The sequence below is a fragment of the Planotetraspora kaengkrachanensis genome, from assembly GCF_016862895.1.
Taxonomy (GTDB): Bacteria; Actinomycetota; Actinomycetes; order Streptosporangiales; family Streptosporangiaceae; genus Planotetraspora; species Planotetraspora kaengkrachanensis.
Genome location: NZ_BONV01000036.1, coordinates 56014 through 149425 on the forward strand (window position 1 = coordinate 56014; position 93412 = coordinate 149425).

Annotated in this window: 85 protein-coding genes (1 of these 85 cut by a window edge); 41 read left to right on the forward strand and 44 right to left on the reverse strand. The window is 69.7% G+C overall.

Annotation, left to right across the window (positions count from 1 at the left end; genetic code table 11):
* From Pka01_RS30845 to Pka01_RS30860, 4 genes are all read left to right on the forward strand, one after another.
* On the forward strand, positions 1-103 hold the 3' portion of the coding sequence (locus tag Pka01_RS30845; protein ID WP_203886452.1) for an ABC transporter ATP-binding protein. 629 nt of this gene lie to the left of the window's left edge; the window shows 103 of its 732 coding nt (coding positions 630-732); its start codon lies off the left edge, out of view; its stop codon occupies positions 101-103.
* Complete coding sequence (locus Pka01_RS30850; protein ID WP_203886453.1) at positions 103-2553, forward strand: FtsX-like permease family protein; 2451 nt, start codon at positions 103-105, stop codon at positions 2551-2553. The genes Pka01_RS30845 and Pka01_RS30850 overlap by 1 nt, the downstream gene beginning before the upstream one ends.
* Positions 2554-2690: 137 nt before the next feature.
* The gene (locus Pka01_RS30855; RefSeq protein ID WP_239115599.1) at positions 2691-3218 is read left to right on the forward strand and encodes an RNA polymerase sigma factor; all 528 of its coding nucleotides are present in this window, start codon (positions 2691-2693) and stop codon (positions 3216-3218) included.
* On the forward strand, positions 3215-4366 hold the full coding sequence (locus Pka01_RS30860; protein WP_203886454.1) for a CU044_5270 family protein: 1152 nt from the start codon (positions 3215-3217) through the stop codon (positions 4364-4366). Before Pka01_RS30855 ends, Pka01_RS30860 begins: the two co-directional genes overlap by 4 nt.
* A 111-nt stretch (positions 4367-4477) precedes the next feature.
* Here the strand turns inward: Pka01_RS30860 and Pka01_RS30865 are convergent, their stop codons facing one another.
* The 7 genes from Pka01_RS30865 to Pka01_RS30895 all read right to left on the reverse strand — a co-directional run bounded on the left by Pka01_RS30865 (position 4478) and on the right by Pka01_RS30895 (position 13013).
* On the reverse strand, positions 4478-5770 hold the full coding sequence (locus Pka01_RS30865; protein WP_239115601.1) for an acyltransferase family protein: 1293 nt from the start codon (positions 5768-5770) through the stop codon (positions 4478-4480).
* Positions 5771-5869: 99 nt separating this feature from the next.
* The gene (locus Pka01_RS30870) at positions 5870-7183 is read right to left on the reverse strand and encodes a M48 family metallopeptidase (RefSeq protein ID WP_203886455.1); all 1314 of its coding nucleotides are present in this window, start codon (positions 7181-7183) and stop codon (positions 5870-5872) included.
* Positions 7184-7220: 37 nt separating this feature from the next.
* Entirely contained in the window at positions 7221-7613 is a 393-nt protein-coding gene (locus Pka01_RS30875; protein WP_203886456.1) for a PPOX class F420-dependent oxidoreductase, read from the reverse strand.
* A gap of 193 nt (positions 7614-7806) precedes the next feature.
* Positions 7807-8814 (reverse strand): HD domain-containing protein, encoded by a 1008-nt coding sequence (locus Pka01_RS30880; RefSeq protein ID WP_203886457.1) that lies wholly within the window; start codon positions 8812-8814, stop codon positions 7807-7809.
* A gap of 16 nt (positions 8815-8830) precedes the next feature.
* Positions 8831-9877 (reverse strand): hypothetical protein, encoded by a 1047-nt coding sequence (locus Pka01_RS30885; protein ID WP_203886458.1) that lies wholly within the window; start codon positions 9875-9877, stop codon positions 8831-8833.
* A gap of 97 nt (positions 9878-9974) precedes the next feature.
* Positions 9975-11870: an aminoglycoside phosphotransferase family protein gene (locus Pka01_RS30890; protein WP_203886459.1), complete on the reverse strand. Its 1896-nt coding sequence runs from the start codon at positions 11868-11870 to the stop codon at positions 9975-9977.
* A gap of 291 nt (positions 11871-12161) precedes the next feature.
* Complete coding sequence (locus tag Pka01_RS30895) at positions 12162-13013, reverse strand: nitroreductase/quinone reductase family protein (RefSeq protein ID WP_203886460.1); 852 nt, start codon at positions 13011-13013, stop codon at positions 12162-12164.
* A gap of 453 nt (positions 13014-13466) precedes the next feature.
* Between Pka01_RS30895 and Pka01_RS30900 the strand changes: the two genes are divergently transcribed.
* Positions 13467-13817: a VOC family protein gene (locus Pka01_RS30900; RefSeq protein ID WP_203886461.1), complete on the forward strand. Its 351-nt coding sequence runs from the start codon at positions 13467-13469 to the stop codon at positions 13815-13817.
* Positions 13818-13843: 26 nt separating this feature from the next.
* On the opposite strand, the gene Pka01_RS30905 is transcribed toward Pka01_RS30900, so the two are convergent.
* Together Pka01_RS30905 and Pka01_RS30910 are read right to left on the reverse strand one after the other, a co-directional pair.
* Entirely contained in the window at positions 13844-14380 is a 537-nt protein-coding gene (locus Pka01_RS30905) for a hemerythrin domain-containing protein (RefSeq protein WP_203886462.1), read from the reverse strand.
* 187 nt (positions 14381-14567) lie between these two features.
* Positions 14568-15782 (reverse strand): cysteine desulfurase-like protein, encoded by a 1215-nt coding sequence (locus Pka01_RS30910; protein ID WP_203886463.1) that lies wholly within the window; start codon positions 15780-15782, stop codon positions 14568-14570.
* Between the two features lie 85 nt (positions 15783-15867).
* On the opposite strand from Pka01_RS30910, the gene Pka01_RS30915 reads away from it, so the two are divergent.
* From Pka01_RS30915 to Pka01_RS30950, 8 genes are all read left to right on the forward strand, one after another.
* Positions 15868-16614 (forward strand): SDR family NAD(P)-dependent oxidoreductase, encoded by a 747-nt coding sequence (locus tag Pka01_RS30915; protein WP_239115603.1) that lies wholly within the window; start codon positions 15868-15870, stop codon positions 16612-16614.
* Positions 16615-16679: 65 nt separating this feature from the next.
* The gene (locus Pka01_RS30920) at positions 16680-19043 is read left to right on the forward strand and encodes a tetratricopeptide repeat protein (protein WP_203886465.1); all 2364 of its coding nucleotides are present in this window, start codon (positions 16680-16682) and stop codon (positions 19041-19043) included.
* 162 nt (positions 19044-19205) lie between these two features.
* Positions 19206-19601: a DUF302 domain-containing protein gene (locus Pka01_RS30925; RefSeq protein ID WP_203886466.1), complete on the forward strand. Its 396-nt coding sequence runs from the start codon at positions 19206-19208 to the stop codon at positions 19599-19601.
* Positions 19602-19821: 220 nt separating this feature from the next.
* On the forward strand, positions 19822-20745 hold the full coding sequence (locus Pka01_RS30930; protein ID WP_203886467.1) for an AraC family transcriptional regulator: 924 nt from the start codon (positions 19822-19824) through the stop codon (positions 20743-20745).
* A gap of 92 nt (positions 20746-20837) precedes the next feature.
* On the forward strand, positions 20838-21359 hold the full coding sequence (locus tag Pka01_RS30935) for a (2Fe-2S)-binding protein (RefSeq protein ID WP_203886468.1): 522 nt from the start codon (positions 20838-20840) through the stop codon (positions 21357-21359).
* Positions 21360-21362: 3 nt separating this feature from the next.
* Positions 21363-22367: an FAD binding domain-containing protein gene (locus tag Pka01_RS30940; protein ID WP_203886469.1), complete on the forward strand. Its 1005-nt coding sequence runs from the start codon at positions 21363-21365 to the stop codon at positions 22365-22367.
* Positions 22364-24541, forward strand: a complete 2178-nt coding sequence (locus Pka01_RS30945; RefSeq protein ID WP_203886470.1) for a xanthine dehydrogenase family protein molybdopterin-binding subunit — start codon at positions 22364-22366, stop codon at positions 24539-24541. The genes Pka01_RS30940 and Pka01_RS30945 overlap by 4 nt, the downstream gene beginning before the upstream one ends.
* Positions 24542-24588: 47 nt before the next feature.
* Positions 24589-26124, forward strand: coding sequence for a serine/threonine-protein kinase (locus Pka01_RS30950; RefSeq protein ID WP_203886471.1), 1536 nt, complete (start codon positions 24589-24591; stop codon positions 26122-26124).
* 291 nt (positions 26125-26415) lie between these two features.
* Here Pka01_RS30950 and Pka01_RS30955 read toward each other — a convergent pair whose 3' ends face one another.
* The 4 genes from Pka01_RS30955 to Pka01_RS30970 all read right to left on the reverse strand — a co-directional run bounded on the left by Pka01_RS30955 (position 26416) and on the right by Pka01_RS30970 (position 31392).
* Positions 26416-26946, reverse strand: a complete 531-nt coding sequence (locus tag Pka01_RS30955) for a winged helix-turn-helix transcriptional regulator (protein ID WP_203886472.1) — start codon at positions 26944-26946, stop codon at positions 26416-26418.
* 4 nt (positions 26947-26950) lie between these two features.
* Positions 26951-28006, reverse strand: coding sequence for an aldo/keto reductase (locus Pka01_RS30960; protein ID WP_203886473.1), 1056 nt, complete (start codon positions 28004-28006; stop codon positions 26951-26953).
* 82 nt (positions 28007-28088) lie between these two features.
* A complete protein-coding gene (locus Pka01_RS30965; protein WP_203886474.1) occupies positions 28089-28502 on the reverse strand; it encodes a VOC family protein in 414 nt (137 codons plus the stop codon).
* Positions 28503-28596: 94 nt separating this feature from the next.
* Positions 28597-31392: a DEAD/DEAH box helicase family protein gene (locus Pka01_RS30970; RefSeq protein WP_203886475.1), complete on the reverse strand. Its 2796-nt coding sequence runs from the start codon at positions 31390-31392 to the stop codon at positions 28597-28599.
* A gap of 194 nt (positions 31393-31586) precedes the next feature.
* Between Pka01_RS30970 and Pka01_RS30975 the strand changes: the two genes are divergently transcribed.
* The 3 genes from Pka01_RS30975 (at position 31587) to Pka01_RS30985 (ending at position 35787) form a co-directional block, all read left to right on the forward strand.
* Positions 31587-32753 (forward strand): EfeM/EfeO family lipoprotein, encoded by a 1167-nt coding sequence (locus tag Pka01_RS30975; RefSeq protein ID WP_203886476.1) that lies wholly within the window; start codon positions 31587-31589, stop codon positions 32751-32753.
* Positions 32750-33979 carry a Dyp-type peroxidase gene (locus tag Pka01_RS30980; protein ID WP_203886477.1) on the forward strand — a complete coding sequence of 410 codons (1230 nt, stop codon included), beginning with the start codon at positions 32750-32752 and terminating at the stop codon, positions 33977-33979. The genes Pka01_RS30975 and Pka01_RS30980 overlap by 4 nt, the downstream gene beginning before the upstream one ends.
* 149 nt (positions 33980-34128) lie before the next feature.
* Complete coding sequence (locus Pka01_RS30985; RefSeq protein WP_203886478.1) at positions 34129-35787, forward strand: phospholipase C; 1659 nt, start codon at positions 34129-34131, stop codon at positions 35785-35787.
* 94 nt (positions 35788-35881) lie between these two features.
* Here Pka01_RS30985 and Pka01_RS30990 read toward each other — a convergent pair whose 3' ends face one another.
* Together Pka01_RS30990 and Pka01_RS30995 are read right to left on the reverse strand one after the other, a co-directional pair.
* Positions 35882-37147: a hypothetical protein gene (locus Pka01_RS30990; protein WP_203886479.1), complete on the reverse strand. Its 1266-nt coding sequence runs from the start codon at positions 37145-37147 to the stop codon at positions 35882-35884.
* Positions 37144-37626 carry a SigE family RNA polymerase sigma factor gene (locus Pka01_RS30995; protein WP_203886480.1) on the reverse strand — a complete coding sequence of 161 codons (483 nt, stop codon included), beginning with the start codon at positions 37624-37626 and terminating at the stop codon, positions 37144-37146. Before Pka01_RS30995 ends, Pka01_RS30990 begins: the two co-directional genes overlap by 4 nt.
* Before the next feature lie 121 nt (positions 37627-37747).
* On the opposite strand from Pka01_RS30995, the gene Pka01_RS31000 reads away from it, so the two are divergent.
* The 4 genes from Pka01_RS31000 to Pka01_RS31015 all read left to right on the forward strand — a co-directional run bounded on the left by Pka01_RS31000 (position 37748) and on the right by Pka01_RS31015 (position 40725).
* The gene (locus Pka01_RS31000; RefSeq protein ID WP_203886481.1) at positions 37748-38992 is read left to right on the forward strand and encodes a sensor histidine kinase; all 1245 of its coding nucleotides are present in this window, start codon (positions 37748-37750) and stop codon (positions 38990-38992) included.
* Positions 38983-39624, forward strand: a complete 642-nt coding sequence (locus tag Pka01_RS31005; RefSeq protein ID WP_203886482.1) for a response regulator — start codon at positions 38983-38985, stop codon at positions 39622-39624. The genes Pka01_RS31000 and Pka01_RS31005 overlap by 10 nt, the downstream gene beginning before the upstream one ends.
* Positions 39625-39637: 13 nt before the next feature.
* Positions 39638-40171 carry a hypothetical protein gene (locus Pka01_RS31010; RefSeq protein WP_203886483.1) on the forward strand — a complete coding sequence of 178 codons (534 nt, stop codon included), beginning with the start codon at positions 39638-39640 and terminating at the stop codon, positions 40169-40171.
* A gap of 152 nt (positions 40172-40323) precedes the next feature.
* The gene (locus Pka01_RS31015) at positions 40324-40725 is read left to right on the forward strand and encodes an SRPBCC family protein (protein WP_203886484.1); all 402 of its coding nucleotides are present in this window, start codon (positions 40324-40326) and stop codon (positions 40723-40725) included.
* A 37-nt stretch (positions 40726-40762) separates the two neighbouring features.
* Here the strand turns inward: Pka01_RS31015 and Pka01_RS31020 are convergent, their stop codons facing one another.
* From Pka01_RS31020 to Pka01_RS31030, 3 genes are all read right to left on the reverse strand, one after another.
* Positions 40763-40972, reverse strand: coding sequence for a hypothetical protein (locus Pka01_RS31020; protein ID WP_203886485.1), 210 nt, complete (start codon positions 40970-40972; stop codon positions 40763-40765).
* A gap of 4 nt (positions 40973-40976) precedes the next feature.
* Positions 40977-41897, reverse strand: coding sequence for a TIGR03620 family F420-dependent LLM class oxidoreductase (locus Pka01_RS31025; RefSeq protein ID WP_203886486.1), 921 nt, complete (start codon positions 41895-41897; stop codon positions 40977-40979).
* A gap of 119 nt (positions 41898-42016) precedes the next feature.
* Positions 42017-42844 carry an aldo/keto reductase gene (locus Pka01_RS31030; RefSeq protein WP_308442301.1) on the reverse strand — a complete coding sequence of 276 codons (828 nt, stop codon included), beginning with the start codon at positions 42842-42844 and terminating at the stop codon, positions 42017-42019.
* Between the two features lie 203 nt (positions 42845-43047).
* On the opposite strand from Pka01_RS31030, the gene Pka01_RS31035 reads away from it, so the two are divergent.
* The 7 genes from Pka01_RS31035 to Pka01_RS31065 all read left to right on the forward strand — a co-directional run bounded on the left by Pka01_RS31035 (position 43048) and on the right by Pka01_RS31065 (position 48944).
* Positions 43048-43608, forward strand: coding sequence for a COG4315 family predicted lipoprotein (locus Pka01_RS31035; protein WP_203886488.1), 561 nt, complete (start codon positions 43048-43050; stop codon positions 43606-43608).
* 246 nt (positions 43609-43854) lie between these two features.
* On the forward strand, positions 43855-44325 hold the full coding sequence (locus Pka01_RS31040) for a GAF domain-containing protein (protein WP_203886489.1): 471 nt from the start codon (positions 43855-43857) through the stop codon (positions 44323-44325).
* A 65-nt stretch (positions 44326-44390) separates the two neighbouring features.
* Positions 44391-45119, forward strand: coding sequence for a GAF and ANTAR domain-containing protein (locus Pka01_RS31045; protein ID WP_203886490.1), 729 nt, complete (start codon positions 44391-44393; stop codon positions 45117-45119).
* 13 nt (positions 45120-45132) lie between these two features.
* Positions 45133-45453 (forward strand): STAS domain-containing protein, encoded by a 321-nt coding sequence (locus tag Pka01_RS31050; protein ID WP_203886491.1) that lies wholly within the window; start codon positions 45133-45135, stop codon positions 45451-45453.
* A gap of 22 nt (positions 45454-45475) precedes the next feature.
* Positions 45476-46528, forward strand: a complete 1053-nt coding sequence (locus Pka01_RS31055; protein WP_203886492.1) for a quinone-dependent dihydroorotate dehydrogenase — start codon at positions 45476-45478, stop codon at positions 46526-46528.
* 44 nt (positions 46529-46572) lie between these two features.
* Positions 46573-46776 (forward strand): heavy-metal-associated domain-containing protein, encoded by a 204-nt coding sequence (locus tag Pka01_RS31060; RefSeq protein ID WP_203886493.1) that lies wholly within the window; start codon positions 46573-46575, stop codon positions 46774-46776.
* Between the two features lie 32 nt (positions 46777-46808).
* Positions 46809-48944, forward strand: coding sequence for a heavy metal translocating P-type ATPase (locus tag Pka01_RS31065; protein ID WP_203886494.1), 2136 nt, complete (start codon positions 46809-46811; stop codon positions 48942-48944).
* A gap of 206 nt (positions 48945-49150) precedes the next feature.
* On the opposite strand, the gene Pka01_RS31070 is transcribed toward Pka01_RS31065, so the two are convergent.
* The 4 genes from Pka01_RS31070 to Pka01_RS31085 all read right to left on the reverse strand — a co-directional run bounded on the left by Pka01_RS31070 (position 49151) and on the right by Pka01_RS31085 (position 53446).
* Positions 49151-50785 (reverse strand): beta-N-acetylhexosaminidase, encoded by a 1635-nt coding sequence (locus Pka01_RS31070; RefSeq protein WP_203886495.1) that lies wholly within the window; start codon positions 50783-50785, stop codon positions 49151-49153.
* 221 nt (positions 50786-51006) lie between these two features.
* The gene (locus tag Pka01_RS31075; RefSeq protein WP_203886496.1) at positions 51007-51882 is read right to left on the reverse strand and encodes an N-acetylmuramoyl-L-alanine amidase; all 876 of its coding nucleotides are present in this window, start codon (positions 51880-51882) and stop codon (positions 51007-51009) included.
* Between the two features lie 66 nt (positions 51883-51948).
* Positions 51949-52215 (reverse strand): hypothetical protein, encoded by a 267-nt coding sequence (locus Pka01_RS31080; RefSeq protein WP_203886497.1) that lies wholly within the window; start codon positions 52213-52215, stop codon positions 51949-51951.
* A gap of 127 nt (positions 52216-52342) precedes the next feature.
* Positions 52343-53446: a LacI family DNA-binding transcriptional regulator gene (locus Pka01_RS31085; RefSeq protein ID WP_203886498.1), complete on the reverse strand. Its 1104-nt coding sequence runs from the start codon at positions 53444-53446 to the stop codon at positions 52343-52345.
* A gap of 246 nt (positions 53447-53692) precedes the next feature.
* On the opposite strand from Pka01_RS31085, the gene Pka01_RS31090 reads away from it, so the two are divergent.
* Complete coding sequence (locus Pka01_RS31090; protein ID WP_239115605.1) at positions 53693-54376, forward strand: TetR/AcrR family transcriptional regulator; 684 nt, start codon at positions 53693-53695, stop codon at positions 54374-54376.
* A 151-nt stretch (positions 54377-54527) separates the two neighbouring features.
* Here the strand turns inward: Pka01_RS31090 and bldC are convergent, their stop codons facing one another.
* Both bldC and Pka01_RS31100 read right to left on the reverse strand, forming a co-directional pair.
* Positions 54528-54731: a developmental transcriptional regulator BldC gene (gene bldC, locus Pka01_RS31095; RefSeq protein ID WP_013133571.1), complete on the reverse strand. Its 204-nt coding sequence runs from the start codon at positions 54729-54731 to the stop codon at positions 54528-54530.
* A gap of 319 nt (positions 54732-55050) precedes the next feature.
* Entirely contained in the window at positions 55051-55923 is an 873-nt protein-coding gene (locus tag Pka01_RS31100) for a DUF8083 family protein (protein WP_203886499.1), read from the reverse strand.
* Between the two features lie 137 nt (positions 55924-56060).
* On the opposite strand from Pka01_RS31100, the gene Pka01_RS31105 reads away from it, so the two are divergent.
* Together Pka01_RS31105 and Pka01_RS31110 are read left to right on the forward strand one after the other, a co-directional pair.
* Positions 56061-57164 (forward strand): Glu/Leu/Phe/Val family dehydrogenase, encoded by a 1104-nt coding sequence (locus Pka01_RS31105; protein WP_203886500.1) that lies wholly within the window; start codon positions 56061-56063, stop codon positions 57162-57164.
* A gap of 151 nt (positions 57165-57315) precedes the next feature.
* Positions 57316-57549 (forward strand): DUF3073 domain-containing protein, encoded by a 234-nt coding sequence (locus Pka01_RS31110; protein WP_203886501.1) that lies wholly within the window; start codon positions 57316-57318, stop codon positions 57547-57549.
* Positions 57550-57704: 155 nt separating this feature from the next.
* Here the strand turns inward: Pka01_RS31110 and purM are convergent, their stop codons facing one another.
* Together purM and purF are read right to left on the reverse strand one after the other, a co-directional pair.
* Complete coding sequence (gene purM, locus Pka01_RS31115) at positions 57705-58730, reverse strand: phosphoribosylformylglycinamidine cyclo-ligase (protein WP_203886502.1); 1026 nt, start codon at positions 58728-58730, stop codon at positions 57705-57707.
* Positions 58727-60202, reverse strand: a complete 1476-nt coding sequence (purF, locus tag Pka01_RS31120) for an amidophosphoribosyltransferase (RefSeq protein ID WP_203886503.1) — start codon at positions 60200-60202, stop codon at positions 58727-58729. Before purF ends, purM begins: the two co-directional genes overlap by 4 nt.
* Before the next feature lie 167 nt (positions 60203-60369).
* Between purF and Pka01_RS31125 the strand changes: the two genes are divergently transcribed.
* A complete protein-coding gene (locus Pka01_RS31125; RefSeq protein ID WP_203886504.1) occupies positions 60370-61080 on the forward strand; it encodes a DUF4190 domain-containing protein in 711 nt (236 codons plus the stop codon).
* A 10-nt stretch (positions 61081-61090) separates the two neighbouring features.
* Here Pka01_RS31125 and Pka01_RS31130 read toward each other — a convergent pair whose 3' ends face one another.
* Together Pka01_RS31130 and Pka01_RS31135 are read right to left on the reverse strand one after the other, a co-directional pair.
* Positions 61091-61528, reverse strand: coding sequence for a sterol carrier family protein (locus tag Pka01_RS31130; RefSeq protein ID WP_203886505.1), 438 nt, complete (start codon positions 61526-61528; stop codon positions 61091-61093).
* Between the two features lie 21 nt (positions 61529-61549).
* The gene (locus Pka01_RS31135) at positions 61550-62980 is read right to left on the reverse strand and encodes an MFS transporter (protein ID WP_239115607.1); all 1431 of its coding nucleotides are present in this window, start codon (positions 62978-62980) and stop codon (positions 61550-61552) included.
* Positions 62981-63092: 112 nt separating this feature from the next.
* On the opposite strand from Pka01_RS31135, the gene Pka01_RS31140 reads away from it, so the two are divergent.
* Positions 63093-63785, forward strand: coding sequence for a TetR/AcrR family transcriptional regulator (locus Pka01_RS31140; RefSeq protein WP_203886506.1), 693 nt, complete (start codon positions 63093-63095; stop codon positions 63783-63785).
* Here Pka01_RS31140 and Pka01_RS31145 read toward each other — a convergent pair.
* The 4 genes from Pka01_RS31145 to Pka01_RS31160 all read right to left on the reverse strand — a co-directional run bounded on the left by Pka01_RS31145 (position 63692) and on the right by Pka01_RS31160 (position 69170).
* The gene (locus tag Pka01_RS31145) at positions 63692-65143 is read right to left on the reverse strand and encodes an MFS transporter (protein WP_203886507.1); all 1452 of its coding nucleotides are present in this window, start codon (positions 65141-65143) and stop codon (positions 63692-63694) included. The two genes, Pka01_RS31140 and Pka01_RS31145, sit on opposite strands and share 94 nt — an antisense overlap.
* Before the next feature lie 69 nt (positions 65144-65212).
* Positions 65213-65878, reverse strand: a complete 666-nt coding sequence (locus tag Pka01_RS31150; RefSeq protein ID WP_239115610.1) for a Crp/Fnr family transcriptional regulator — start codon at positions 65876-65878, stop codon at positions 65213-65215.
* A complete protein-coding gene (locus Pka01_RS31155; RefSeq protein ID WP_239115611.1) occupies positions 65875-67962 on the reverse strand; it encodes an adenylate/guanylate cyclase domain-containing protein in 2088 nt (695 codons plus the stop codon). Before Pka01_RS31155 ends, Pka01_RS31150 begins: the two co-directional genes overlap by 4 nt.
* 53 nt (positions 67963-68015) lie before the next feature.
* On the reverse strand, positions 68016-69170 hold the full coding sequence (locus tag Pka01_RS31160; RefSeq protein ID WP_203886509.1) for a PucR family transcriptional regulator: 1155 nt from the start codon (positions 69168-69170) through the stop codon (positions 68016-68018).
* A gap of 104 nt (positions 69171-69274) precedes the next feature.
* Here Pka01_RS31160 and Pka01_RS31165 point away from each other — a divergent pair, with 104 nt between their 5' ends.
* Positions 69275-71389 carry a M6 family metalloprotease domain-containing protein gene (locus Pka01_RS31165; protein ID WP_239115613.1) on the forward strand — a complete coding sequence of 705 codons (2115 nt, stop codon included), beginning with the start codon at positions 69275-69277 and terminating at the stop codon, positions 71387-71389.
* A gap of 69 nt (positions 71390-71458) precedes the next feature.
* On the opposite strand, the gene purL is transcribed toward Pka01_RS31165, so the two are convergent.
* The 4 genes from purL to purS all read right to left on the reverse strand — a co-directional run bounded on the left by purL (position 71459) and on the right by purS (position 75404).
* Positions 71459-73714 carry a phosphoribosylformylglycinamidine synthase subunit PurL gene (gene purL / locus Pka01_RS31170; RefSeq protein ID WP_203886511.1) on the reverse strand — a complete coding sequence of 752 codons (2256 nt, stop codon included), beginning with the start codon at positions 73712-73714 and terminating at the stop codon, positions 71459-71461.
* Positions 73711-74394: a phosphoribosylformylglycinamidine synthase subunit PurQ gene (gene purQ / locus Pka01_RS31175; protein ID WP_203886512.1), complete on the reverse strand. Its 684-nt coding sequence runs from the start codon at positions 74392-74394 to the stop codon at positions 73711-73713. The genes purL and purQ overlap by 4 nt, the downstream gene beginning before the upstream one ends.
* 142 nt (positions 74395-74536) lie before the next feature.
* A complete protein-coding gene (locus tag Pka01_RS31180; RefSeq protein WP_203886513.1) occupies positions 74537-74935 on the reverse strand; it encodes an ATP-binding protein in 399 nt (132 codons plus the stop codon).
* 223 nt (positions 74936-75158) lie between these two features.
* Positions 75159-75404, reverse strand: coding sequence for a phosphoribosylformylglycinamidine synthase subunit PurS (gene purS / locus Pka01_RS31185; RefSeq protein ID WP_203886514.1), 246 nt, complete (start codon positions 75402-75404; stop codon positions 75159-75161).
* A 296-nt stretch (positions 75405-75700) separates the two neighbouring features.
* Between purS and pdhA the strand changes: the two genes are divergently transcribed.
* The 4 genes from pdhA to Pka01_RS31205 all read left to right on the forward strand — a co-directional run bounded on the left by pdhA (position 75701) and on the right by Pka01_RS31205 (position 79538).
* On the forward strand, positions 75701-76792 hold the full coding sequence (pdhA, locus tag Pka01_RS31190) for a pyruvate dehydrogenase (acetyl-transferring) E1 component subunit alpha (RefSeq protein ID WP_239115615.1): 1092 nt from the start codon (positions 75701-75703) through the stop codon (positions 76790-76792).
* Entirely contained in the window at positions 76789-77763 is a 975-nt protein-coding gene (locus Pka01_RS31195; protein ID WP_203886516.1) for an alpha-ketoacid dehydrogenase subunit beta, read from the forward strand. Before pdhA ends, Pka01_RS31195 begins: the two co-directional genes overlap by 4 nt.
* A 14-nt stretch (positions 77764-77777) precedes the next feature.
* Positions 77778-79142, forward strand: coding sequence for a dihydrolipoamide acetyltransferase family protein (locus Pka01_RS31200; RefSeq protein WP_203886517.1), 1365 nt, complete (start codon positions 77778-77780; stop codon positions 79140-79142).
* A gap of 102 nt (positions 79143-79244) precedes the next feature.
* Positions 79245-79538, forward strand: coding sequence for a Dabb family protein (locus tag Pka01_RS31205; RefSeq protein WP_203886518.1), 294 nt, complete (start codon positions 79245-79247; stop codon positions 79536-79538).
* A 56-nt stretch (positions 79539-79594) separates the two neighbouring features.
* On the opposite strand, the gene Pka01_RS31210 is transcribed toward Pka01_RS31205, so the two are convergent.
* Positions 79595-79816 carry a hypothetical protein gene (locus tag Pka01_RS31210; protein WP_203886519.1) on the reverse strand — a complete coding sequence of 74 codons (222 nt, stop codon included), beginning with the start codon at positions 79814-79816 and terminating at the stop codon, positions 79595-79597.
* A 144-nt stretch (positions 79817-79960) separates the two neighbouring features.
* Positions 79961-81784, reverse strand: coding sequence for an acyl-CoA dehydrogenase (locus Pka01_RS31215; protein WP_203886520.1), 1824 nt, complete (start codon positions 81782-81784; stop codon positions 79961-79963).
* A 156-nt stretch (positions 81785-81940) separates the two neighbouring features.
* Between Pka01_RS31215 and Pka01_RS31220 the strand changes: the two genes are divergently transcribed.
* Entirely contained in the window at positions 81941-82738 is a 798-nt protein-coding gene (locus tag Pka01_RS31220; RefSeq protein ID WP_239115617.1) for a class I SAM-dependent methyltransferase, read from the forward strand.
* 4 nt (positions 82739-82742) lie between these two features.
* Here Pka01_RS31220 and Pka01_RS31225 read toward each other — a convergent pair whose 3' ends face one another.
* A complete protein-coding gene (locus Pka01_RS31225; RefSeq protein ID WP_203886521.1) occupies positions 82743-83195 on the reverse strand; it encodes a hypothetical protein in 453 nt (150 codons plus the stop codon).
* Between the two features lie 86 nt (positions 83196-83281).
* Between Pka01_RS31225 and Pka01_RS31230 the strand changes: the two genes are divergently transcribed.
* A complete protein-coding gene (locus Pka01_RS31230) occupies positions 83282-83731 on the forward strand; it encodes a GNAT family N-acetyltransferase (protein ID WP_203886522.1) in 450 nt (149 codons plus the stop codon).
* Here Pka01_RS31230 and Pka01_RS31235 read toward each other — a convergent pair.
* The gene (locus tag Pka01_RS31235) at positions 83701-84264 is read right to left on the reverse strand and encodes a PadR family transcriptional regulator (RefSeq protein WP_203886523.1); all 564 of its coding nucleotides are present in this window, start codon (positions 84262-84264) and stop codon (positions 83701-83703) included. The genes Pka01_RS31230 and Pka01_RS31235 overlap by 31 nt on opposite strands.
* 77 nt (positions 84265-84341) lie before the next feature.
* Here Pka01_RS31235 and Pka01_RS31240 point away from each other — a divergent pair, with 77 nt between their 5' ends.
* Positions 84342-85103, forward strand: coding sequence for an alpha/beta fold hydrolase (locus Pka01_RS31240; protein ID WP_203886524.1), 762 nt, complete (start codon positions 84342-84344; stop codon positions 85101-85103).
* A 13-nt stretch (positions 85104-85116) separates the two neighbouring features.
* On the opposite strand, the gene Pka01_RS31245 is transcribed toward Pka01_RS31240, so the two are convergent.
* Both Pka01_RS31245 and Pka01_RS31250 read right to left on the reverse strand, forming a co-directional pair.
* The gene (locus tag Pka01_RS31245) at positions 85117-87138 is read right to left on the reverse strand and encodes a molybdopterin-containing oxidoreductase family protein (protein WP_203886525.1); all 2022 of its coding nucleotides are present in this window, start codon (positions 87136-87138) and stop codon (positions 85117-85119) included.
* Between the two features lie 21 nt (positions 87139-87159).
* On the reverse strand, positions 87160-87600 hold the full coding sequence (locus Pka01_RS31250; protein ID WP_203886526.1) for an RpiB/LacA/LacB family sugar-phosphate isomerase: 441 nt from the start codon (positions 87598-87600) through the stop codon (positions 87160-87162).
* A 79-nt stretch (positions 87601-87679) separates the two neighbouring features.
* On the opposite strand from Pka01_RS31250, the gene Pka01_RS31255 reads away from it, so the two are divergent.
* Entirely contained in the window at positions 87680-90055 is a 2376-nt protein-coding gene (locus tag Pka01_RS31255; RefSeq protein WP_239115619.1) for a lysylphosphatidylglycerol synthase transmembrane domain-containing protein, read from the forward strand.
* 4 nt (positions 90056-90059) lie between these two features.
* On the opposite strand, the gene mgrA is transcribed toward Pka01_RS31255, so the two are convergent.
* Together mgrA and Pka01_RS31265 are read right to left on the reverse strand one after the other, a co-directional pair.
* The gene (gene mgrA / locus Pka01_RS31260) at positions 90060-91085 is read right to left on the reverse strand and encodes an L-glyceraldehyde 3-phosphate reductase (protein WP_203886528.1); all 1026 of its coding nucleotides are present in this window, start codon (positions 91083-91085) and stop codon (positions 90060-90062) included.
* A complete protein-coding gene (locus Pka01_RS31265) occupies positions 91082-93127 on the reverse strand; it encodes a S9 family peptidase (RefSeq protein WP_203886541.1) in 2046 nt (681 codons plus the stop codon). Before Pka01_RS31265 ends, mgrA begins: the two co-directional genes overlap by 4 nt.
* Positions 93128-93412: the final 285 nt, after the last annotated feature.

Sequence of the window (93412 nt, forward strand, 5' to 3'; positions counted from 1 at the left end):
CACGGTCCTGTTCCTGGCCGACGGCCGGATCGTGGACGAGATGGCGGATCCGACCTCCGACAAGGTCGCCGAGCGGATGACCCGGCTGGGAGCGTGGAACTGATGATCAGGTTCGCCTTCAGGACCCTGCGGCACAGGAAGGCCGGGTTCGCGGGCTCGTTCGTCGCCCTGCTCTGCGCCGCCATGCTCGTATGCGCCAACGGGATGTTGCTGGAGACGGGATTGCGCGGCGGCGCCGCCCCCGAGCGCTACGCGGGCACACCGGTGATCGTGGCGGGCGACCAGTTCGTCCGGCAGACGATCCGCAAGTCCGCCGACAAGACGAAGACCAAGGCCAAGCCGCTGGCCGAGCACGCCTGGCTGCCCGCCTCGCTCGCCGCGCAGCTGGGCGAGGTCGCCGGCGTCGCCAAGGTGATCAGCGAGGTGACCTTCCCGGTGTACCTGGAGAAGGGGTCCGCGAGTGGGCACGGGTGGGAGTCGGCGGGGCTCACGCCGTTCACACTGCGCGAGGGGCGCGCCCCGGCGACCGACGACGAGGTCGTCGTCGACGCCCGTTCCGGCCTCGCCGTGGGCGCGCGGCTGGACGCGGTGACCGCCGCCGGCATGCGGACCTACCGGGTGACCGGCGTCACCGCGCAGTCCCTGCCCAGCCAGAGCACGCTCTTCTTCAGCACCGCCGAGGCGCGGCGCCTCGCCGGACGGCCCGGCCAGGTCAGCGCCATCGGCGTCTTCCCGCGAGGGGAGGTCTCCGCGGTGATGCCGAACGCGGCGGCCGTGCTCGAGACCGCCAGGGCCTTCGCCCACACCGGAGACGACCGAGGCGCCGTCGAGTTCCCCGACGCCGAGCAGGCGCGGGTGCGGCTGATCAGCCTCGGCGGAGCCCTGGGCGGCACGTCGCTGCTGGTCGCGGTCCTCGTCGTGGTGGGCACGTTCGCCCTGTCGATCCAGCAGCGCGAGAGGGAGATCGCCCTGCTTCGGGCTGTGGCGGCCACTCCGCGCCAGGTGCGCCGGATGCTCGGCGGAGAGGCCCTCCTCGTCGCCGCGGCCGCGGGGGCGGCCGGATCCGTCGCGGGCGTCGGGCTGGGTTTCTGGCTACGTGACAGATTTGTCGCGCTGGGCGCCATGCCCGAGCATCTGCGGCTCGTGGTCGGCCCGTTCCCTGCACTGGCGGCGCTGCTCGCCACCGTGCTCGCCGCGTGGGCGGCGGTCAGGCTCTCGGCCCGCCGGGCCGCCCGGATCCGGCCGGTGGAGGCGCTCGGTGAGGCGGCCTTGTCGGGGTCCCGGACGCCCTGGGGACGGACGGTCGCCGGTCTGGTCTGCGTGGGCGGCGGCGTGGCGCTGACCATCGTGTTGTCTGCCCTGTCGGTGGAGGCCGCGTCGAGTCCGGTGACCATGCTCACCGCGCTGGTCTGGACGACCGCCGTGGCGCTTCTCGGCCCGGTCGTCGCCCGTGCCGCGACAGCCCTGCTCGGGACGCCGTTGCGTGCGTCCAGGGCCGGCGGCCATCTGGCCGCGGCGAACCTCCGTACCGGGTCCAGGCGGCTGGCGTCCGTCATCGCGCCGCTCAGCCTGATGGTGGCGATGACCTGCACGATTTTGTTCGTCCAGACCACGATGGGGCACGCCGCCCAGCGGGAGGCCGCCGCGGGAGGCCGCGCCGACTACGTCCTCGGTCCCCACCTGCCCGGCACCGCCGCGCGGACCCTGCGTGAGACGCCCGGAGTCGAGGCGGTCACCGAGGTGCTGCGCACGTCGGTGCGGGTCGGCCTGGACAAGTACGGCGCGCAGGCGGTCACCCCTGAGGGGCTGGACCGGACCGTCGACCTGGGGGTGACGGCGGGTTCGCTCCGTGATCTCGGCAAGGACGGTGTCGCGGTGAGCGAGACCGCGGCCGCGCGCATCGGCGCCGAGGTCGGCGGGCGGGTCCGGCTCACCCTGGGCGACGGCACGCCCGCGGTGCTGACCGTCGTGGCGATCTACGCCCGCGGGCTGGGATACGGCGACCTCACGCTCTCCCACGCGCTGGTCGCCCCGCACGTGGACGACCCGCTCGGCACCCTGCTCGTCTCCGCTCCCACCCTCACGCGGGCCGCGATCACCGCGGTGGTTCCCGGGGCCGCCGTGCTCGACCGCGCCGAGGCGGTGGACGCGAGCGCGCCGAATGCCGCGGTGAACTACGTGGCCATGGGCCTGATCATCGCGTTCACCGCGATCGCCGTGGTCAACACCCTGGCGATGTCGACCTCGGACCGGTCGCGTGAGCTGGCGCTGCTCCGGCTGGTCGGCACCACCCGGCGCCAGGTGCTGAGGATGCTCAGGCTGGAGACCCTGACGGCGCTCGTCGTCGCCGTCGCCCTCGGGACCGGGATCTCGCTGGTCACGCTGTCGGCGTTCAGCTCGGGCATGACGGGGTCGGCGGTGCCGTACGTTCCACCGCTCGCCTATCTCGCGGTGGTCGCCGTCGCGGCCGTCCTGGCGCTGGCCGCCACCGCGATCCCGGCCAGGTTCGTCCTCCGGCAGCGGCCCGCGGACGTGATCGGCGTACGCCAGTGAAGTGCGGCGGTCGCCCGGTGAGGCATGTGAGAGCCGGCGGTCGGGCCGAAAAATGTTTTTGGAGTCGTTTGTAACACTTGGGGGTCTCGGACCACTTCCTCCTGTCGGATCAAACACCGGGACGAAGGGGGCAGGCGGTGACGGACGATTCTCACCGGTTCACCACCATGTATGACGAGTGCCGCCAGCGAGTATGGGCCTACGTGGTCAGCCAGGCGGGCCGGCAGGTCGCTGACGAGGTGGTGAGCGAGACGTTCGCGATCGCCTGGAGGCGATTCGACGACGTGCCCGACCCCGCGCTGCCGTGGCTGCTCGGCGTCGCCCGCAACGTGCTGCGCGACAACATCCGCGCCGAGATCAGGCGTGAGTCGCTCGCCGCCGAACTGCGGGCCTGGACCGAAGAGGACCACGCCGAGTGGGTGGCCGAGCGGTTGGCCGTCGTCAACGCGCTGGCCTCCCTGACCCAGGAGGAGCGAGAGCTCCTGATTCTCGTGGCCTGGCAGGGGCTCTCGCCCCGCGACGCCGCACGTGTCATCGGCTGTTCACCGGCGGCCTTCCGCGTACGCCTGCACCGCGCCCGCAAGCGGCTGGTCCAGGCGATGAAGACGGCCCCGGTGGCCCGTTCCCAGTCCCGAGTGCGCAATCTCAGTGAGGAGTGGTCATGAACCCGATGGAGCAGCTGCGGAAGGCGCGCCCGGCTCATCTCGACACCCCGGTGGACGAGAGCACCAGGGCCGGCGAACTGAACTACGCCATGGCGCAGTTCAGGCAGGCCAAGCCGGCCCGCGCCCGTAAGATCGCCAAGCCCGTGTGGGGTCTCGGCCTGGCCGGCGTCGCCGCGGCGACCGCCGTCGCGGTCGGGGTCACCGCGACCGGTGGCACGACCTCGGCGCCGAGCGCGCCGGCCGTCGCCCAGGGCGGCACGCAGGGTGGCACGCAGTCGCCCGCCGTCAAGCTCTCCGCGAAGCAGGTCCTCCTGGTCGCGGCCGAGTCGTCGCTGAAGGCCAAGGCGGGCACTGGTGCGTACTGGCACATCGAGAGCACGGGCGGCAACGCGACCACTGTGGGCACCAAGGTCCAGTACATGGTGAACAGCCTTGGCAAGAGCGAGACGTGGATCGCCCGTTCGCCGAAGGTCGACAGCTGGTGGGTCTCACAGAACCTGGGCACCAAGGCCGCCCCCGGCTCGGAGGCCGCCTGGAAGCAGGACGGCTCGCCGACCAAGTGGACGGTGAAGATGCCCAAGAATGGCGGCACCGCCAAGCTGCTGATCGACGCGAAGGGCGGCAAGCCCTTCGGCAACCCGATCAACGTCGGTGACAAGGTCGCCGACCTGGCCGGGAAGAACGTGTCGTTCGCCGAGCTCCAGAAGCTGCCCACGACCGCGGCCGCGCTGAAGGCACGCCTGCTGAAGGGGTACACCGGCAACAGCACCGAGGCCGACGTGCCACAGGAGAAGGACGCCTGGCTCTTCCAGGTGACCGCCGGCGTGCTGAGCGACATGCCCGTGAAGCCGGCCGTGCGCGCCGCGGCCTACGAGGTGCTCGCCGGGCTGGACGACGTCCGGTCCCTCGGCGAGGTGACCGACGCCCTCGGCCGCAAGGGTCAGGGCATCGGCAGGGCGGAGAGCTGGCCCAACGGTCAGTACGAGCGGCAGCTCATCATCGACCCGCAGACCGGCCTTCTGCTGACCGACCAGATCGTGGCCGTCAAGTCCGGCGGCCAGTGGGCCGGGGCGAAGCCTGGCACCGTCGTCAACTACAACGCGATCACCAAGGCTGAGTGGACTGACGAGAAGCCGGTCAAGCCGTAACAGCCAGGTGATCGCACTCCTCTGACAGGGGCCCCACCGGACGCCGGCGCCGGCGTCCGGTGGGGAGAGGAACGGGGGCACCGGGACTTCGAACGCGGTCCGGTCGGCGAATCAGAGCTCGCCCCTCTGAATCGCCGGTCCGGACCGCGTTCGAACCTTTTCCCGGGCAGGCAGGCCGCGCATGCCGAACAGGAACCGGGTCGGCCGCGTGCGCCGCACCAGCAGGTCGTACGCGATGACGGTCAGGACGAGCGAGGCTCCGACGATCGACAGGTACTTCACCGCGATCGGCGCGTCCCATTGGACGACGCCGTACGCGACGGCGACGACGATCGGCTGGTGCAGGATGTACAGCGGCAACACGGCGGCGGCCAGGTAGCCGTACAACCGCATCCCCGCACCCGGCCCGGAACCCGGCACGGTGTCAGGGCGGGCCTTACGCGCCGTCCGGCGGCGGTCGAGCAGGCCGAGGATGGCGACCAGGCAGCACCAGCCCGCCGCGCCGTACAGGACGCGGACGCCGAGCGCGGGCGCGGTCATGTCGGTGAAGGGGTCCGCGCCGGGGGTGCCGGCCACGATCAGGAAGCCCGGCATGCCGACCGCGAGCAGCACGAGGGCGCAGACCGACGCCGTGATCGCGTCGCGCCGCATCGCCGTACGGAACCTCTCGTCCGAGGCGAGCACGAAGCCGAACAGGAAGAACAGCAGGTACGCCCAGCGGCTCCAGCCGGCGAACGCCTCCTCCATGCCGTGCAGCGCGGTGATCAGCGCGATCGGAACGGCCGGGAGGAACACCACGGCGCCGCGGCGCCGGACCGCCGCGGCGAGGCTTTCGCGGATCCTGCGGCCGAGGTCGCGGGGGAGCCGGCTGACCAGTGCGGCCAGCACAAGCGCGTAGACCAGCAGCATCACCACGAACCACAGGTGCCCGGACTCGAAATGCTCGCCCTGCAGGATGAAGGGGAACGCGGACAGATCGAGGTGGACGTCCAGGAACCGTGGCAGGAACTCCAGGTAGGACTCGTGGTAGGCGGGATCGGTCCGCAGCCGGATCCAGGGAGCGATCGGAAGCAGCGTCAGAGTCGCGAAGACGAGGGGGACGCCGAGCCGGAGCAGCCGCTCGACGGCGAATCCGCCCGCGCCGCGCCTCCGCAGCGAATGCCACGACCCCAGCCCGGCGATGAGGAACAACATCGGCATCGCCCACACCACGGCGAAACCGGCCACGATCGTGGTGGCGTCGGTCGTCTCGGCGTTCTTCACGTAGAAGTCGTCGCGCGTGTCGAAGACCAGCCCCGAATGGAAGAACACCAGGCCGACCACGACCAGTGCGCGGATCGCGTCCAGCTCGGGCCGCCGCTCGGGCATGCCCGCCGGTGATGGATCGATGGGCGCTGCCGTCATGCCGCCTCCGCCGCCGTCCGTGACCCCAGTCTGTGGCCTCCCGGCTCCCGCGCCAAGGGGGTTTTCGATCAGCTTCCGGGAGAGAGAGCGGGGGCAGGTCTAGCCGGCGGTGAGGATCGCGCGGGCGGCGCGGGCGCGGACCTTGGTCAGTTCGCCCTCCACGACGGCCATCTCCTGCTCCGTCACGGTGACCGCCGCCGGCCGGGCCTCACGCGTCGCGACCAGTTGGGCCCGCAGATGCGTGGGCGGGTGAGTCGTGTCCACGGAGGTCATGTGCAGAGCCGACAGACGGAAGCGCCGCACCCGTTCGGTCTCCGGGATCGAGGCGATGTACTCCCGCAACTCCTGCCACAGTGCGAGGTCGTCCCCCTCTGTCGAGCCGGCGCGTCTGTTCCGGCGGGCGGCCGCCTGGCGCTGGAGCGACGTCTCCACGCTCTGCCCGAGCATCGTGGTGTCCAGCGCGGATCGGGCCGCCGCCGGCGAGGCGACGCGAGCGGAGAGCTCGTCCGCCTGGTACTCCGCGCGCTGGCCGTCACGCAGGGTGAAACGGTGCAGCAGCGACAGGGCCAATGCCGCGATCAGGTGGGGAACGATCAGCAGCACGGTGAAGACGACGTCGGCGATGGGGTTGGAAAGGAAGGATCCACGCGAGGCCGAACTGGGCCGGGTGAGTACGTACCACTGGGTCAGTGCCCCGGAAGCCGACCTGAGCCACAGACCGCGCCGGGCGTCGCCGTTGACGGCGTGACCGAACTCGTGCCCGAGCAGTGCGATGCGCGCCTGGGGAGTCAGCAACTCCCACAGGGCCAGGCCGATGGTGAGGACGCTGCGTCTGCGCAGTCCGGCCCGGCCGAAGGAGGCGTTGAACTCCGGAGTGACCCGGATCAGGTCGACGGGACGCACCCCGAGTTCCGCGGCGACCCGGTCCGCGAGCGCGTATAGGTGGGGTGCCTCGGTGCGGGTCAACGCCCATTCGTCACTCTCGAACCTGCCCAGGCGCGGCCGGACGAGATAGGCGACGGCGAGCCCGATCACACCCACGATGCGGGTCATGATCGTTCCGGTGATCAGCAGCCAGACGGAGCCCGCCACCAGTGCGACCGTGGTGAGATGGACCGCCCCGGCGAGGCCCATCGCCGCGAACCACGCCCCGCCGCGACCGGGCCGCATGCCCGTTCCGGCGGAGACGTCCGCGTACAGGCGCTCGACCACCGACCGATCGGCCGTACGTCGTGCCTCACGCCACCGGGCCCCGAGACCTCGCCGGGAACCGGCTGTGGATGAGGTCTCCGCCATGGGATCGACGTTCCAGTCGCAGGCGGCACACCAGGAGCTGAACCGCGGATCGGCGGCGAGGGGGGCCGAGCAGGAGGGGCACAGGCCGTCGGTCGGGACGGCAGGGGCCGGGATCATGGTGGAGATCATGCCGTACGCGGATGTCTCATCCGAATCAGCGCATGCCGACTACTCTCTCCGGTTCGATCACGAAGATCACCCGGACCTGGTCGCGGCCTCCGTACCAGGGGTAGGGCGTGCCGAGGTACTTCTTGGCGAGCGCGTCGATGTGCTCAGCCGCGCCGTCCGTGGTGACCTCGAGGACCCGGCCGCGTACCTGGACATAGCGTGAGGGGTCGTCGGGGTCGGAGACGGTCAGGGCGACTCGCGGGTCCCGCTCGATGTTCCGTGTCTTGACGTGAGTCTGCACGCTGTTGATGAGCACGTGCTCGCCGTCGGTGTCGACCCATGTCTGGGTCAGCTGCGGTGAACCGTCGGCCATCGATGTGGCGAGGTAGCAGATGCTCGGCCTGCGCAGCAGGTCCAGCAGTTCTTCGCTGAGTTTCACCGCACCGTTCTACGGCATGAGCCCTGCGGAGCGGTGATCGAGGTGGGGTGTGTCGCCCCACCGGCGGAGACACCGTCCGGTGGTAGCCGGATCGCCGGCCCGGGTTCCGTTGTCTCGCCGCTCGAACCGATGGCGACGTCCTGAGTCTTGGCAGGCCTGACGATTCACAGCGGCGGACGGGCGCAATCGCACGTCAGCGCTGACGGGTGCCTGGTCCGGCGTTCACGAAAGCGAGATGGGGCAGTTCGCGTTGGACGACGTCGATGTCGGGGACGAACTCGGTGCGGGTGAAGGGCGAGTGGGGCGCCGACGTCACTTCGTCGACGAATTGCGTTTCGTCCATCTCCAGAAGGCGCGCACGACTGCCCCCCTTCATTTGGAAATACCAGGGAAGGACCTTGTGGCGAAGCCATGAGGAACGACAGACGCGCTCGTTGTTGATCGGAAAGATCACCGGCCGTGTGAAGGTCTCCTTCACCATGCGGGCGATATCGAAGACGCCTGGATAGTCCTGCTCGATGTCGTACACGTGATGATGGGAGAGGAATCTTTGGACCAGTTCCTGGAACAGTGAGTTGAACCCCGCGCAGTACAGCTCGACGTCGGGGAACCGCGCATCGTGGAACTGCTCGGTGAGCGCGCGGCACTCGGACAGCAGGGGATCCTTTTTCAGCGCGTATCCCAGAAGGGCGTCGATGTCGTCCGGGATCAGCCGGGGGTGGACGTTGAGCCCGGTGACGGCGAACAGCAGGTCCTCGACGATTCCGGTGAGGGCGTCGGCGAAGAGGACGACCCGAGCTTCCGGGGAGAGAGACAAGAGATCTTTCCTGTGGATGCCCCCGAGATCGGAGATGTCCCGCCCCGGCAGGCCCAGACCTTCGAAGTAGTCTGCGACGTTCGCCGCCTGGTCGAAGCTGCCGCGTTCGATGTTGTGGGCGAAAGGCCACCGATTGAGATCATGCATCCACGCCAGGCCGATGATGCGGTCGAGGTCGACAGAATCCGAATCCGTCGCCAGTTGGCGCGCCAGAGACGTGACCCGTTGCACGTGCCAGAGGCGGGCGAACACCTTGACTCGCGGATCCTGCTCCTCGCCGAAAGTCGTCACGAAGCCTGTGATGTGGCGGAGCCGCAGAATACGGTGGCGGAGCTCGTCAGGCAGCGAGACGGGCGCATTGACCCCGTCAAGGTCGATCTTCATAAGTACCGGAATCCCTTCACCAGGGCCCTGGCCAGGCTTTCTGGGCGACGATTGAGTGAAAGATCACCTCTTGGAGACCCTTCGTGGCATGCAGGATCGTGTTGTAGTCGAACTCTGACACGTCGGCGCCCACGTGAAGATACCCCGTTTGCGGGTCGCGCGTAACGAGTTCATCTGACAGGCCAAGGAAGCTGCTAATGCGCGCACGCCAATGCGAACCATTCTGGTCTTCTGTTGTCGGTGCGCATCTCGACCGTTGTGTTCGGGGGCAAGAACAGGGAAGGCAGCGACTCGGGGACATCGCCGGTCTCCACGTGCCCAGATATTCCTTTATTCCGAGGTTGAGTGCGATGGCACATGATGTGTGCCGATACAAGGGATACTGAACGTTTCTACTTATCTTGGCCAACCGGCGCCATCCGGCGTGGTCGAACACCTCGTCTGAATTTCCCGCGGCCTTCATGCCGGATGGAATATGGGTGACGATGCGCGGATCGTCGACGGGAACGCCGGGGCCCAGCTTGGGCCCGACCACCACCGAGCAACTCATCCCCGACTCCTTGAGCCGGTTGACTGTCAGCTCTTCATCATGCACGCCGTTCGACAGTTCAGTGACGAATGGTCGCCAGAAGTGGATCGCCCTTTGATTCCGAGTTCCGGATATCATGCGCGCGTTCGCCAGCGTGGTCGCAAAGGACGCGACAGGGCCCGCTTCGAGAGGAATTCTCGCGTCTCTGGCGAATGATTGGCTGAAGAACCAGAGGATCGGCCATTCCAGGGCGTCGAGAGCCTCGACGAGATCCGATGGAACCGAAGATTTCGTGATGAGTATTACCGGGCGCATGGAGGGCAGAATCCCGACTATCTGCTCCAGGTATTCGACCGTAGCCTCACGGTTCCTGGGAGTCATCAGCATGTCGGTGTAGTTGCCCAAGCAGACCGGTGTTCCGTCGGTCGTGGGGTCGATCAACTCCGCGCGTCTGCCGAAGAGATAACCGAGCAGCGCCGATGCCGTTTCGGAGGGGGAGGCGCGCGGGCTCGGGCGGGTGTTGCGCAGGTCCAAAGGGCCGAGATAGCAGTATGCGCAGTTCGCGGGGCAGCCTATGACGGGATCAACGCTTATCCACGTGTCGTGCTCGGAGACGAGTGCGACCGAATGATTATTCATGTTCATTTCGGCTGCGATTCCACAAGTGGAGAAACGAATTCTTGAGCGCGTCGTAGTCCGCCGATCGTGTCAGCAGGCTCTCAAGATCGTCCGAGTTCCTCCAGTAGAATTCGAATGTCTCCTCCAGCAGCGTTTTCGCGTGGAGTCCGCTGATATCGAACTGGAGCTCGAACGAATCGAACAGCACCTGCTGCCTGCGATCCCTTCTCGCTCGGAAGTACGGCTCATAGAAGAGCCCGCCCTCCGACAGCAGTATGGTCGCCCCGAGCCCGAATCTGGCGAGGCGCAACTCTACGAGCGAATTGAACTCGCCGTGCAGCATCCGATAGCCGTCCAGGCTCTCCTCGGATTTCCGCTTCAGGTCCGAATGGATTCCGTACGCGTTACCCGGCCGGGCTTCGTAGCTCTCCGACATGCCGTAGTAGTCCGGTAGGGCGGGGTTGCTGATCACGACCTGGAGGCTCCCGCCGGCGGAGAGCACATCGCGTATCTCTGAGTTGAACATCCCTCGAGGAGAGAGATACGACTGGCCGGTTTCCGCCAGGAGGCGGACTGTGGACGCCTTCACCGCGGACTCCCGCAGAGCCGCCTTCTTCGCCTCGTTCCGCTTGGTGTTCACAGGGCGCTCCGAGCCGCGCGTGGGCACGTATGCCGCCCGGCAGTGCAGGGCGGCGGCCAGCGTCTGGGGTGCCGTGGATATCCAGGAAGAGGTCAGCTCGTTCTGGCTCAGATGCTGCCTCAGGGCACAGATCGTGTACACGAGAGAGGCGGTGTCCACACCGGCGTCCTTGGCCGTGGAGTTCGCCACCCAACGGGTCCGCCTCAGGCACTCGGCGAGGAGAAACCATCGGTACATGGTCGGCGCACCGTGTTTCGTCATGGCGGGGAACTCCTGATAGACCACCTGCCGCCACATGTTCATGCATCGCAGTTGCCGGTTGTCGTCGGCGTGGACGGGCCCCGCGGCCAACTCGTCTCGAAGGAGATAGCCGACGGCCAGGGCGAGTTGACTTCGGTCCAGATCGCCGTTGTCGTCCGCCGTGCCGGTCGTGCGGAACAAGAGATCGATCTCGAATCGAGCCAGATCTTCGAATACGTGACCTTCCTTGGCGTTGCCGAAGTCGATGAGATGAACCTCGGCGTGGACGGAGTCGATGAGGAAGTTCGCGAATCGTGCGTCTCCGTGCAGGAAGCGACGGTCCGGGACCGGCGCGACCCGGATGTTCTCCGTTGTCGACTCCCACCATGCCCGGAATCCGACCAGATCTGGAAGATCGGGGCAGAAGGCGGCCGCCGTGTTGAGGGTTGCCTGAATGCCCTGGTCCCAGGCCAGATAGGGAAGGTATTCCACCAGGGGTTGCGCCATCCCCGGCTTTTCCTCTGATCTCTTCTCCACCAGTATGCGAGCCACTGTGCGAAGGCATTCTCTGATGGTCGGTTCAGGTGGGGCCTGGTCGCGATTCTCGTTCCATACGTACGTTCGAAGGAACTGCTCGAAATCGCTGTAGTGTTCGATTTCCTCGAACGATCGGCCGCCGATATAGCTGTAGGCGATGCAGGACCATCGATCTGTACGGTTGTCCAGTTCGATCTCGATGGGGCCGTGAACGCCGTTGATTTCGGGAGCAGGCGGAGAAGGGGCCGTGCCGGCGAAACTGAGACGGTGGGCGTGCTCCGCCTCGATCTCTTCCGCCGGCCCGGCTTTCATGACGATCGGATCCAGCTTCCCGAACCAGATGAGGGCGACGAGTGAGCCGCTGTATCCCCCGGCGAGGATGCGGATCAACGGGATTCCCACCAGATCCTTGGGGATGCGTTCCAGCAGTATGTCAGTGAGTCGTCGGATGTCCCCCTGGGAGACCTCGGAATGGCGACCTATGATTTTCAACCATTCCTCCCGAACAAATAACCCGATTTAGGTCATCCGAAAATGAAAGGCCGGAACATGAACAGTGTAAGCCGCCGGGTAATGCCGAGTCATCGCAGATAATGATATGTCAGCTATTGTGTTAAACGCTATATTTGCCCGCTTTGGCAGCGGGTGTTTCAACGGGAATCGCGTCATCGGAAGTGGGAACATCGAGGGCCGGGATCGGCGGCTGGTCGTCGCCCACGGTCCGTGCTGCCGGTGGTTTTCGCCCACCTGAGGGCGACGAGCTCCGCATCCACTCCTCCAGCGCTAGAACGCCTCATCGCCCGCGGCCGGTGCGTCGAGGATCGGGATGAGCTGCTCCTCCTCGTAGGTCAGGTGCCGTTCGAGCTCGTCGATGAGCCGTTCGACCTGCGGGAGCACCGCGATGGGATCCGCTTCATCGGAGGAGACGACCTCCTGCAACTCGCCGACCAGGGCCGCGATCTTCTCGTGTTCCCCGCGCAGCCGGTCGAGGACCGGGGCCAGCTCCGGACGGGCCTTCTCGAAGGCCGGGAACATGCCGCCGTCCTCATGGGTGTGATGCTGATGCAGTCCGTGGCAGACGGTCAGGCAGTTCACCCGGAGCTGCGCGCCGAGACCTGGACCCGATTCCGCGATCTCCGTGCGGACCAGGGCGAGCTCCCGCCGGAACGCGTTGTGGATCATCTTCAGGGCGGCGCCCAAGGACGCCGCTCGTGGCGGCCCTCCGGTGACCGCGCGCAGGGCGACCACGGGGATCAACCGTGACGTCTTGGCCTGGTAGTCCGCCCACCCGGGGTCGGCCTCCGCGGCGCGGGCGAAGGCGCGGTCCCGCTCGTCGCCCTCCAGTTCGGCGGCCTCCGCCTCGTATGTGAAGGCTCCGTCCTCGACCTGGACGCGGGGATTCGCGACCAGGTTGCGGAACCAGTCCGGATGCTCTGGGCCGCCGCCGGCCGAGGCGATGATCAGCACCCGTTCGCCGCCGTCCGGAAGGTAGCCCACCGGGACCGTGTGCGGAGCGCCCGATCGCGCTCCGGTCGTGGTCAGCAGGAGCAGTCGGGCTCCTTCGAAAGGACCGCCGACCCGCCCTTCGTTGGCGCGGAACTCCTCGATGATCTGTCGGTTGAAATCGTTCGGCACTGTTTCTTCCTACTCCAGAGATATGGGGACGCGCGATTCGCGGCATGGCGAAGAATCGTTCGACATGCCGGACGGAATTCAGAGGAGATGGCCGTGACCCTGTTTCGAGAATGGCGGAAGAACACGGCTTTCCCGGCCGGGTCATGAACGGGAGATCGGCACTGACCAGCGGAGACGAGCACGTGGAAACGTCACACTGAATGTGGGGATGCGGCGGGCGGAAAAATTCGGCGGGCCTCGCGCCCGCCCGGCCTTCACGCCTCGGCCGGGTGCCCCACTCGCTCTTGGCCCATGGCCGACCCGGCAGTCACGGTCATCACCGTAATGCCATCGAGGTGATTGAGGCAATCCGCGGTTCCCCGATCCGGATGGCATTCGCCCATGCGATTGCGTCGCCGATGAGGTCCGGCCTCGGAGAAGGCTTACGAATGCTCCGGCGGGTAGGTTGCCGTGGTGACTCTCTTATGGGAACAAGTGGTGATCGACTCGGCCGATCCGGTACGGCTCGGGCAGTGGTGGACCGAGGCGCTCGGCTGGACCGTCGTCAACGACGCCGAGGAGGAGTTCGAGATCCGGATGGCTCCCGACATCCTGCCCGGCATCATCTTCGTCCCCGTCGGCGACGAGAAGAAGGCGAAGAGCCGGCTCCACATCGACTTCCGTCCGGACGACCAGGAGGCCGAGGTGAGCCGCCTCCTGGCGCTCGGCGCCACCCACGCCGACGTGGGTCAGGGCGCCTCGTCCTGGGTGGTGCTCGCCGATCCGGAAGGCAACGAGTTCTGCGTGCTCGCCTCCAGGAAGTGACGACCCCGAGGAGGGGCTGCGCGCCGTCAACCGTCCCGCCCCTCCTCCGGCGAGGTGATCAGGAAGGCCGGAGGTGAGCCGCGCCAGGCCGGGACCTCGAGACCGTTGAGCGCCTCGACGATCCGTTTCTCCTCGTAGACGAAATGCGACTCCAGGAGTGCGGACAGGCCGTCCAGTTCGGCTCGCACGCGTTCGGCGCCGGCGGGATCGCCCGCGTCGGCGTCGCCGGCCAGTTCCTCCAGTCTGCGCAGGATGCCGGCCACCATCTGATGGTCGTGCCGCAGTTCGTCGAGGACGGGCCGCAGGTCTGGAAACCGCTCTGCGAGGAGGGAGAACGCTCCCTCGTCCTCGCCCTCGTGGTGCCGGCTCAGTGCCGAGCAGAAGGTCAGGCAGTGAGCCCGCAGCTCCCGAGGCCGTTCGGTACGGCCTTCGCGGCGGGAGTCGACGTCCTCGCGAAGCCGGGCGAGCTCCTCACGAAGCCAGAGGTGCACGCCGACCAGCTGATTGCCGAACGCTTTGACGCGGTCGTCCGGCTCGATGGGTGTCTCGATGGGTGTCTCCATGGGCTTCCCATGGTCCGGCGCCTCCATGCCCTCGGCGGTCTCTTCACCGGGTGCACCGCGACGCTGGCGAGAACCTCATCACCCGTCCTACCGGGCCGTCAAGCCGGCCGGGCTCGCTTCCGGCGCGGACCACTGACGCGAGGACGGCGGCCCGCCGAGGGGCGGGCCGCGGTGACGGCGACCGTCGTCAGGAACGGCCCGGAGACAACTCCTCGATGCCGTCGAGCAGGCGGTCGACGTCCGACCGGTCGTTGTAGTGGACGAGCCCGGCACGTACGGCGGAGCCCGAGTCGCGGATGCCGAGCGCCCGGGTCAGCTCCCACGCGTAGCAGTGGCCGTCCCACACGTTGACCTTGCGCGCCGCCAGGTGTTCGGCCACCTGCCGCGGCGTGTGCCCGGCCACGGTGAAGTAGGCGGTGGCCGTACGGCGGGCGGGCGATCCGACGAGGTTCACGTGAGGCAGGGACGACAGCCCCTTGAGCAGGTGGGCGAACTCGGCCTGCTCGTGGGCCTCGACCGCCGCCATCGAGGTGAGCAGCCGCCGGCGCCGGTCGCCCGTCGCGTCGGGGTCCAGGCCGGCGAGGTGGTCGACGGCGGCGGCGACTCCGGCCAGGTCCGCGAACGGCGCCGTTCCCGTCTCGAACCGGTCGGGCACCTCGTCCGGTGAGGAGGCGAGCTTGTCGGGCGACAGCCGCTCCAGCAGCTCAGGACGTGCGACGACGGTTCCGATGTGCGGCCCCGACCACTTGTACGCGCTGGTCGCGTAGAAGTCCGCGCCGAGCTCGACCATGTCGATCGGGGTGTGCGGGGTGGCGTGGACGCCGTCGACGTAGGCCAGGGCGCCCACCGCGTGCGCCCGGTCGGTGATGCGCCGGACGTCCGGCCTGGTCCCGAGCACGTTGCTCGCCGCCGTCACGGCCACCAGCCGCGTGCGCTCGTTCACGAGCTCGTCGTACTGGTCGGCGGGCAGTTCCCCGTTCGGCACCTCGACCGACGCCCAGCGGACCCGCGCGCCGGCCTGGGCCGCCGCCTGCACCCACGGGCGGACGTTCGCGTCGTGATCGAGCTGAGAGACCACGATCTCGTCGTCCGGTCCCCAGCCCTTCGCCAGGGCGTAGGCGAACCGGTAGGTGAGTGTGGTCATGTTCGGGCCGAAGACCACGCCCCCGGGGTCGCCGCCCACGAGGTCGGCGACGGCCTGACGAGCCTCGGAGACGATCTGGTCGGACCTGGCGCTGGCGGGAAACGCCCCGTGCGTGTTGCCGATGCCGCGGACGTACGCGCCGCTGACGGCGTCGATGACCGGCTGGGGCACCTGGGTGCCCGCCGCCGCGTCCAACCAGGCATATCCGTCAGAAAGGGCGGGGTAGAGAGCACGAATGCGTGAAATGTCGAGGCTCATGGCTACTGAGTTTCGCGCCCCACCCCCGCTGAGGGGAAGGCGGCCAGGCGTCAACGAGGCATTTGCACCTGTTAGTCTCCCGGACGTGAATGGACGAGCAGTGCTGGTCACCGGGGCGTCGCGAGGCATCGGACGGGCGGTCGCGACGGCGTTCGCAGCCGCCGGCGATCGGGTCGCCATCCACCATCGGTCCTCTCCTGATCTCGCGGAGGACCTGCGCGCCGGGCTGCCGGGCGAGGGCCACGTGGTCGTCCAGGCCGACGTCGCCGACCCCGCCGCCGTCCGCCGCATGGTCGACGAGGCCGCCGGCGCGCTGGGCGGGCTCGACGTCGTGGTCAACAACGCGGGCGTCTTCCTCGCCCACCCCGTGACCGAGGTCTCCTACGAGGAGTGGCAGGCCGCCTGGCACGACACCCTCGCCACCAACCTCCTCGGTGCGGCCAACGTCGCCTGGTGCGCCGTACGGCACATGTCCCGGGGCGGCAGGATCGTCAACGTCTCCTCGCGCGGCGCCTTCCGCGGTGAGCCCGACAGCCCCGCCTACGGCGCGAGCAAGGCCGGCATGAACGCCATGGGCCAGTCGCTCGCGATCGCGCTGGCTCCGCACGGCATCACCGTGGGAACCGTGGCGCCCGGCTTCGTCGAGACCGACATGACCAACGAGCACCTCAAGGCGCCTCGCGGCGACGCCATCCGGGCGCAGAGCCCGTTCGGGCGCGTGGCGATGCCCGAGGAGATCGCCGCCGCCGTCGTGTACCTGGCCTCACCCGCGGCCGAGTGGGCCAGCGGCACCATCATCGACCTCAACGGCGCGTCCTACCTGCGCAGCTAGAACCGGGCGCCTCCTCCTGAAATCCCGGGAGGACGGCCGCGGCCCGGAGATCTATGGTCGAGGTCATGGATCCGCTGAACGCGGTCGCCGCCGTGGTCGGAGTGGTGGCACTCGGCGTGGGAATCTGGCAGCTCCGTGTCGCGATCATGGATCGGCGGGACGCTCGTTCCGCCGCCGTTCCCCGGAGCGACCCGGAGCCGACGGGGACGGTGACGAGCGGGTCCCTTCCCGTCGTGGCGCCTCTTGGCCGCCTTCCCGTCGAGGTCGTGGGGCGTGACGACCTTCTCGCGGAGTTGCGGCGCGCTCTGGGGCGCAGAAGGGGCGGACCCCCTGGCGTGTGGGTGCTCGCCGGAATGGGCGGTGTGGGCAAGTCGACGATCGCGTTGTGGCTGGCGGCCGAGGCACGCAGGCTGGGCCGGCCGGTGTGGTGGGTGAACGCCGCGGACTCCCTGTCACTGCGGGGCGGGAGTCTCGAGATCCTTCGGCAGCTCGGAGCACCCGAGTGGGTCGCGCGGGAGGTACGAGACGCCGCTCCCACCGCCGCCGACCGATTCTGGACGTTCCTCGATGGTCCGTCGACGGTGCGGCGAGGGCTGCTGATCTTCGACAACGCGGACGCGCCGGAGCTGCTTTCCGCTGATGGCGTGTCCACTCCCGCGGACGGCACGGGATGGATCCGTCCGAGCAGGCGCGTCCTCACCGTTGTGACGACGCGCAACGGTGAGCCGGGTATGTGGGGCAACGCCGTCCACCTGAGACCTTTGAAGGTCCTCGACGACGTCGCCGCGGCGTCCGTGCTACGTGCGCTTGCACCGCAGGTAGCGGACTCCGACGGGAGCGGGGCCAGGGCCCTGGCGCGGCGACTCGGCGCATTGCCTCTCGCGCTGCATCTGGCGGGCACCTACCTTGCCTCCCCCTTCGCTCGCTGGCGTGACTTCGACGACTACAGGCAGGCGCTGGACGGCGGCGAGGGGCCGGAGGCGATCGCCGAGTTGGACTCCGTCCGCACGGAGGCACGGGCGACGGTCTCCCGGACCTGGGAGTTGTCCCTGGACGCGCTTGCGGGCCAGGGGCTCGTGGAGGCCCGCGGACTGCTCTACGTGCTGTCCTGCTTCGCCCCCTCGACCGCCATCCCGACATCGATCATGCGGACGACGGTCGGAGAAGAGAGCAGACGGACCGTGCCCGCCCTTCGTGGTCTGGCCGAGGTCGGCCTGCTCGACGTCGGCGGTTCGTCGTCGGCGGCACAGTCCGAGGTCACCGTACATCCCGTGGTCGCCGACACCTGCAGGGCGCGGTTGCTCGCGCCCCCTGACCCAGATGGTCCGGACGGAGCTTCGATCATGGCGGCCCCGGTGCGGCTCCTGCGGGTCGCAGCGGAGGAACTCGACAAGGAGCAGCCGGAGGACTGGCCGTCCTGGGAACGGCTGATCCCGCACGTAGCGGCTCTGGTGACCTGGATCGCCCGGCACCTTGACACCGCCGATCTCTCCGCGCTGCTCACTGTCGGCCGCGAGGCATTGACGTCGTTGTGGCTGAACGGGGGACGGGCGGCGTACGACAGGGAGGCGCTGGCGCGCGCCAACCTGAGGGCGGCCGGGCGGTTGGGGGACGATCATCCCGACAGGCTCGCCGCCCTGAATGATCTGGCCGGGGCGCTCGACGGCCGGGGGCGGCACCGCGAGGCCGAAGACCTCTTTGGCTCGGTGCTCACCGGAAGGCGTCGGGTGCTCGGGGACGAAAACGTCGAAACGCTCCTCACCAGGGATCATCTGGTGGGCGCCATCCTGGCCCAGGGTCGCTTCGGCGAAGCCGAGCAGATGTACCGCGACCTCATCACGGACATGGGACGGACGCTGGGCGCCGAACATCGGGAGACGCTGACGACCAGCGTGGACCTCGCCTGGTCGATCGGCATGCAGGGGCGTGCGGAAGAGGCCGCGGAGATCTGCCGGCGGGTCCTCGACGCCGGGCGACGAGTGATCGGGGCCGAACATCCGAGGACGCTCGACGCGTGGGCGGATCTCGCCCGGTGGACCGGTGAACGGGGCGAGCATGAGCAATCAGAGGAGATGTGTCGTGAGCTGCTGGAAGTGGAGCGACGCGTTCTGGGTGCACGGCATCCGCTGACCATGTCCACCGAAACGACACTGGCGCGGGCGCTCGCCGGGCAGGGAAGGTTCGGCGAATCGGAGAAGTTGCTGCGTGACCTCCTGGCGGAAATGGAACAGATCATCGGGGCGGGGGACGCTCGTGCGATCACGGCCCGGTCCCACCTCGCCGACGGTCTGGCCGCTCAGGGACGCACGGACGAGGCGAAGCGGATCTACCAGCACGTTCTGGAACTCCAGCAATTGTGGATGGGGGATGAGCACCCGGAAACAGTGAGAACGCGCCAAGTGCTGGCAGCGATGGCCGTCGTCAGGTGATCTCGCACCCCGGGACGGGCGGATCGGCCGGGCGCGCGGCGAACCCGGCCGACACACCTGTTCATGGCACGACGACCTGCGACTTCAGGCGATGGGGAGGGGAATACTCGCGGGGAGCGGTCGCCCACCTCATCCGGCGGCCACGGACGGATGGGCAGGACGATGAGTGATCTGGAGACGCGGGTCAGCCCGTACGGCCACGCCGAGACGGTGCGACGGCTGGAGCGGGAGATAGGCGGCCGCGGTGCGACGATCTACGGGCGCGTCGATCATGCCGCCAACGCGGCGTCGGTGGGGCTCCAGATGCCGCCGACCGTCGTGCTGATCTTCGGCAACCCCCGCGGCGGAACCGCGATCATGCTGAGCGCCCCGGCGGCCGCCTACGACATGCCCGTGCGGGTCCTGGTGCGTGAGGCGGGACCTGAGGTGCTGGTCGAGTGGCGGCGGCCGGAACTGCTCGCCGCGGCCTTCGGCCTGGACGCGGAGACGGTCGCCCCGCTGCAGGTGCTCAAGGCGGTCGTGGAGGCGGCGATCGCGCCGTCGGCGCCCGCGACCTGAGGAAACTCGATCATCAACTGTTCCGGGATGTGACAGGTCCCGGATTTGCTGGAGCTCCGACCCGCTGTCAAGTGGATGGATCGGAGCAGGTTGAATACAGAGAGGCAGATAACCGGAGCGCCCGAAACGGTGAGATTGTGATGACCAGAATCTGGCCGCCGATCGTGACCGACGTGACCGACCACGAGAGCGCCGACGCGCGCCTCGGCTGACCGGCGTCGTGGACGAGACCCACCCGTTCAAGTCGCTCGACCTCGACCAGAGCGCCTTCACGGAACGAACCTTCTGCAGCTGGTACGAGACCGGCTGGAGGTCGGTTCTGCTGCGCCGCTTCGACGACCACCCCGTCGCCGACGACGTCTATCTCCCTCCCACCGACGACCAGCACCTCGTCCTCGTCACGGCGGGCGAGTCCACGATCGAGTCCTTCGGAGAGGGCGGCCGGCGTACGGCCAGATACGTCCCCGGCCAGATCGGGCTCACCCCACCGGGCGTGCCGACCCGGTTGCGATGGCGGTCTGAGTCCGCCCCGCGGACGCTCCACCTTCATCTGCCCGCCCGCCTGCTGACTCGGGCCGTGCGGGAGTTGTGGGGCACCGAGGAGAGCCCGTTGAGCCGGCCGGACGCGCTGGCGCTCTCCGATCCCGTCGTCGAGCAGATCATGCTGGCCCTGGACACCGCGGCGGCCAGGGGCATGGACGATCTCTACGCCGAATCCGCCGCCCACTTCCTCGCCGTCCACCTGCTTGCCCGGCACGGCGGGATGCCCGTGCCGCGGCTTTCCCGCCGAGAGGACACCCGGGTGCGCAGGGCCATCGAGATCATGCGGGACGGCCTGAACCAGTCGCTGACCCTCACCGACATCGCGAGCCAGGTCTGGCTGAGCACCTTCCACTTCGTCCGGGTCTTCAAGGCGGCGACGGGCGAGACGCCGCATCGCTACCTGACCCGGCTGCGTATCCAGGCGGCGTGCCGCCATCTGGAACGCGGAACCGGCTCGATCAGTGAGATCGCCCAGCTCTGCGGCTTCAGCAGCCCCTCACACCTGTCCGCGGCCTTCGCCCGGGAGATGGGGACCTCGCCCTCCGCCTATCGGCGCGACGTCCAGGAGCGGAACCACCAGGTCCACCTGCCCGACCACTGAAGGAGGGAGCCACGATGACCGCAATTGTTCGAGGGTCCGGCGGCAATCCTGCGAATGCGGCCGATGAAGGCGTCTGCCTAGCGTTGGGCACCATGGGGAGTGCTGAATCGACGATCGCGTCCGCCTGCCGTACCGAGACGACGTTCACGGCCAACGGCCGGCCCGTACGGGTGGAGCTGGACCCGCGTGAGTCGCTGCTCGACGTCCTGCGGGAACGGCTGGGGCTGACCGGGACCAAGAAGGGCTGCGACCACGGGCAGTGCGGAGCGTGCACCGTCCATCTGAACGGCCGCAGGATCGTGTCCTGCCTGACGCCGGCCGTGCAGGTGAACGGCCAGGCCGTGACGACGATCGAAGGGGTGGCCGACGCCGACGGGACGCTGCACCCGCTCCAGGAGGCGTTCATCGACAACGACGCGCTGCAGTGCGGGTACTGCACGCCCGGTCAGGTGATGTCCGGGCTCGCCTGCATCGCCGAGGGCCATGCCGGCAGCGACGACGAGATCCGCGAGTACCTCAGCGGCAACCTGTGCCGCTGCGGCGCGTACGCCGGGATCCTGGCCGCCGTCCGTGAGACGGCCCGCCGCCTGAACTCCCCGGTGAGCGAGGGCTGACCGATGAGGCCCTTCAGCTACGCGGTGCCCGCCACCCTCGCCGAGGCGGTCTCCGCCCTCGCCGCGTCCGAACCGGGCACGAAGATCCTCGCCGGCGGCACCACGCTCTACGACCTGATGAAGCTCGACATCGAGGCGCCCCCGGCGGTCGTCGACGTCCACCGACTCGCCGAGCTCGCCGCAATCGACACGACCCGCCCTGACGAGTTCTCCTTCGGCGCCGGCGCCAGGATGGCCGACGTCGCCGACGACCCGGTGGTGCGGCGCGACTTCCCCGTGCTGGCCGAGTCGCTCGCCAAGGCCGCCTCACAACAACTGCGCAACATGGCCACGGTCGGGGGCAACCTGCTTCAGCGCACCCGATGCGGCTACTTCCGCGGCGGGCCCGCGTTCCCCTGCAACAAACGGGAGCCGGGCAGCGGCTGCTCGGCGATCGGCGGCCTGGACCGGGGGCACGCCCTGTTCGGGGCAGGGGACGCCTGCGTCGCCACCTATCCGGGCGACTGGGCGGTCGCCCTGCTGGCGTTCGACGCCGAGATCGACGTCATCGGTCCCCGTGGTGTGCGCACGGTGGCGGTCGGGGACCTCCACGTCGAGCCGGGCGACGATCCGCAGAGGGAGCACACCCTCGCCGGCGACGAGCTCATCGTCCGCATCCGCGTCCCGGTCACTCCCTCCGGCCGGGGCTCCACGTATCACAAGATCCGCGACCGGGAGTCGTACGCCTTCGCGCTCGTCTCGGTCGCGGCGGGGGTGGCCTTCGACGACCGCGGGGTGGTCGAGGACTGCCGCATCGCTCTGGGCGGGGTCGCCACCCGGCCGTGGCGCTCCCCGGCCGCCGAGGCGGTCCTGATCGGCGAGCGGCTGACCGAGGCGACCGCCCGCCGGGCCGGCGAACAGGCGTTCGCCGGGGCGCGCCCGGGGACCGGCAACGCGTTCAAGATCGAGCTTGGCATCCGCGCGGTGGGCGACGCGCTGCGGATCGCCGGAGAGCGAGCAGGCCGATGAGCACTCCGACCCGGCGGGTGGACGCCCGCGAAAAGGTGACCGGCGCGGCGCGCTACGGCGCGGACCGGACGTCCCCGGACCTCGCCCACGCCGTGTTCGCCGTCTCCACCATCGGCAAGGGCCGTGTCGTGAACGTCGACACCGCCGCCGCGGAGGCCGTCCCCGGCGTGCTGACGGTGGTGACCCGCATCGACCCGGCCGAGCTGGGTTCGCCCGGCTTCCTCATGGGCGGGGGCTACGGCTTCCAGAGTCTGCAACCGCTGACCGACGACCGCATCGCCTATCGCGGCCAGCCCATCGCGCTGGTCGTGGCCGACACGCTCGTCGCCGCGACAGAGGCGGCGAACCTGGTCCGGGCCGACTACGAGCCCGAGCCGATCGCGACCGACCTCGACGACGAAGGCGCGGAGACCCTCGTGCAGGAGGAGGCCATCCCGCTTCCGTTCCTCGCCGACATCGTCGTGGGCGACGCCGACGCCGCCTTCGTGAAAAGCCCGGTGCGGATCGAGGCGTCCTTCGACCTTCCCCGGCAGCACCAGGTGCCGATGGAGCTGATCGGCGGCGTCGTGGAGTGGCGCGGCGACACGCTGGTGGTGCACGAGGGGACCCAGAACGCGGGCGCCCTGCGCGGCGGCCTGGCGAGACAGCTCGGCATGGATCTCGCGAAGATCGAGGTCATCGCCCCCTACACGGGAGGCGGGTTCGGCCAGAAGAACTCCCTTCAGCCCCATGTGGGACCGCTCGCGCTGGCCGCGCGCAGGCTCGGCCGGCCGATCAAGTTCGTCATGCCCCGGACGCAGACGTTCCACCAGGCCAGCTTCCGCCCGGCGAGCCGCCACCGGGTACGGCTCGGCGCCGACGAGACCGGCCGCATGCTGGCCGCGGTCCACGAGGTCGACCAGCAGACCTCCCGGCACGACCTGTTCCCCAGCATGTCGACGGAGATCACCAGCCGTCTCTACGGGATCGGCGATTTCCGCGGCCGTCAGCGGCTGGTCCGCACCGACGTGCAGACCCCCGGCTTCATGCGCGCGCCGTTCGAGCACCCCGCCGCTTTCGCGTTCGAGTCGGCCGTCGACGAGCTCGCCTACGCCGTGGGGCAGGATCCCGTCTCTCTGCGCCTGGCCAACGACACCGACGTCGACCCGGTCACCGGGCAGCCGTTCTCGTCCCGCCACCTCGCCGAGTGCCTGCGGCGCGGAGCCGACATGTTCGGCTGGGCCGGCCGTACGCACGAGCCCCGCTCGATGCGTGCGGCGGACGGATCGCGGATCGGCTGGGGGGTCGCGGCCGGCGTCTACCCCGCGTCGCTCGCACCGGCCGTCGCCCGCGTGACCGCCACCTCGGAAGGAAAGGTCACCGTCGGGGTGGACGGCCACGAGATGGGCCAGGGCATCCGCACCGCGATCACCCTGCTGATCTCCGAGGACCTGTCCATCGAGGTCGGCGACGTGACCGTGTACGTCGGCGACACCCGGGTCGCGCCGCAACATCTCACCGCCGGCTCGTGGGGCACGGCCACGGCGTTGCAGGCCGTCCACGCCGCACTTCGTGAGCTGCGCAAACACCTCAACGTGGCGGACAGCGATCCCGTCGACCTGGGGGCGGCGGTCGCCGCGACAGGACAGACGAGCGTCGAGGTGGAGGCGACCACCATCGCGCCCGGCCAGCCACCCGAGATCATCGAGCACTCACGCGCGGGACTGGTCTCCTTCGCGGGGCCCGTCTACCCCGGCTTCGTCGCGTTCAGTTTCATCGCGCACTTCGTCGAGGTGCGGATCGAGCCGACCACGCGGCGCATCCGGGTGCCGCGCGTGGTCAGCGTGGCCGACTGCGGCAGGGTCGCCAGCCCGGTGACCGCCGCAAGCCAGCTGCGTGGCGCCGTGGTCTGGGGGATCGGGGCGTCGTTGCGGGAGGAGAGCGAGGTCGACCCCCGATTCGGCGGGTTCGCCAACGCGACCCTGGAGGAGTACCCGATCCCGGTCAACGCCGACATCGGCGAGATCGAGGTCGGTTTCGTCGACGAGCCCGACCCGATGCTCAACCCGGTCGGCGTCAAGGGACTCGGCGAGGTGGCCATGGTGGGTGTGGCCGCCGCCATCGCCAACGCCGTGTTCCACGCCACAGGCCGCCGACAGCGACGACTGCCGATCCGCATCGAAGACGTGCTCTGAGGGCTCGCACTGAGCGATTCCGATCAATGTCGTGGTAGGCATGGCACATGTCACCGCCCGCCCCTCTGCGTGCCGACGACCCCCGGCGCCTCGGTGTCTATCGTCTGGCAGGGCGCATCGGCCAGGGGGGCCAGGGAGTGGTGTTCCTCGGCACCGCTCCCGGCGGCGGCCACGTCGCGGTGAAGCGCATGCACCAGGAGTTGGACGACGAGAAGGCCAGGCGACGGTTCATCGCCGAGGTGGATGCGGTGCGGAGGGTCGCACCCTTCTGCACGGCGCAGGTGCTCGACGCCGACCTCGACGGAGAGCGCCCCTACATCGTCAGCGAGTACATCGACGGGCCCTCCCTCCGCGAGGACATCACGACCTCCGGCCCCCGCACCGGAGGATCGCTCGATCGGATCGCCGTGGCCATGGCCACCGCGCTCGCGGCCATCCATCGGGCCGGCGTGGTGCACCGGGACTTCAAGCCGGGCAACGTCCTGCTCGGCCCCGACGGCCCGCGCGTGATCGACTTCGGCGTCTCCCGGATTCTGGACGCGACGGAGACCGCGACGATCACTCCGGTCGGCACGCCCGCGTACATCTCTCCCGAGCAGCTCAGGGGAGAAAAGGTGAGTCCGGCGGCCGACATGTTCGCCTGGGCTCTCACCGTCGCCTACACCGCGAGCGGGCGGCACGCCTACGGCGCGGAATCCTTCGAGGCGATCCTCGGCAGGATCCTGTTCGGCACGGCCGACCTCGGGCCTCTCAGCGGCCGGTTACGCGACATCGTCGTCACCTGCCTCGCGGCGGACCCCGCCGAGCGGCCGACCGCTGACCAGGTGCTGCGTCACCTCATCGGCCCTGACGAGTTCGGCCTCCCCGGCGCGACACCCGGCACCGTGCTCGAGGCGGGAGCGCTCCTGGCCGGCGACACCCGCCCGACCTCCTCGGCGAACGAGGCGGAGGAGAGCGTCTCCGCGGACGCCGTCACCGACCCCCAGGCGGCACCGGGCGCCGAGGAGGTCGTCTCCGTGCCCGACCGGGACGGAATCGAGCACACCCGTCCAGGCCCCGTCTCAGGGTGGTTCCTGCGAAAGCCCGCCCTCGTGACGGTGGCCGCCGTACTCGTTGCCGGTGTCGTCGGGGCGGCGTTGTGGTGGACCGGTCACGTCCCCGCGGGCACGATCGCCTCGCCGTCCCCGTCCTCAGTGCCTGTGTCCTCCTCCACTGCGCCCGCCACGCCGACCGCCACCCCTTCGCCGCCGGGAGCGTTCTCGTACGTGGGCCGCTGGACCGGAAGCGCCGAGTACTCCACGAGAGACCTGGTCTTCTCCGTGGAACTCGTCCTGGCCGCGGACTCGGCCGAGTCCGGCTCCATGAGGTGGGGGGAGAACCTTCAGTGCTCGGGGCGGTTGAGCCGGATCCGTGAGACGGCCGTCACCCTCACCATGCGGCTCGGCAAGGTCACCGGCCCCAGCGGGTGCTACCCGGGCACGCTCGCGCTCACTCCGCAGGGCAGCGACACCATGGCCTTCCAGGTCACCCGCACAGGAGAGGATCGGCCCCGGTATTCCGGCCTCGCCGTCCTGACCCCCTGACCCACCCCCCGGCGTGATCATGCACGGGTTCGGCCGCGCATGGTCTGACGTGCCCGAACCCTTGGCGTGATCATGCACGGATTCGGAGACGTACGGCCTGATCAGGTGTGATGCGGTTCGCGATCATGCATAAGGCCCTTGCCTGCATGATCACGGATGGTGAAGAACCAGTTCGGGTGGGTCTTCGCAGAATCTGTGCATGATCACAAACTATGTTCCCGCTGGTCGCGGGACACCTCACCGAGTCTGTGCATGATCACCCCAAGGGGGTCATGATCACCCCAAGGGGGGTCATGACTCGGCTGGTTCGCTCGCGCGTCCGGCGAGGGCGGCCACGCGGCCGGGGACGCCCGCGTATCGCCCGCGCATTCCTTCACCGGCACCCGGACCCGCGGCGAACCGCACCCCGGACGCCGTGATGGGCTCACCGGTCTTCCGGTCGACCAGGACCGGATCGATCTCGCGCCCGGTCTCGGAGTCGACCACGATCACCGGCCGTTCGCCGTCGGCCCGCAGTTCGTCGCCCCAGGTGCTCAGCGCGAGCAGTACCGGCAGGAATCGCCGCCCGCGCTCGGTGAGCACGTACTCGTACCGAACGGGACGCTGCTGGTACGGCCTGCGGGACAGGACGCCGGCCGCCACAAGTGCCTTGAGTCGGCGGGTCAGCATGTTGGGCGCGATGCCCAGGCTGCGCTCGAACTCGTCGAAGCGGCTGTAGCCGTCGAAGGCGTCACGCAGGATGAGCATGCTCCACCAGTCGCCGACCTGGTCCAGGCTCGCGGCCATGGGGCACTCGGCCCCCGAGAAGCTGGTGCGCTGCATCAGATCACGCTACCGGCACGGCGGGCCGGTCGAACCGGCCGCGGTCGCCGCCGAGCATGACGTCGAGCATGCCCTCGTTGACCTCGTGCGGAACGCCCGCGGGAACGGCGCTGACCCGGTCGAGCAGGGAGTACTGCGCCTCGGACAGGCCGACCTCCAGTGCGCCGAGGTAGTCCTCGAGCTGCTTCACGCTCCGCGGTCCGATGATCGGCACGTACGCGGTGGTGGAGCGGCGGCCACGTTCGAGCAGCCAGGCCACCGACACCTGTGAGGGCGAGGCGCCGGTCTCCTCCGCGATCGCCAGGACGGCGTCGATGACGGCGGTCTTCTGAGTGCTGTCCTCGCTGTGGACGAGCCGGCCCCAGTCGCTCAGCCGGCCCTCCGCGCTCACGCGGTACTTGCCGGTCAGGAGGCCGCCGCCGAGCGGAGACCACTGCGCGACCCCCAGCCCGAGCGCGTCGGCCATGGGCAGCAGTTCACGCTCCGGGGTCCGCTCGACCAGGCTGTATTCCACCTGGATTCCGGCGACCGGGGCCCATCCGCGCAGGTCGGCGATCGCCGCGGCGTGGGACACCCGCCAGGCGGGGAAGTTCGAAAGGCCGAAGTGCAGGATCTTCCCGGTGCGGACCAGGTCGTCGAGCCCGCGCAGGATCTCCTCGATCGGCGTCACCGAGTCGGGGAAGTGCACCCAGTAGAGGTCGAGGTAGTCGGTCCCCAGCCGCCGGAGGCTGGCCTCCACCGACCGGAACATGTTCTTGCGGCTGTTGCCCGTGAGGGAGACGCCGCCTGAGGTGCCCGTGCCCGAGGTGTACTTCGAGGCGAGGACGAAGCTCTCCCGGTCTGCGGCGAGGAACTCGCCCAGCAGCCTCTCCGACTCGCCGAGCTGGTAGCCGTCCGCCGTGTCGATCAACGTGCCGCCCGCCTCGGCGAACTTCTCGAAGATCGCCTTCGCGTCGTCTCGCCCGGCCCCGGTGCCCCAGCCGGTGCCGAAGTTGCCGGTCCCCAGTCCGTACGTCGAGACGCGCAGGCCCGTGCCGCGGCCGAATGTGGTGTACCTCATCGCGAACCTCCTGCGCATGACTTTCATCATGCAAGCTAACTTACTTGCATCATAAAAGCAACAAGGTGCACGGGCAGGCCCGTCAGACGGCCTGGTCGTCGGCGGGGCGTTCCTGCAGAACCCAGCCGTTGCCGTCCGGGTCGCTGAAGAACACGAAGGAGTTCCACCGGCCGCCGGGCCCGTCGGCGAGGGCGCCGTCCGGCCCGAAGTGCTGCACCGGGCTGACCACGACGCCGCGCTCGGTCAGGTGGGCCCGGGCCGCCTCGATGTCGGGAACGACGATCTGAACCCCCTGCACAGAACCCGGCGGCATGCCCGAGCTCGCGCCCAGGACGATCGAGCACGCGGAACCGGGCGGGGTCAGCTGGACGAAACGTGTTCCAGGCCCGGCCTGGGTGTCGTGGTCGACGGCGAAGCCGACCTGCTCGCCGTAGAAGCTCTTCGCCCGGTCGATGTCCGACACGGGGATGGGGACGACTTCGAGTTTCCAGTCCATGCGGTGGCGCATCCTCTCGCGAGGCCCGGATCGTGTGGTCGTCTCACCGTTTCATCGATTCGGGCTCGCGGACGGACATCGGCGAATCTCTTCCTCACGCCCACGTGACGCGGAGGGTCGTGGTCACGTCGAGCGGCGACCGTCCGTCCTGCGCGGCGAGGATGCCCGCGCCCTCCGGCGTACGGGCGTAGCGCGCCCGGCCGGCGCTGACCCACCGTGACCAGGCCTCGGCGAACAGGTCGGCGGACTTCCTGCTGCCCGCGAGCATGCTCGGGACCGCGTGGTGCACCACCGCGTTCGGCGCGGGGCGACCGGCCAGCCAGCGTGCGCCACGCCAGGTGGCGGACAGGAACGTGCGCGGCGGAGGGCTCACGATGTATCGGGGGACGAGGTAGCGCGGATCGGCCGGAGGCGACAGGACCTCGTCCAGCGCGACCACGAAGGCGCTGGAGGCGGCCGGGGGCACTCCCTCCAGGTCGACGCGGTACCTGCCCGTCTCGTCGACCTCCACGGTCACCGCCTCCGCGCCGAGCGGCGTGACCCCCGTCTCGCGCAGCGCGTCGGCGGTGGCGCAGGCGATCGCGCGCAGGTCCACGTCGGCGTCCGCGGCGCGGGAGAGCAGGCGTCCCGCGCCGGCGGCCGACACGAGCCCGTGGACCGCCAGGCCTCCCGCCGCCAGGGTCAGGACGGTCAGGAACGGCGACACCTGCGGGAGGGTGAGGGCGCCCAGCAGTGCGGCGGCGACGCCCGTCACCGGCCGCGGCCTGCCCGGACGGGGGACGCCCGGCCGCAACGAGAGCCCGTGTGCGGCGGGTACGAGGTCGGGGACGGCGACGGCCGTGCCGCCATCGCTCGCGAGCCGCCGTCCTTCCCGACGCGTCACACGCAGGGTGTGGACGAGCCGGTCGGCGTAGGGCGTGCCCACCCGCCACGTCCGGCGGGTCCGGTCGCGGTCCGCGCCCCGCTGGAGCATCACCGCGTTGAGGCGGGGGAACCCGGCGGATTCCGGCGGTGCGTGGGGCGAGAGCTCGGGATGCACGTGGGCGACTCCGGCCATGATCTCGCCCGCGTCGGTGATGCCGAAGTAGCCGTCGTGCTTGTGGACGAAACGCGTCCAGTCGGCCGCGCCCTTGGGATGCCCGTCCGCGACGCAGACGACCGACCAGATGTTGGCGACCTTCTCGGGCCACTCCGGGTCGATCCGCAGGGCCCGGCCGCGTGTCTGCACGACGGCGGTGGCGGTCGTGGCCTCGGTGAGGTCGACGAGCGTGTTCACCCCGCGGGCGTCCCAGCCTTCGCCGAGCAGCGCGCGTGTCCCGATGAGGGTACGGCTGCCGCCCTGGGCGAAGAACCGGGTGACCAGCCCGACCCACTGGCGGCCGGTCCAGGATCCGCTCACCTCGACCGCACCCGTCACGTCGGCCTCGATGGGGTCGAGCCGTACGCCGGGAGCGTGAGCCGTGCAGAACTCCACGAGCGCGCGGGCGGTCGGCGCGGCGGCGGCGACCGTGCTCCCGGTCAGGAGCACGGGGTCGAGGACGGCGGTGCGCTCGTCGGCCACGAGCTCCTCCAGCACGAGCCTGGCCGATCCCGCCTGTTCGTCGAGGACGCCCGCCAGCCGGGCCGGCGGTGTGGCGGTGGCGCGTTCGTAGTCGCACAGGACGACCGCGCGCAGCCGTTCCCCGAGACTCGCGTGTTCGGCGGCGAGGATCTCCCGGACGCCCTGGGTCTTCGCCTCGCTGCGGGCGAGCACCCGGTCGACGGGGGAGCGGCCGCCGCGGATCCCGTTGCCGCCGAGCTGGTAGCCGACGGACGGGAGAGCGGCGCGGATCGCCGCGAGCGCGTCGGCGTCGGCCCTGCTCGAACTGCGCCGCAGGCACCGTGTCACGTAGTCGCCGAGCAGGACGACCCAGTCGTCCGCGGTCGGCGGATGGCGGTGTTCCTCGCGGATCCGGGCACCTTCGGGGCGGGCGAGCAGCCCGCCGAAGTGGAAGCGGAGCCCGGCGGCCGCGATCTCCGGCCGGTCCCGTTCGAAACGGTGCCAGGGCAGGATCGTGCCGTTGAGGTCGCGGCGCACGATCCGCTCGTCCAGCCAGCCGAGGAACGGACTGTCGGTGAACGCCGGATCGAGCAGGTCGGTCGTCAGTTCGGCGAACCGCTCCGCCTCGGCGGCCAGCCACTGCGACTCCGCGGCGGTCGGGGTGACCAGCCAGGCCAGCTCGGCGAACGGTGCGAGATGCCCTTCGCGGACGACCGCGGGTATGGAGGGGCCGACGACGGGTGGGCCGAACAGCTTCCGCACGAGTTCCGCCTCGGCGGCGGTCAGGCGGTCCGGCGGTGTGGCGGTGAGACCGATCACCGTCGCCTCGGGAAGCCGGTCGAGGAGCTCGGCGACCAGCTCGCCCCAGGTGTCGAGGAGGTGGTGGCACTCGTCGAGCAGCAGCGTCACCGGTCCGGTGCCGCGTAACGCCTCCACCAGCATGCGGCCCCGCGGGCGCAGCCTGTCGAGGTGACGCCGCCGCCCGTGCCCGTCCTCGTCGACCTCGGCGTCCGGGTCGAACGTGGCGAGGGCCTGGTAGGTCAGCACGGTGACGGGCGTGGGCATGTCCCGGTCGTCCGTCGCGCGAACGGGAGAGGGAGTGAAACGCGACCACTCGGCCATCCACTGCCCCTGGATGGCGGTGTTCGGGCCGAAGGCCACGATCGGCCGCCCGAGCCGACGGGCCGCCTCCAGGCCCACGAGCGTCTTGCCCGTTCCCGGGGGAAGGACGACCCATGCCCGGCGCCGGCCCGTCTCGAAGGCCTCGGCCAGCCGGTCGAGAGCGGCGAGCTGGTGACGGCGGAGGGGATGCGGCGGCCGGGTGTCGGCGAGGTCCGCTGGCCCGTTCACGGACGAATCGTACGCGTGGGGCGGCCGCGTGGCGGTTCAAGCTCCGCGTTACCTGCTGACCTGCTGTGAGGAAAAGGAACGACAGATGAGAAGTTCGTGAACAAGGCGCCTTATAAACCTCATTACGACTTCTGCGGTAGTTCGCGTGACTAGCCTATTTTTGCCCTTTTCAGGTGATACGTAAGGTGAGATCAGTGCACGTCAGGCGGGCGAGCGCGGTGATCGCATCGTCGCTCTTCCTTGTGGCCGGATGTTCCGATTCCGGTGTCAAAGCGGCCGCCCCCTCCACGCCGGCGGCCGGCTCCCCCATTCAGATCTCGACGAGCCACTGTGGCCAGGGATGGACGCATCCCGCCGCGGGCCGGCAGACGTTGACGATGACCAACACCGGCACCGTGGCCGCGGACGCCTACGTCATCGACGTGCCGGGCGGCGCCGTCTACGGCGAGATCGAAGGACTCGCGCCCGGCGTCACGAGATCTCTGCCGATCATGCTCGGCCAGGGCACCTACGCGATCAGGTGCCAGCCTGAGGACGGCGACCCGCTCGTCGGCCCGTCCGTCCGCATCGGCGGAACGGACGCCTCCGGTCCCGCCGCCGTCCCGGTCACCTACAACGATCTGTACGGTCCGACGAAGCAGTACCAGGAGTACGTCGCCGGGGGCGTGAAGACGCTGCTCGCCAAGACCAGGACGCTGACCTCCGCGGTCGACCGTGGTGACCCCAAGGCCGCGAAGAGGGCATGGCTGCCCGCCCACCTCGCCTACGAGAAGCTGGGCGCGGCCTACGACACCTTCGGCGACTTCGGCGACGCGATCGACGGCCTTCCCGTCGGCCTGCCGAAGGGCGTGCACGATCCCGGCTTCGCCGGCTTCCACCGGGTGGAGTACGGCCTGTGGCACGGCGAGTCCATGTCCTCCTTGCGCAAGCCCGCCGACCAACTGCTCAAGGACGTCAAGGGGCTCAAGGCCGACCTCCCCAACGAGGACATGGAGCCCGGCGACCTCCCGCTGCGCGCGCACGAGATCATGGAGAACACCCTCCAGTTCGAGCTCACCGAGAAGGCCGACCAGGGCAGCGGCACGTCGCTGGCCACCGCGTCGGCGAACCTCGAGGGCACCCGCGAGGCCGTCGACCTGCTGCGGCCGCTGCTCCAGTCGCGCTACACCGGGCTGAAGCAGATGGACGCGCAGCTCGACCGGGTCCAGAGGCTGCTCGACGCACAAAAGCACGGCGACTCGTGGACGCCCGTCGCGAGCCTCGACCCGTCGGCCCGTGAGTCCATCGACGGCGCGGTGGGCGAACTGCTCGAGCGCCTGGCCCCCATCGCCACCATCTGCTATCCGAGGCGGACCTCATGAGCGGCTACGACCGCAGAACCTTCCTTCGCGGCGCTCTCGCGACCGGGATCGCCGGCACCGTGGCCGGAGCGACCGTGGACAGGGCGTCGGCGGACTCCTCTCCGGCTTCGGCGGCCGGTGCGCCGCCGATCCCTCCGTTCCACGGCCTCCACCAGGCCGCAGTCCTCAGCGCCCCAAGGCGGCGGACGATCGTCGCCGCCTTCGACGTGGTCACGGAGGGACGCGGGGAGCTCGCCGACCTGTTCCACACCATGACCGACCGGGCGCGCCTGCTCACCACCGGGGGAGCCACTCCGCAGGTGGGCATCACCGCGCCGCCGGCCGACTCCGGCATCCTCGGTCCGGACGTGCCGGGCGGGGATCTGATGGTGACGCTGGGCGTCGGCGCGTCGTTGTTCGACGACCGGTACGGCCTGGCCGCGCTCAAGCCGGCCGGGCTGACGACGATGCCGATGTTCCCCAACGACGACCTCGACCCCGCCTGGTGCCACGGCGACCTGGTCCTGCAGCTCGAGGCGGACGACGACGACACGGTGCTGCACGCGCTGCGTGACATCGCCCGCCACACGCGCGGCGCCATGCAGGTCCGCTGGCGCATGAACGGCTTCACCAGCCCGCCCAGGCCGACCGGCACGCAGCGCAACCTCCTGGGCTTCAAGGACGGCATCGCCAACCCCGCGACCAAGAACGCCGCCGAGATGGACGGACTCGTCTGGGTGAACGGCAAGGCGCCGGAACCCGCGTGGACGGCCGGCGGCAGCTACTTCGTCGTCCGGCTCATCCGGATGCTCGTGGAGTTCTGGGACCGCGTCGGGATCGACGAGCAGGAGGAGATGTTCGGCAGGTCCAAGGACACCGGCGCCCCGTTGGACGGCGCGCGGGAACAGGACGTCCCGCAGTACCACCTGGACCCTGAGGGCACCGTCATCCCACTCACGAGCCACATCCGGCGGGCCAACCCGCGGACGGCCGAGACCGACGCCGGCCGGATCCTGCGGCGGGGCTTCAACTACGACAAGGGCATGGACTCCGTCGGCGACCTCGACGTGGGCCTGATCTTCACCTGCTACCAGCAGGACCTGCGGCGTCAGTTCGAGGCCACCCAGAAACGCCTGGAGGACGAGCCGCTCGTCGACTACATCTCGCCGTTCGGCGGGGGCTATTTCTTCGCCCTCCCCGGCGTACAGGATGCTTCCAGGTCATTTGGAGGTTTTATAGAGGTTTGACGGTTTTCAGGTGGTGTTTAGATGGATGTCACTTTTCTGCGGGATAAGCGTCGACCGCCTCCGATGACATTTCCTGGGCACCATGGGGGCGTTGTGCCTCGGGTGCCATCCGGGCCGAACCTGGCCCGGCATCGTCAGTAGGAGGCATTGTGGGCATTCGCCCAAACAGGAAGACGACGCTGCGCTGGTCCGCCGTAGCGGCCGGCGTGGTGGCCGCCGGGGCACTGGTCGTCACGACCATCACCCCCGGCTCCGCCGCCACCGGAACGGTGGCGCCCAAGCCGAAGACCGCGGTCGCGCTGTACAAGAACGACGCCAAGACCACGACGCCCATCAAGCACGTCGTGGTGCTGTTCGACGAGAACGTGTCGTTCGACCACTACTTCGGCACCTACCCGAGCGCGGCCAACACCGACGGCACGCCGTTCAAGGCCGCCAAGGGCACCCCGTCCGTCGACGGCCTGACCAGCAAGCTGCTGACCAAGAACCCGAACCTGTACAACCCGAAGCGCCTGACCCACGAGCAGGCCCTCACGTGCAGCCAGGACCACGGGTACGGCCACGAGCAGCTCGCCTACGACGGCGGCAAGATGGACCAGTTCGTCCAGCACACCGAGCACAACACGTGCACCGGCCAGCCGGTCATCTACGGCGCGCCCGGCCTGGTCATGGACTACTACGACGGCAACACCGTCACGGGTATGTGGAACTACGCTCAGCACTACGCGATGAGCGACAACTCCTACAACACCAACTTCGGCCCGTCGACCCCCGGTGCGCTGAACCTCATCTCCGGTAACACGAGCGGCGTCTACCCGGTCGACCCGGTGAAGCACACGGCGGTCAGCGACCCGAGCGTGGTGTCGTCGCCCAACGGCACCGGCGCCGGCACGGTCATCAACGACCCCGACCCCGCGTTCGACGACTGCTCGGACAACAACCACACCTCGACGAACAACCTCGCGATGGCGACGGGCCCGAACGTCGGTGACCTGCTCAACCGCAACCACGTGACGTGGGGCTGGTTCCAGGGCGGCTTCAAGCCGACCGATGCCTCCGGCAACTACGTGGTGTGCGGCGCGACGCACAAGAACGTCGGCGGCAACGCGGTCGTCGACTACAGCCCGCACCACTCGCCGTTCCAGTACTACCAGTCGACGGCGAACCCCAAGCACCTGCCGCCGTCGTCGGTCCCGGCCATCGGTCACACCGACCAGGCCAACCACAACTACGACCTGACCGACTTCGACGCCGCCCTCGACGCGGGCAACCTGCCGGCGGTCAGCTTCCTCAAGGCCGGCGCGTACCAGGACGGTCACCCGGGCAACTCCGACCCGCTGGACGAGCAGACCTTCCTGGTCAACACGATCAACAAGATCCAGAAGTCGAAGTTCTGGGACTCGACGGCGATCGTCATCGCCTACGACGACTCCGACGGCTGGTACGACCACAAGGCCGCCCCGATCGTCAACGGCTCCGCCGACCCGGCGCAGGACAGCGCCGCGCTCTGCGGCAAGGCCAAGATCGCCGGTGGCTACGACGACCGTTGCGGCTACGGCCCGCGGACGCCGCTGCTCGTGATCTCGCCCTACGCCAAGGTCAACCACGTCGACCACACCCTCACCGACCAGACCTCGGTCCTGAAGTTCATCGAGGACAACTGGAACCTCGGCAAGATCGGCGACTCGTCCTACGACGGGCGCGCCGGTTCGCTGAAGGGCATGTTCGACTTCGGCCGGCCGAAGGCGGACACCGTGATCCTCAACCCCACCACGGGTGCGGTGGCCTCGATCGCCCACCACAAGTGATCTTCTGAGGAAGTTCACCTGAGCGAGGGGCCCGCACCCGTCCCGGTGCGGGCCCCTCCGCTTTCCACCGCCCGTCGCGCCGCGGCCTCCGTGCTCAGCGGTCCACGGCGAGCATGTTGAGCACCTCCAGCCCGCCGTGCCCGTCCTCCCAGGAGAACAGCGTTGTGGGCGACGACGTCGGCCCCCGCTCGTAGGCGACGTCCTTGCCCTGCTTCGCCCGTCCGATGGTCGCGGTCGTTCCCGTGGCCAGGTCGTAGATGGTCCCCTCCACCTCGACGAAGTGGGAGCCGGCGGGCCGCGCCTCGAACGACGCGAACCGCGGAACGCGGCTGAGCCCCGAGCCGTCCGGACGCATGACGATCATGTCGCGCCCCAAAATGCCGGAGCACCAGGAGGTCGAGCAGCGCAGGCCGACCACGCCCGGTGGGATGACGAAGTCGCGCTTCTCGCCTGTCTCCAGGTTGACGAGCCTGGTCTGGTTGTGGTCCGGATCCGGATTGGCCTGGTACGGCGGCAGATCCGCGGCCCACGGCCACGATGTCAACCACAGGCCGTCGCTACCGGCGATCTTCTCGGGGGAGCCCCCGGTGATCGGAACGCGGTAGATCCCGCCGTTGAAGAGCGACCAGACGAGGGAGTCCGCGGTCACGCTGATCGAGGCCGGCCATTCGTCCGTCGGCCCGCTGATCGAGGCCGGCATGTCGTCCGTCGTCTCGGCGACCTTGATCGCCGGGCCGCCCGCACGTAGCGCGATCCAGAGGTCCGCCCCCTTGCTCGTGTCGTCCGGCGTCATGGCGTACCAGCCGATGTACTCCGCACCCACCTCGAATCGGATCGGTCGATAGTCGTTCCCGATCACGGGCACCTGCGTCAGGACGCGGCTGACTCCCGTCCGCGTGTCGTAGACGTCGATGCGCGTGGTCTTCTCCGACTTCTTGTCGGCGCGCAGGAGCACCTCCGTCGGGCTCAGCGCGGCGAGAGCCGAGTAACGCGCGCCGTCCCCCGCCTCGGCGGGGATCGTCGACACGGCCTGCGGCCACACCACCCTCGCCGGCCGGGACTTCTTGACGGCCGGTCGATCGGAGGCATGCACGTTCGGGTCCGGCATGGTTGTGGGCGCCACCTCCTTCGTGTTCGTCCTCGTGTTCGTGGCCGGGGAGTCGTCCGCGCCCCCGCGGAAGACGACAGATCCGCCGGCCGCCACGATGACGACCCCCGCGAACGCCAGCGCGGCCTGGTAGCGGCGGCGGGTTCGCCTTCGCCTGCGGGCGCGCCGCAGGGCGCCGACCAGGCCGGCGGGCGGGGCCGCCTGGTCGGCGGCCCGCCGGAGAACCGCCCTCAGGTCCTGTTCGGTTCTCACACTTCCTCCATCAGCGCGGGCTGCCGCTGGACGCGGAGCTTGTCGAGGGCACGCGAAGCCTGGCTGCGGACCGTTCCGGGTGAGACCCCGAGGATCCGCGCGATCTCCGTGTCCGGAAGGTCCTCGTAGTAGCGCAGGACCAGCACGGCGCGCTGCCTGCGGGGGAGTCCCTCGAGCTCGGCCCACAGGCCGGCGTCGCCGTCGAACCGCCGGTCGGTGTAGCCGACGTCGGGGGTCTCCGCCATCAGATGTTCCCGCCGACGGCGTCGCCACCAGCTGATGTGTTGTCGCACCATGATCGTCCGGACGTACCCTTCGGGATCGTCCTTCCTGATCACCCGGTCCCAGGTGTCTCCCAGGCGCAACAACGCCTCCTGCACCAGGTCGGCGGCGTCGTCCGGGTCGCCGGTGAGGACGAAGCCGTACCGGAACAGCGCGCCTGCCCGCGCCCGGACGAAGTCGTCGAAGGTGTCGTCCATGACATCAGGGACGTCTCGTCCCCGGAAAACGTTGCACGGGCCTAGGGTGGGGTTTACCCCACCATGAATCGGGATGACCGGCCCATGTCGCCGGGCGGGGCGGATCTCTACCGTTGGCATCATGACCGCCACCGACCTGAGCACTCCTTGGGACAGGGTCCGCGTCCACTGGTCCGCGCCGACGTGGCTTCGCACCGTCCATGTGGCGACGGGTCTTCCGATCGCGCTCGCCGCCCTCGGGGTGATCGGAGGACTGGCCGTCGTGTCGGTGGTGCTCTCCTGGACCGTTGTGGCGCCGCTGGTGGCCCTGCCGCTGCTCTTCTGGGCGGTGGCGATCTTCACGCGGCTGCAGCGGAGGCGTTTCGCCGCGTACCTGGGCGTGGAGATCGCCCCCGTGCCGAGCGCCGCCGTCGGGCGCGATCCGATCCGGAAAATGTTCCGCGACATGCGGTCGAGAGCCGTGTGGCGGCAGATCGCCTACCACGTCGTCGCTCCGATGATCAGTGTGGCCGGGTTCGTCGCGGTGATCATGGCCTGGTCGGCGTGCCTGGTCGCCGCCGTGCTCGCCGTGCGTCTGTGGCTGGTGGGCGGCGGCTGGACGGGGTCGATGCTCGCCCTGCTCGCGTTCGCGGTGTTCGTGGCCGTCCCCTGGGTCGTGCAGGGGGTCACCTCGCTCGACGTCGTCGCGGCGGAGGCCCTGCTCGGGCCGAGTCTCAACGAGCAGCTCGCCGAGCGAGTGGAAAGCCTCCAGGAGAGCCGCGCCGAGGTGGTCGAGGCGGCGGACGCCGAGCGGCGCCGGATCGAGCGCGACCTGCACGACGGCACCCAGCAACGGCTTCTCGGGATGGCCATGAACCTGGGCATGGCCCGGGCCACCCTCACCGATCTTCCCGACCCGGTCAGGGAGGTGATCGCTCAGGCGCACGAGGACTCCAAGCTCGTGCTGAAGGAGTTACGCGACGTCGTCCGTGGCCTCCACCCGGCCGTGCTCAGCGAGGAAGGCCTCGACGCCGCGCTGTCCGGTCTGGCCGCCCGGGCGTCCTTCCCCGTGCGGCTGCGCGTCGACGTGGCGGAACGCGCCTCGCCCACAGTGGAAGCGGTGGCGTTCTTCGTCGTGTCCGAGGCCCTGACCAACATCTCCAAGCACGCCGGAGCGAGCAGCGCGGAGATCGTCGTACGGCGCGCGGGCGATCGCCTGCACCTCACGGTCGCCGACGACGGCCGTGGAGGGGCGGAGCCGGGCGCCAGGGGAGGAACGGGACTGCGCGGCCTGATGCAGAGGATCGGCTCGGTCGACGGCACGCTGCGCATCGACAGTCCCCGCGGCGGTCCCACGAGAATCGAGGCGGAGCTTCCGTGCGCATAGTCCTGGCGGAGGACTCCGTACTGCTCAGGGAGGGACTCGTCCGGTTGCTCGCCGCCGGGGGGATGGACGTGGTCGCGGCGGTCGGCGACGCCGAGGCCCTGCTGCGCGCGGTCGACGACCACGAGCCCGAACTGGTCGTCACCGACGTCCGCATGCCGCCGTCGCACACCGACGAGGGCCTGCGCGCGGCGCTGGTCCTGCGCCGCCAGCGGCCGGAGCTGGCGATCGTCGTCCTGTCCCAGTGGGTCGAGGAACGCTACGCGAGCCGGCTGCTGTCCACGGCGACCAGCGGCATCGGATACCTGCTCAAGGACCGGGTGGCCGACGTCACCGAGTTCTTCGACGCGCTGCGGAGGGTGGCGGGTGGAGGCACGGCTCTCGACCCCGAGGTGGTCGCCCAGCTTCTCCTGCGCAGGAACAGCGACCCGCTGGAACGGCTGACGCCCCGCGAGCACGAGGTGCTGGCGCTCATCGCGGAGGGCAGGTCGAACGCCGGGATCGCCGAGGCCCTGGTCGTGTCCGAGAGCGCCGTCGGCAAGCACATCAACAACATCTTCACCAAGCTCGACCTGCCCAGCGCCGACAAGGACCATCGCCGGGTCCTGGCCGTACTGCGATTCCTGAAGGTCTGAAAGGCGCGTGCAGATGCGAAGCAAGGTCAGGGCCGCCTGGATCGCCGTGGGTGGCGCGTTCACCGCCGTGGTCGTGGTCGCGATGGCCGTCGCGGTGCTGGCCGACATCCGCGTTCAGCCTGACGGCGACATCTTCCGCGCGCCCTCGGCGTGGGGTCCGGTCGGACCGACGACCGAGATCACCACCTACGCCTACGAGATCGCCGCACCGCTGATCGTCGTCCGGACGACCGGGAACGTCGAGGTCAGACTGGTGCCGGGAACGCCCGGGCGGCTGTCCGTCAAGCGCACGCTCACCTGGGGAGAGGCGGGGCGTCGTTTCGAGGAGTCCTGGCGGGACGGCGGCATGCTGAACGCCGAAATGAGCTGTGAGGTCGATTGCCACGCGGAGTACGTCCTGGGCGTGCCGCCGGGCGTCGGCGTCATGGCAGGCGGCCTCTCGGAACTGGTGCCGTGTCCCCGGCCCGTGAACACGGAGATCAGCTGCTACTCGTCCACTCTGGAGCAGGCGCCCTGGCCTGCGCCCACGCCAGGGAGAGGCCGATGAGGCCGCCCCGGGCGTCCACGGCGTCCGTGAATCGAACACATGTGTGCCATCGGCGGGTGCTCATCTGAGCCAAGCCTTGATGCCCGTCGCCGGATGGAGCGGCCCTCGGAGGGTAAGGGCGCGGTACGCGCCAGAGTGAGGAGGGCGAACCGATGAGCGAATTCGAGCGGTCGCGCAGGATGCCGGCCTCCGCAGAGCAGGTCTTCGAGCGGGCGTGCGACCTCGACCGGCTCGACGAGTGGCTTCCTGGCGACCTGCACGTCCACCCGGAGGAGCTGCCCGCCGTGACCGTCCACGAGGACCGGACCGGACACGACGCCCGTGCGCTGCTCCGGGAGGACCGCGACCAGCTCCGGCTCGAATGGGGCACCCGTGACGACGACCGTTACGCAGGGTGGCTGCAGGTGGCCGGAATCGACGAGCGGGGAAGTGAGGCGACGGTCCACCTGTCGTTCTTCGGCAGGGGGCACACGCCGCCCGCCGCCCTCGTGGAGAAGTCACTCGACGAGAGCCTTGCGCGGCTCGAGGAGCAGGTGCGCGGCCGGACGGCCTGAGCGGGGCTCCCGCCGTCAGTGCTGTGGGCCGACCGGCCTAACGTGCTTGCGGCGACGGCGGGGGTTCCGCCTCCGCGGACGGCCCGGGGGCGTCGGGCAACAGCGGGACGAACGACGAGACGCGGGGGCCCGCCAGCCCCAGGACCTGGCGGATCCACGCCTCGAGTCCCGTCGGGTCCGGCGGGATGAGATCCGCCGCCTCGCCGTCCTGGTCGTGTGGTGCCGCCTCCGGCCGTGCCGAGCTCACCGCGTCAGCCGACGAGGACGGGGGCGAGCAGGCGCAGGTGCTCGAGTTGCTCCGCGAGTGTGCCGGCGAGTGGTTGGACGCAGACGTGGTCGGCTCCTGCCTGGTGATGTGCGCGGACGCGCTCGCCGATGGTCTCCGGATCCCCTGAGGGCACGATGGCGTCGATGAGCGCGTCACTGCCGCCCCCCTCGAAGTCGCGATCGGAGAAGCCGAGCTCCCGCAGGTTGTTGAGGTAGTTGGGCATGGAGAGATAGACCGCGGCGTACTTGCGTGCGACGGCCCGGCCGCGTTCGACGTCGCCGGTCACCACGACGGCCTGCTCGGGAGCGAGGACAGGCTCAGGACCGAGGACGTCGCGTGCCATCGCGGTGTGCTCGGGGGTGGTGAAGTACGGGTGCGCACCCTGCGCCCTGGTGCCCGCGAGTTCGAGCATCTTGCGCCGCAGAGCCGCGAGGACTCTCGGCGCGGCCGGAGCGGAGGGCACACCGAACGAGGCGGAGTCCATGGCGTCGAGGTAGTCGCGCATGGTGGCCACCGGTCGGCCGTAGTCGTGGCCCCGCGTCGTCACCAGCGGCGCGTGGCTCACGCCCAGGCCGAGGAGGAACCGGTCTCCCCACGCCTCCGCGAGCGTGTTCGCCCCGTTGGCCGTCGCCACCGCGTCACGCGCGTAGATGTTGGCGATGCCGGTGGCGACCTGGAGTCGCCGCGTGGCCGAGAGCAGCAGCGCCGCCTGGGTCAGCGCCTCCCTGCTCGCCGGGGTCTCGCCGAACCACAGCGCGCCGTAGCCGAGGTCCTCGATCTCCGCGGCCGTCCGGCGGACGGTCTCCGCGGACTCCGAGGTGAACGAGGCCAGCCACACTCCCGTACGGCCGAGGCGCTGCTTGACGGTGGACGGGCTCGCGGGTCGCGCCGCACTGTCGGCCATGCGGAGTGCTCCTTCGTGTGTCGTGCCCGGTCACCGGACCGGCGCCGGACAACTCAGCATGGCACTGCCGATGTGGCGACAACGGGCAGGGGTGGTCCCTCGGGGGTCCGTGTCGGGTGTCACAACATCTCCAGAGGCCGTCCCGCACGCGGCGGCGGGAACGCCGTGTCCAGCACCAGCAGGTCCTCCTCGGCCAGGCGGATCTCGAGTGCGGCGTGGTTCTCCTGCACGTGGGAGGCGTTCGACGCCTTGGGGATGGCGATGACCCCGTCGTCCCTGAGCGTCCACGCGAGCGCCACCTGAGCCGGGGTGGCGTCGTGCCGCTCCGCCACTCCGCGGATCGCCGGATGTCCCAGCAGCCGGCCCTGCTCGACCGGCGAGTAGGCCATGATCGGGATGCCGCGGTCATGGCACCAGGGCGCGAGGTCGAACTCGCATCCGCGCCTGCACAGGTTGTAGAGGATCTGATCGGCCTGTACGGCCTGGCCGCCCGCCAGAGCCACGAGGTCCGCCATGTCGCCGGCGTCGAAGTTGCTCACGCCCCAGTGACGGACGCGCCCGGACGCGGTGAGCCGGTCGAAGGCGGACAGCGTCTCCTCCAGCGGGACGCGTCCCCGCCAGTGCAGCAGGTAGAGGTCGATCCGGTCGGTGCCCAGGCGCCGGAGGCTCTGCTCACAGGCCGCCACCGTGCCCTCGAGGGTGGCGTGGTGCGGCAGCACCTTGGTGACCAGGAACACCTCGTCGCGGCGCCCGGTGATCGCCTCTCCGGTGAGCCGTTCCGCCTCGCCCTGGGCGTACATCTCCGCGGTGTCGATCAGCGTCAGGCCCAGGTCAAGTCCGACCTGGAGCGCCCGGATCTCCTCCTCCCGAGATGAGCGGTTCTCGCCCATGTGCCAGGTGCCCTGGCCCATGGCGGCGACCTCTTCGCCCGACGGAAGTTCGGCCATGCGCATGACGTCCTCCCAGCCCGGATTCGCGTCAGCTGATGTTCTCCTGTTCCGCCTCCCTTCCCGGCCTGAACGGTGATTGGGCCAGGCGCGGGCCAAGACCGGGCAAAGTCATGTCGCCACGGTCCGTGTCGGCGCGACGCTCTATCGTCGCCGCGTGTCTCCTTGGACGCGGTGCCCGCCTATTTCCCTGGAGACCCAAGATGAAGAAACTGCTGTGCGCCGGCGCGGTCATGGCCGGCCTGCTGGCGTCCGGATGCGGGAGCTCGGACAACTCCTCCAGCCCTGTCGCCGCGGACGAGTACAACGCGTCGCCGACCTCGCCGGCGTCGCCGACCGAGGGCGAGATGTCGCCGGGCTACTCCGCATCCCCCACCTCGCCGATCATGATGGCGCCCACGGGCCCCGCGAAGATCGAGGTGGCGGACACGAAGCTCGGCAAGGTCCTCGTGGGCCTCGAGGGTCGTACGCTCTACCTCTTCACGAAGGACAAGGCCGGCACGTCGATGTGCACCGGCGCCTGCGCGACCGCATGGCCGCCGGCCCTCACCCTCGGCGCACCCACGGCCGGTACGAGCGTCAAGCCTGAGCTCCTCAAGACGATCAAGCGCGACGACGGCATGACCCAGGTCACCTACAACGACCACCCGCTGTACTACTACGCCAAGGACGAGAAGGCCGGCGACGTCAAGGGCCAGGACATGAAGGACTTCGGCGGCGAGTGGTACGCCGTGACGCCGGAGGGCAAGAAGGCCAAGCACTAGCCAGGCCACCCCGGCAGACGGGCCGACCCCCTTCCGCGGCCTTCGCCGGAAGACTCCACGGACCCGGCACCCGACAGGTCCGGCTCGGCATCACGACCGCCCCGGAGCGCACCCGCGCTCCGGGGCGGTCGTCGTCGTAGGGTGAAACAAAGTCGGGTTCGCCTCGCCTGCGCCGTCGGCGGCCCACTAGGCTTGTCGGCAATCCGCCCTGTGTCCGCGGCCGTTTCTCCATGGAGAAGGCATGTCATGGCACAGGCGCCTGTGGTTCTCGAGAACGTTCTTGTCGGCATGGCCGACCTCTTCGGGGTCGACGGAGCCGCTCTCATGCTGCTCGACGGGCAGGATCGCCTGCGGGCGATCGGTGCTTCGGACGACGACGGCATCGCGCTGGAATCCGCCCAGGAGTCCGTCGGGGACGGTCCGGCCATAGCGAGCGCGGTCCGCGGCGACCTCATCGCGATCAACGATCTCCATGCGGCGACCCCACTGGGATTCCCCCATGTGGCGGCGCACGCCATGCCGGTACGGGCCGTCATGTCCGTGCCGCTCGTCGAGGACGCGGAACTCATCGGCGTCCTCGACTTCTACGCCAGGATCGGGCGCGAGTGGGGCCCCGCGGCGGAGCAGACCGGCTCCTGCCTCGGCGAGCTCATGGTGATCGTCCTGCGGGTTCTCGCCGAAAGCAGGACTGATTCCTCCCCGTCTGGGCAGATGTGATGGCCGAGTCGCCAACTCTCCGCGACCGCGCCGGCGCTGAGGTGAGGTTCACGAGAGGAAATGGAATGACCCATATCGATCCGGAGGCGCTCGTCGCCAGTCTGCGCCGTCTGCAGAAGAACACGACGGCGACCGGGATCGTGCAGCACCTCGAGCGCATCGTGCAGGTCGTCGATCGGATCTTCGGATATTCGGGCGCCGGACTGATGTTCGCCGAGGAGGACCGCACGCTCCGGTACCTCTTCGCGACCGACGAGCGCGGCCGCAGCCTGGAGCACGCCCAGGCGATGACGGGCCAGGGGCCCTGCGTCGCCGCCTACGCCGGGGACACCGAGGTGACCACCGTCGATGTGCGGAGCGACCCGCGCTGGCCCGATCTGCCCGAACTGCTGCACCCCGAGGTGCGCGCGGTGGCGGGCGTGCCCATAAGGCTGGGCGGGGTGCCCGTCGGCACGCTGAACGTCTATCAGGACACTCCGCACGACTGGGAGGACTCCGACGTCCAGGCGCTCCACGCGTACGCGCATGTGATCGAGCAGGTCCTGGTCGCCTCGATCGAGGCGGACGAGAAGGCGGTGCTCGCCGATCAGCTGCAGTACGCGCTCGACTACCGCGTGGTCATCGAGCGCGCCATCGGCTACCTCATGGGCAAGCACGACCTGACCGCCACTCAGGCGTTCACCGGCCTGCGCAAGCAGGCGAGGGACAGCAGGCGGAGGGTCTCCGACCTGGCGGCCGAACTGCTGGGGGAACAGGGCCCGCGTGATGTTGCGAATCCAGATCACGTCGTTTGAGGGTGGAATCTCGATGACGGTCCGGGGCGATCTCGACGCGGAGGGGGCAGGGGAACTGCGGTTGTGCGTCTCCGAGGCCCTCCGGACGTACCGCCCCGGGCACATCGACCTCGAGCTGTCGGACGTCGGCTTCATCGACTGCGCGGGCTGCAGGACGCTGCTCTGGATCAACCAGCGGGCGGGCGGGTGCGGCGGGACGGTGACCGTCGTCCGCCCGTCCTCGCTGGTACTGCGGCTGCTCCGGCTCCTGGAGTTCGATCGGGAGCTGACCATCAGGAGCCTGCCGGAGGACACGACACCCATGAGCCTGGAGGTGAACCCCGGGCTCAACTGACGCGGACGATAGTCTGGCCGCGATGTATCGATTCGTGTTCACGCAGGTCCTGAGCCGCTTCGACGCGGAGGCGGTCCACCATCTGACGATGAGGCTGCTCCGCGTCCTTTCCACGCTTCCCGTGCTGAAGCGCGTGCTCCATGCACTCCTCGCCCCACGCGACGACTCCCTCAAGATCGAGGCCTTCGGCCTCCGCTTCCCCGGGCCGCTCGGGCTCGCCGCGGGGTTCGACAAGGACGCCCGGTGCGTCGAGGCGCTCGCCGCCTTCGGCTTCGGCCACATCGAAGTGGGCACGATCACCGCCCGGCCGCAGCCCGGCAACCCCCGGCCCCGGCTCTTCAGGCTCGTGGACAGCCGGGCGATCATCAACCGGATGGGCTTCAACAACGAGGGCGCGGCGGCGGCCGCGGCGCGGCTGCGCAGGCCCCGGGTGATCCCCGCCGTGGTCGGGGTCAACATCGGCAAGACCAAGGTGGTGCCGGAGGCGGAGGCCGTACAGGACTACGTGACCGGCGCACGGCTGCTCGCGCCTCTCGCGGACTACCTCGTGGTCAACGTGAGCTCGCCGAACACGCCCGGCCTGCGCGACCTGCAGGCGGTCGAGTTGCTCCGGCCACTCCTGACCGCGGTCAAGGAGGTGGCGGGACGCACCCCGCTACTGGTGAAGATCGCCCCCGACCTCGCCGACGAGGACGTCGACGCGGTCGCGGAACTCGCCGTGGATCTCGGCCTCGCCGGAATCATCGCGACCAACACGACGATCAGCCGGGCCGGGGTGGCCAGCAACGAGACGGGCGGCCTCTCCGGCCGGCCGCTCAAGGAGCGGTCACTCGAGGTGCTGAGGCGGCTGCACAAGAAGGTGGGCGGCCGGCTGACGATCGTGTCCGTGGGCGGCGTCGAGAACGCCGACGACGTCTGGGACCGGCTGTGCGCGGGGGCCGGCCTCGTCCAGGGCTACACGGGCATGATCTACGAGGGCCCGCTGTGGGCGTCGAGGATCAACCGCGAGCTCGCCCGCCGAGTCCGGCGTCAGGGACACACGTCGATCGGCCAGGTCATCGGCTCCTCAGCCTGAGTGTTGGCATACCCTTGGGGGGTATCAGCACCGGGAGGATGGACATGAGCGTGAAGACCTACACCGTCCAGGGCATGACCTGCGGCCACTGCGTCAGCTCCGTCAAGGAGGAGGTCGGCGAGCTCGCCGGAGTCACCGGCGTGGAGGTCGACCTGGCGAGCGGACGGCTCGACGTCGCCGGTGAGGAAGTCACCGACGAGGCCGTGCGGCTGGCCGTACAGGAGGCCGGTTACGAGATCGTCGCCTGAGCCGTCTCACGCGGCCCGGGTCCGGAGGAGACATGACAGCGCGGATCGAGCTCGAGATCGGCGGGATGACCTGCGCCTCCTGCGCCGGCCGGATCGAGCGCAAGCTCAACAGGCTCGACGGCGTGAGCGCGGCGGTCAACTACGCCACCGAGAAGGCCAGCGTGGTCTTCCCGGACGATCTCGACCATCGCGAGCTGATCGCCCAGATCGAGAAGGCGGGCTACTCCGCCGCGCTGCCCGAGCCGGAGTCCGCCGCGCCGCCCGACGCGCTGGAGGAGCGCCTGATCCTGTCCCTCCTGCTGGCCGTCCCGGTCATCGCGGTGGGCATGGTCCCGGCGTTCCGGTTCCCCGGATGGGAGTGGTTCTCCCTGATGCTCGCCACACCCGTCGTCGCGTACGGCGGCCTGCCGTTCCACCGGGCCGCCTGGGTCAACCTCCGGCACGGGGCCGCGACGATGGACACCCTGATCTCCCTGGGCACCCTCGCCGCGTACGCCTGGTCGGCGTGGGCACTGCTCGCCGGGCCGTCGGGAGGCCACACCTATCTCGAGGTGGCGGCGGGAGTGACGGTGTTCATCCTGGCCGGGCGCCAGTTCGAGGCGAGGGCCAGGCGCCGTGCGGGAAGCGCGCTGCGCGAGCTGATGGAGCTCGGCGCCAAGGACGTCACGGTGATCCGGCAGGAGGCCGAGGTCCGCGTCCCCGTCGAGACGCTGCGGGTCGGCGACGAGTTCGTGGTACGGCCAGGCGAGAAGATCGCCACAGACGGCGTCGTCGTCGCCGGGGTGTCGGCAGTGGACGCCGGGATGCTGACCGGAGAGTCGGTGCCCGCCGAGGTCGGACCGGGCGACACGGTCTCCGGCGCCACGCTGAACGAGAGCGGGCGGCTCGTCGTCCGTGCCACGCGGATCGGCGCGGACACCCAGCTCGCGCGCATCGCGGCTCTCGTCGCCGAGGCCCAGTCGGGCAAGGCCGCGGTCCAGCGCCTCGCCGACCGGGTCTCCGGCGTCTTCGTGCCCGTCGTGATCGTGCTGGCGACCGCCACGCTCGTGTCGTGGCTCGCCGCGGGTGCCGGGGCGGTGCACGCCTTCACCGCGGCCGTCGCCGTGCTGATCATCGCCTGCCCGTGCGCGCTGGGCCTGGCGACGCCGACGGCCCTGCTCGTCGGCACGGGGCGTGGTGCGCGGCTCGGCATCCTGATCAGGGGACCCGAGGTGCTCGAACGGGCACGGAAGATCGACACGGTGGTTCTCGACAAGACCGGGACGGTGACCACCGGCCGCATGTCCCTCACCTCCGTCGTCCCCGCCGGGGAAGAGCCGGCCGCGGACGTGCTGAGGATGGCGGGAGCCGTCGAGCACGCGTCCGAGCATCCGGTCGCCCGGGCCGTCGCCGACGCCGCCCGCGAGGTGGGTGATCGTCTCCCCGAGGTCCACGCGTTCGAGAACATCCCCGGGCTCGGCGTCCGGGGCGTCGTGGAGGGTCGCGAGGTGCTGGCGGGCCGCCGGGCACTGCTCGCGGAGGCCTGGCACCTGCCGCCCGCGGTAGAGAACGCGGTGGCGGCGGCCGAGGCCGCGGGAGGAACGGCCGTTGTCGTCGGCTGGGACGGGGCGGCCCGGGGCGTCCTCGTCGTGTCCGACACGATCAAGGAGACTTCGGCGAGAGCCGTACGAGATCTGCGGGATCTCGGGCTCGACCCGATCCTGCTGACCGGGGACAACCGCGCCGCCGCCGACGCCGTGGCGCGGGCCGTCGGCGTCGACCGGGTGATCGCCGAGGTGCTGCCCGCCGACAAGGTCGACGTGGTCAAGCGCCTCCAGGCCGAGGGCCGCGTCGTGGCCATGGTCGGCGACGGGGTCAACGACGCGGCGGCCCTGGCCCAGGCGGACCTGGGCCTGGCCATGGGCACGGGGGCCGACGCGGCGATCGAGGCCGCCGACGTGACCCTCGTGCGAGGCGACCTCCGGGTGGCCGCGGACGCCATCCGCCTGTCCCGCCGGACGCTCAGGACCATCAAAGGCAACCTCTTCTGGGCCTTCGCCTACAACGTGGCGGCGCTCCCGATGGCGGCGGCCGGGTGGCTCAACCCGATGATCGCCGGCGCCGCCATGGCCCTGTCGAGCGCGTTCGTCGTCACCAACAGCCTCCGCCTCCGCCACTTCCACCCATGATCACCGCACTGTGGCGGTGATCAGCACCTCTTGATGGTGATCACCGCACCCTTGGTAGTGATCACCGCACGCACCTTGGCCGTGATCATGCACAGGTTCGCGTGAACGCCCCGCCACCTGGGCCGACCCTCATCGTGATCATGCACAGGTTCGTGGAAATACCGCCCGGCCTGCGGAAACTCAGAGCGTGATCATGCACGCAGGGGTCACATGCTGGGACGGGTCGACTCGGCCGAGAACGTCATCTCGTCGAGGTGGCTCATCACCTCGTGCACGAGCACGACCCCCGGCCGGTGCCGACGCCAGCCCGTGCCGCCTCGCTGCCACGGACGCGGGCCGGCGAGAGGCCGGTACTCCACCCCGAAGGCGTCCAGCCGTACGAGATGGGCGTCGAGACGCGGCAGGAACTCCGCGCGTACGGCAGGGCCGCCCGTCCAGGTGATCTCGGCGGCCGCGCAACCGCGGGGCCACGCGCGATAGTCGAGCGTGCGGCTGTCGGGGATGCGCTCACTCCACAACTGGAACTGGGCGCCGATCACCCGGTCACGCTCCTCCGGCGTCCACTCGCTCGGTGCCGGGGCGAACTCTGCGACGTCCTCGACGGTGATCGTGTCGCCGATCGCCACGGGCTCCTCCTCGGAGGCGGCCTCGGCGTAGTCGAAGTACATCGGGAAGACGGGCGTCGCGACCACGTCGTGTCCCGCGCTCGCCGCGCGGCGGCCGACGCCCTGGCCGCGCCACGGCATGACGATCGTGTCCTGCCGCAACATGCCGCTGACGAACGCCTCGTCCCACACGACGGCGCGGCTGCCGCGCTCGGCCAGCACGTCCGCGAGCCGCCTCAGGAACCAGGCGTGCAGGTCGCCGGGCGTTTCCAGACCGAGTTCCGCCTGGTACGCGCGGATCTCGGGGGAGGCCTCCCAGTCGTCGAGCACGCACTCGTCGCCGCCGATGTGGAAGTACGGCACCGAGCCCAGCGCGCCGATGATCTCGTCGATCACCGTGGCCAGGAACTCCACGGTCGCGGGCAGGGGCGACAGGATCGCGGGCGAGACACCCCAGCGATCGAGGACGTCGTACGGCTCGCCGGGCTTGGCGCCCAGGGACGGGTAGGCGGCCAGGATCGCCGAAGCATGGCCCGGCACGTCGATCTCGGGGACGATCGTGACCGCCCGTGCGCGCGCGTAGGCGGAGATCTCCGCCAGGTCGGTCAGCGTGTAGTACCCACCATGCGGAAGCCCGTCGAAGGTGGGCTCGTCACCGAAGGGGCTGGTCGTCGTCTGTGCACGGTGGGATCCGACCTCGTGCAGCAGCGGGTACGCCCGGCTCTCGACCCGCCACCCCTGGTCGTCGACCAGGTGGAGATGGAGCCGGTTGAGCTTGTGGAGCGCCAGCAGGTCGATCATCCGCAGCACGTCCCGCTTGGGGAGGAAATGCCGGGACACGTCCATGTGGGTGCCCCGCCACGAGAACCCGGGGGCATCCTCGATGCGGCCTGCGGGGAGCGTCCACACGGCGCCGGGCAGCGGCGCAGACCGGAACGCGTCGGCGGGCAGAAGCTGCCTCAGCGTCTGCGCCGCGTAGAACGCGCCGGCAGGTCCGCTCGCGGCGATCCGCACCGATTCCGCCGTGATGGTGATGCGATAGGCCTCGTCCCCCAGTTCGGGGTCCTGCTCCACCCGCACCGCCGCCGTCTCGGCCGGTCGCAGGTCCAGTACGGCCAGGGCCGTCCGTACGGAGTCGACGAGATGGGCGGGGCCGGAGATCCCGGCACCCGGCGCGAGTTCGAACGATCCCGGCGCCTTTTCGGCCAGTTTGGGGCGGGGAAGCAGGTAATCCATACGCCGAATCATGCCAAACGGGCCGAATTGACTTCGCACCGCTCCCTGCATGATCACGGCGGACAAAGCACCAGGTCAGAGGGTGCGCGACCGAACTCGTGCATGATCACGCACGGGAGAGTGGCAGGTCAGGGCGTGTGCAGCCGAATTTGTGCATGATCACGGCGAGGGGGGCGCGGCGAGGGGGGCGCGGCGAGGGAGGGGAGGGCGCGGCGAGGGGATCAGGTGAGGTAGGACCGGAGGCCTTTGGCGAGGGACTCGGCGATGCGCTGGCGGAACTGGGCGCTCTTGAACTTGGCCGCCTCGCTCGCGTTGCGCATGTTCCCGCACTCGATGAAGACCTTGGGAACGGTCGAAAGGTTGAGGCCGCCGAGGTCCTTGCGGTAGTCGAGCGCGTTCTTGCCGATGTAGGTCGAGTACGGCAGGCCCGTCCCGGAGTGGAACGCGTTCCTGACCGCGACGCCGAGCTTCGCGGAGGCGCCCACGACCGGGTCGACCGGGCCGTGGATCTTCTGCGGCATGATCACGTGGAAGCCGTGCGCGCTCGCCGGGGCGCCGTCCCCGTGGATGGAGATCGCGGCGTCGGCCTTCGCCTGGTTGCCGATCGCGGCCCGCTGCGTGATGCACGGGCCGGCACCGGTGTTGTTCTTGCGGGTGAGCTTCACCGTGGCGCCCTCGGCCTTGAGGATCTTGGCCAGCCGGTTGGAGACGTCCCAGGTGAACGCGGCCTCGGAGTACCCGTCGTTGGTCGACGTCCCGGTGGTGTCGCAGGCCTTCCACTGGGTGAGGACGTTGACCTGCTTGTTGATGATCTCAGGATGCTTGAAGTTGCCCCCGTTGTGGCCGGGGTCGATCACGATGACCCTTCCGGCGAGGGGGAGCGGCGGTTTCTTCTTGCTGAGCGGAGCCTTGGAGGTCGGGACCGCGGCCGGACCGGCGTTCTTCTGGGGTACCCCCGTCACCTGGGACGTCGCGCTCACAGGCTTCGTGGTGGTCGTCTGCGAACCGGCCGCGCCCGTGCTCGCCGCGCCGCCGCAGGAGGCGGCTCCCAGGCCGGCCAGGGCGAGAGCTGCGGCGGCGAGCAGTCGAGTGGTCACGGCAAGATCCCTTCACGGAGGTCTGTCGACCCCCAACCTACGCGTAGAAGGGGCGTAATCAGTCCGTTATGCCGTGAAACGAGCTTCCCAAGCAGGCTCCGGTACCTCTTGCTTGTGCAGGAGGGCGGCCAACTCGCGGGCATCTTCCGCGTCGAGTCCCAGCACCACTCGCGGCCGGCCCCATGGATGGTCGATCGAATGGGCGACGTAGCTCGCCACGGACTCGGCGATGTCCTCGCCGTGCAGCCCGCGCGTCTCGCGCCAGTAGGCCCACGCCCGCTCGAGCTCACCCGCCGCCCGCTGGGCGCAGGAGACCAACTCCGGATCACGCATGAATCCCCCCGATGATCGTGGAAATGGTCGCCGACCTGGCGGGTCCCCCCGATGTCTGCGACCCGCCGGGGGTCGGCGTCACAGTCGGAGTCAACACCGTCCGCGATTCGACACGTCGGCGGTTGACCTAGCTTTGGGACTCGCTTGGAACGGGGCAGGTGCTGCGGCGCACGATCAGCTGAGGGGTCACCTGGCGGAGGCGGGCCGCCTTCCCCGGCTCGGTGATGCGGTCGCTGAGCAGAGCGGCCGCCGAACGGCCCATGGCCCTGCGGGGCTGGTCGACGCTGGTCAGCGAGATGTGGTTGACCGCCGCGAGGTGGGTGTTGTCGTAGCCGACGACGGACAGGTCCTCGGGGACGCGCAGGCCGAGCTCGCTCGCCGCGGTCAGAACGCCCATGGCCACGATGTCGTTGGCCGCGAATATGGCGGTCGGGCGCGGGTCGCGTGCCAGCAGCGCCAGCGCGGCGCGGCGTCCGCCCTCCTCGGTGAAGTCCCCGTGCTCGACCATGATGTACGGCGCGAGCGCGTGGCGGCGCATGGCCACCAGGTAACCCTCGCAGCGGTACCGCGCGGCCGAGGACGGAGTGCCCTCGATGTGGGCGATGCGTTTGTGGCCGAGTTCTACCAGGTGGTCGATCGCGAGGCGGGCGCCTAACTGGTCGTCGTCCACGACGATGTCGACGCCGCTGAGTGAGACGTCGCGTTCGCCGACGACGACCGTGGGTGTGTACGCGGAGGCCTCGGCGAGCGTCGAACTCGAGGGGGCGACGCCGAGCAGCACGAGACCGTCCACGCGGAGTTCGAGAAAGGCCTCCACGGCCTCGTCCTCGAATGCGGGATCCCAGCGTCCGCTGCCGATCAGCAGCCGGAGGCCGTCCCCGTGCAGGCTCTCCTGGAGACCGTCGAGGAACTCGGCGTAGAAGGGGTTGTGGAGATCGGCCACGAGGGCGCCCACCAGATGGGTGCGGCCCTCGACCAGGCTGCGGGCCACGGCGTTGGGCCGGTACCCGAGCTCTCTGGCGGCCTGCAGGACCGCCTCCCGGCGATGCTCGCTGACGTGTGACGAACCTCTGAGCACGAGGGAAACCAGCGACTTCGAGACGCCGGCACGCTCGGCCACGTTACGGATCGTCGGCCGTGGCCGCGGGCTGAACCCGGCGTCCAGGCCACCGTCGGGCAGCGAACCCGCGACGTCGTTCCGGGCAGTGGTCTGCATGGACGGTCCTGACATGGTTCTCCCCACGATGCGTGGACGTGCACCTGACACAACAAACGATCGAGTTGCCCGTAGGGTACGGGCCGCTCACAGTTGTATTGCTTCTTTCCGGTCTGTTCGCATGTCCGAAAGAGCGCTCTCTCGTCCTCGCCACACCTGTGGCCAGCGCGAACGTTCAGCGGAGGAATTTATGGATCCTTCCACATCGCATCTTGATCAACTAGCGTCGTGGTGCCGAGATGACCCGATAGTGTGCGATCTGTGGGTGTCACATCCCAGGCCGGAGACGACCCAGAGCGGGTGCCCGGAGCGCGCCCAGCGCGGCGCCGGCTCAGCGTCGACCGCAGGCGCGAGGAACTGATCGCGGCCGCGCTCGAACTGTTCAGCAGGCATGACGCCGAGGATGTCTCGATAGACGACGTCGCCGCGGCGGCGGGGGCCTCTCGAGCACTCGTCTACCACTACTTCGGCGGCAAGCAGGAGCTCTATGTGGCGGCGCTTCGCAGCGCGGCGGCGGAACTCGAGGCCAGGCTCAGGCCGCAGGACGGCGGGAGCCCACTCGATGAGTTGTCGCGCGGCCTGGCGCGATACTTCGACTTCGTGGAAGAGCACGCGGCGGGCTTCGCGGCGCTGCTCAGAGGTGGCCCGGCGAACCGGGCGGGGGAGATCGGCGAGATCGTCGACGGGGTACGGCAACGCCTCTTCCGGCTCGTCATGAACCGGCTTCACGCGGGCGTGCCCGGCCCCGTGCTCCGGATCACCCTCAGATCATGGATAGCTTCAGTGGAGACGGCGGGGCTCGACTGGCTCGAGCATCGGGACATCGACCGGCCCGAGCTGGAACGACTCCTCATGGATCACCTGGTCGGACTGCTCGAGGTGGCGGCACGTCACGACCGGGATGCGGAGCACCTGCTCGAAGACCCAGGGCGGCCCGACCGGTGATCGGCGGGCTGAATGTCGGGGAGGCGCCGGGCGGGCGGCGCCCACCCACACCTTCCCGTGACCCATGGCGGCCACGGGCGTGTGGTCGACGCGCTCACATCTGTGACGCGAGCGCGTCCTTTCTTCCCCCCTGCTTCGGTGCTCGGGTGGCCTACTCGGAACGCTGCTGCGGTATCCCCGCGAGCAACGCCCGGACCTCGGTCTCCCGGTAGCGCCGGTGTCCGCCGAGCGTGCGGATGGATGTCAACTTGCCCGCCTTCGCCCACCGGGTGACGGTCTTGGGGTCGACGCGGAACATGGTTGCGACCTCCGCCGGGGTGAGCAATGGCTCGGCCTCGGGTGTACGAGCTGACATTTGTGCGGCCTCTCCTCCGTGTGGACCGGCGACAGCGATCCTGCGACATTTGTGCGCTTGTCACGGATGTCCCCCAAAGATCCATAAGGTGCGGTTTTCAGGATCATTTGCGGCATCACCCGATGTGACCATACAGGTACGTAGTGCGATTGGCGAGCCCTCTGGGCGCTACGTCTCGACCACGTGTTGTTGTCACGCTCGGTGATTCTAGCGACACGTTTCGTGGTATCGCAGTGAAAACGGCAAACTACTCAGTTCGTAGATGTGAGATCGAAGGTTCCGTGACCTGATTTGGCAGGTCACAGACCTGTCTTTACCGTCAGTTTGCGAATTGAAGGGCTTGAACTGATCTCCAGCGGACTATCACCCGCTGATACATCGCTAAGGCAAGTTCTTCCTGACCGTTGTCCAAACCCCCGAGGGCCGTCGCCACCTCGGCCACGGACTGGTCGTTCTGCAGGGTCTCGTCGTCCATGAGATGGACGAGGCCGCCGTAGTCGAGTTCCACGAGCGAGTGCGGGTGGAACTCCTCGAGCCACCGGCCGATCTCCTCCACCTCGCCGAGCGTGGTGACATGGCCGACGTGCCTGCGGATCACTACAAGCGCCCGGGCGACCCTGCGCCTGGCCTGGGCCATCGACGTCACGTAGAGCATGTTCCGCGGCGGCGCCGTCGTCGTCTGCACGCCCGGCTCCGCGGCCTCGCCCTGCTCCGCGCCGAGGACCAGCCAGCGCTCGGCCGGGTTGAACGGCACGAACCACGAGGTGGGGACGTGCCAGGTGCTCGACCGGATGTGGGTTCTCAGCGAGTGCTCATACCGCTTGAACCGGTCGAAGGCGTCCGCCGTCCGCTCGGCGACGGTCTGGGGGACGAACCGGTCCGACAACTTGATCGACATGCTGCCCCGGAACGTGGTGAACGCCAGCCAGGACCGCAGCCTGCTCTGCCATGGGCAGACGTAGAGGGTGTCGCCCAGTCGGCGGAGGTAGGCGTTGGCGCTCTCCTGCTCGGGAGCCGGCATCGGCGGCACGTACATGAGCCTGCGGACGGATTCCCTGTGCTCGATTTCCAGCGCGTGAGCCCGGCGCGGCCGGTCCCGGGACTCGGCGTAACTGGTCCACGTCTCCTGGTCTCGTGGGGCGAAGGCCGTCAACGGTTCGTACACACGGAGGTAGGCGGCGTAGGGGAGCACACCAGAATCGTGCCACGTCGACGCGGAGATGTGGCGCACTGTCCTGATTTTCCATGATCACTTTGCAATGGCGTCGCTAAGCTGGGAAGAAATCGCCGCAACGGGGCGGCGAGCATAGGCGATCAGGAGTCACCACCGTGACTGACGTCTTCGGGCTTTCTCACAAGGACCCCAGCCCGGTCGTCCATTCAGGCAAGCATGAGCAGGTCGTGTTCTGCTCAGACGAACGCAGCGGTCTGCACGCGATCATCGCGATCTACAGCACCGCTCTCGGGCCGGGACTGGGGGGTACCCGGTTCTATCCCTACGGCAATGAGCAGGCCGCCCTGGCCGATGTGCTCAATCTCTCACGCGCCATGGCGTACAAGAACTCCCTCGCCGGGCTCGACCTCGGCGGCGCCAAGGCCGTGATCATCGGCGATCCTTCGCAGGACAAGAGCGAGGCGCTGCTGCGGGCCTACGGGCGGTTCATCGAGTCGCTCGGGGGCCGCTACTACACCGCCTGTGACGTGGGCACCTACAGCGAGGACATGGACGTCGTCGCCAGGGAGACCTCCTACGTCACCGGGCGGACAGAAGAGCACGGCGGCGCGGGCGACTCCTCGATCCTCACCGCTTTCGGCGTCTTCCAGGGCATGCGCGCGGCAGCGGAGCACGTGTACGGCACGCCGTCCCTGAAGGGCAGGCGGGTCGGCGTCGAGGGCGTCGGTAAGGTGGGACACCGGCTGGTGGACCACCTGATCGAAGAGGGCGCCGAAGTCGTGATCTGTGACGTGAACGACAGCGCTGTAGATCGTGTACGGCGCCGCCACCCGTCGGTCCACGTCGTCGATGACGCCGTCGCTCTCTCCTCCGCCGACATCGACGTCTACGCCCCCTGCGCCCTGGGCGGCGCCCTGGACGACGACGCCGTGACCCGGCTCAACGCCAAGATCGTGTGCGGCGGGGCGAACAACCAGCTCGCCCATCCCGGCGTGGACAAGCAGCTCGCCGAGCGAGGCATCGCCTACGCCCCCGACTACGTGGTGAACTCCGGAGGGGTCATCCAGGTCGCCGACGAGATCGAGGGCTTCAACATGGCCCGGGCGCGTGCCAGGGCGGCGCGGATCTTCGACACCACATCGAAGATCTTTAAGTTGGCTGAGGAGGAAGGCGTCCCTCCGAGCGCGGCAGCGGATAGGCTGGCGGAGCGCAGAATGTCCGAAATAGGACGTCTGAGGGGTATTTGGCTCCGGCGCTGACCGGTGACGTCCGTACGACGTACCGAGCAGCGCGCAAAACAGGTACGGTAATAGGCGAACGAGAGACTGGCGCCTGAAGTCAGGTGGCGTCGGTGCGCGGTGCGTTAGCGACGAGGGGTCGGGCACGACCCCGCATGAGGGGGTCGAGCCAATGGGGCGCGGCCGAGCCAAGGCCAAGCAGGTCAAGGTCGCCCGCCAGCTGAAGTACAACAGCGGCGGCACGGATCTTGAGCGCCTGCGCGCGGAGCTCGGAGTCGTGGATGAGGACGATTCCGGCCGCAGTGACGAGCATGACCCTTACGACGAGCTGGCTGATCGCTATGCCGATTATGCGGACGTCGACGACGAGGACGACGACGACAGCGGCCGCTCCGGTCGCCGTTGATCCCGCTCTGAATGCCAGGTGAGACACCCGGCGGGAGACTCTTCCCGCCGGGTGCCTTCGTCCTGTCCGGAGTGAGGCGCAGCGCCCCGGGCCACGTGCCCAGGACGTGATTTCGCCATGCCGGTCATGGTCAGGTTCGCGATCAAGGCTCGCGATCAGGCGAACCGGGCCTCGCCGGTGCCTTCGACGATCTCACCGAGCACCCAGGCCGGTACTCCGCGCTCGGAGAGCAGCGCCGTCGCCCTGTCGACCTCGGCGGCCGGCACGATCGCGCACATCCCCACGCCGAGGTTGAACGTCTTGTCCATCTCGGCCTGCGGCACGGAGCCGTGGCCCGCCAGGACGTCGAAGATCGCCGGAGGAGTCCAGGAGCCGCGGTTCAGCAGCGCGTCGACCGTCGAAGGAAGCGAGCGGGCCAGGTTGGCCGTCAGGCCTCCACCGGTGATGTGGGCGAACGCGTGCACCTCGGCCTCACGGATGAGGGCCAGGCAGTCGAGCGCGTAGATGCGGGTGGGCTCCAACAACTCCTCGCCCAGCGTCCGCGACAGCTCGGGGATCTCCTGCTCGAGACTCAGCCCGGCGCTTGCGATGACGTGCCTGACCAGGGAGTATCCGTTCGAGTGGATTCCGCTCGATGCAAGTGCGAGCACCACGTCGCCCGGCTTCACTCGGTCGGGCCCCAGCAGTTCGGACGCCTCGACGACCCCGGTTCCCGCGCCGGCCAGATCGTATTCGTCCGGCCCCATCGCGCCCGGGTGCTCGGCGGTCTCGCCGCCGACCAGGGCGCAACCCGCGAGGCGGCACCCCTCGGCCACGCCGCCGACGATGTCGGCGATGCGCTCGGGGACGACCTTGCCGCAGGCGATGTAGTCGGTCATGAACAGCGGCTCGGCCCCGCAGACGACGAGGTCGTCGACGACCATGCCCACGAGGTCGATGCCGATGGTGTCGTGCTTGCCGAGGCGCTGGGCCAGCATGACCTTGGTTCCCACGCCGTCCGTCGAGGTGGCCAGGAGCGGGCGGCGGTAGCGGAGGAACGCCGAGGCGTCGAAGAGCCCGGCGAAGCCGCTGACGTCGTGGACGACCTCGGGTCGGTGCGACCGGGCCACTCGCGACTTCATCAGCTCGACGGCGCGGTCGCCCGCGTCGATGTCGACGCCGGCGGCTGCGTAACTCGTCATCGCTGAGCCTCCAGGACGTACTTGCCGACCCTGTCCTGGTCGATCGCGATCGGGTAGACACCGTTGAAACAGGCACGGCAGAGCCGGTCGGCGGGGATCGTGGTCGCCCGCGTGAGCCCTTCGAGTGAGATGTAGCCGAGGGAGTCGGCCCCCAGCGAGGTGCGGATCTCCTCCACCGAGAGCGAGCCGGCGATCAGCTCCGCCCGGGTGGCGAAGTCGATCCCGTAGAAGCACGGCCAGGCCACCGGGGGCGAGGAGATCCGTACGTGAACCTCGACGGCGCCCGCCTCGCGGAGCATCTTGACGATCGCCCGCTGGGTGTTGCCGCGGACGATCGAGTCGTCGACGACGACCAGCCGCTTGCCCTCGATGACCTCGCGGAGCGGGTTCAGCTTCAGGCGGATGCCGAGCTGCCGGATGGTCTGCGACGGCTGGATGAACGTCCGGCCGACGTAGGAGTTCTTCACCAGGCCCTGGCCGTAGGGGATGCCGCTCTGCTCGGCGTATCCGATGGCGGCCGGCGTGCCGGACTCGGGCGTCGGGATCACGAGGTCGGCGTCGACGGGGTGCTCCTGCGCCAGGACGCGGCCCACCTCGACCCGCGTCGCCTGTACGCCGCGCCCGGCGATCGTGGTGTCGGGCCGCGCGAGGTAGACGTACTCGAACAGGCAGCCCTTGGGCTCCGGGGTGGCGAACCTGCGCGACCGGACGCCGCGCTCGTCGATCGTCAGCAGCTCGCCGGGCTCGATCTCGCGGACGAACGAGGCGCCGACGATGTCCAGCGCCGCCGTCTCCGAGGCGACCACCCAGCCGGTCTTCTCCTGAGCCGCAGGTCCTGAGGGGCCGGACACGCCCGCCAGCCGGCCGAGCACCAGGGGACGGATGCCCTGGGGGTCGCGGGCGGCGAACAGCGTGGTCTCGTTCATCCACACGAGCGAGTAGGCGCCCTTGACCTCGGGGAACAGCTCGGCGGCGACGTCCTCGACCGGCCGGGAGCCGTCCTGCGCAAGCAGCGCGGTCAGCACCTCGGTGTCGGTCGTGGCCTTGATCGAGCCCGCGGGAAGACGCGTGGACAGGTCGGCGGTGTTGATCAGGTTGCCGTTGTGGGCCAGCGCGAGGCCGCCGCCCTCGGAGGAGCTCAGCGTGGGCTGCGCGTTCTCCCACACGCTCGACCCGGTCGTGGAGTAGCGGCAGTGCCCGATGGCCAGGTGACCGCGGAGGGTCCCGAGGATCGACTCGTCGAAGACCTGGGCCACCAGGCCCATGTCCTTGTAGACGAGAATGCGGCTGCCTTCGCTCACGGCGATGCCCGCGGACTCCTGTCCCCGGTGCTGCAGCGCGTACAAGCCGTAGTAGGTGAGTTTGGAGACGTCCTCCCCGGGGGCCCACACTCCGAATACGCCACAGGCGTCCTGAGGTGCACGATCCCTGGGGTCGAGGTCATGGCCGAGACGGCCGTCGCCCTTCAACACGTACTTGAGTCTAGGTCGGACCCGATGCTGCTCGGACACGCGGGTGGTCGAGTCGAGGAGAAACGGTCGACTTCGCTTGGGCGTGTCGCCCCTGGTCGGCCCCGTGTTTTCAGGAGAACCTAGGCGTTCCGGCATGCCCAGATATTGAGGTACGGGAGAAAGCTACTGTGGCGACACTGGACGAGCCCGACCAGCCCGCGAGCTCCCCGGAGACTCCCCGAAGCGATCCCGGTGCGGCCCGGCACCCCGAAGGGGCGGCGCCGCGCGGCCAGACGCCGCCGGAGGGCCCCGGATCACCAGGAGGGCCGTCCTGGGAGGCTCCCGGTGGCGGCGGGCCCTGGCAGAACCCGCCGCCCGGGGGCTACGGCCCTGGACAGACCCCGCCGCCCGGGGGCTACGGCCCTGGACAGACCCCGCCGCCCGGCGGCCACGGGCCGGGAGAGCCGCCTCAGGGCCCGCCGCCCGGCGGTGGCGGATGGCCCCCCGGCGGCGGAGGGTGGCCTCCTCCCGGTGGCGGCGGCCCGTGGCAGGCCCAGGGACCCCGCGGCGGGCTGGGGACCGCGGCGCTCGTCCTCGGAATCGTCAGCCTCGTGCTGCTGCTCGTCTGCGGCATCGGGGCGCTCGTCGCGATCGCCGGGATCATCGTCGGCATCGTCGCGATCGCCAAGCAGTCGAACAAGCGCAGGGCGATCATCGGGCTCTGCCTGAGCGCGCTCACGCTGCTGCTGGGCCTGATCGCCGGAGCCCTGATCTACAACTGGTACCAGAGCAAGAACCTCGGCGAGTGCTTCGACCCCTCGCTCTATCCGAGCCAGGAGGCGGCCCAGCGGTGCGTGGAGGAGAAGCTGGGCGGCACCCAGCCGGAGAACGCCGTGTGATCGGACGGGATCACATCAGGGGGAGATGCTCCGACAGGTCGGCCCGTGATCCACTGGCCGAGACCCGCCCGGCCGCGACGGCGTCGGACCACGAGAGCCCGCCGGTGGCGAGTTCCAGCCAGGTGGCCGGGTCGGTCTCGATGACGTTCGGCGGGGTTCCGCGCGTGTGCCTGGGCCCCGCCACGCACTGGACCGCCGCGTAGGGCGGCACCCGGACCTCGACCGTCCGCCCCGGCGCCAGGGCCGCGAGCCGCTCAAGCAGGTGCCGTACGGCGAAGCGGGCGGCCTCCTTGAGCGGCGTGAGTCCCGCTTCGTAGGCCCCGAGGACCACCCGCACGCACGTGTCGGCGACGGCGTCGTCGGGACCTTCGAAGGGCGTCCGCCCGAGATCGGCGAGCTGGGCGTCGAGCGCCTGCCTGACCTGGGCGGGGTCCAGTCTGCGTGGCATCCGCCCATTGTCGTGCACGGCTCAGGCGACCGTTTCCAGGGCGGCGGGCTCGTCGTCGCTCCCGTTACCCGCCGGCCCCGCCGTACGGCTGCGCCGCAGCGCGAACAGGCTGACCGGTACGCCCACGAGGACGATGGCGGCGGCGATCACCAGGGTGAACTGGTAGGCGTCCAGGAACCGCTCCAGCGGGGCTCCGGTCGCGACGTTCTCGCGTGCGCTGAGGATGGCGCCGAGGATCGTGATCCCGAGTAGCCCGAACACCTCGCGTGAGACGTTGAGCACACCGGAGGCGACGCCCGCCCTGGCGGTGGGCATCGTGCTGAGCACCACGTTGGTCAGCGGGACGAGCAGCCCGGCGCCGGCTCCGTAGAGCAGGAACCAGGGGAGCAGGTCGAGGTAGCCGTCGCCCGCTCCCACGCTGGACAGGCCGCCGATCGCCGCGGCCATCAGCGCGAGGCCGGCGGCGACGGTGCCGGCGTTGCCGAAGCGGTCGGCCAGCCGGGGGGAGACCGTCGCGATCACCGCCATGAGCAGGGCCATCGGCACGAAGCCCGCGCCGGCCTGGATCGGGGTGAAGCCCAGCGCGCTCTGGAGGTAGAGCGCGGTGAAGAAGTAGATGCCGAACACGCCGAACGACCACATGCCCATGGAGAGCAGGCCCCCGCTGAAGATCCGCTCACGGAACAGGGTGAGGTCGATCATCGGCCGGGCCGTACGGGACTCGACGATCAGGAAGGCGACGGCGGCGACTGTGGCCACCGCGAAGGAACCCAGGATGGGCGCCGACGTCCACCCGCGCGACGCCCCTTCGATCAGCGCGTAGGTCAGGGCGAACAGGGCGAGCGCGGAGGCGGCGAGCCCGGGCAGGTCGAGCCCGGTGCGCGCCGTCGCGCCGCGCGGCACCCGGATGGACCGGAGCCCGATGGCCGCCGTGGCGAGGCCGATGGGGGCGTTGATGAGGAAGATCCACCCCCAGTGGGCGTTCTCGCTCAGGAACCCCCCGGTGAGCGGGCCCACGGCGAGCGCGAGCGCGCCCACGGCGCTCCAGATGCCGACGGCCATGCCGCGCTCACGCGGATCGGGGAAGATCGCCGGCAGGAGGGCCAGAGAGGTCGGGGCGAGCAGTGCGGCCCCCACACCCTGTACGGCTCTCGCCGCGATCAGCGCCTCCTGCCCGCCGGCGAGCCCGGCCGCCACGGAGGCCAGCGTGAAGACCGCGAGCCCGGTGAAGAACATCGTGCGAAGACCCACCACGTCGGCCAGCCGTCCGCCCACGAGCAGCAGGCCCGCGAACACCAGGATGTAGGCGCTCACGATCCATTCCAGCCCAGACATCGTCAGCCCGAGGTCGCGCTGGATGGTCGGCAACGCCACGTTGACCACGTTGTTGTCCAGATACGTCATGAACGTCGCGAGCGCCACCGCGACCAGCGCCCACCATCGTCCCGTCATCGGAATCCCCTCTTGTACGTAGTACTTGTACGGCGTACATGTACGGTGCATAGGAGACCTTGTACGGCGTATAGTTGTCAAGCGCCGCGAGGGAAGAAGGACGGAACGGCCGATGGCACCGGAGAAGCTGACCCGACAGACCGTGATCGACAAGGCGATCGAGCTTGCCGACCTCGAGGGCCTGGAGGCCGTCACGATCAGGCGTCTCGCGCAGGAGCTGGGCGTCTCCCCGATGGCGCCCTACTGGCATTTCAAGAACAAGGAGCTACTGCTCCACGCGGTGGCCGACCACGTGCTCGCGGAGCTGACGCCCGAATCCGATCCCGCGTCGCCGTGGAACGTCCGGCTGAGGGCGATGGTCGAGGCGCTGGTCCGCGTCCTGCGGCGGCATCCGTCGATGGTCGGGGTGTTCCCGTTGATCCACAAGGAACAGGTGAGCAGCTTCACCCGCGCCACCGAGACCGCCCTGTCCCTCCTCGGCCAGGCGGGCTTCACTCTCGAGGAGGGCTTCCTGATCTCGTCCCACCTTCTCCACGGCGTCCTGGCGCTGGTGGGCGACGAGCCGGGCGGCCCGCGGACCCTGACCGCGGGCGAGGCCGTGGAGTGGCGCAGGCAGAAGCGGCTGGCGCTGGAGTCCCTGCCTCAGGACCGGTTCCCCTGCATGGTGGCGTTCGGCAGGACCTTCGAGGCCGAGCCGGACATCGAGCACTACTACGCGTTCGGGGTCGATCTCCTGCTCTCGGGCATCGAGGCGACGGCCGCGCACAGGACGCCGAGCACGGCCACCCCGAGCAGCACCAGGTAGGTCCGCTGGAACCCGGCCATGAGCTGCTGGAGGGCCACGGGGGAGACCCGGGAGAGGGTCCCCGCGTACACCTGCCGCCGCAACTCCGGAGGGACCGAGGCGGTCAGCACGCTGAGCGTCGTGGCCACGCTGAGCACGACGCCCACGTTCATGATCATGAGTCGGAAGCCGTTCACGACTCCGAGGCTTCCGGGAGGCAGGGCGCCCATCACCTGGGTGGTGTTGCCCGTCAGGAACGTGCCGCTGCCGCACCCGGCGACGAACAGGCCGATCCCGATCACCCAGTACGGCGAGTCCGCGCCGGCGGACAGGGCCAGGACGAGGAGGCCGGCGGCGGAGGCCGCGGCTCCGCCGATCGCGAGGACGGCGGGGTTCGTTCTGCGGCCGAGCGCGCCGGCGACGGGCGAGGCCAGGGTCATCCCGATCGGGACGGGCAGCACGGCGAGCCCTGCGGTCAGGGCGTCCACGCCGCGCGCGGCCTGGAAGTACAGACCGGCCAGCAGGATCAGCGACGCCCGCGCCAGGGCGTTGCAGAGCGAGGCGAGGTTCGCGAAGGCGAGCATCCGCCCGCCCAGCAGCGTCAGGTCGAGCACGGGGTTGGGGGCGCGCCGCTCGACGAGCACCAGCAGGGGAACGAGCGCCGCCGCGAGCAGGCCGGGCAGCAGTGCGCCCTGGCTGATCGAGATCAGCGCCGCCGAGAGCGCGGTGAACACGATCAGGTTCCCGAGCACGTCGACCGGCTCCCTGCGGCCCCGGGCGACCTTCCTGAGCGTGATCACGCCCCAGGCGAGCGCGGCCAGCCCGGGCGGCACGTTCACCCAGAAGATCCAGCGCCAGCCCAGCGTGTCGGCGATCAGGCCGCCCAGGGTCGGACCCATGAGCTGGGCCACCGACAACGTCCCGATGTAGACGCCCATCCCCTGGCTCAGCCGGTCGGGCGGGAAGGCGTCGGTGACGATGACCGTGCCGTTGGCGAGGATCATCGCCGCGCCCAGCCCCTGGACGGCGCGCATGGCGATGAGCAACGCCACGTCTGGGGCGAACCCGGCGAGCAGGGACGCACCCGTGTAGAGGGCGAACCCGAGGAGGTAGACCTCCCGCCTGCCCAGCAGGTCGGCCATCCTGCCGAAAAGCACCAGGGTCGACGTGCTGGCCAGCAGATTCGCCAGCAGGATCCAGCTCGACGCGACCGGCCCGGCGTCGAAGTTCCTGACGACCTCGGGAAGGGCGACGTTGAGGGTGCTGGAACTCACGCCGATGAGCACGAGGCCGAGGCCGGTGACCGAGCAGACCCGCCAGGCGTAACGCAGGGCGTGGGCGTACTCGGGAGAGCCCGGCTGCGGGGGGACGACGGCCATGTCGTCGATTCTGCCCTTGCTGATCACCGGGGGCCCCGTCGAGCCCGCCGTCCATCATGCGGCGGCGGTCTAACGGGCGTGCCTGCGAAGCTCCTCCAGGTCGTGGACGACCACCCGGAGGCGGCCGGTCTCGATCAGTCCCCGGTCCCTGAGCGTGCGAAGGGCCTTGCTGACCGCCTCCCGGGAGGCGCCTGTCCAGGCGGCCAGTTCGTCCTGCGAGAGCGGCAGGGCCACCCGGACGCCTCCGCCCTCCGGCTCGCCGTACCGTTCGGCGAGCTCGACGAGCCGCGTCGCCACCCGCACGGTCGTGTCGTACGCGCCGTACTCGACCCGCTTGCGGTCGGCGTCACGCAGCCGGCCGACGATGAGCCGCATGAGCAGCACGGCCACGCGCCCGTGCCGGCGCAGGAAGTCGGGGAAGTCGCGGAGCACGATCCCCTCGACGGGCTCCAGGGCCGTCACCGTCCCCGACCGCGGATGACCGTCGAGCGCCGACATGTCGCCCAGGAGCGCCCCCGGGCCGCGCAGGGCCAGGACGACCTCGGTGCCGCCCTCGGTGTGCGACGACACCTTGACCCGGCCGGAGGTGAGCACGAGCACCCAGTCGGCCGTCTCGCCCTCGTTCATCACGGTTGCCCCGCGCTCCCAGCGGCGGGGCCGTCCTGCCGTGCGCAGGTCGTCGATCTCCTCGGCGGTCAGCAGGTCGAGGAACTCTCCCGGCTCCGGACTGATCACCCGTTGCTCCCCTCGAGTGCGACGAGACGGTAGGCGCGGACGGTCCTGGCCTTCCCCTTCAGCGACAGGTCGCCGAGCGGAACGACGCGGGCCGGTCCGATCAGGTCGCGGGTGGCCTGACCGATCACCACGGTTCCCGGCTCGGCCAGCGCCTGGAGCCTGGCCGCGACGTTGACCGCGTCGCCCATCGCGTTGAACCCGCGGAACTCCGGGCTGCCGATGTTGCCGACCAGGGCCGTGCCCGTGTTCACCCCGACGCGGAACGTCGGCCACTCCACCGCCGGGATGCGCCCGGCCGCCTGCTCGGACACCACCCGCCGTGACACCGCGGCGGCCGCTTCCTGCATCTCCAGGGCGGCTCGTACGGCCTTCGCCGCGTGGTCCTCCTGACGTGCGGGCGCGTTGAACAGGGCGAGCAGCGCGTCGCCGACGAACTGCACGATCGTGCCGCCGTTGCCGAGAACGCACGGCACCGCGGCCGAGTGGTAGCGGTTGAGCATCTCGACGATCTCGCCGGGGGAGACGCGCTCGGAGAACGACGTGAACCCGCGCAGGTCGGCGAACAGAGCCGTCACCTCGACGAGGCTGCCGCCGAGCGCGGCCTGGCCGGGATCGGCGAGGAGCGACTCCGCGACGTCGGGCGACATGTACTGCCGGAACAGGGTGTTCGACTCGCGGTAGAGCCGCGCGTTCTCCAGGGAGATGGACACCTGGCCGGCCAGGGCGGCCGCCAGTGCCTCGTCCTGGGCCGTCGTCCCCGCGGGGACGGACAGGGCTCCGGCGAGCCTGCCCTTGACGGTCACCGGATGGACGGCCCGCCCGTCGTGGAGGACCATCCGCCCCTCCGCGAGGGCCGGGGCTACGTGTGAGGGCTCGGGAGGGCCGTCCCCGTAGGGGATGAGGCGGCCGTCCCGCATGAGACTCAGCCGGACGTCGCCGTAGGCCCGCCGCACCCGGTCCAGGACATGGGTGAGCAGTTCGGACTCCGGACGCCCGACCCGGGTCTGGCGTCCCACGTCGGCCAGCGCGCCGAGCCGTTCCGACAGGTCGCGCTCCGCGGCCAGGGCGGCCCCGGCCCGGTCGAGCACGGCCGCCTGTCCCTCGGTCAGCCGGAACCGTCCCGCGAGCCGGGTGGCGACGGGTACGCCCGACTCGGTTCTGCGGCGCAGGTGCCCGACGAGCTCCTCCAGGGCCTCCTCGTACTGCGCCTGCACGCGGCGGGCGGTAGCCGACAGCGCCACCGCGTCGAACAGGCCGCCTGCCGCGCCCTCGCGGCGGAACTGGAGGTAGGCGCTGTAGGCGACGAAGAGGAAGGCGAAGGTGAGCAGCAGGTGCCACATCCACCACGACAGGTGCCACAGGCGGTGGGACATGCCTGCGACCATCGCCTCGGCCAGCAGGGCGTACGCCGTGATGAGGCTGATCAGGACCGCCGCGGGCCGGCGGCGGTGCAACCGGAACATCATGACCGCCGCCGCCGCGTAGAGCCCGACGCCGACGAGGGAGAAGGGCCCCAGCCCCGCCCCGTGCGGCGGCAGCGGCCCGCTCAGCGGCGTGAGACCGGGTGCCAGGCACGCGACGCCGAAGGCCGTCAGCACGGCCGCCAGGCCCGCCCACAGGGCGCCGCGGGCACGCAGGACCGCTCTCGCTGCGCCCGCTCCCAGGGGCAGGGCGGAAGCGAAGGCGAAGGCGGACGCGATCGTGAGGCCGACGGGCTGGGCCAGTTCGAAGCCGAGCGTGAGGTCGACGAAGATCCCCGGTGTGGTCAGCCCGTGAAGGAGGAAGAAGCCCGCGCTGCTGAGGAAGACCAGGGAGACGAGCAGCAACCGCGCGTCCCCGCGCCGCGCCGACGCGCGGGCGACCAGGCCGCCGAGGACCACGTTGACACCCGCCACGACCAGGATGAGCGCGAAATGGCTGGGGTTGTCGTGCCATTCGACGTCGAGCGCGGGCTGGGCCAGAAGCAGCCACAGGCCCAGCAGCGGGAGGACCAGGTGGAGCACCCAGACCACGGCCCTGATCGGCTGCGTCGCAGACGGGAGGTAGGACTCGCGCGCCGCGGGGGGCGTGTCATCGGGCCGCAAGGGTGTCCTCCACGGTCGCTCACCTGCCGCCTGATTATCCCCATGCGCCGACGTCATGGGAACGTCTGCGCCCGCGGGCGGTAGCGCCCGGAGAGTCTGGCCAGCTTCAGGCTGAGGTGCAGGCTCAGCCGCTCTCCGCCGTCCGTCAGGTCGGTCTCCGCCAGCGCCTCGACGCGCTGCAGCCGGTAGTAGAGCGAGGTGCGGTGCAGCCGCAGCCGGCGTGAGGCCTCCAGCGCGCTGCCCGCGAGGTCGAGGTAGATCTCCAGCGTTTCCAGCAGGGGCAGGTGCTGGTCGTCGCCGAGCAGCCGCTCCAGTCCGGGGTGCAGGTCGTCGGGGGGAACGCGGGTGAGCATCCGGTAGACGCCGAGTCTGGCCCATTCCACCGACCGCCCGAGTTCGGGCACCTTGGCCGCGACCTCCGCCGCGTGCAGGGCCTCCGTGTACGACTCGGCCGCCCCGGTGAGGGACGGGCGCGACCGGCCGATGCCGACCAGGACCGGCGTGTCCATGGCGGCGTGCATCTCCTCGGAGAACGTCGCCGTGCCCGCGATCAGCAGCACGGCGTGGTCGTAGCGCACGAGATGCAGGGGCTGGTGACCGGCCAGCCGGCGCCGCAGTGCGAGCAGTCCGCGTTCGAGCGTCAGCCGCAGCGCCTCGTCGGTCTCCGCCGCCGTGGGTTTGGCGACCGCCACCGTGACGGGCGCGGTCTGGGGGAAGGCTCCGGCCTCGATCAGCGCCCGGGCGGCGCCGTCCTCGCCGAGCAGGACCCCGGTGATGGCCTCGAGTTCTCGATGCGAGGTCAGCGCGGACGCCAGGCTCTCGTGGAAGAGCGCGAGCGCCAGCGCGGGTGCGGCCGCGGCCGCGACGTCGACCTCGGCCTCCGTCATGGCGGGGGCCACGTCGATGAACCAGAGGAATCCGAGCAGCCTGCCGTCGTGCCGCACGGGGACGCACACCCGGGGGAGCAACCCCAGGTCGGCGGCGCCCGGGGTGCGCAGCGGCCCCGCCGTGTCGTGGATCCCGGCGGAGTGGAGGAAGGCGCGGACCTCGGGCGTGGTGTGGCGGCGCAGAATGGAGTCCCGGCGGATGTCGTCGAGCTGCCCGTCCTGCTCGGAGTAGGCGACCACGCGCTGCCTGCCGTCCTCGAGTAACAGCGGCCTGCGCAGGCGCGCGGCGAGATTGTCGACGATGCGCTGAAGATCCGCCACCGGCCTCCTATCTGGACTTTTCTACGGTTGTCGGAAAACCGTCATTCGATCTTCTCTACAACTGAACGATGATTTCGGTCAAGGCCGTATATACCGTCCGAATCGTGAATGCCCTCCCCAAGCTGCTCAAGGTCCTGCTGGCGGCCGCCGTGGTGGCGCCGGCCGTCTTGGCGGCTACCCCCGCATCCGCAGCCCCCGCCGACGATCCCGAGTACCCCTGGCGGCTGAACCAGTGGCCGCAGACCCAGCCCTGGCAACGTGACGAGCCGGACGCGTCGCAGTCCCTGCGCACGCTCAGCTCGTCGGCTCCCACGGTCAAGCCCATCGACCCGCAGAACTGGAAGAACCCCGACCACATGACGTGGGCGGACTACAAGAAGGTCCCGGGCACCGACTGGGCCGACCCGACGGTCACGGGGTCCACGCGCACCTTCAAGGGCGCGCTGGTGCTGCTCGACTACTCCAACCAGCCGTTCGAGGTGACCCAGCCCCAGGGTTCGTCGGTCTTCGGCAACCCCAGCGCCGAGGCCCACGACATCCCCCGGGACCAGGTCGCGAAGTTCTACCAGGACTTCCTCAACACCCCCGGCAAGCTCAACAAGGGCCACACCCTCCACGAGTACTGGATGGAGGACTCCGGAGGCCGCTACGGCGTGGACCTCACGGGGTTCGGGCCGTACACCATGCCGGGCAAGTCCTACGAGTACGGCCTGGAATACCAGCGCAACGCCTGCCCGGCCGGTGACACCTGCAACAGGAACCTGCGTACGGACGGCAACACCGCCTGGGTCAACAGCGTGGGCCAGGACGTGGCCTCCCAGTACGACTTCGTCTTCTACGTGACCGCCGGCCAGGACGAGTCGTCCACCTGGCAGGAGTTCGGGATGATGAAGTTCCCCACCAAGGAGGACGTCACCGACGAGTTCGGCCCGCCGGACCCGGCCCTGCCCAACTGGTCGACCACCCGCTACGTCGACTGGACCTCCTGGGCCGCCGGCTCGACGTTCTGGCCCAACGCCCGCTTCGGCGTCGACTCGGTCCAGGCGGAGAGCTCGGGCATGGGGACCTACGCCCACGAGTTCAGCCACATCATGGGCGTCGGCGACAACTACAACAACCCGTACGGCATTCCGGCCCGCCGCGCCTACACCGGCATCTGGGAGATGCTCAGCCGCGGCAGCTTCAACGGTCCGGGCGGCCCGCACAGCCGCTGGCTGATCCCGCCCACGGCGGGAGCGTCGATGGGCGCCCAGCACATGCTCCGCAACAAGATCAAGCTGAACATGGTGGACGAGCAGAACGTCCTGCGCCTGTCGCGTGACGCGCTCGCCCAGTCCGGCATGGTCGTCGCGAACGTGACCGCCCGCGAGGTGCAGCCCGGCAAGAGCGCGCTGTCGGGCGTCAACATCGTGCTGGACGGCGGAGACAAGTCGACCGGCTCGTGCTCCACCCAGACCGACCCGCTGTGCGACGGCGGCAACTACAACAACTACACGGTCGAGGTCGTCGACCGGATGGGCACCGACTCCTTCACCTCCGACTCGGGCGTGCTCCTGGCCAAGACCAAGGACACCGACAGCGCCCCCTTCGAGTGGGTGGTCGACGCAAACCCGCAGGACATCGGGATGACCGACTACGTCCTCCCGGACGGCACCGAGGTGCCGATCACCATCGGCGACTACCGCCAGCTGGCCGACGCCCTCTTCCACGCGGGCACGAACTCCGGCAGCGAGTACGAGTACACCGACGAGGTCAACCGGCTGCACTTCTACATCACCGATGTGAAGCGCGACAAGAAGGGCATCCTCTCCTACACCGTCGCGATCCGCTCGCTGGATGGCGCCGGCCCGCAGAAGCACGGCGTCAAGCTCCTGCCCAGCGTGGGCGTGCCCACGTCCCAGAAGGGCGTGTCGTCCTGCAGCTTCCCGCTGTTCAACACCGGCAAGAAGGCGGCCGTGCCGGGACAGCACCCCGAGGACGTCAGCGCCTACCTCGGCAGTGACGTCTACCGGCTGAAGGCGGAGGTCCAGGGCAAGGGCTGGACCGCCAGTACCCCCAACGCGCTGGCCACCGTCGAGTTCGGCAAGCACGAGTCCGTCAAGGTCGACGCCCTGCGGGGGCCGGGCGCCAGCCACCTGGCCACCGTCAAGCTGACCGCGACGTCCGAGAGCGACCCGACCAAGAAGGCCACCGCGACCTGCGTCGCCGTCGGCCTCTAGTGATCACATGACGAAGGGCCCTTCCGGAGATTTCCGGAAGGGCCCTTTGCGTGCGGTCTGTACGGCAGGTCAGCCGAAGATCGCCGGAAGCGCACCCTCGTGAGCCTCGCGGAGATCGGCGACGGGAACGTCGAAGACGTCCTCGACGATCAGCGAGGTTCCACCCGTGGTGCCCAGTCCGTAGCAGGGCACGTCGTAGCGTCCGCAGATCTCCGCCAGAGCCTCGAACGCCAGTGGCCGGACGCACACCAGCGCCCGCGCGGCCGTCTCGCTGAACAGGCCGACGAAGGCGTCCTCGATCGGCAGGCTCACCGAGGCGCCCACTCCCTGGGCGATGCACGACTCCGCCAGGGCGATCGCCAGGCCGCCGTCGGAAAGGTCGTGGGAGCCCTCGATCAGGCCCTCGGCCGCCGCGGCCGCCAGCACGGCCGCGAGCCCGCGCTCGGCGATCAGATCCGCCTGCGGGGGGAGGCCCCCGAGGTGGCCGTGGACGACGTGCGCCCACTCCGACCCGCCGAACTCCTCGTGGGTCTCGCCCAGCAGCGCGATCCGCAGCCCCGGGACCGTGAAGCCCGACCTGACCCGCTTGGCGACGTCGTCGATCACGCCGAGCACGCCGACGACCGGCGTGGGGTGGATCGCGTCGGAGCCGGTCTGGTTGTAGAACGACACGTTGCCGCCGGTCACGGGGACGCCCAGGATCTGGCACGCGTCCGCGAGACCACGCGTGGCCTCCGCGAACTGCCACATGACCTCGGGGTCCTCGGGCGAGCCGAAGTTGAGGCAGTTGGTCACCGCCAGCGGCGTGGCGCCGGTCACGGCCACGTTCCGGTAGGCCTCGGCGAGCGCGAGCTGGGCGCCCGCGTACGGGTCGAGCTTGGCGTAGCGGCCGTTGCCGTCCGTCGACAGCGCGATGCCCCGGGTGGTCTCCTCGGCGCCCGGCATGACCTCGGAGATCCGCACCATGCCGGCGTCCGCCGGCTGGGCCAGGACGGTGTTGCCCCGGACGTACCGGTCGTACTGGGAGGTCACCCACTCCTTAGAGGCCAGGTTCGGGGACCCGAGCAGGGTGAGGAGGGTCTCGCGGAGATCCGAGGGCCGCGGCAGGTGCTCGGGGCCGTCGGCGTTGAGGGCGGCCTGGCCGGCGGGCTCGTGGAAGGGCCGCTCGTACACCGGGCCGTCGTCGGCCGCCGTGCCCGGCGGGATGTCGACGATCGTCTCGCCGTCCCACGTCATGACGAGCCTGCCGGTGTCGGTCACCTCGCCGATCACGGTCGCGGGGACGTCCCACTTCTCGCAGATCGCCATGAAGGCCGGGATGTCGCCGGGCGTGACGACGGCCATCATCCGCTCCTGCGACTCGCTCATCAGGATCTCCTCGGGCCGCAGCGACGGGTCGCGCAGCGGGACGAGGTTGAGATCGACGTGCATGCCGCCCGTGCCCTTGGCCGCGAGCTCGGTCGTGGCGCAGGAGACGCCGGCCGCGCCGAGGTCCTGGATGCCGACCACCACGTCGGCCTGGTAGAGCTCCAGGCAGCACTCGATGAGCAGCTTCTCCATGAACGGGTCGCCGACCTGGACGGCGGGCCGCTTGGCCTGCGACTCGTCCTCGAAGGTCGCCGACGCGAGCACCGAGGCCCCGCCGATGCCGTCGGCGCCGGTCCGCGCCCCGAAGAGCACGACCTTGTTGCCCGGCCCGGGGGCGGTGGCCAGCTTGATCTGGTCCTTGCGGAGCAGGCCGACGCACAGCGCGTTGACCAGCGGGTTGCCGATGTAGCAGGGGTCGAACGCGACCTCGCCGCCGATGTTCGGCAGGCCCAGGCAGTTGCCGTAGTGGCTGATGCCCTCGACGACGCCGGGCAGTACGCGCCGGGTGTCCGGCTGGGTGGCGCCGCCGAACCGCAGCGCGTCCATGACCGCGATCGGGCGGGCGCCCATCGACATGATGTCGCGGACGATGCCGCCGACGCCCGTGGCCGCGCCCTGGTGCGGCTCGACGTACGACGGGTGGTTGTGCGACTCGATCTTGAAGGTGGCCGCCCAGCCGTCGCCGATGTCGACGACTCCGGCGTTCTCCCCCATGCCGACGAGCAGGGCTTCCGACTTGGGCGCCTTGGTCCCGAACTGCCGCAGATGGACCTTGGACGACTTGTAGGAGCAGTGCTCGCTCCACATGACCGAGTAGATCGCCAGCTCCGAGCTGGTCGGGCGGCGGCCGAGGATCTCGCGGACCCGCTGGTACTCGTCGTCCTTCATGCCCAGCTCGACGTACGGCTGCCGCTCGTCGGGGGTCTCGAAGGCGAGCTTGACGCTGTCGACGGTCATGCGTTCACCAGATTCTTGAGGATGGAGGTGAAGAAGCCTCGCCCGTCGACGCTGGGCGCGCCGGTGAGCTCTTCGACGGCGTGCTCGGGATGGGGCATCAGCCCCACGACGTTGCCGGCCTCGCTGGTGATCCCGGCGATGTCGTTGAGCGAGCCGTTCGGGTTGCCGCCCGCGTAGCGGAACACGACCCGGCCCTCGCTCTCCAGTGCCTCGATCGTCTCGGCGTCGGCCACGTACCGGCCCTCACCGTGCTTGACCGGCAGGACGATCTCCTGGCCGCGCTCGAACTCGGCCGTCCAGGCCGTGTCGGCGTTCTCGACCCGGATGCGCTGGTCGCGGCAGACGTAGTGGAGCCCCTGGTTGCGGGTCAGCGCGCCCGGCAGCAGGTGTGCCTCGCAGAGGATCTGGAAGCCGTTGCACGTGCCCAGCACGGGCAGGCCCGCACGGGCCGCGGGGACGATCTCCTCCATGAGCGGGGCGAACCGTGAGATCGCCCCGCAACGCAGGTAGTCGCCGTAGGAGAACCCGCCGGGAAGGAAGACCGCGTCGACGCCCTTGAGATCACGCTCCGCGTGCCACAGGGGCACCGCCTCGGCGCCCGCCAGCCGTACGGCTCTCGCGGCATCCTGGTCGTCGAGTGTTCCGGGGAAGGTGACGACGCCCACCCGGGCAGCGCTCATGACAGTGGTCCCTCCAAGCCGTAACTGGGCACAGGCACGCTCGAGTCGCCATCTACTCGGATGATGGCGGCCGGTGGCGGTACACCTCAGGTTATCGAAGGACCCAAATCGGCCGCTCGGCAGAGCGCTCGGAACCGGCCGATCAGACGCCGGCGAGCTGCCCGGCGAGCGTGAGGTGGTGGGCGATGGCGTCCTCGTCCCAGTCGAGCTCCTTGCGGAGCCGGACGACGGTGCCCTGGCCAGGCGTGATGTCGAAGGAGATCTCGTCCACCACGGCCCGCATGATCAGAATGCCCCGCCCGTTCTCGGCATCGCTCGGGGGGTACTGCTTGGGGATCGTCTCCAACCCCAGTCCGCAATCGACGACGCGCAGTTCGCAACGGCCGTGGCCGATGGTGGCCATCACCTCGTAACGATTCGCGGGACCTCCGTGCCGCACCGCGTTGGTGCAGGCTTCGGAGGTCGCCAGCAGGATGTCGGACACGCAGTCCTCGGTCACGCCCAGCGAGCGGAGAGCGTCCCCCAGCACACGACGGACCATGGGGATGCCTATGGCATCCCGCGGCATGGCTAGCGAAAACTCAATATCCACCGGACCCCTCCCCGGTGTCGAAGGTCACCAAGGTAGGCTTCCCCGGTGAATCAGGGCTAACCGCAAAATCACGTGCGTGTTATTTATGGTTCTACCAAGAAGGGCTTTACGCTCGCACGATGTGCTCTATAACGGACTTTGTCCTAATTTTCGTAGTGTGAAATATCCCACTTCAGCTCTCGATGTGGACCGTGAAGTCCTCGATCACCGTGTTGGCGAGCAGTGTTTCGGCCATCTTCCGGACGTCCGAAAGAGCCGCTTCATCCGCCGGGCCTTCGATTTCGACCTCGAACCGCTTGCCCTGCCGTACGTCGGAGACTCCCGAGAAACCCAGACGGGGCAGCGCTCTGGCGATCGCCTGCCCCTGCGGGTCGAGGATCTCCGGCTTGAGCATGACGTCGACGATGACGCGCGCCACGTTGTTCCTCCTGCTGGGTGGTGGGGTCGCTTCGCGACAAGCCTAGCGACCGGCCCGCGGCCCCGGACCGGGTGTCCGGCCACGGATGGAGTAGTGGGAGTGTTGGGCTCCGGCACTGCGGGAATCGGGGAGGGTGTGGACGGTGATGGCGGGTCTTGCGCAAGCGGGTACCGACTCTGCCACCATGTCCGCAGACGCGTGCGGCCTACCACCCCAGCGGCCGTATGCCAGAAGATCCGGCCCGACCGCGGTGGCGACCCCGCCCACGAACGGCCCACGACGCACAGGAGTGGCACGTGACATCCGACGCCCCTCGTGGTGTTGACGCACCTCCGGAGCTCGTCCAACTGCTCACCCCCGAAGGGGAGCGTGTCGAGCACCCCGACTACGACATCGAGCTGACCGACGAAGAGGTCCGCTCCCTCTACCGCGACCTGGTCCTGGTCCGCCGCATCGACCTCGAGGCGGTCGCGCTCCAGCGACAGGGTGAGCTGGGCATCTGGGCGTCCCTCCTCGGGCAGGAGGCCGCGCAGATCGGCTCAGGTCGTGCGCTCACCGACGCCGACATGGCCTTCCCGACCTACCGGGAGCACGGCGTGGCCTGGTGCCGCGACGTCGACCCGGTCCGCCTCCTCGGCCTGTTCCGGGGTGTGAACCACGGCGGCTGGGACCCCGCGGAGCACAACTTCCACCTCTACACGATCGTCATCGGCTCCCAGACGCTGCACGCCGTCGGGTACGCCATGGGGATGCAGCGCGACGGCGGGGAAGCGGCGACGATCGTCTACTTCGGCGACGGCGCGACGTCCCAGGGTGACGTGAACGAGTCGTTCATCTGGGCCTCGGTCTTCAACGCCCCCGTCGTGTTCTTCTGCCAGAACAACCAGTGGGCGATCTCCGAGCCGCTGGAGAAGCAGACGCGGATCCCGCTCTACAAGAGGGCGTCCGGCTTCGGGTTCCCCGGCGTGCGGGTCGACGGCAACGACGTGTTCGCCTGCCTCGCGGTCACCCGCAAGGCCCTGCAGAACGCGCGCGAGGGGCAGGGGCCCACGCTGATCGAGGCGTTCACCTATCGCATGGGCGCGCACACCACCTCCGACGACCCCACCCGCTACCGGGTCGCCGACGAGCTGGAGGCCTGGAAGCTCAAGGACCCGATCGAGCGCCTCAAGGCCTATCTGTTCAAGAACCAGATCGCCGACCAGGAGTACTTCGACAAGATCGACGCGGAGGCCGACGCGCTGGGCAAGGACGTCAGGCGCAGGTGCCTGGAGCTGCCCGACCCCGAGCCCGAGGCGCTGTTCAAGCACGTCTACGCGGCTCCGCACGCCCTTCTCGATGAGGAGCGCGACCAGTACCTCACCTACCTGGCGGGATTCGAGCGATGACCACACTGACTCTCGCCAAGGCGCTCAACGAGGGACTGCGTCGTTCGATGGAGGACGACCCCAAGGTCCTCGTGATGGGTGAGGACGTCGGCAGGCTCGGCGGCGTGTTCCGGGTGACCGACGGCCTGCACAAGGACTTCGGCGAGGACCGCGTGATCGACACGCCTCTCGCCGAGTCGGGCATCATCGGCACGGCCATCGGACTGGCCCTTCGCGGCTACCGGCCCGTCTGCGAGATCCAGTTCGACGGGTTCGTGTTCCCCGCCGCCGACCAGATCATCACGCAGCTGGCCAAGATGCCGCTCAGATCGCTCGGCGCGCTCAAGCTGCCCGTCGTCGTCCGCATCCCCTGCGGCGGCGGCATCGGCGCCGTGGAGCACCACTCGGAGTCCCCCGAGGCCTACTTCACGCACACCGCGGGGCTGCGCGTCGTCGCGTGCTCCAACCCGGCCGACGGCTACAGCATGATCCAGGAAGCCATCCGGTCCGACGACCCGATCATCTTCTTCGAGCCCAAGCGGCGCTACTGGGACAAGGCCGAGGTCGACCTGGCCGCGCCCGGCCTGCCCCTCGACCGGGCCAGGATCACCCGGCCCGGTGCGGACCTCACGCTTCTCGCGTACGGGCCGATGGTGAAGACCTGCCTGGAGGCCGCTGCGGCGGCCGAGGAGGACGGTCGCGACATCGAGGTCGTCGACCTGCGCTCCCTCAACCCGCTGGACATGGGCGTGGTGGCCGAGTCCGTCACGCGTACGGGCCGCTGCGTGGTCGTGCACGAGGCGCCGGTGTTCACCGGGTTCGGCGCCGAACTCGCGGCGCGGATCACCGAGCAGTGTTTCTACCACCTCGAGTCGCCCGTGCTGCGCGTCGGAGGCTTCTCCACTCCGTACCCGCCGTCCCGGCTGGAGGAGTACTACCTGCCGGACCTCGACCGGGTGCTGGACGCCGTCGACCGCGCGTTCACCTACTGAGAGGGAGGAGTCTCATGCTTCGTGAGTTCAAGCTCCCCGACGTGGGCGAGGGCCTGACCGAGGCCGAGATCGTCAAGTGGCACGTCGCCGCGGGCGAGCACGTCAAGATCAACCAGACGATCGTCGAGATCGAGACGGCCAAGGCCGTCGTCGAGCTGCCCTGCCCGTTCGAGGGCACGGTCTCCGCTCTGATGGCGGAAGAGGGCCAGACGGTCGACGTGGGCGCGCCGATCATCTCCGTGCAGACGGAGGAGGAGGCCGGGGGCAGCCCGGAGGACCTCGTGCCGAACCCGCCCGCCGAGGGCGCGGTCGAACCGGGCGTCCACGGCAGCCCGGCGCCCAAGCAGGAGCGCAAGCCGGTCCTCGTCGGCTACGGGGTCATGGCCAGCTCCACCAAGCGCCGTCCCCGCAAGTCGGCCACCGCGGAGGCCGCGGCCCCCCCGGCGGCCCCGGTCGTCCCGGTTCCTGCCCCGGCTGCGGCACCCGTCCCCCAGGCCGTCGGACGGGTCGCCGTTCTGGCGAAGCCGCCCGTACGGAAGCTGGCCAAGGACCTGGGCGTCGATCTGACGACCGTCGAGGGGACGGGCCCCCAGGGCTCGATCACCCGCGACGACGTGCAGGCCGCCATCGGCGCGACGGTGCCGGCGGTCGGGCTTACGGCGCCGATCAGGCAGGCGGCGCAGGGCCGGGAGGAGCGCATCCCGGTCAGGGGCGTCAGGAAGGCCACCGCTCAGGCAATGGTGGCGAGCGCGTTCACCGCGCCGCACGTCACCGAGTTCCTTCAGGTGGACGTGACCGAGACGATGGAGGCGGTCAGGCGGCTGCGCCAGCTGCCCGACTTCGCCGAGGTCAAGGTCTCCCCGCTGCTGCTGGTCGCCAGGGCGGTGCTGACCGCGGTACGGCGGCACCCGATGGCCAACTCCACGTGGACCGACGAGGAGATCGTCGTCAGGCACTACGTGAACCTGGGCATCGCGGCCGCGACCGATCGTGGGCTGATCGTCCCGAACATCAAGGACGCCCAGGCCCTGTCGCTGCCCGAGCTGGCGGTGGCTCTGAACGACCTGACCGAGCGGGCCCGCTCCGGCAAGGCCACCCCGGCCGAGCTGACCGGCGGAACGATCACGATCACGAACGTCGGCGTGTTCGGGATCGACGCGGGTACGCCGATCCTCAATCCCGGTGAGGCCGCGATCCTGGCCCTCGGCCAGATCAGGGACATGCCGTGGGTGGTCGACGGGCAGCTCGCCGTACGCAAGGTGACCACGCTCGCGCTCTCGTTCGACCACCGGCTGATCGACGGTGAGGTCGGGTCGTACATTCTGCGGGACATCGGCGCGATGCTCGAGGACCCGCTGAAGATGCTCGCGTGGGGCTGAGCCGTACGTGATCGGGCGCGGCGACCGCAAGGCCGGTCGCCGCGTCCGGCACGATGAGGGCTGTGAGAAGGTGGCGGCAACGCCACAGCACAAGGGGAGACCATGTTCCGGCACGTCGTCATGTTCACCTGGACCGAGGACGCCACCGAGGACCAGAAGGCCGAGGTGGCCACGCGCCTGCGGGAGCTGCCGGCCGTCATCGGCCAGCTGCGGGACTACGTGGTCGGCGCGGACGCCGGAATCAACGAGGGCAACTTCGACTTCGCCGTGGTCGCCGACTTCGACTCGCCCGAGGACTATCTCGTCTACCGCGACCACCCGACGCACCGGGCCGTGATCGCCGAGTTCATCGCGCCCATCGTGGCCTCGCGCGCGGCGGTCCAGTACGCGTTCTAGCCGTCGCCCACGCGCGGCTTCCCGGCCGATGTGACGCGCCCTGCTCCCGGACGGCGTCAGGCCTCCGGCTTGTTCTCGTGCTCCATCAGGTGGTTGTCGGAGGTCTGGCCGCGCCGGGTGGCGAACACGATGCTCAACAGCAGACCCACACCGCCGACGATCATGAAGATGACGCCGATGACGTCGATGTGCACGGTGTCGCCGAGGACGTCAGGCTCGATGGCGAACTTCAGGATCGCGCCCAGCGTGATGAAGAAGATGCTGACCCCGATGCCCATCGCGTGACCTCCGGGACGTTCGTAGTGGCGAGGTAAAGAGGCTGTGCGCAATCGGTAATACCCGGCCGCGCGAGATCCAAGTACGCGAAAGCCGCCCGGATCTCCGGCGAGGAGATCCGGGCGGCCGCCACCACGCAGGAAGCCTTAGAAAGCCTCTTCGGGAAGCTCCATCAACTCGTCGCCGGTCGCGGCGAGCACCCGCCGCTCCGCGGCCAGGCGGGGCAGGACGGTCTGGGCGAAGAACGTGGCCGCCCCGACCTTGCCGGTGTAGAACGCCCGGTCCTCGTCCGACTCCGTGAGCGCATTGAGTGCCACCCCGGCCTGGCGGAGCAGCAGCCAGCCGAGCACCAGGTCGCCGAGCGCCATCAGGAACCGGGTGGTGTTGAGCCCCACCTTGCGGACCTCGTTCGGGTTCTCGATCGAGGAGATCGCCCAGCCGGCCATGGTGTCCGCCATGGCCTTCACCTCGTCGGCGGCCTCGTCCAGAAGCGCGCGCTCGACCTTGAGGCGGCCGTTGCCCGCGTCCGAGGCGGCGAAGGCCTTGATCTCGCCGAGGAGCGAGCCCAGCGCCGACCCCTGGTTCCTGAGGATCTTCCTGAAGAAGAGGTCGAGCCCCTGGATCGCGGTCGTCCCCTCGTACAGGGAGTCGATCTTGGAGTCGCGGATGTACTGCTCGATCGGGTAGTCCTGCAGGAAGCCCGAGCCGCCGAGGGTCTGCAGGGACCGGGCGAGCAGCTCGTACGACCTCTCGGAGCCGACGCCCTTCACGAGCGGGAGCAGCAGGTCGTTCATCGCCTCGGCGGCGGCGTCCCTGCGGCCCTCGGACTCCGCGATCTGGATCGTGTCCTGGAAGGTCGCCGTGTAGATGACCAGCGCCCGCATGGCCTCGGCGTACGACTTCTGCAGCATGAGCTCGCGGCGCACGTCGGGGTGATGGGTGATGGTGACGCGGGGGGCGGACTTGTCGGCCGAGCGGGTGATGTCGGAGCCCTGGACCCGGTTGCGCGCGTAGTCGAGCGCGTTCAGGTAACCGGTGGAGAGCGTCGCGATGGCCTTCGCCCCGACCATCATGCGGGCATGCTCGATGATCATGAACATCTGCTTGATGCCCTCGTGGACGCCGCCCACGAGGTAGCCGACGGCCGGGTGCCGCTCGCCGAGAGTGAGCTCGCAGGTGGTCGAGACCTTGAGGCCCATCTTCTTCTCGACGTTGGTGACGTAGACCCCGTTGCGCTCGCCCAGTTCGCCGGTCTCGAGGTCGACGAGGTACTTGGGGACGAGGAACATCGACAGGCCCTTGGTGCCCGCGCCTGCACCCTCGGGGCGGGCCAGCACGAGGTGGAAGATGTTCTCGGCCATGTCGTGCTCGGCGCTGGTGATGAAGCGCTTGACGCCCTCGATGTGCCAGGTCCCGTCGGGCTGCTCGACCGCCTTGGTACGGCCGGCGCCCACGTCGGAACCCGCGTCCGGTTCGGTGAGGACCATGGTGGCCCCCCAGTTGCGGTCGACGGCCAGCCGGGCGAACCGCTTCTGGTCGGGGGTGCCCAGTTCGTGGAGCTGGTGGGAGAAGGCCGGGCCGCAGGCGAACATCCAGATGGCCGGGTTGGCGCCCAGCACCAGCTCCGCCATGGACCACACCAGGCTGCGCGGCGCGACCGTGCCGCCCAGCTCCGGCTGCAGCTCCAGCCGCCACCACTCGGCGTCGACCCAGGCCTGGTAGGACTTCTTGAAGCTCTCCGGCATGGTCACGCTGTGCGTCGCGGGGTCGAAGACCGGGGGATGTCTGTCCGCGTCCTCGAACGACTCCGCGAGCGGTCCCGTCGCGAGCCGGTTCACCTCGTCGAGCACGGTGCGCGCCGTGTCCTCGTCGACGTCGGCGAACGGACCGGTGCCCAGGATCTCCTTGCGGCCGAAGACCTCGAAGAGGTTGAACTCCAGGTCGCGGAGGTTGCTCTTGTAGTGACCCATCTGTGCACTCCTAGGACCAGACCCGGGGGTTACGTACTGGTCGGTAACTCTATCTGAATGCTACCCGCCAGTAACCACCTACATGCATCTTTTACCCGACACATCCGGCACTGGATGGGGCTGGTGAGAAGGGACCGCTCGCCGTAGCTTTGCGGGATGGGCCTTGATGATCTGACGGCGAAATGGCGGACGGACCTGGAGTCCTGGGCGATTCCGGACGAGATCCTGGCGAAGGCGCCGACGAATCCCTGGACGCATCAGGTGGAGCGCTTCGCCCGCAGGACGGGTTCGCTACTGACCGATCCGAAGGGGCCGACCTACGAACGGGCACGTGAGGCGCTGCCGCGCGGCGGCACCGTGCTCGACGTGGGGGCCGGGACGGGGGCGGCGAGCCTGCCGCTTGAACCCGCTCTGCTCGTCGCCGTCGACGAGAACGCGGGGATGCTGGCCGAACTCGGCAGGCAGGCCAGGGGAACGGCGGTTCAGACGGTCGAGGGACGGTGGCCGGACGTCGCGGAGCGCACGCCCGTGGCCGACGTCGTGGTGTGCGCGCACGTGGTGTTCAACGTGCCCGACCTGGCGGAGTTCTTCGTCGCCCTGGACCGTCACGCCCGCAGGCGGGTCGTGGTCGAGTTGCCGGAGATCCATCCCACGAGCTGGCTGAACCCGCTCTGGGAGCACTTCCACGGTCTGGCGAGGCCGGCGGCGCCGACCGCCGCCGACGCCGTCTCCATCGCCGAGGCACTGGGATTCGAGGTCGCCGCCGAGCGGTACCCGTCCCCGGACGACCCGTTCACGTCGCCTGAGGAGATGGCGGCGAGCGCCTGCCGGAGGTTGTGCCTCGACCCCGGCAGGGCAGGTGAGGTGATCAAGGTGGCCACCGAGCTCGGGGTCTGGCCCGTCCCCCGGCGGCCCATCTTCACGATGTGGTGGGACCGCACCGCCGACGAGTGAAAGGTCACCTCGTCGCCTTGGCGCGGCTGCGCATCGCGAGCGCGAGCACGCCCGTGATGAGGAAGACGAACGCGCCTCCGCACAAGGCGTCCCAGGCGGCGCCGAAGATGCCCTCGCCGTCGAAGACCAGCTGTACCGGGTACATCAGCGCGGCGGCGGCGAGGCCGGGGTAGAGGGAGAACCGCCAGGGGTGGCGCAGCGCCCACACCCGGGCCTGCTGGGTCACCCGGTCGCCCGTGTGCGGCTGGGCTATCGCGCCGATGCTCGCCACCAGGGCGAACATCGTGATGCCCACGCAGAGAGCCCAGCTGAGGTCGGGGGATCCCGGGAGGATCACGCCCATGATGAGGCTCGTGGCCGCGACGGCGCCGCCGGAGACCGCGGCGGGCTTCCAGGGGGCGCCGCGCAGGGCGGCTCCTGCCAGCGACATCTCGTCGCTTCTGCTGAGTTCCTTCATGCTCTCCATCGTGCGTTCCCGCAGGCCCGTCAGCATCGGGGAAGTCCCTGACGGCCCCCTGAACCGGCCCCGCTAGGGTCTCCGGTATGTCCCTTTCTTTCCGTACGGCCCGTCGTGAGGACGTTCCGGTGATCGTGGCGCTGCTGGTCGACGATCCGATCTCGGCGAGCCGCGACACGGCGCCCGGGCTCGACTACGACGCCGCCTTCGCCGCCATCGACGCCGACCCCCGCAACGAGCTGATCGTCGTCGAGTCGGACGGGGAGATCGTGGGCACGATGCAGATGACCTTCATCCCCGGGCTGTCGCGGCGTGGCGCCGAGCGCGCCCAGGTCGAGGGGGTCAGGGTCGCCTCACGGCACCGCAGCCGGGGCATCGGCAGGAAGATGATGGACTGGGCCGCGCAGCGGGCCACGGAGCGTGGGTGCACGCTGATCCAGCTCACCTCGGACAAGGCCCGCACCGACGCGCACCGCTTCTACTCCTCCCTCGGGTACGAGCCGACTCACGAGGGTTTCAAGCTGCTGCTCAACTGATCGATCATCCAGCGGCACCAGTCGGCGCGGTGCCGTTCGTAGGTGAGGCCACAGCGAAGCGCGGCCATGTTCCCGAACCGGGAGGTGCCGAAGGCCGGCGCCTCCTCCTCGACGGACGCCCACGCCGCCTCGTACTCGGCCAGCCTCCCCTCGTGCTCGCGTAGCGCCGTACGGAACATCGCGATCAGCGCGGCGGGGTCGGCCAGCCAGGCTGCGTAGGTCTTCAACACCAACTCGTCCCGTTCGGGCTGGGGGCGCGGCGGCTCCGTCACCCATTCCCGCAGGGCGTCGAGGCCCTCGGCGGTGATCGAATAGATCTTCTTCTCCTGGGGGCCCGGCCCGGGCGCGGTGGTGTAGCCGACCAGGCCCGAGTCGAGCAGGCGCCTCAGGTCGGCGTGGATCTGGCTGTGGCTGGCCGTCCAGAACCGGGCGACCGGATTGCGCATCCGGCCGGCGATCTCGTAACCCGTGCTGTCGGCCCTGGCCAGCACGGAGAGGATCGCGAACCCGAGAGTGGGGATCGTGGAGCTCATGGTGGCCTCCAGCCCATTGACGCACGTTTCGATTCCCTTCACTATGTCAGTTCTTACATAGATGTAGGGAGTCGCGGATGCCGGGGAAGCGCGCCCTGATCGCCCTGCTGTTCTTGCTGACCGGCTGCGGGGGCACGGTCGGCGGGACCGTGGGCGCCTCGAGCCCGCCCGGCGTCCCCGGGACCCCGGCAGCGGCCGCCACGCCGTCGGCCAGCCTCACCGGGCCGAACCTGCAGGGTTGCTACGGACCGGCCGACGGCCGCCTGTTCACCTACGAAGGCGGCGGCGTCACGTACGGCGGGCTGATCATGGGAGGCGGGCCCGTCGGCGTGGTCGTGTCGTACGAACGGGGTGGCGCCGCCTGCACGTGGCGGCCGCTCGCGGAACGGCTCGCGTCCGCCGGATACCGCGTCCTCCTTTACGAGCGCGGCCTCTCGGCACCGGTCAGCCCCGTGATCGTGAAGATGGCCGAGCGGCTCACGAAGGACGGCGCCGAGCGGATCTTCCTGGTCGGCGGTTCCATCGGCGGGTCGGAGTCGATCGTCGCCGCCACCGAACTCAAGGAGCCGCCCGAGGGAGTCGTGAACCTCGCGGGCACGGTGATCCCGGAGGAGACGGAGCCGCTCACGGTGCCGCTGTTGCAGATCACCGCCGAGAACGACTCGGGAGCCACCCCGGTCACCCTGCAGGCGGCCGCCGATGCCGCCGTCAAGTCACCGGACCGCTCGCTCGTCGTCGCCAAGGGCGAGTTCGCTCACGCCTCCGCGCTTTTCGGGACCGCTCAGGGGACGATGGTGCTCGACGCGATCATGGCGTTCCTGGCGAAGCACAGCGGTTGATCACAGAGATTGATCACAGGGGCGCTATGTCCACGAGGTTGTCGTGAAAGACGGCCCCCCGGCCCATGTCGGCGTCGCGCTCGTCCACCGTGGCGTTCGTGTTGGCGCCCCCGGGACTGAGCTTGGGCCAGTGGCCCTTGGGGGCGGCGACCACGCCCGGCCGGACCCGGTCGCTGATCTCGACGTAGGCGGTGAACTCCCCGTTGCGGTTGAACACCCGGGCGGGCGCGCCGTCGACCAGGCCCCGGGCCTCGGCGTCGGCGGCGCTGACCATGACCCGGGGCCCCTTCGACCGCCGGAGCAGCTCGGGGTTGTTGCCGAAGGTCGTGTTCAGGGAGGTGTGCGACGCGGGAGTGATCATCGTGAGCGGATACTCGCGGTCGGCCGGTGCCGTACGGGCCGTGCGGGAGGGGACGTAGCCCGCGACCCTGGGCAGTCCGGCCGCGGCGGCACGGTCGGAGGCGAACTCCAGCCTGCCCGAGGGCGTGGGGAAGCCGTCGGTGAAGGGGACGAAGGGGTCGGCGACGTCGAGCCTGGCCCAGCCCTCCTTGCGCAGCAGGTCGAGCGTGATCCCGGGCGTGCCGCGGAGCAGCCCTTCGGCGATCTCCAGGTCGGATTCGTGGAGCGACGGCTCGGTCAGGCCCATGTGGCGTGCCAGCCGCCGGAAGGTCTCGGTCGTCGAGAGGGATTCGCCGGCGGGCTCCACGGCCTGCTCGTTCCACATGAGGTACATGTGGCCGTAACCCTGGTGGAGGTCCATGTGCTCGGTCTGCATGGTGGCAGGCAGCACGATGTCCGCGTAGTCGACGGTGTCCGTCGGGAACTGCTCCATGACCACCGTGAACAGGTCCTCCCTGCGCATGGCCGCGCGGATGCGGTTCTGGTCCGGAGAGGAGCCGAGGGGGTTGGCGCCGTAGACCCACAGGCACTTGACCGACTCGTCGAGCTGCCCGGCCAGCCGCGTCATGGTCAGCGTCCGGACGGGCCCGCGCAGCAGATGCTCGCCCGAGTCCACCTCCAGCGGAACGTGCGCGGTGGTCGAGTACGCGACGCCGCCCCCGGGGTGGCGCCAGTCTCCGGTCACCCCGGGGATGCAGGCGATGAGCCGCAACGCGGCGCCGCCGCCCTCGTGCCGCTGCAGGCCCATCGTCGCCCGGATGCCCGTGGGCCGGGTGTGCGCGAGCCGTACGCCGAGGGCCCGGATGTCCTCCTCAGGGACGCCGGTGATCTCGGCGACGCGAGCCGGGGGATACTGCAGGATCTCGGCCTTGAACTCCTCCCAGCCGAGGGTGTGCTCCTCCAGGTAGGCGGTGTCCTCGGCGCCCTCCTCAAGGACGACGTTGAGCAGCCCCAGGGCGAGCGCGGCGTCCGTTCCCGGCCGGATCGCGAGGTGGGCGTCGGCCTGGTCGGCCGTCCGCGTCCTGATCGGGTCGATGGCGACCACGTACGCGCCGTTCGCGCGGGCGTCCTGGATGAACTTCCACAGGTGGTGCCCGCTGGTGAGGGTGTTGGTGCCCCACAGCAGGATCAGCCGGGACAGGGCGAAGGTCTCCGGGTCCATGCCGGCCGGCGTTCCGTTGGTGAGGCGCAGGCCGTCGTTGCCGGCGGTCGAGCAGATGTTCAGGTCATGCCGCGAGGCGCCGAGGGCGTTCCAGAACCGCCACCCGGCCAGGCCCTCCGAGCCCTGGATGTAGCCGAGGGTCCCCGTGCCCTGGTACGGCCAGATCGCCTCGCCGCCGTGCTCACGGACGATCTCCGTAAGGCGGTCGGACACGATGGTCAGCGCCTCGTCCCAGGTGATCCGTTCGAACCGGCCGGACCCCTTCGGCCCGACGCGGCGCATGGGGTGCAGAATGCGGTCGTCGGCGCGGGTGTGCTCGAGGTACCTGTTGACCTTCACGCACAACGCCCCGCGAGTGTACGGATGGTCACGGTTGCCCCGGAGGCCGACGGCCTGGCCGTCCCTCACGGTGACCTCCCACGAGCACGTGTCGGGGCAGTCAAGCGGGCATGCACCCAGAATCCGCAACTCCATGGCCGCAACCTTACGTTCCGGCTACGACTCCAGATCCGAGAGGTGGGCGATGTTGGCGACGTCCTCGTCGTCCGTGCTCGGGGCGCCCGCGAACCAGGCGTCGAGGATCTCCTGGAGGAGCCGGTCGGAGGTGAGGCGCAGGCTGAGGGCCAGGACGTTCGCGTCGTTCCATCGGCGTGCGCCGTCCGCGGTGGCGGCGTCGACGCAGAGCGCCGCGCGCACTCCGTCGACCTTGTTCGCGGCGATCGAGGCGCCCGTCCCCGTCCAGCAGCACACGATGGCGAGGTCGGATCGTCCTGATGCGACGTCTTTCGCGGCGGCCGAGCAACACCAGGCCCAATCAGCACGGCCACCAGGGGCCAGGGCTCCATAGAGTGTCACTGAATGCCCTCTCCGCTGTACCTCGGCGACCAGGCGGGTCGCCACTCCGTCGAGACTGTCCGAGGCGAGCGAGAGACGCATGCCGTCAATTGTGGACACCGAGCTCGAAGATCGCACAGAATCGCTGGTGGTGAGAGGTATCAAGGAGCAGGATACGGCGGTGGACACTCCACAGCAGGGAGTGGTCCTCGTCGTCGAACCGTTGCTGCCGCAGCGGATCCGCCGCCCCTCGGACGCCCTGCGTTTCCTGCTGACCCTGCTGGCTCTGGCGGCCGTCGTGCTGATGGCCCTCGCCCTGCAGCGCACGCTCAACGGCCTGGAGACCGACGTCCAGGCCGGAACCGGCAGGGCGCCGGCGCTGCTTTCCGCGGTCTCCGGGCTGCTCGGCGGGGTCGCCGTGCTGGTCGTCCCCGTCGCGTTCGCCGTCGAGCGGGTCTTCCACCGGGACGGCATGCGCATCGCGCAGGGACTCATCGCCGCCATCCTGGCCCTGCTGATCGCCTACACGCTGGACGAGTGGCTCGTCAGGGCGGGCCCGGCCGAGCTCGTGCAACTGCTCACGGGCAGCAGGGACGTCGAGCCGCTCAACAGCGTCCTGACCCCGGCCATCGCCTACGCGACGGCCGTGCGGATGTCGCGCAGGCCCCAGTGGCGTGCCCTCATGTGGACGGCGCTCGCCCTCGACGTGCTCGCGCTCTTCACCGCCACCAAGGTCACCGCGCTCGGCGTGATCCTCACCTACCTCGTCGGCATGGCCGTCGGTTTCGGAACGTTGTACGGCATCGGCAGCGCGAACACCCGGCCCCCGGGAAGCGCGGTGCTCGCGGCCCTCAGACGGCTCGGCTTCTCACCGGTCAGCGCCCGGAGGGTCGAGGACGACAGCTCGGGCAGCCGCCGCTACCTCATCGGCCTCGCCGACCAGCGCCGCCTGGACGTCACCGTCCTCGACCGGGACCGCCAGGTCGCCGGGATCGTCTACCGCCTGTGGCGGCGGATCCGGCTCAACACCGAGACGCGGCGGCGGGCCATCCGGTCCCTCCGCGCGGAGCTGGAGCGCGAGGCTCTGATGGCCTACGCCGCCCAGGCGGCGGGGGCGAGCCTGCCCCGTCTGCTCGGCACCAGCGAGATCGGCACCGAGGCGGCGATGCTGGCCTACGAGCACATCGACAGCCGGCCGGTGGAGGAGCTGTCCGACGACGACTTCGACGACGAACTGCTGGCCCGGCTGTGGGGTCAGGTCCGGCTGCTGCACGCCCACCGGCTCGCTCACCGTCACCTGACGGGGGAGAGCATCCACGTCGATTCGGCGGGCCAGGTGTTCCTGGTCGACGCCCGCAGCGGTGAGATCGCGGCGGGCGACCTGCTACTCCGGCTGGACGTCGCCCAGCTCCTGACCTACCTCGCCACCCGCGTGGGACCCGAGCGCTCGGTGAAGTCGGCCGCCGCCGTGCTCGGCGCCGACTCCCTCGCCGGCGCGCTGCCGCTGCTGCAGCGCATCGCCCTCAGCCGCGACACGCGCACCGCCGCCAGGAAGGACCGCGAGCTCCTTCCCGCGATCCGCGAGCACATCGTGGCGCTGAAGCCGCAGGCCGCGGTGGAGGAGGTCCGCCTCGAGCGGTTCCGCCCGCGAACCCTGGTGACGATCATCGCCGGCGCCCTCGCTGTCTACTTCCTGCTCTCCCAGCTCAGCCAGGTCAACCTGGTCTCGGTCGTGACCAATGCCAACTGGGCCTGGACCGGAGCCGCCCTGGTCACGGCTGCGGCGAGTTACCTCGCTGCGGCGATCATGCTGAGAGGTTTCGTACCCGAGCCACTGCCCCTTGGCCGGACGGTGCTGGCGCAGTTCGCCGGTTCGTTCGTGAAGCTGGTCGCCCCGGCGGCGGTCGGCGGGGTGGCGATCAACACGCGATATCTGCAGAAGCGGGGGATCGCCCCGGGGCCTGCGGTCGCCAGCGTGGGCGCCTCGCAGCTCGTCGGTCTCGCGTCGCACATCGTGCTGCTGCTGTTCTTCGGATACGTGACCGGCACCCAGGCCGCGCCGTCCCTCACCCCGTCACGAGGACTGCTGATCGCGCTCCTCAGCGTGGCGGTCCTGTTCCTGATCGTCCTCGCCGTACGCCCGCTGCGCCGGATGTTGACGACCCGCGTACGCGCGATGTTCTCCGGGGTGATCCCGCGACTGCTCGACGTGCTGCAGTCGCCCCGCAAGATCCTGGAGGGCGTGAGCGGGACGCTGCTGCTGACCGTGGCCTTCGTGGCCTGCCTGACGGCGTGCGTCCGCGCGTTCGGCGGCGATCTGAGCTTCACGACGGTCGCGATCGTCTTCCTGGCCGGCAACGCGATCGGCTCGGCCGCCCCCACGCCGGGCGGGCTGGGGGCGGTCGAGGCGTCGTTGTCCCTCGGCCTCACGGTGGCGGGCCTGCCCGGGACGGTCGCCACGTCGGCGGTGCTGCTGTTCCGCCTGCTGACGTTCTGGCTGCCGGTGCTTCCGGGCTGGGCGTCCTTCGCCTACCTTCAACGGCACGACGCGATCTGACGGATCAGCCCTCGCTCGAGGCCGCCCAGAGGTTGATGCCGGACTCGACGGCGTCCTTGTCGATGGCCGCCAGTTCGTCGGCGGAGAAGTCCAGCCGGTTCACCGCGTCGAGGTTGTCGTCGAGCTGCCTGACGCTGCTGGCGCCGATGAGGACGGTGGTGACCCGCCGGTCGCGCAGCGCCCACGCCAGGGCCATCTGCGCGAGGGACTGGCCACGCCGCTTCGCCATCTCGTCGAGCGTGCGGATGTGGCGGAGGGACTCGTCGGTGAGCAGGTTCGGGTTGAGCGACTTGCCCTGCGCCGCCCGGGAGTCCCCGGGGATGCCGTCGAGGTAGCGGTCGGTCAGCATGCCCTGGGCGAGGGGGGAGAAGGCGATGCAGCCGACCCCCTCCTCTTCGAGGACGTCGAGCAGCCCGGCCTCGATCCACCGGTTGAGCATGGAGTAGGACGGCTGGTGGATGAGCAGCGGCGTCCCCAGCTCGCGGAGGATCTGGGCGGCCTCCTTCGTCCGCTCGGGCGAGTAGGACGAGATCCCCGCGTAGAGGGCCTTGCCCGAGCGCACCGCGTGGTCGAGCGCGCCCATGGTCTCCTCGAGCGGGGTCTCCGGGTCGAACCGGTGACTGTAGAAGATGTCGACGTAGTCCACGCCCATCCGCTTGAGCGACTGGTCCAGGCTGGACAGCAGGTACTTCCGCGACCCCCACTCGCCGTACGGCCCGGGCCACATGTCGTATCCGGCCTTGGTCGACAGCACCAGCTCATCTCGATATTTCGCGAAATCCTGCTGATAGATGTGCCCAAAGTTGATCTCGGCCGAGCCGTACGGCGGGCCGTAGTTGTTGGCCAGGTCGAAGTGGGTCACTCCGCGGTCGAACGCCCTGCGGAGGATGGCCCGCTGCGTCTCGATCGGCTTGTCGTCGCCGAAGTTGTGCCACAGGCCGAGCGAAACGGCGGGCAGCTTGAGCCCGCTCCTGCCGGTCCTGTTGTACGGCATGGGGCCGTACCTGTCGTCTGCCGCCACGTAGGTCATTCGGTAACTCCAACTCGGTCGAGGATCCAGGAGAGCGCGAACGCCTCCTCACGCCATGCGTCGTACCTGCCGCTGCGCCCGCCGTGTCCCGCGCCCATCTCGGTCTTCAGCAGGAACGGGCCACCCTGCGCGGACTCCCTGAGCCGGGCGATCCACTTGGCGGGCTCGTGATAGAGCACGCGGGTGTCGTTGAGGCTGGTGATCGCGAGGATCGGCGGGTACGCCCGGCCGTCCACGTTCTCGTACGGCGAGTACGACTTCATGTACGCGTAGACCTCGGGGTCGTGCAGCGGGTCACCCCATTCGTCCCACTCGACGACCGTGAGCGGCAGCGACGGGTCCAGAATCGTGTTGAGCGCGTCGACGAACGGCACCTCGGCGACGACGCCGGCGAACTCCTCCGGCGCGAGGTTGGCGACGGCCCCCATGAGGAGACCGCCGGCGGACCCGCCGCGGGCGATGATCCGACTCGACAAACCCTCGGCCTTGAGATGCCGGGCGCAGGCCACGAAGTCGCTGAAGGTGTTCTTCTTCTTGTTCAGCTTGCCGTCTTCGTACCAGTGACGGCCCATCTCGCCGCCGCCCCTCACGTGTGCGACGGCGAAGACGAACCCCCGGTCGAGCAGGGACAGGCGGGCCACGGAGAAGTACGGGTCGATCGAGGTCTCGTAGCTGCCGTAGCCGTACAGGAGGGTCGGGGCCGGGCGGTCCGTGCCCTTCCTGACGACGATGGAGATCGGCACCTTCGTCCCGTCGTCGGCCGTCGCCCAGGCCCGGAACTGCTCATAGTCGGCGGGGTCGTAACCACCGAGGACGGCCTTCTGCTTGAGCAGGATCAGCTCGTTGGTCTGGAGGTCGTAGTCGTACACGGAGGTCGGCGTGATCATCGAGGTGTACCCGAGGCGGAGCCTGCTCGTCTCGAACTCCGCGTTCCCCGCCGGCGCCACGTCGTAGATCGGCTCAGGGAAGGAGATCTCGTACGGCTCGCGCCCGTCACGCGGCAGGATCCGGATGCCCGACAGGCCGTCCCGCCGGAAGTGCACGACGATGTGGTCCTTGAACGCGTCGACGTCGAGGAGCCGGGTGTCGTCCCGGTGCTCGATCAGCGGCGTCCACGTGCCCGGGTCGTCGATGGGCGCGGTGGCGAGTTCGAAGTTCACCGCGCCCTCGTTGTGCAGGACGAGGAAATGGTCGCCCGCGTGGTCGAGGCCGTACTCGACGCCAGTACGCCGGGGGCGGACGAGGGTGAACTCGCCCGTGGGGTCGTCGGCGTCCAGGACCCGGACCTCGCTCGTGATCTTGCTGCCCGCGCTCACGATCAGGTAGCGCTGGCTCCGCGTCAGCCCGATCCCGACCCAGAACCGCTCGTCGTCCTCCTGGTAGACGATGACGTCGTCGTCGGAGCCCAGCGTGTGGCGGTAGATGCGGTACGGCCGCCACGCGTCGTCGATGGTCGAGTAGAAGAACGTCGAGCCGTCGGCCGACCAGGCGCCGCCGTAGAAGACTCCCGGGATCTCGTCGGCGAGCAGCTCGCCGGATTCGAGGTCCTTGAACCTGAGCGTGAAGCGCTCGTCGCCCGTGAAGTCGGTCGAATAGGCGAGCTTCGTGCCGTCCGGGCTGATGGCGCTGGTCCCGATGGCGAAGAAGGCGCTGTCGCCGGCCAGTTCGTTGCCGTCGAGCAGGACCTGCTCACCGGGCAGCGGCACACCGGCGGTCAGCACGGGCGGGCTGTCCCCGTCCACCGCGACCCGGCACTGGATGCCGTACTGCTTGCCCTCTTCGGTGCGCGAGTAGTACCACCAGGCGCCCTTACGGCTGGGCACCGACAGGTCGGTCTCCAGGGTCCGACTCTTGATCTCCTGGAACACCGTCTCCTGGAGATCCTTCAGATGGCCCGTCACCTCCTCGGTGTAGGCGTTCTCAGCCTCGAGATGGGAGATGGTGTCGGGATCGTCCTTGCTGAACAGCCAGGCGTAATCGTCCACGACCGTGTCGCCGTGGTGCGTGCGCTCGACCGGGACCTTCTTCGCCACAGGCGGCATGTCGCTCACCCGCCAAAGTCTATGTTCGCGCCGCTCCTGGTACGGCTTAACGCTCGCCTACGGCCCCCGGTACCCGCCGACGAGCGCGTGGTGAGGCGCCGCCGGGGCGGCTGGGCACCGGCGAGAGCGGAGGCGGAGCAGCTGGCACCCGGTGTGCGAGGCGGCTGGAACCCGGAGTGAACTGCCGGCGACACCGCGGCGACCGGGCGAAATCGCCGGCGTGAATCGCCGAATCGGGCCGCCTACTGTTGGCGCCACGACTTTTCGGGTCAAGGCATCCTGTGC

Coding starts and splice junctions, on each gene's coding strand:
- Pka01_RS30910 (WP_203886463.1), bottom strand. CDS start 15,782: ATGAGCCTCGACATTTCACGCATTCGTGCTCTCTACCCCGCCCTTTCT.
- Pka01_RS31025 (WP_203886486.1), bottom strand. CDS start 41,897: ATGGCCGACAGTGCGGCGCGACCCGCGAGCCCGTCCACCGTCAAGCAG.
- Pka01_RS30870 (WP_203886455.1), bottom strand. CDS start 7,183: ATGATCCCGGCCCCTGCCGTCCCGACCGACGGCCTGTGCCCCTCCTGC.
- Pka01_RS31265 (WP_203886541.1), bottom strand. CDS start 93,127: ATGCCGCCTGTGGCGAAGAAGGTCCCGGTCGAGCGCACGCACCACGGC.
- Pka01_RS31225 (WP_203886521.1), bottom strand. CDS start 83,195: ATGAAGGAACTCAGCAGAAGCGACGAGATGTCGCTGGCAGGAGCCGCC.
- Pka01_RS31055 (WP_203886492.1), top strand. CDS start 45,476: ATGTATCGATTCGTGTTCACGCAGGTCCTGAGCCGCTTCGACGCGGAG.
- Pka01_RS30965 (WP_203886474.1), bottom strand. CDS start 28,502: ATGGACTGGAAACTCGAAGTCGTCCCCATCCCCGTGTCGGACATCGAC.
- Pka01_RS30950 (WP_203886471.1), top strand. CDS start 24,589: ATGTCACCGCCCGCCCCTCTGCGTGCCGACGACCCCCGGCGCCTCGGT.
- Pka01_RS31070 (WP_203886495.1), bottom strand. CDS start 50,785: ATGGATTACCTGCTTCCCCGCCCCAAACTGGCCGAAAAGGCGCCGGGA.
- purQ (WP_203886512.1), bottom strand. CDS start 74,394: ATGAGCGCTGCCCGGGTGGGCGTCGTCACCTTCCCCGGAACACTCGAC.
- Pka01_RS31205 (WP_203886518.1), top strand. CDS start 79,245: ATGTTCCGGCACGTCGTCATGTTCACCTGGACCGAGGACGCCACCGAG.
- Pka01_RS31060 (WP_203886493.1), top strand. CDS start 46,573: ATGAGCGTGAAGACCTACACCGTCCAGGGCATGACCTGCGGCCACTGC.
- Pka01_RS30865 (WP_239115601.1), bottom strand. CDS start 5,770: ATGACGGCAGCGCCCATCGATCCATCACCGGCGGGCATGCCCGAGCGG.
- Pka01_RS31015 (WP_203886484.1), top strand. CDS start 40,324: ATGAGCGAATTCGAGCGGTCGCGCAGGATGCCGGCCTCCGCAGAGCAG.
- Pka01_RS31040 (WP_203886489.1), top strand. CDS start 43,855: ATGGCACAGGCGCCTGTGGTTCTCGAGAACGTTCTTGTCGGCATGGCC.
- Pka01_RS31140 (WP_203886506.1), top strand. CDS start 63,093: ATGGCACCGGAGAAGCTGACCCGACAGACCGTGATCGACAAGGCGATC.
- Pka01_RS31110 (WP_203886501.1), top strand. CDS start 57,316: ATGGGGCGCGGCCGAGCCAAGGCCAAGCAGGTCAAGGTCGCCCGCCAG.
- Pka01_RS31240 (WP_203886524.1), top strand. CDS start 84,342: ATGCCGGGGAAGCGCGCCCTGATCGCCCTGCTGTTCTTGCTGACCGGC.
- Pka01_RS31085 (WP_203886498.1), bottom strand. CDS start 53,446: ATGTCAGGACCGTCCATGCAGACCACTGCCCGGAACGACGTCGCGGGT.
- mgrA (WP_203886528.1), bottom strand. CDS start 91,085: ATGACCTACGTGGCGGCAGACGACAGGTACGGCCCCATGCCGTACAAC.
- Pka01_RS30850 (WP_203886453.1), top strand. CDS start 103: ATGATCAGGTTCGCCTTCAGGACCCTGCGGCACAGGAAGGCCGGGTTC.
- purM (WP_203886502.1), bottom strand. CDS start 58,730: ATGACGAGTTACGCAGCCGCCGGCGTCGACATCGACGCGGGCGACCGC.
- Pka01_RS30960 (WP_203886473.1), bottom strand. CDS start 28,006: ATGAGGTACACCACATTCGGCCGCGGCACGGGCCTGCGCGTCTCGACG.
- Pka01_RS31200 (WP_203886517.1), top strand. CDS start 77,778: ATGCTTCGTGAGTTCAAGCTCCCCGACGTGGGCGAGGGCCTGACCGAG.
- Pka01_RS31010 (WP_203886483.1), top strand. CDS start 39,638: ATGCGAAGCAAGGTCAGGGCCGCCTGGATCGCCGTGGGTGGCGCGTTC.
- Pka01_RS30935 (WP_203886468.1), top strand. CDS start 20,838: ATGGGGAGTGCTGAATCGACGATCGCGTCCGCCTGCCGTACCGAGACG.
- Pka01_RS31130 (WP_203886505.1), bottom strand. CDS start 61,528: ATGCCACGCAGACTGGACCCCGCCCAGGTCAGGCAGGCGCTCGACGCC.
- Pka01_RS30925 (WP_203886466.1), top strand. CDS start 19,206: ATGAGTGATCTGGAGACGCGGGTCAGCCCGTACGGCCACGCCGAGACG.
- Pka01_RS31220 (WP_239115617.1), top strand. CDS start 81,941: ATGGGCCTTGATGATCTGACGGCGAAATGGCGGACGGACCTGGAGTCC.
- Pka01_RS31065 (WP_203886494.1), top strand. CDS start 46,809: ATGACAGCGCGGATCGAGCTCGAGATCGGCGGGATGACCTGCGCCTCC.
- Pka01_RS31235 (WP_203886523.1), bottom strand. CDS start 84,264: ATGAGCTCCACGATCCCCACTCTCGGGTTCGCGATCCTCTCCGTGCTG.
- Pka01_RS30995 (WP_203886480.1), bottom strand. CDS start 37,626: ATGGACGACACCTTCGACGACTTCGTCCGGGCGCGGGCAGGCGCGCTG.
- Pka01_RS30860 (WP_203886454.1), top strand. CDS start 3,215: ATGAACCCGATGGAGCAGCTGCGGAAGGCGCGCCCGGCTCATCTCGAC.
- Pka01_RS31030 (WP_308442301.1), bottom strand. CDS start 42,844: ATGGCCGAACTTCCGTCGGGCGAAGAGGTCGCCGCCATGGGCCAGGGC.
- purL (WP_203886511.1), bottom strand. CDS start 73,714: ATGACCGTCGACAGCGTCAAGCTCGCCTTCGAGACCCCCGACGAGCGG.
- Pka01_RS31035 (WP_203886488.1), top strand. CDS start 43,048: ATGAAGAAACTGCTGTGCGCCGGCGCGGTCATGGCCGGCCTGCTGGCG.
- Pka01_RS30920 (WP_203886465.1), top strand. CDS start 16,680: ATGGATCCGCTGAACGCGGTCGCCGCCGTGGTCGGAGTGGTGGCACTC.
- bldC (WP_013133571.1), bottom strand. CDS start 54,731: ATGTCAGCTCGTACACCCGAGGCCGAGCCATTGCTCACCCCGGCGGAG.
- Pka01_RS31050 (WP_203886491.1), top strand. CDS start 45,133: ATGACGGTCCGGGGCGATCTCGACGCGGAGGGGGCAGGGGAACTGCGG.
- Pka01_RS31210 (WP_203886519.1), bottom strand. CDS start 79,816: ATGGGCATCGGGGTCAGCATCTTCTTCATCACGCTGGGCGCGATCCTG.
- Pka01_RS31080 (WP_203886497.1), bottom strand. CDS start 52,215: ATGCGTGATCCGGAGTTGGTCTCCTGCGCCCAGCGGGCGGCGGGTGAG.
- Pka01_RS31195 (WP_203886516.1), top strand. CDS start 76,789: ATGACCACACTGACTCTCGCCAAGGCGCTCAACGAGGGACTGCGTCGT.
- Pka01_RS31045 (WP_203886490.1), top strand. CDS start 44,391: ATGACCCATATCGATCCGGAGGCGCTCGTCGCCAGTCTGCGCCGTCTG.
- Pka01_RS31180 (WP_203886513.1), bottom strand. CDS start 74,935: ATGGTCCGTCGTGTGCTGGGGGACGCTCTCCGCTCGCTGGGCGTGACC.
- Pka01_RS31245 (WP_203886525.1), bottom strand. CDS start 87,138: ATGGAGTTGCGGATTCTGGGTGCATGCCCGCTTGACTGCCCCGACACG.
- Pka01_RS30905 (WP_203886462.1), bottom strand. CDS start 14,380: ATGGAGACACCCATCGAGACACCCATCGAGCCGGACGACCGCGTCAAA.
- Pka01_RS30980 (WP_203886477.1), top strand. CDS start 32,750: ATGAGCGGCTACGACCGCAGAACCTTCCTTCGCGGCGCTCTCGCGACC.
- Pka01_RS31250 (WP_203886526.1), bottom strand. CDS start 87,600: ATGCGTCTCTCGCTCGCCTCGGACAGTCTCGACGGAGTGGCGACCCGC.
- Pka01_RS30880 (WP_203886457.1), bottom strand. CDS start 8,814: ATGAAGATCGACCTTGACGGGGTCAATGCGCCCGTCTCGCTGCCTGAC.
- Pka01_RS31215 (WP_203886520.1), bottom strand. CDS start 81,784: ATGGGTCACTACAAGAGCAACCTCCGCGACCTGGAGTTCAACCTCTTC.
- Pka01_RS30945 (WP_203886470.1), top strand. CDS start 22,364: ATGAGCACTCCGACCCGGCGGGTGGACGCCCGCGAAAAGGTGACCGGC.
- Pka01_RS30940 (WP_203886469.1), top strand. CDS start 21,363: ATGAGGCCCTTCAGCTACGCGGTGCCCGCCACCCTCGCCGAGGCGGTC.
- Pka01_RS31000 (WP_203886481.1), top strand. CDS start 37,748: ATGACCGCCACCGACCTGAGCACTCCTTGGGACAGGGTCCGCGTCCAC.
- Pka01_RS31145 (WP_203886507.1), bottom strand. CDS start 65,143: ATGGCCGTCGTCCCCCCGCAGCCGGGCTCTCCCGAGTACGCCCACGCC.
- Pka01_RS30955 (WP_203886472.1), bottom strand. CDS start 26,946: ATGCAGCGCACCAGCTTCTCGGGGGCCGAGTGCCCCATGGCCGCGAGC.
- Pka01_RS31230 (WP_203886522.1), top strand. CDS start 83,282: ATGTCCCTTTCTTTCCGTACGGCCCGTCGTGAGGACGTTCCGGTGATC.
- Pka01_RS31135 (WP_239115607.1), bottom strand. CDS start 62,980: ATGACGGGACGATGGTGGGCGCTGGTCGCGGTGGCGCTCGCGACGTTC.